107 protein-coding genes and 2 tRNA genes (1 of these 109 only partly in view) are annotated in these 104,744 nt (G+C 65.2%); 52 read left to right on the top strand and 57 right to left on the bottom strand.

Annotation, left to right across the window (positions count from 1 at the left end; all coding sequences use genetic code 11):
* Positions 1 to 318 precede the first annotated feature (318 nt).
* From ccmB to LB572_RS21825, 3 genes are all read left to right on the top strand, one after another.
* Positions 319 to 984 carry a heme exporter protein CcmB gene (ccmB, locus tag LB572_RS21835; protein WP_140808556.1) on the top strand — a complete coding sequence of 222 codons (666 nt, stop codon included), beginning with the start codon at positions 319 to 321 and terminating at the stop codon, positions 982 to 984.
* A gap of 118 nt (positions 985 to 1,102) precedes the next feature.
* Entirely contained in the window at positions 1,103 to 1,270 is a 168-nt protein-coding gene (gene ccmD / locus LB572_RS21830) for a heme exporter protein CcmD (protein ID WP_224669163.1), read from the top strand.
* A 13-nt stretch (positions 1,271 to 1,283) separates the two neighbouring features.
* The gene (locus tag LB572_RS21825) at positions 1,284 to 1,862 is read left to right on the top strand and encodes a DsbE family thiol:disulfide interchange protein (RefSeq protein WP_140808553.1); all 579 of its coding nucleotides are present in this window, start codon (positions 1,284 to 1,286) and stop codon (positions 1,860 to 1,862) included.
* A gap of 175 nt (positions 1,863 to 2,037) precedes the next feature.
* Here the strand turns inward: LB572_RS21825 and LB572_RS21820 are convergent, their stop codons facing one another.
* Positions 2,038 to 2,202: a hypothetical protein gene (locus LB572_RS21820; RefSeq protein ID WP_181177681.1), complete on the bottom strand. Its 165-nt coding sequence runs from the start codon at positions 2,200 to 2,202 to the stop codon at positions 2,038 to 2,040.
* 295 nt (positions 2,203 to 2,497) lie between these two features.
* Here LB572_RS21820 and LB572_RS21815 point away from each other — a divergent pair, with 295 nt between their 5' ends.
* Both LB572_RS21815 and LB572_RS21810 read left to right on the top strand, forming a co-directional pair.
* Entirely contained in the window at positions 2,498 to 3,418 is a 921-nt protein-coding gene (locus tag LB572_RS21815; RefSeq protein WP_224669162.1) for an SMP-30/gluconolactonase/LRE family protein, read from the top strand.
* 178 nt (positions 3,419 to 3,596) lie between these two features.
* Positions 3,597 to 3,803: a tautomerase family protein gene (locus tag LB572_RS21810; RefSeq protein WP_128259601.1), complete on the top strand. Its 207-nt coding sequence runs from the start codon at positions 3,597 to 3,599 to the stop codon at positions 3,801 to 3,803.
* Between the two features lie 36 nt (positions 3,804 to 3,839).
* Here the strand turns inward: LB572_RS21810 and LB572_RS21805 are convergent, their stop codons facing one another.
* Positions 3,840 to 4,277: a metallopeptidase family protein gene (locus LB572_RS21805; RefSeq protein WP_140808549.1), complete on the bottom strand. Its 438-nt coding sequence runs from the start codon at positions 4,275 to 4,277 to the stop codon at positions 3,840 to 3,842.
* 183 nt (positions 4,278 to 4,460) lie between these two features.
* On the opposite strand from LB572_RS21805, the gene LB572_RS21800 reads away from it, so the two are divergent.
* Genes LB572_RS21800 through LB572_RS21790 form a run of 3 tightly spaced genes read left to right on the top strand, consistent with a single transcriptional unit; the run spans position 4,461 to position 10,220 of the window.
* Positions 4,461 to 5,453: an ImuA family protein gene (locus LB572_RS21800; protein ID WP_224669166.1), complete on the top strand. Its 993-nt coding sequence runs from the start codon at positions 4,461 to 4,463 to the stop codon at positions 5,451 to 5,453.
* Positions 5,395 to 6,885, top strand: a complete 1,491-nt coding sequence (locus LB572_RS21795; protein ID WP_224669161.1) for a DUF6504 family protein — start codon at positions 5,395 to 5,397, stop codon at positions 6,883 to 6,885. Before LB572_RS21800 ends, LB572_RS21795 begins: the two co-directional genes overlap by 59 nt.
* Complete coding sequence (locus tag LB572_RS21790) at positions 6,882 to 10,220, top strand: error-prone DNA polymerase (RefSeq protein WP_224669160.1); 3,339 nt, start codon at positions 6,882 to 6,884, stop codon at positions 10,218 to 10,220. Before LB572_RS21795 ends, LB572_RS21790 begins: the two co-directional genes overlap by 4 nt.
* Before the next feature lie 158 nt (positions 10,221 to 10,378).
* Here LB572_RS21790 and LB572_RS21785 read toward each other — a convergent pair whose 3' ends face one another.
* The 4 genes from LB572_RS21785 to LB572_RS21770 all read right to left on the bottom strand — a co-directional run bounded on the left by LB572_RS21785 (position 10,379) and on the right by LB572_RS21770 (position 13,381).
* Positions 10,379 to 10,627, bottom strand: a complete 249-nt coding sequence (locus LB572_RS21785; protein WP_140808543.1) for a Trm112 family protein — start codon at positions 10,625 to 10,627, stop codon at positions 10,379 to 10,381.
* Positions 10,628 to 10,800: 173 nt separating this feature from the next.
* A complete protein-coding gene (locus LB572_RS21780; RefSeq protein ID WP_140808541.1) occupies positions 10,801 to 11,472 on the bottom strand; it encodes an LON peptidase substrate-binding domain-containing protein in 672 nt (223 codons plus the stop codon).
* 298 nt (positions 11,473 to 11,770) lie between these two features.
* A complete protein-coding gene (gene trxA, locus LB572_RS21775) occupies positions 11,771 to 12,763 on the bottom strand; it encodes a thioredoxin (protein ID WP_140808539.1) in 993 nt (330 codons plus the stop codon).
* A 123-nt stretch (positions 12,764 to 12,886) separates the two neighbouring features.
* Complete coding sequence (locus LB572_RS21770) at positions 12,887 to 13,381, bottom strand: prolyl-tRNA synthetase associated domain-containing protein (protein WP_140808535.1); 495 nt, start codon at positions 13,379 to 13,381, stop codon at positions 12,887 to 12,889.
* Positions 13,382 to 13,642: 261 nt separating this feature from the next.
* On the opposite strand from LB572_RS21770, the gene LB572_RS21765 reads away from it, so the two are divergent.
* The 3 genes from LB572_RS21765 (at position 13,643) to LB572_RS21755 (ending at position 15,348) form a co-directional block, all read left to right on the top strand.
* Positions 13,643 to 13,717, top strand: a tRNA-Gly gene (locus LB572_RS21765).
* An 853-nt stretch (positions 13,718 to 14,570) separates the two neighbouring features.
* Complete coding sequence (locus tag LB572_RS21760; protein WP_140808533.1) at positions 14,571 to 14,768, top strand: hypothetical protein; 198 nt, start codon at positions 14,571 to 14,573, stop codon at positions 14,766 to 14,768.
* 202 nt (positions 14,769 to 14,970) lie between these two features.
* Positions 14,971 to 15,348 carry a hypothetical protein gene (locus LB572_RS21755; RefSeq protein WP_224669159.1) on the top strand — a complete coding sequence of 126 codons (378 nt, stop codon included), beginning with the start codon at positions 14,971 to 14,973 and terminating at the stop codon, positions 15,346 to 15,348.
* Between the two features lie 152 nt (positions 15,349 to 15,500).
* On the opposite strand, the gene LB572_RS21750 is transcribed toward LB572_RS21755, so the two are convergent.
* Together LB572_RS21750 and LB572_RS21745 are read right to left on the bottom strand one after the other, a co-directional pair.
* A complete protein-coding gene (locus LB572_RS21750) occupies positions 15,501 to 15,797 on the bottom strand; it encodes an adenylate cyclase (RefSeq protein ID WP_224669158.1) in 297 nt (98 codons plus the stop codon).
* Positions 15,798 to 15,964: 167 nt separating this feature from the next.
* Positions 15,965 to 16,405 carry an Lrp/AsnC family transcriptional regulator gene (locus LB572_RS21745; protein ID WP_224669157.1) on the bottom strand — a complete coding sequence of 147 codons (441 nt, stop codon included), beginning with the start codon at positions 16,403 to 16,405 and terminating at the stop codon, positions 15,965 to 15,967.
* 131 nt (positions 16,406 to 16,536) lie between these two features.
* Between LB572_RS21745 and rocF the strand changes: the two genes are divergently transcribed.
* Both rocF and LB572_RS21735 read left to right on the top strand, forming a co-directional pair.
* Complete coding sequence (gene rocF / locus LB572_RS21740; RefSeq protein WP_140808526.1) at positions 16,537 to 17,469, top strand: arginase; 933 nt, start codon at positions 16,537 to 16,539, stop codon at positions 17,467 to 17,469.
* Between the two features lie 2 nt (positions 17,470 to 17,471).
* Positions 17,472 to 18,530, top strand: a complete 1,059-nt coding sequence (locus tag LB572_RS21735) for an ornithine cyclodeaminase (RefSeq protein WP_224669156.1) — start codon at positions 17,472 to 17,474, stop codon at positions 18,528 to 18,530.
* Positions 18,531 to 18,575: 45 nt separating this feature from the next.
* Here LB572_RS21735 and LB572_RS21730 read toward each other — a convergent pair whose 3' ends face one another.
* The 5 genes from LB572_RS21730 to LB572_RS21710 form a co-directional block, all read right to left on the bottom strand.
* Positions 18,576 to 19,574 (bottom strand): LacI family DNA-binding transcriptional regulator, encoded by a 999-nt coding sequence (locus LB572_RS21730; protein WP_140808522.1) that lies wholly within the window; start codon positions 19,572 to 19,574, stop codon positions 18,576 to 18,578.
* Between the two features lie 125 nt (positions 19,575 to 19,699).
* Positions 19,700 to 20,707: an ABC transporter permease gene (locus LB572_RS21725; protein ID WP_224669155.1), complete on the bottom strand. Its 1,008-nt coding sequence runs from the start codon at positions 20,705 to 20,707 to the stop codon at positions 19,700 to 19,702.
* A complete protein-coding gene (locus LB572_RS21720; protein ID WP_224669154.1) occupies positions 20,704 to 22,203 on the bottom strand; it encodes a sugar ABC transporter ATP-binding protein in 1,500 nt (499 codons plus the stop codon). The genes LB572_RS21725 and LB572_RS21720 overlap by 4 nt, the downstream gene beginning before the upstream one ends.
* A 134-nt stretch (positions 22,204 to 22,337) precedes the next feature.
* Positions 22,338 to 23,303, bottom strand: a complete 966-nt coding sequence (locus LB572_RS21715) for a sugar ABC transporter substrate-binding protein (protein WP_140804739.1) — start codon at positions 23,301 to 23,303, stop codon at positions 22,338 to 22,340.
* Positions 23,304 to 23,378: 75 nt separating this feature from the next.
* Positions 23,379 to 24,233 (bottom strand): LysR family transcriptional regulator, encoded by an 855-nt coding sequence (locus LB572_RS21710; RefSeq protein WP_224669153.1) that lies wholly within the window; start codon positions 24,231 to 24,233, stop codon positions 23,379 to 23,381.
* A 104-nt stretch (positions 24,234 to 24,337) separates the two neighbouring features.
* Here LB572_RS21710 and LB572_RS34475 point away from each other — a divergent pair, with 104 nt between their 5' ends.
* From LB572_RS34475 to LB572_RS21700, 3 genes are read left to right on the top strand one after another with little or no spacing between them, the layout of a single operon-like run.
* The gene (locus tag LB572_RS34475) at positions 24,338 to 24,658 is read left to right on the top strand and encodes an NAD(P)H-dependent oxidoreductase (protein WP_263498220.1); all 321 of its coding nucleotides are present in this window, start codon (positions 24,338 to 24,340) and stop codon (positions 24,656 to 24,658) included.
* Entirely contained in the window at positions 24,628 to 24,981 is a 354-nt protein-coding gene (locus LB572_RS34470; RefSeq protein ID WP_263498219.1) for an NAD(P)H-dependent oxidoreductase, read from the top strand. Before LB572_RS34475 ends, LB572_RS34470 begins: the two co-directional genes overlap by 31 nt.
* Entirely contained in the window at positions 24,978 to 25,304 is a 327-nt protein-coding gene (locus tag LB572_RS21700) for a DMT family transporter (RefSeq protein ID WP_224669152.1), read from the top strand. Before LB572_RS34470 ends, LB572_RS21700 begins: the two co-directional genes overlap by 4 nt.
* Before the next feature lie 32 nt (positions 25,305 to 25,336).
* On the opposite strand, the gene LB572_RS21695 is transcribed toward LB572_RS21700, so the two are convergent.
* Positions 25,337 to 26,356, bottom strand: a complete 1,020-nt coding sequence (locus tag LB572_RS21695; protein ID WP_224669151.1) for an LLM class flavin-dependent oxidoreductase — start codon at positions 26,354 to 26,356, stop codon at positions 25,337 to 25,339.
* A gap of 242 nt (positions 26,357 to 26,598) precedes the next feature.
* Here LB572_RS21695 and LB572_RS21690 point away from each other — a divergent pair, with 242 nt between their 5' ends.
* The 6 genes from LB572_RS21690 (at position 26,599) to LB572_RS21665 (ending at position 32,430) form a co-directional block, all read left to right on the top strand.
* A complete protein-coding gene (locus LB572_RS21690) occupies positions 26,599 to 27,501 on the top strand; it encodes a MurR/RpiR family transcriptional regulator (RefSeq protein WP_224669150.1) in 903 nt (300 codons plus the stop codon).
* A gap of 84 nt (positions 27,502 to 27,585) precedes the next feature.
* Positions 27,586 to 28,590 (top strand): ABC transporter substrate-binding protein, encoded by a 1,005-nt coding sequence (locus LB572_RS21685; protein WP_224669149.1) that lies wholly within the window; start codon positions 27,586 to 27,588, stop codon positions 28,588 to 28,590.
* Between the two features lie 16 nt (positions 28,591 to 28,606).
* Positions 28,607 to 30,397, top strand: coding sequence for an ABC transporter permease (locus LB572_RS21680; protein WP_224669148.1), 1,791 nt, complete (start codon positions 28,607 to 28,609; stop codon positions 30,395 to 30,397).
* Positions 30,394 to 31,437, top strand: coding sequence for an ABC transporter ATP-binding protein (locus LB572_RS21675; RefSeq protein WP_224669147.1), 1,044 nt, complete (start codon positions 30,394 to 30,396; stop codon positions 31,435 to 31,437). The genes LB572_RS21680 and LB572_RS21675 overlap by 4 nt, the downstream gene beginning before the upstream one ends.
* A 25-nt stretch (positions 31,438 to 31,462) precedes the next feature.
* Positions 31,463 to 32,218, top strand: a complete 756-nt coding sequence (locus LB572_RS21670) for a COG4280 domain-containing protein (protein WP_224669146.1) — start codon at positions 31,463 to 31,465, stop codon at positions 32,216 to 32,218.
* The gene (locus tag LB572_RS21665) at positions 32,215 to 32,430 is read left to right on the top strand and encodes a hypothetical protein (protein WP_140804757.1); all 216 of its coding nucleotides are present in this window, start codon (positions 32,215 to 32,217) and stop codon (positions 32,428 to 32,430) included. Before LB572_RS21670 ends, LB572_RS21665 begins: the two co-directional genes overlap by 4 nt.
* A gap of 126 nt (positions 32,431 to 32,556) precedes the next feature.
* Here LB572_RS21665 and LB572_RS21660 read toward each other — a convergent pair whose 3' ends face one another.
* Entirely contained in the window at positions 32,557 to 33,189 is a 633-nt protein-coding gene (locus LB572_RS21660; protein ID WP_224669145.1) for a methyltransferase family protein, read from the bottom strand.
* Between the two features lie 209 nt (positions 33,190 to 33,398).
* Between LB572_RS21660 and LB572_RS21655 the strand changes: the two genes are divergently transcribed.
* From LB572_RS21655 to LB572_RS21635, 5 genes are all read left to right on the top strand, one after another.
* Positions 33,399 to 33,656, top strand: coding sequence for a hypothetical protein (locus LB572_RS21655; protein WP_224669144.1), 258 nt, complete (start codon positions 33,399 to 33,401; stop codon positions 33,654 to 33,656).
* Positions 33,657 to 33,686: 30 nt separating this feature from the next.
* On the top strand, positions 33,687 to 34,472 hold the full coding sequence (locus tag LB572_RS21650) for a hypothetical protein (RefSeq protein ID WP_140804763.1): 786 nt from the start codon (positions 33,687 to 33,689) through the stop codon (positions 34,470 to 34,472).
* A 188-nt stretch (positions 34,473 to 34,660) separates the two neighbouring features.
* A complete protein-coding gene (locus LB572_RS21645) occupies positions 34,661 to 35,338 on the top strand; it encodes a winged helix-turn-helix domain-containing protein (protein WP_140804765.1) in 678 nt (225 codons plus the stop codon).
* 39 nt (positions 35,339 to 35,377) lie between these two features.
* Positions 35,378 to 36,757, top strand: a complete 1,380-nt coding sequence (locus LB572_RS21640) for a sensor histidine kinase (RefSeq protein WP_224669143.1) — start codon at positions 35,378 to 35,380, stop codon at positions 36,755 to 36,757.
* Between the two features lie 158 nt (positions 36,758 to 36,915).
* Positions 36,916 to 37,170: a DUF1344 domain-containing protein gene (locus LB572_RS21635; RefSeq protein ID WP_224669142.1), complete on the top strand. Its 255-nt coding sequence runs from the start codon at positions 36,916 to 36,918 to the stop codon at positions 37,168 to 37,170.
* A 53-nt stretch (positions 37,171 to 37,223) separates the two neighbouring features.
* Here LB572_RS21635 and LB572_RS21630 read toward each other — a convergent pair whose 3' ends face one another.
* Positions 37,224 to 38,093: a helix-turn-helix domain-containing protein gene (locus tag LB572_RS21630; RefSeq protein WP_140804771.1), complete on the bottom strand. Its 870-nt coding sequence runs from the start codon at positions 38,091 to 38,093 to the stop codon at positions 37,224 to 37,226.
* A gap of 106 nt (positions 38,094 to 38,199) precedes the next feature.
* Here LB572_RS21630 and LB572_RS21625 point away from each other — a divergent pair, with 106 nt between their 5' ends.
* The 5 genes from LB572_RS21625 (at position 38,200) to LB572_RS21605 (ending at position 44,534) form a co-directional block, all read left to right on the top strand.
* Entirely contained in the window at positions 38,200 to 39,468 is a 1,269-nt protein-coding gene (locus tag LB572_RS21625) for an ABC transporter substrate-binding protein (protein ID WP_224669141.1), read from the top strand.
* Between the two features lie 214 nt (positions 39,469 to 39,682).
* Positions 39,683 to 40,543, top strand: coding sequence for a carbohydrate ABC transporter permease (locus LB572_RS21620; protein WP_224669140.1), 861 nt, complete (start codon positions 39,683 to 39,685; stop codon positions 40,541 to 40,543).
* Entirely contained in the window at positions 40,540 to 41,376 is an 837-nt protein-coding gene (locus LB572_RS21615) for a carbohydrate ABC transporter permease (RefSeq protein ID WP_140804777.1), read from the top strand. Before LB572_RS21620 ends, LB572_RS21615 begins: the two co-directional genes overlap by 4 nt.
* Before the next feature lie 12 nt (positions 41,377 to 41,388).
* Entirely contained in the window at positions 41,389 to 42,468 is a 1,080-nt protein-coding gene (locus LB572_RS21610; protein WP_224669139.1) for an ABC transporter ATP-binding protein, read from the top strand.
* A gap of 35 nt (positions 42,469 to 42,503) precedes the next feature.
* Positions 42,504 to 44,534: an aldo/keto reductase gene (locus tag LB572_RS21605; protein ID WP_224669138.1), complete on the top strand. Its 2,031-nt coding sequence runs from the start codon at positions 42,504 to 42,506 to the stop codon at positions 44,532 to 44,534.
* 225 nt (positions 44,535 to 44,759) lie between these two features.
* Here the strand turns inward: LB572_RS21605 and LB572_RS21600 are convergent, their stop codons facing one another.
* Complete coding sequence (locus LB572_RS21600; protein WP_140804783.1) at positions 44,760 to 45,188, bottom strand: Lrp/AsnC family transcriptional regulator; 429 nt, start codon at positions 45,186 to 45,188, stop codon at positions 44,760 to 44,762.
* Between LB572_RS21600 and LB572_RS21595 the strand changes: the two genes are divergently transcribed.
* Positions 45,088 to 46,422 (top strand): saccharopine dehydrogenase family protein, encoded by a 1,335-nt coding sequence (locus LB572_RS21595; RefSeq protein WP_318014058.1) that lies wholly within the window; start codon positions 45,088 to 45,090, stop codon positions 46,420 to 46,422. The two genes, LB572_RS21600 and LB572_RS21595, sit on opposite strands and share 101 nt — an antisense overlap.
* Before the next feature lie 41 nt (positions 46,423 to 46,463).
* Here the strand turns inward: LB572_RS21595 and lpdA are convergent, their stop codons facing one another.
* The 4 genes from lpdA to LB572_RS21575 form a co-directional block, all read right to left on the bottom strand.
* Positions 46,464 to 47,861, bottom strand: coding sequence for a dihydrolipoyl dehydrogenase (gene lpdA, locus LB572_RS21590; protein ID WP_224669136.1), 1,398 nt, complete (start codon positions 47,859 to 47,861; stop codon positions 46,464 to 46,466).
* 198 nt (positions 47,862 to 48,059) lie between these two features.
* Entirely contained in the window at positions 48,060 to 49,355 is a 1,296-nt protein-coding gene (locus LB572_RS21585) for a dihydrolipoamide acetyltransferase family protein (RefSeq protein ID WP_224669135.1), read from the bottom strand.
* A gap of 16 nt (positions 49,356 to 49,371) precedes the next feature.
* Complete coding sequence (locus LB572_RS21580; protein WP_224669134.1) at positions 49,372 to 50,385, bottom strand: alpha-ketoacid dehydrogenase subunit beta; 1,014 nt, start codon at positions 50,383 to 50,385, stop codon at positions 49,372 to 49,374.
* Positions 50,386 to 50,387: 2 nt separating this feature from the next.
* Entirely contained in the window at positions 50,388 to 51,620 is a 1,233-nt protein-coding gene (locus tag LB572_RS21575; protein WP_224669133.1) for a 3-methyl-2-oxobutanoate dehydrogenase (2-methylpropanoyl-transferring) subunit alpha, read from the bottom strand.
* 454 nt (positions 51,621 to 52,074) lie between these two features.
* On the opposite strand from LB572_RS21575, the gene holA reads away from it, so the two are divergent.
* Positions 52,075 to 53,118: a DNA polymerase III subunit delta gene (gene holA / locus LB572_RS21570; RefSeq protein WP_224669132.1), complete on the top strand. Its 1,044-nt coding sequence runs from the start codon at positions 52,075 to 52,077 to the stop codon at positions 53,116 to 53,118.
* 101 nt (positions 53,119 to 53,219) lie between these two features.
* Here the strand turns inward: holA and LB572_RS21565 are convergent, their stop codons facing one another.
* From LB572_RS21565 to mnmE, 7 genes are all read right to left on the bottom strand, one after another.
* Positions 53,220 to 53,990, bottom strand: a complete 771-nt coding sequence (locus tag LB572_RS21565) for a DUF2182 domain-containing protein (protein ID WP_224669131.1) — start codon at positions 53,988 to 53,990, stop codon at positions 53,220 to 53,222.
* A gap of 43 nt (positions 53,991 to 54,033) precedes the next feature.
* Positions 54,034 to 54,660, bottom strand: coding sequence for a DUF1326 domain-containing protein (locus tag LB572_RS21560; RefSeq protein ID WP_224669130.1), 627 nt, complete (start codon positions 54,658 to 54,660; stop codon positions 54,034 to 54,036).
* Between the two features lie 390 nt (positions 54,661 to 55,050).
* Complete coding sequence (locus LB572_RS21555) at positions 55,051 to 55,938, bottom strand: ParB/RepB/Spo0J family partition protein (protein WP_224669129.1); 888 nt, start codon at positions 55,936 to 55,938, stop codon at positions 55,051 to 55,053.
* Between the two features lie 62 nt (positions 55,939 to 56,000).
* Positions 56,001 to 56,798, bottom strand: a complete 798-nt coding sequence (locus LB572_RS21550) for a ParA family protein (RefSeq protein WP_112098354.1) — start codon at positions 56,796 to 56,798, stop codon at positions 56,001 to 56,003.
* A gap of 4 nt (positions 56,799 to 56,802) precedes the next feature.
* The gene (gene rsmG / locus LB572_RS21545) at positions 56,803 to 57,450 is read right to left on the bottom strand and encodes a 16S rRNA (guanine(527)-N(7))-methyltransferase RsmG (protein WP_224669165.1); all 648 of its coding nucleotides are present in this window, start codon (positions 57,448 to 57,450) and stop codon (positions 56,803 to 56,805) included.
* Between the two features lie 5 nt (positions 57,451 to 57,455).
* On the bottom strand, positions 57,456 to 59,330 hold the full coding sequence (mnmG, locus tag LB572_RS21540; RefSeq protein WP_224669128.1) for a tRNA uridine-5-carboxymethylaminomethyl(34) synthesis enzyme MnmG: 1,875 nt from the start codon (positions 59,328 to 59,330) through the stop codon (positions 57,456 to 57,458).
* A 164-nt stretch (positions 59,331 to 59,494) separates the two neighbouring features.
* Complete coding sequence (mnmE, locus tag LB572_RS21535) at positions 59,495 to 60,802, bottom strand: tRNA uridine-5-carboxymethylaminomethyl(34) synthesis GTPase MnmE (RefSeq protein ID WP_224669127.1); 1,308 nt, start codon at positions 60,800 to 60,802, stop codon at positions 59,495 to 59,497.
* A 77-nt stretch (positions 60,803 to 60,879) separates the two neighbouring features.
* Between mnmE and LB572_RS21530 the strand changes: the two genes are divergently transcribed.
* Positions 60,880 to 62,895, top strand: a complete 2,016-nt coding sequence (locus LB572_RS21530) for a thioredoxin domain-containing protein (protein WP_224669126.1) — start codon at positions 60,880 to 60,882, stop codon at positions 62,893 to 62,895.
* Between the two features lie 195 nt (positions 62,896 to 63,090).
* On the opposite strand, the gene rho is transcribed toward LB572_RS21530, so the two are convergent.
* From rho to hemE, 3 genes are all read right to left on the bottom strand, one after another.
* A complete protein-coding gene (gene rho / locus LB572_RS21525) occupies positions 63,091 to 64,356 on the bottom strand; it encodes a transcription termination factor Rho (protein ID WP_140804809.1) in 1,266 nt (421 codons plus the stop codon).
* Between the two features lie 256 nt (positions 64,357 to 64,612).
* On the bottom strand, positions 64,613 to 65,149 hold the full coding sequence (gene hemJ / locus LB572_RS21520; RefSeq protein WP_140804811.1) for a protoporphyrinogen oxidase HemJ: 537 nt from the start codon (positions 65,147 to 65,149) through the stop codon (positions 64,613 to 64,615).
* A complete protein-coding gene (gene hemE, locus LB572_RS21515; RefSeq protein ID WP_140804813.1) occupies positions 65,146 to 66,174 on the bottom strand; it encodes a uroporphyrinogen decarboxylase in 1,029 nt (342 codons plus the stop codon). The genes hemJ and hemE overlap by 4 nt, the downstream gene beginning before the upstream one ends.
* Before the next feature lie 403 nt (positions 66,175 to 66,577).
* Between hemE and LB572_RS21510 the strand changes: the two genes are divergently transcribed.
* The 5 genes from LB572_RS21510 to dnaQ all read left to right on the top strand — a co-directional run bounded on the left by LB572_RS21510 (position 66,578) and on the right by dnaQ (position 70,453).
* Positions 66,578 to 67,399: a pyruvate, water dikinase regulatory protein gene (locus LB572_RS21510; protein ID WP_224669125.1), complete on the top strand. Its 822-nt coding sequence runs from the start codon at positions 66,578 to 66,580 to the stop codon at positions 67,397 to 67,399.
* 243 nt (positions 67,400 to 67,642) lie between these two features.
* A complete protein-coding gene (locus LB572_RS21505; protein WP_224669124.1) occupies positions 67,643 to 68,242 on the top strand; it encodes a Maf-like protein in 600 nt (199 codons plus the stop codon).
* The gene (locus tag LB572_RS21500; RefSeq protein WP_224669123.1) at positions 68,235 to 69,068 is read left to right on the top strand and encodes a shikimate dehydrogenase; all 834 of its coding nucleotides are present in this window, start codon (positions 68,235 to 68,237) and stop codon (positions 69,066 to 69,068) included. Before LB572_RS21505 ends, LB572_RS21500 begins: the two co-directional genes overlap by 8 nt.
* Positions 69,068 to 69,673 carry a dephospho-CoA kinase gene (gene coaE / locus LB572_RS21495; RefSeq protein ID WP_224669122.1) on the top strand — a complete coding sequence of 202 codons (606 nt, stop codon included), beginning with the start codon at positions 69,068 to 69,070 and terminating at the stop codon, positions 69,671 to 69,673. The genes LB572_RS21500 and coaE overlap by 1 nt, the downstream gene beginning before the upstream one ends.
* Before the next feature lie 75 nt (positions 69,674 to 69,748).
* The gene (dnaQ, locus tag LB572_RS21490) at positions 69,749 to 70,453 is read left to right on the top strand and encodes a DNA polymerase III subunit epsilon (protein WP_140805087.1); all 705 of its coding nucleotides are present in this window, start codon (positions 69,749 to 69,751) and stop codon (positions 70,451 to 70,453) included.
* 265 nt (positions 70,454 to 70,718) lie between these two features.
* Here dnaQ and secB read toward each other — a convergent pair whose 3' ends face one another.
* Positions 70,719 to 71,222 (bottom strand): protein-export chaperone SecB, encoded by a 504-nt coding sequence (gene secB / locus LB572_RS21485; RefSeq protein ID WP_040986315.1) that lies wholly within the window; start codon positions 71,220 to 71,222, stop codon positions 70,719 to 70,721.
* Positions 71,223 to 71,727: 505 nt separating this feature from the next.
* Entirely contained in the window at positions 71,728 to 72,222 is a 495-nt protein-coding gene (locus LB572_RS21480) for an FxsA family protein (protein WP_095820157.1), read from the bottom strand.
* Between the two features lie 200 nt (positions 72,223 to 72,422).
* On the opposite strand from LB572_RS21480, the gene LB572_RS21475 reads away from it, so the two are divergent.
* The 4 genes from LB572_RS21475 to LB572_RS21460 all read left to right on the top strand — a co-directional run bounded on the left by LB572_RS21475 (position 72,423) and on the right by LB572_RS21460 (position 75,275).
* Complete coding sequence (locus tag LB572_RS21475) at positions 72,423 to 73,124, top strand: Tim44/TimA family putative adaptor protein (RefSeq protein WP_140805091.1); 702 nt, start codon at positions 72,423 to 72,425, stop codon at positions 73,122 to 73,124.
* Between the two features lie 135 nt (positions 73,125 to 73,259).
* Positions 73,260 to 74,366, top strand: coding sequence for a murein transglycosylase A (locus tag LB572_RS21470; RefSeq protein ID WP_224669121.1), 1,107 nt, complete (start codon positions 73,260 to 73,262; stop codon positions 74,364 to 74,366).
* A complete protein-coding gene (locus LB572_RS21465; protein ID WP_140805095.1) occupies positions 74,363 to 74,887 on the top strand; it encodes a Smr/MutS family protein in 525 nt (174 codons plus the stop codon). The genes LB572_RS21470 and LB572_RS21465 overlap by 4 nt, the downstream gene beginning before the upstream one ends.
* A gap of 25 nt (positions 74,888 to 74,912) precedes the next feature.
* Positions 74,913 to 75,275, top strand: a complete 363-nt coding sequence (locus LB572_RS21460; RefSeq protein WP_140805097.1) for a helix-turn-helix domain-containing protein — start codon at positions 74,913 to 74,915, stop codon at positions 75,273 to 75,275.
* Between the two features lie 285 nt (positions 75,276 to 75,560).
* Here LB572_RS21460 and LB572_RS21455 read toward each other — a convergent pair whose 3' ends face one another.
* From LB572_RS21455 to LB572_RS21440, 4 genes are all read right to left on the bottom strand, one after another.
* Positions 75,561 to 75,797, bottom strand: coding sequence for a hypothetical protein (locus LB572_RS21455; RefSeq protein WP_140805099.1), 237 nt, complete (start codon positions 75,795 to 75,797; stop codon positions 75,561 to 75,563).
* A gap of 295 nt (positions 75,798 to 76,092) precedes the next feature.
* Positions 76,093 to 76,710: a transglutaminase-like cysteine peptidase gene (locus LB572_RS21450; RefSeq protein ID WP_224669120.1), complete on the bottom strand. Its 618-nt coding sequence runs from the start codon at positions 76,708 to 76,710 to the stop codon at positions 76,093 to 76,095.
* A 292-nt stretch (positions 76,711 to 77,002) separates the two neighbouring features.
* Positions 77,003 to 78,280: a polyhydroxyalkanoate depolymerase gene (locus LB572_RS21445; RefSeq protein WP_224669119.1), complete on the bottom strand. Its 1,278-nt coding sequence runs from the start codon at positions 78,278 to 78,280 to the stop codon at positions 77,003 to 77,005.
* Positions 78,281 to 78,626: 346 nt separating this feature from the next.
* The gene (locus LB572_RS21440) at positions 78,627 to 78,986 is read right to left on the bottom strand and encodes a septal ring lytic transglycosylase RlpA family protein (RefSeq protein ID WP_140805105.1); all 360 of its coding nucleotides are present in this window, start codon (positions 78,984 to 78,986) and stop codon (positions 78,627 to 78,629) included.
* A gap of 309 nt (positions 78,987 to 79,295) precedes the next feature.
* Between LB572_RS21440 and LB572_RS21435 the strand changes: the two genes are divergently transcribed.
* Positions 79,296 to 79,481 carry a hypothetical protein gene (locus LB572_RS21435; RefSeq protein ID WP_224669118.1) on the top strand — a complete coding sequence of 62 codons (186 nt, stop codon included), beginning with the start codon at positions 79,296 to 79,298 and terminating at the stop codon, positions 79,479 to 79,481.
* Positions 79,482 to 79,537: 56 nt separating this feature from the next.
* Here the strand turns inward: LB572_RS21435 and LB572_RS21430 are convergent, their stop codons facing one another.
* The 5 genes from LB572_RS21430 to tauA form a co-directional block, all read right to left on the bottom strand.
* Complete coding sequence (locus tag LB572_RS21430) at positions 79,538 to 80,467, bottom strand: TauD/TfdA dioxygenase family protein (protein WP_224669117.1); 930 nt, start codon at positions 80,465 to 80,467, stop codon at positions 79,538 to 79,540.
* Between the two features lie 52 nt (positions 80,468 to 80,519).
* Entirely contained in the window at positions 80,520 to 80,735 is a 216-nt protein-coding gene (locus LB572_RS21425; RefSeq protein WP_224669116.1) for a hypothetical protein, read from the bottom strand.
* A gap of 22 nt (positions 80,736 to 80,757) precedes the next feature.
* Positions 80,758 to 81,621, bottom strand: a complete 864-nt coding sequence (locus tag LB572_RS21420) for an ABC transporter permease subunit (RefSeq protein WP_224669115.1) — start codon at positions 81,619 to 81,621, stop codon at positions 80,758 to 80,760.
* Positions 81,618 to 82,391: a taurine ABC transporter ATP-binding protein gene (locus tag LB572_RS21415; RefSeq protein ID WP_224669114.1), complete on the bottom strand. Its 774-nt coding sequence runs from the start codon at positions 82,389 to 82,391 to the stop codon at positions 81,618 to 81,620. Before LB572_RS21415 ends, LB572_RS21420 begins: the two co-directional genes overlap by 4 nt.
* Before the next feature lie 172 nt (positions 82,392 to 82,563).
* On the bottom strand, positions 82,564 to 83,577 hold the full coding sequence (gene tauA, locus LB572_RS21410) for a taurine ABC transporter substrate-binding protein (RefSeq protein ID WP_224669113.1): 1,014 nt from the start codon (positions 83,575 to 83,577) through the stop codon (positions 82,564 to 82,566).
* Between the two features lie 478 nt (positions 83,578 to 84,055).
* On the opposite strand from tauA, the gene LB572_RS21405 reads away from it, so the two are divergent.
* The 5 genes from LB572_RS21405 to LB572_RS21385 all read left to right on the top strand — a co-directional run bounded on the left by LB572_RS21405 (position 84,056) and on the right by LB572_RS21385 (position 90,706).
* Positions 84,056 to 85,396 carry an FAD/NAD(P)-binding protein gene (locus LB572_RS21405; RefSeq protein ID WP_224669112.1) on the top strand — a complete coding sequence of 447 codons (1,341 nt, stop codon included), beginning with the start codon at positions 84,056 to 84,058 and terminating at the stop codon, positions 85,394 to 85,396.
* 328 nt (positions 85,397 to 85,724) lie between these two features.
* Complete coding sequence (locus LB572_RS21400; protein WP_224669111.1) at positions 85,725 to 87,161, top strand: pyridoxal-phosphate dependent enzyme; 1,437 nt, start codon at positions 85,725 to 85,727, stop codon at positions 87,159 to 87,161.
* Positions 87,158 to 88,327: a trans-sulfuration enzyme family protein gene (locus LB572_RS21395; protein ID WP_224669110.1), complete on the top strand. Its 1,170-nt coding sequence runs from the start codon at positions 87,158 to 87,160 to the stop codon at positions 88,325 to 88,327. The genes LB572_RS21400 and LB572_RS21395 overlap by 4 nt, the downstream gene beginning before the upstream one ends.
* Before the next feature lie 277 nt (positions 88,328 to 88,604).
* Positions 88,605 to 89,846: a D-amino acid dehydrogenase gene (locus LB572_RS21390; protein WP_224669109.1), complete on the top strand. Its 1,242-nt coding sequence runs from the start codon at positions 88,605 to 88,607 to the stop codon at positions 89,844 to 89,846.
* A gap of 53 nt (positions 89,847 to 89,899) precedes the next feature.
* A complete protein-coding gene (locus LB572_RS21385) occupies positions 89,900 to 90,706 on the top strand; it encodes an aspartate/glutamate racemase family protein (RefSeq protein WP_224669108.1) in 807 nt (268 codons plus the stop codon).
* Positions 90,707 to 90,710: 4 nt separating this feature from the next.
* Here the strand turns inward: LB572_RS21385 and LB572_RS21380 are convergent, their stop codons facing one another.
* The 3 genes from LB572_RS21380 to LB572_RS21370 form a co-directional block, all read right to left on the bottom strand.
* Positions 90,711 to 91,166: a GNAT family N-acetyltransferase gene (locus LB572_RS21380; protein ID WP_224669107.1), complete on the bottom strand. Its 456-nt coding sequence runs from the start codon at positions 91,164 to 91,166 to the stop codon at positions 90,711 to 90,713.
* A 181-nt stretch (positions 91,167 to 91,347) separates the two neighbouring features.
* Complete coding sequence (locus LB572_RS21375; protein WP_224669106.1) at positions 91,348 to 91,845, bottom strand: GNAT family N-acetyltransferase; 498 nt, start codon at positions 91,843 to 91,845, stop codon at positions 91,348 to 91,350.
* Positions 91,842 to 92,135: a DUF1778 domain-containing protein gene (locus LB572_RS21370; protein ID WP_224669164.1), complete on the bottom strand. Its 294-nt coding sequence runs from the start codon at positions 92,133 to 92,135 to the stop codon at positions 91,842 to 91,844. The genes LB572_RS21375 and LB572_RS21370 overlap by 4 nt, the downstream gene beginning before the upstream one ends.
* 154 nt (positions 92,136 to 92,289) lie before the next feature.
* Between LB572_RS21370 and LB572_RS21365 the strand changes: the two genes are divergently transcribed.
* Entirely contained in the window at positions 92,290 to 92,463 is a 174-nt protein-coding gene (locus LB572_RS21365; RefSeq protein WP_181179496.1) for a hypothetical protein, read from the top strand.
* Positions 92,464 to 92,472: 9 nt separating this feature from the next.
* Here the strand turns inward: LB572_RS21365 and LB572_RS21360 are convergent, their stop codons facing one another.
* The 12 genes from LB572_RS21360 to LB572_RS21305 all read right to left on the bottom strand — a co-directional run bounded on the left by LB572_RS21360 (position 92,473) and on the right by LB572_RS21305 (position 103,766).
* Positions 92,473 to 92,778: a UBP-type zinc finger domain-containing protein gene (locus LB572_RS21360; RefSeq protein ID WP_224669105.1), complete on the bottom strand. Its 306-nt coding sequence runs from the start codon at positions 92,776 to 92,778 to the stop codon at positions 92,473 to 92,475.
* Entirely contained in the window at positions 92,778 to 94,451 is a 1,674-nt protein-coding gene (locus tag LB572_RS21355) for an FAD-dependent oxidoreductase (RefSeq protein ID WP_224669104.1), read from the bottom strand. The genes LB572_RS21360 and LB572_RS21355 overlap by 1 nt, the downstream gene beginning before the upstream one ends.
* A gap of 52 nt (positions 94,452 to 94,503) precedes the next feature.
* Complete coding sequence (locus tag LB572_RS21350) at positions 94,504 to 94,863, bottom strand: hypothetical protein (protein WP_224669103.1); 360 nt, start codon at positions 94,861 to 94,863, stop codon at positions 94,504 to 94,506.
* Positions 94,864 to 95,013: 150 nt separating this feature from the next.
* Positions 95,014 to 95,098 (bottom strand) — tRNA-Leu (locus LB572_RS21345).
* A gap of 80 nt (positions 95,099 to 95,178) precedes the next feature.
* Positions 95,179 to 95,799 (bottom strand): 2,3-bisphosphoglycerate-dependent phosphoglycerate mutase, encoded by a 621-nt coding sequence (locus tag LB572_RS21340; RefSeq protein WP_224669102.1) that lies wholly within the window; start codon positions 95,797 to 95,799, stop codon positions 95,179 to 95,181.
* Between the two features lie 77 nt (positions 95,800 to 95,876).
* A complete protein-coding gene (gene dapB, locus LB572_RS21335) occupies positions 95,877 to 96,698 on the bottom strand; it encodes a 4-hydroxy-tetrahydrodipicolinate reductase (protein WP_140805126.1) in 822 nt (273 codons plus the stop codon).
* Complete coding sequence (locus LB572_RS21330; RefSeq protein ID WP_224669101.1) at positions 96,695 to 98,554, bottom strand: ABC transporter ATP-binding protein; 1,860 nt, start codon at positions 98,552 to 98,554, stop codon at positions 96,695 to 96,697. The genes dapB and LB572_RS21330 overlap by 4 nt, the downstream gene beginning before the upstream one ends.
* A gap of 132 nt (positions 98,555 to 98,686) precedes the next feature.
* The gene (locus LB572_RS21325; RefSeq protein ID WP_140805130.1) at positions 98,687 to 99,706 is read right to left on the bottom strand and encodes a glucokinase; all 1,020 of its coding nucleotides are present in this window, start codon (positions 99,704 to 99,706) and stop codon (positions 98,687 to 98,689) included.
* 94 nt (positions 99,707 to 99,800) lie between these two features.
* Entirely contained in the window at positions 99,801 to 100,883 is a 1,083-nt protein-coding gene (mepA, locus tag LB572_RS21320) for a penicillin-insensitive murein endopeptidase (protein ID WP_224669100.1), read from the bottom strand.
* A gap of 145 nt (positions 100,884 to 101,028) precedes the next feature.
* Positions 101,029 to 101,931, bottom strand: coding sequence for an SDR family oxidoreductase (locus LB572_RS21315; RefSeq protein ID WP_224669099.1), 903 nt, complete (start codon positions 101,929 to 101,931; stop codon positions 101,029 to 101,031).
* 13 nt (positions 101,932 to 101,944) lie between these two features.
* Entirely contained in the window at positions 101,945 to 103,093 is a 1,149-nt protein-coding gene (gene queG, locus LB572_RS21310) for a tRNA epoxyqueuosine(34) reductase QueG (RefSeq protein ID WP_224669098.1), read from the bottom strand.
* A complete protein-coding gene (locus tag LB572_RS21305) occupies positions 103,074 to 103,766 on the bottom strand; it encodes a glutathione S-transferase family protein (RefSeq protein ID WP_140805139.1) in 693 nt (230 codons plus the stop codon). Before LB572_RS21305 ends, queG begins: the two co-directional genes overlap by 20 nt.
* A 216-nt stretch (positions 103,767 to 103,982) precedes the next feature.
* Between LB572_RS21305 and LB572_RS21300 the strand changes: the two genes are divergently transcribed.
* A protein-coding gene (locus tag LB572_RS21300) for an undecaprenyl-diphosphate phosphatase (protein WP_224669097.1) crosses the window boundary here: on the top strand, positions 103,983 to 104,744 show its 5' portion. The gene runs 45 nt beyond the window's last position; 762 of the gene's 807 nt are visible here — the first part of the coding sequence; it begins with the start codon at positions 103,983 to 103,985; its stop codon lies off the right edge, out of view.

Below are 104,744 nucleotides of genomic sequence, written 5' to 3'. Positions count from 1 at the left end.
TGGCGGGGGCGAAGGAGTTGGGGATGGGGGAAGCCGGTTGAGGTTGGCGCTCCGTCACCCCCTTCTCTGCCCTGCCGGGCATCTCCCCCTCAAGGGGGGAGATCGGCAGTTCGGGCGCCCCGCCAACCTTCTTACGTTGAAAATTGGCGAAGGCCGAGGTGACATCCAATCTCCCCCCTGGAGGGGGGTGAGGAGTGGTCCGCATAGCGGACGGAAAGCCAACTGCTTGGCTTTCCGAACGACGAACGCCCGGAGCGACAGCGAAGGGCCGGCGCCGGCAGGCCAGAGAGGGGGGCCTGGGCGCAGGCGTCTCAAATCATGCTAGCTCTCTTCCTCCGCGACATCCGCCTTTCCATCCGCGCCGGCGGCGGCGCCTTGACCGGCGTCATCTTCTTCCTCGCCGTCATCGTCACCATCCCTTTCGGCGTCGGGCCGGACCTCAACCTCTTGTCCCGCATCGGCCCGGCGATCCTGTGGATCGCCGCCCTGCTCGCCTGCCTGCTTGGGCTCGACCGGCTGTTTCAGGCCGACCGCGAGGACGGCTCGCTCGACCTTTTGGTGCTCAACGGCGACCGCCACATGCTGGCACTGACGGTGCTGACGAAATGCCTGGCGCATTGGACGGGCAGCGTGCTGCCGCTGGTGGTCGCCGCACCCTTGCTCGGCCTGTTCATGAACATGGAGCCGCTGGGCATCGGTGCGACGGCGCTCACCCTTCTCATCGGCACGCCGGCCATCACCTTCATCGGCGCCGCGGGCGCCGCGGTCGCGGTGGCGCTGCCGCGCGGTGGGTTGCTGATCTCCGTGCTGGTGCTGCCTTTGACCATCCCGGTGCTGATCTTCGGCGTTTCGGCAAGCTATGGCGCCGTCGCCGATCCGGCGCCGTTCCTGCAGCCCTTCCTCATTCTTGCCGCGCTGACGCTGTTTCTTGCGGTGCTGGGTCCCTTGGCGGCGGCGCTGGCGCTGCGGCACGGGACGGATTGAGACGAGGAAGACGTTCCTCCACTGCGGCACCGCGACAAATTGCGGGCCGGCCCAAGCGAGGTTATGGGAAAGACATGATCGCGACGATTGGCATGATGGAAAGCGGGGCGCAGCCGATATGAGCGCGCACGCCCTGTTCGTCACCGCCGCCTATGCCATCACCGCCGTCGTGCTCGCCGGGCTGGTCGGCTGGATCCTGCTCGACCAGCGGGCGCGCAAGCGCGAGCTGGCGGCGCTGGAAGCGGCCGGCGTGCGGCGACGCTCCGACAAGGCCGCCAAGTCATGAACATCGAAACGTCATGAGCATCGAAACCGAAGCCCCGGCGCCGCGCCGCCGCCTGTTCGTGCTGTTGCCGCTGCTGGTGTTCCTGGGGCTGGCCGGGCTGTTCCTGTCGCAGCTGCTCTCGGGCCGCGACGCCTCGGAAATCCCCTCGGCGCTGATCGGCCTTCCGGCGCCGCGGACCGATCTGCCGCCGCTCGAGGGGACGAGCCTGCCGGGGCTCGAGTCAAAAGATTTTGCCGGAAAGGTGACGCTGGTCAACGTGTTCGCGTCCTGGTGCGCGCCGTGCCGCGAAGAGCATCCGGTGCTGCTCGGCCTGTCGCAGGACAAGCGCTTCACGCTCGCCGCGCTGAACTACAAGGACCAGCCCGAAAACGCCCGCCGCTTCCTTGGCGACCTCGGCAATCCGTATCAGGCGATCGGCGTCGACCCGGCCGGGCGCGCGGCGATCGACTGGGGCGTCTATGGCGTGCCCGAGACCTTCGTCATCGGCAAGGACGGCAAGATCGCCTACAAGCATGTCGGGCCGCTGACGCCCGATTCCGTGAGGGCGTTGCTGTTGCCGCAGATCGAGAAAGCCCTGGCGGCGCCGGGTTAGGCGTCCCCCTCATCCGGCCGCTACGCGGCCACCTTCTCCCCGAGGGGAGAAGGGGTTTGGCGCCGGCGATTACCTGCTCCTCTCCCCTGGGGGAGAGATCGGATTGCCCCGAATTGCCCTTCGCAATTCGGTTGGCGATCCGGGTGAGGGGGAATTCCCCTCGACCGGAAAAGACTTAACCGTAGATCTGCTTGTGGACCTGGTAGAGCATCTCGGAACGGTCGGCGCGCAGATCGGCGAGATCGCGGCTGGACAGGTTCTCGATTTCGGCGACGAGGCGGTTGTAGTGGCGGCGCTTGGCCATGCTGGCGCGGGCGCGGGAGACAAGATTGTCGAACATGACAGGGTTCCTTTAATGCCGCATTGGCGCGGCCGGTTGTTCCTCCCTGACGATTGTGAGGATGACATAGGAATGGTGCATTGCAAAAGAAAGATGTTGCAATGCACCATTGCAGCCAGCGCATAGCCGGTTAACCGCGGGCTAACGGGCCATGCGTCGGGCGCGGCCCGCAAGGCCGGTCCGCTTCACGCAGTTCTCATCTGTTTTGTCATACAAATTCCTGGTCTGCCGTCTTGCCAGATCGCCTTCGGACTGGCTTGATCCGCCCGTCACGTGAGTGCCGGGAGGAAAATGCATGGCGGCCGCAGACTATTACGACGTTCTCGATCCGCGCTTCTCGCGCCTGTTCAACGGCAGCGCCCAGGTGGAAAAGCTGTTCACCGGCTGCCGCTGGGCGGAAGGGCCGGCCTGGTTTGCCGCCGGCCGCTATGTCGTCTGGTCCGACATCCCCAACAACCGCATGCTGCGCTATGACGAGACCGACGGCAGCGTCAGCGTGTTCCGCCAGCCGTCCGGCAATTCCAACGGCAACACGGTCGACCGCCAGGGCCGGCTGGTGACCTGCGAGCATTCCGGCCGCCGCGTCAGCCGCACCGAATTCGACGGCTCGATCACCACCATCGCCGAGAAGTGGAAGGGCAAGCGGCTGAACTCGCCCAACGACGCGGTGGTGCGCTCGGACGGCTCGATCTGGTTCACCGACCCGAGCTACGGCATCGACACCGACTATGAGGGCGACAAGGCCGAGAGCGAGATCGGGGCCTGCAACGTCTATCGCGTCGATCCGGAGACCGGCGATGTCGAGGCCGTCATCACCGACATGGTGCGGCCGAACGGGCTTGCCTTCTCGCTCGACGAAAGCCTGCTCTATGTCGTCGACACCGGCCGCACGCATGGCGAGAAGAACCCGGCGCATATGCGCGTCTTCAACGTCGGCAAGCACGGCAGGAAGGTTTCCGGCGGCAAGGTCTTCGCCGACTGCACCGCCGGCCTGTTCGACGGTTTCAGGCTCGATTCCGACGGACGCATCTGGACAAGCGCGGCCGACGGCATCCATTGCTACGATCCGGACGGCACGCTGATCGGCAAGGTCAAGGTGCCGGAAGTGACCGCCAACTGCGTGTTCGGCGGCAACAAGCTAAACTGTCTCTACATCGCCGGCACCACCTCGCTCTACATGGTGCGGCTGATGGTGAACGGAGCCAAAACCTATTGAGCGAGACTGTTTGGAAATTCTACTCCGGCGGCCCTCTGCCGGCGGTTTCTGCGCTTCCGGTGCTCACGGACCCACAAGTCCGCTCCGCTCCGGTTCTCGAAACCACCATCATATGACTCGCCGGAGCGAATTTCGAAACAGTCTCGACCGTGCAAGCCACTGAAGGGGAGGGAGAAAAATGCCATTCGTCAACATCCGCATCGTCAAGGAAGTGATCGCCGCCGATCCGGCCGGCAAGAAGGCTGACATCGCCAAGAAGGTGACGTCGGCCATCATGGAGGCCACCGGGCTTAGCAATAACGATGTCTGGGTGGTGTTCGAGGAGGTCAACGCCCGCGACTGGTATGTCGGCAAGACCGATGTCGAGACGCTGCGGAAGGGGTAGGGCCGCACGTTCGGGTGCGGGCGCGCCCCTTCTCGCTCAGCTCGCCGCCGCTTGCTCGGCGGCTTCCTCGATGCGCTCCATGTCGTCGTCCGACAGGCCGAAATGGTGGCCGATCTCGTGGATCAGCACATGGGTGACGATGTCGCCCATCGTCTCCTCGTTCTCGGCCCAATAGTCGAGTATGGCGCGGCGGTAGAGCGTGATGCGGTTCGGCCCCTCGCCGGTCTGCGGGTTCCAGCGTTCGGCGATGCCGCGTCCCTCGAACAGGCCAAGCAGGTCGAAGGGCGTCTCCAGCGACAGGTCGTCCATGATTTCGTCGGTCGGGAAATCGGCGATCTGGATGATGATCTCGCCGGTGAGCTTGCGGAACTCGTCCGGCAGATGGGCATAGGCCTCCAACGCCAGAAGCTCCATCTCGTCGATCGACGGCGAGAGCTGGTCGTGCCAGGTGCGTGTCTTATAGATACGGGCCATGAAATGTCCTTTGATCCCGGCATATAGGCTTTCGCGCCGATAGAGGCAAATGAGCCGGCCGGGCGTCCGCTTTCACGGTAAAAGGTGAAGGAATAAATTCCTTGTGACTCTGCTTGACTCTTCCGGGCGCCTCTGGAATCTATAGGAACATAACAGGAACAATTGCTGCCGGAAGTGAACGTCATGGCGATGAGTGCCGTGGCGCGGGACACTGTTTTTGCCCTGCGCCGCCAGATCGCGAAGATCGAAGGAACGCTGCCCGAGCGCCTGCAAGCGCCGGCGCCTGGCGCGCCTGCTGATGTTACCGGATCGGACATGACGATCGTCCGGCGCGGCCTTGCCGTGGCCGCGGCGGACGCCTTCCTGCGCACCGGCATCGAGCGCCTCGACGCGGCCCTTGGCGGCGGCCTGCCCAGGGCGGCGCTCAGCGAAATCCATGGCCTGGAAACCCGCGATGCCGGCACTGTCGCCGGCTTCGCGCTCTCGCTCGTTAGCCTCATCCTCAAAGAGAAGCAGGGCCTCCCGATCCTCTGGGTCGGCACCGCGGAAATTTTCCATGAGGCGGGCTTTCCCTATGCCAGGGGGCTGCACGCCCTGTTCGGCATCGAGCCGGAGCAATTGCTGTTTTCCGAGGCGCCCAAGCTGCTCGATGCGCTATGGATCGCCGAGGAGGCCGCCCGCATGACCGCCTTCGCCGCGGTCATTCTGGAAGTCCGCGGCAGTCCGCAACGGCTCGACCTCACCGCCACGCGCCGGCTGCACGCCCGCGCCCAGAACGCCAGCCGGCCGCTGCTTTTGCTGCGCCAGGCGGGCGAGGCCGACCCCACCGCCGCGCCCGTGCGCCTCATTGTTTCGGCGGCGCCCGCGGCAAGCCGCGAGACAGTCGCCGGGCCGCTCGCCGGCTCGATCGGCCGCCCCGCCTTCAAAGTCGATATCGGCAAGAGCCGCACGGCCCTGCCCGGACAATTCACACTGGAGTGGAACCCAAATGAGCACGCTTTTGCAGAAAGAACAGAGAATTCTGTCGCTGTGGTTCCCGCATCTGGCCGCGGAACGGATCCTGCGCCAGCGTCTGGGGCGGTCCTGGCGTTCCCGGCCCTCGCAGCACCTGCCTCTTGTGATCAGCCATCGCGACAACAACACCCAGCGCATCGCAGCCCTCGACGAGCGGGCTGAGGCGCTGAAGCTGAAGCGCGGCATGGGCATTGCCGATGCGCGCGCCATGCACCCCTCGATCGATGTGGTGGAGGCCGACGCGGAAGCCGACCGCCGCCTGCTCGAAGGCCTTGCCGACTGGTGCGACCGCTACACGCCCCTGGTGGCGATCGACGCCGAGGACGGGCTGTTCCTCGACGTCACCGGCTGCACGCATCTCTTCGGCGGCGAGCGCGCCATGCAGGACGAGATCCTGACCCGCTTCTTCCAGCAGGGTTTCGATGTCCGCGCCGGGCTCGCCTCGACGCCGGGCGCCGCCTGGGCGGCGGCGCGCTTCCATGGCGACCGTATCGTGGCCGGCGGTGAGGAGGAGGCGCTGCTGGCGCCGCTGCCCTTGTCGGCGCTGCGCATCGCGCCGGAGACCCGCGCCGGCCTTGAGAGCGTCGGCCTGCGCACCGCCGGCGCGGTGATGGCAGCACCCCGCGCGCCGCTCGCCCGCCGCTTCGGCGCCTCTCTTCTTCTGCGCCTCGACCAGGCGCTCGGCCGCCTCGACGAAGCCGTGTCGCCGCGCCTTCCCGTCGCGCCGCTCTCGGTCGAGCGCCACCTTGCCGAGCCGGTCGTGCTCACCGACGAGATCGAGCGGCTGGTGAGCCGCCTTGCCGTCGCCTTGAAGAGCGACCTCGAACGGCGCGGCGAAGGCGCAAGGACACTGGCGCTGCTTCTCTTCCGCGTCGACGGCGCCGTCAGCCGCATCGCCGTCGGCACCTCGCGCCCGATGCGCGAGCCGCGGCTGATCCAAAGACTGTTCCACGAACGGCTGACCGCGCTGGAGCAGAGCATCGATGCCGGCTTCGGCTTCGACCTCGTGCGGCTGTCCGTGCTGTCGGTCGCCGCCTTCGACATGTTGCAAGGCGACCTCACCGGCGAGGCGGACGACGATGACGCCGACATCGCGCTGTTCGCCGACCGCGTCCGCGCCCGCCTCGGCGAGGCCGCCGTGCTGAAGCCGGTGGTCGTCGAAAGCCATCTGCCCGAACGCGCCGTCAAGACCGTGCCTTTCGCCGAGGCGCCGCAAAGGCGCGCGCCGGCGGCCGGCCGGGCGGCGCTGCCCCGAACAGCGCCGCCGATGACCATCTATCCGCCGGAGCGGCCGGTGCGCCTGTTCCGCTCGCCCGAACCGATCGAGGTGCCGGCGACCGAGATCCCGGAAGGCCCGCCGATGAATTTCCGCTGGCGGCGCGCGCTCTACCGCGTCGCCCGCGCCGAGGGGCCGGAACGCATCGCCGCCGAATGGTGGCGGCAGCTGCCCGGCGAGGAAGAGGCGCCGACCCGCGACTATTACCGCATCGAGGACAGCGAGGGACGCCGCTACTGGCTCTACCGCCAGGGTCTCTACAGCAGCGCGCCGCAGGCCGCGCCGCCGCGCTGGTTCATGCATGGGGTGTTCGCATGAATGCGCTGACCGTCATCCCCTATGCCGAGTTCGGCATCAGCTCGAATTTCTCTTTCCTGCGCGGCGCCTCCAAGCCGGAGGAGCTGGTGGTCACGGCGAAATTCCATGGTTTTGCCTCGATCGGCCTTGCCGACAGGAACACCGTGGCCGGCGTCGTGCGCGCCTGGCAGCAGGCCAAGGTGGAGAAGATGGCCTATCACCCGGGCTGCCGGCTGGTGTTCGGCGACGGCACGCCGGACATTCTGGCCTATCCCCGCGACCGCCAGGGGTGGGGCCATCTCTGCCGCATGCTGACCCAGGCCAATCTGCGCGACGAAACCGAGAAGGGCGCGACATTGCTCGAGCTCGACGACCTGCTCGAATGGGGCGATCGGATGTCGCTGGCGATCCTGCCAGATCTGTCGACAGACGCGGATGGCAATCTGGCATTCATTAGCCGGCTTAAGGATCGCTTCGGCTCGGTGCTCCGCCTTGCCGTGGCGCCAAATTATGCCGGGAATGACCGCTTCCGCATCGAGCAGGCGGCGGCGATGGCCGAGCATGCCCGCGTTCCGCTGATGGCGACCAATGACGTGCTTTATCACGCCGCCGAGCGTCGCCCGCTGCAGGATGTGCTCACCGCGATCCGCCTCAACACCCCGGTTTCCGACGTCGGGCTGGAGCTGACCGCCAATGCCGAGCGCCATCTGAAGCCGCCGTTGGAGATGGCGCGGCTTTTCCGCCGCCACCCGCAAGCGCTGGCCGAGACGCTGCGCCTCGCCGACGAGCTAAGTTTTTCGCTCAGCGATCTCGAATACAACTATCCGGACGAGCTGACCGAATCCGGGCTGGGGCCGCAGGCCGAGCTCGAACGCCTTGCCCGCGAAGGCGCGGCAAGACGCTATCCGGCCGGCATTCCCGATTATGTGCTGAAACGCATCGACAGCGAGCTCGCCTTGATCGAGCGCCTGAACTATGCCCGTTATTTCCTGACCGTCCACGACATCGTCAAATTCGCCCGCAGTCAGGACATCCTCTGCCAGGGCCGCGGTTCGGCCGCCAATTCGATCATCTGCTTCTGCATCGGCATCACCGAGGTCGGCCCCGAGCGCATCGACACCTTGTTCGAGCGCTTCATCTCCGAGGAGCGCAACGAGCCGCCCGATATCGACGTCGATTTCGAGCATGAACGGCGCGACGAGGTCATCGCCTATATCTACGAGAAATACAGCGCCAAGCGTACCGCCTTGGCCGCCGCCGTCATCAGCTATCGCGGCCGCTCTGCCCTACGCGAGGTGGCCAAGGCCATGGGCCTGTCGGAGGACGTGCGCAGCGCGCTGTCCAGCACCATCTGGGGCTGGTCGACCTCCGAGCTCGGCGAAAGGGAGGCCAATGCCGGCGGCCTCGACCGCACCGACCCGCTGTCCAGGCAGGTGCTGGAACGCGCCAACGAGATCATGGGCTTTCCCCGCCACCTTTCCCAGCATGTCGGCGGCTTCGTCATCACCCGCGACCGGCTCGACGAGGTCGTGCCCATCGTCAAGACGGCGATGGAGGAACGCAAGATGGTCGAATGGGACAAGGACGACCTCGACGCGGTGAAGATCCTCAAGGTGGACGTGCTGGCGCTCGGCATGCTGACCTGCCTGAAGCGCGCCTTCACCTTGCTCACCGACCATTATCCGCGGGCGCGGGATCCCTTTGGACGACCTTACGTGCTCGCCACCCTCCCCGAAGAGCACGAGGACGTTTACGCCATGATCCAAAGGGCCGACACGCTCGGCGTTTTCCAGATCGAGTCGCGCGCGCAGATGTCGATGCTGCCGCGCCTCAGGCCGGAGAATTTCTACGACCTCGTCATCGAGGTGGCGATCGTGCGTCCCGGCCCGATCCAGGGCGACATGGTGCATCCCTATCTACGCCGCCGGCAGGGCAAGGAGGCGGTCAATTATCCCAGCCTTGAGCTCAAGAAGATCCTCGGCAAGACGCTGGGCGTGCCGCTGTTCCAGGAACAAGCGATGAAGATCGCCATCGTCGCCGGCGGCTTCCGTCCGGGCGAGGCCGACGAGCTGCGCCGCGCCATGGCGACCTTCAAGCGCACCGGCACGATCGGCAATTACCGCCAGCGCATGGTCGACGGCATGGTCGGCAATGGCTACGACAAGGAGTTCGCCGAACGCTGCTTCAAGCAGATCGAGGGTTTCGGCGAATATGGCTTTCCCGAAAGCCATGCCGCGTCCTTCGCGCTGCTGGTCTACGCCTCCTGCTGGTTCAAGACCTTTTATCCCGACGTGTTCTGCGCCGCGATCCTGAACGCTCAGCCGATGGGTTTCTACCAGCCGGCCCAGCTCGTTCGTGACGCGCGCGACCATGGCGTCGAGATACGCGAGGTCGACATCAACCATTCCGTCTGGGACTGCACGCTGGAAGCAACCGCCTTCGATCCGTCGCGCATCCTCGAACGCCACGCCTCGATGCGCGGCGTCATCGAAACGGCGCATGCCGTCAGGCTCGGCTTCCGCCAGATCAAGGGCCTGTCCGAGGAACGCATGGATATAGTCGTCGCGCAACGCAGCGACGGCTATCGCTCGGTCAGGGATGTCTGGCTGCGGTCGGGCCTCGATGTCGGCGAGATCGAGAAGCTGGCGCAGGCCGACGCGTTCCGCTCGATCGGCCTCGACCGCCGTGCCGCGCTCTGGGAGGTGCGGGCGCTCGACGGCAAGAGCGCCGCCGAGAAGCTGCCGTTGTTCGACCAGCCGTCGCTCAGCCTGCGCGAGCTGGAGCCGGAAACGAAACTGCCGAAAATGCCGCTCGGCGAGCATGTCGTGCACGACTACCGCTCGCTCGGCCTGTCGCTGAAGGAACATCCCGTCGCCTTCCTGCGCGAAAGGCTGGATCGCGCCGGCATCACCCCAAATGCCCGCCTGCCATCGGTGCGCGACGGCCGCCGCGTCTCCGTCGCCGGCCTCGTGCTGGTGCGCCAGCGCCCGGGCAAGGGCAATGCCATCTTCCTCACGCTGGAGGACGAAAAGTCGATCGCCAACGTCATCATCTGGCCACGCGTCTTCGACCGCTTCCGCTCCATCGTCATGGGCGCCCGCTTCATCCGCGTCACCGGCAAGCTGCAGCATGAATCGGACGTCATCCACATCGTCGCCGACCGGATCGAGGATCTGACCTCCTGGCTGAGCGTGCTGCTGGAGTCCGCCAATCGCCCGGTCATCGAGCATGATCCCGCCGAACGGCCGGTTGGACCGGCGTCCGCCGCAAACCGTGGCCTGCCGGTCCGCCAGGACATCGCGGCGCTGTCGAGCACCGCGCGGCAAGTCATGCCCAAGGGACGGAATTTTCAGTAAGGCGCAGCGCCGAAGCTGCCAATCTCCCCCTTGCGGGGGAGACGTCCGGCAGGACAGAGAGGGGTGCTGTCCCGCCGGCATTTTGGATTTTCGTGCAGCAGCAGCGTTAGGTAGTCACGAGCGCCTCCGCCAACCTCGAAGGCTTGCGACGTCCCGCCCTAAGACGGCCCGCTCAACCGCGGCGTCGGTGGCGCCAGCATGTCCTCGGCCGAGATCGTGCGCGCCTCCGATGGCAGCATGACCGGGATGCCGTCGCGCACCGGATAGGCGAGCTTCGCCACGCGCGAGACCAGCTCGCTGCGCTCTGGGTCCCAGGTCAGCGGCCCCTTGGTCAGCGGGCAGGCCAGCAGCTCCAGCAGCTTCGGGTCGACCTCGGCTTTTCGAGCGTCACGTCCGTCCGCCGGCATCGCACTTTTCCATTGTCCAATTCCCCCGGCGCTAAGTGTGTTGAGATTCAGGTCAGGCCGAGCCGAAAACGGTGGTTTCCGAGAACCGGAGCGGAGCGTACTTGAAGTACGTGAGCACCGGAAGCGCAGGAAGCCGCCATTTGCAGGCCGGCCTCACCTGAATATCGATGCACTTATTGCAGGCTTGACCCAAACTCGTCATCCTCGCGTGCCAGCGTCATTTCGGTGATGGCGATCAGCGTTTCGGCGCGCGTCTTCAGGTCCGGCGCTTCCAGCAACGCCTGTTTCTCGGCCGGTCCATAGGGCGCCATCATCGACAGCGCGTTGACCAGCATGCCGTTTTCGGCGCGGCTGACGCTTTCCCAGTCGGCCTCGAGGTCGTTGGCCTGCAGATAGGCGCGAAACGCCTTGAGCAGCGCTGGCCGGTCGACCTCGGCGGCGGCCGGGTCTTCCTCGAGATCGGCCAAAAACGGCGTGATCTTGGACTGCCGGAACGGCGCCTTTGCCGCGAGTTCCTGCACGATGCGGAACCGGCACACGCCCTGCAGCGAGATCAGGTAGCGGCCGTCCCCGGTCTCGGCGAGCGATATGATGCGCCCGGCGCAACCGACGCTGCACAGCTCCGGCTCCCCGTCGTCGCGCAAGGCGCCGTCGAGGCTAGGCTGGATCATGCCGATCAGCCGCGGGCCGGCCATCGCCTGGTCGATCATCTGCAGATAGCGCGGCTCGAAGATGTTGAGCGGCATGCGGCCGCCGGGCAGAAGCAGCGCTCCGGCGAGCGGGAACACCGGGATTGCCGACGGCAGATCCTTGGCGAGCCGGTAGAGGGCGTTACCGACGCGCACCGCAACCCTCCCAAAGCAACGCCGGCAAGCGCATCACCCTGCAATCTCCTCTCGCACCGGCAAACCCTTCTTGATCGGCACAGCCCTTATCTGGCGCTGGCGCTCCGCCGCTCAACCCCGCCGGCCGCGACAGCTGGCAAAAAACTTTGAGCGCAATCCCGGAACAAGTACGGTGCCCGTCCGGAATTGCGCAAAAAAAAGCCTAGAGCAATTCCAGGAAAAGTGTGAAACGGTTTTCCGTCTGGAATTGCGTCGGAACAAGATCGGTTCGGCGATTCCGTGAAACGCCGAAGCCGCCCTACGAGAACAGCAGCGACGAGAGCTTGCGGCGTGCGCCAAGCGTCGCCTCGTCGGTCATCCCCCAGGCCTCGAACAGCTTCAGAAGCTGCGCCCTGGCGCCGTCCTCGTTCCACGTCCGGTCGGCCTTGACGATCGCCAGCAGATTGTCGGCGGCCGCATTGCGTTCGCCGCGCGCGTTCTGGATCATCGCCAGGTCGAAGCGCGCCTGATGGTCGGCCGGGTTGGCGGCCAGCCGGCGCTCGAACTCGGCTGGATTGCCGAGCGCGGCCGCTTCCGCCGCCAGGGTCATCTTGGTGCGCAGCGCGGCCAGCGCCGGCGCGTCCTTCTTGTCCTCGGGCGCCCGGGCGAGCACGGCTTCGGCGCCTTCCGCGTCGCCGGCGTCGAACAGGATCTCGCCCAGGCCGGCGACCGCCTCGATCGTCTCCGGCGCCTGCTCGAGGATCGCATCGTAGATGTCGGCCGCGGTCTGGAGGTCGCCGGCTGTCCGCGCCTCGGCGGCTGCGGCAAGCGCGTCCGCGATCTGCGGCGCGCCGCCGCCCTTGCCGCCGACCTTCTGGATGAACTGGGCGATCTGGCTTTCGGGAACAGCGCCCATGAAGCCGTCGACCGGCTGGCCGTCCTTGAAGGCGATGACCGCGGGTATCGACTGGATGCCGAGCTGGCCGGCGATCGAGGGATGGTCGTCGATGTTCATCTTGACCAGCTTGACCTTGCCGCCGGCGGCCTGGACCGCCTTTTCGAGCTGCGGCGTCAACTGCTTGCAGGGCCCGCACCATGGCGCCCAGAAATCGACCAGCACCGGCTGGCGGCGCGATTCCTGGATGACGTCGGCGGCGAAGGCTGCGGTTGTCGTGTCCTTGATCAGGTCGGCCACCGCCGGCGCGTCGCCGAGCGAAACCTTGGCGCGGTCGCCGCCGCCATACTGCACCGTCTGGGCGTATTGGCCACCATTGCCGCCGAACGCGCCGCTATACGGATTGTTGTCACTCATCTTGTCGCCCTTTCGGTCGCGCTCTTGAGGCGTCGGCGCCCGGCGCGTCATTGTCGGATTTCGAAAACCGCCTTGCATGTGGCGATCAGCCCCTGACTTTCAAGGTTAAGGGGAGCTTCAAGGTCATGAGACTTTCAGGATAACAGGATCGTGGCCGGTTGCCTCGACGAATCTGATCAGGTCGGCGGCCGCGATCGAGGTCGTCGCCTCATTGGTCAGCGGATGGCCGTTGATGACGTCATGGCTCATCAAAGCCTGGTCGAGCACGATCTTGACCTTCCCTTCCGTGTCGTTGATCAGGCCGAAAACGGTGACCGCGCCGGGGATGACGCCGAGCAGTTCCATCAGCATCTCCGGCTTGCCGAACGACACCCTGCTGGTGGCGCCGATCAGGTGGTGGATCTGCTTCAGGTCGACCACGGCGTCCTCGCCGACGGTGACGAGGAAATAATTGTCCTTCTTGTCCTTGAGGAACAGGTTCTTGGTGTGGCCGCCGGGAATCTCGCCGCGCAGGCCTTGCGAATCGGCGACTGTGAACAGCGGCGGGTGCCGCACCGTCGAGACGGAAATGCCGAGGTCGGCAAGAAATTCGTTGAGCTCGGCTTCGGTCTTCGGCATCGGTCCTCGCGCGGTCGAACAGGGCTCATGCCGTTTACGGCCAACGGTGCCATCGGGGCAAGGCCGCCGCTGCGATTCCGGGAAAGGCGGGCGGCGGCTTCGCATGCGGATTCGTGACCGGTCCGGTTTCGCGCCGCTTCGATGCTTTCGAAGCGAACGTCGCCGCGGCAGGAATTCGCGCCAAAAAGACCGTCATTTCCCTGTTGCAATCGCCGCGCTCTTCGGCCATATAGGCGCGGCTTGCGGCCCTAGGCCGCGCGAGCGGGTGTAGCTCAGGGGTAGAGCACAACCTTGCCAAGGTTGGGGTCGAGCGTTCGAATCGCTTCACCCGCTCCAGTTTCCTCAAGGAAAGCAAGCAAACGAAAAGCCGCGGACCTCCGCGGCTTTTTCGCGTTTGAGGCTTGCAAGCGGGGCCCGCAGCGCCCGGACCGTTGGCGAAAAGCCGCCAACGCTTCCCGCCACGGATCTCCCGCGAAGGGATCAAGCACACGGATCAGGCGATCCTTCCCCCGGCATGTAGCGTCCACCGTCTGGAAAATATCAACCGCCCATCAGACTTGGGTCGCATGCCGAAGGGACTGTAGAGCCTCTTTTGCCGGACGCCCGACAACTATATGTTGAGTGGAAGTGCTGGAACTAATCCGGCCGGGCAGTCTCGCGGGGAGCATTCCCGCAAGTCGTTACGTTGGGGCATAGCTGGTGCAATTCGGAAAAGTGTGAGCGGTTAGGTTCGGCGCCTTCGCCGTAACCGAGTCCGGCGCCTTCGCCGCGATCTTCCGTTCGGAATTGCGTCAGAACAAAGAGCTGGAACAAACGGCCATGAGGTTCACAGCCTTACAGGATCCGTGCGGCCAATGGATGGTGTACGACCTGCGGTCCGGTTGCCCGGCGCAGATACCGGACATGGTTCTGCTTGGCTTCACGCGCGCGCAAGCGGAAGAGCTGGCCAGCCAGGCGAATGAACTCGTCTCGACTCCGCGGCCGGCGGTGCTTTCTCGATATTTCGGCCTTTTATCGATATTTTACTGGCCTGAGCCGGAACAATCGGACTCTATTCGGACTTCTCTGCGTGTCGTGGAATCGCGCTGCGGTTCCGGGTCGGACGCATGTGTCAGAACAAGGACTTAGGGCGGTTCAGCGATTCCGTGAGCACTGGACCGCTCCCGCCGCGCCAAAACAAGGAGCGCCGATGAGGTTCGCAGTGATGCAGGATCCGTGCGACGACTGGCTTGTCTGCGATTTGGTTTGTGATCTCCCGGCGGAGATGGATGGACGGCCGCTTATCGGGCTGACGCGCGCCGAAGCCGAGCAGCTTGCCGACCGGGCCAATGCCGGAATTGGCGGGCAGGGCGACAACTCGCCGGTCCGCTTCGCCAGCGTCGCCTGACCGCGCTTGCGCGATCTCAACGCAAGTTCACATCGGATAACGTTTGCGTTCCACTCCATTTCAACGCTGCGCCGGCTTCTATATCCCCTCTTGGGCCGAGAAACGCCGGCGGTGAATGGCCAGACCGCGACACGACGCGACCGGACGGCCCGTTTCGGAAAAAGCGGTTTTACCGCTTCCTCCAGCACGAGGAGATGTCATCATGCGTTCTTTCACTCCCAAAATCATCGTGGCCGCCTCGATCTTCGCGGCCATCCCGCTTTCCAGCGCCTATGCCGTGCACCGCCACCATAGAGCCGCGGTCGACACGACAACCACGGCATCGGTGCCGATGGATCCGGAGGCGAGAGCCGCGACGGAGCAGCTGCTTGGCGTGAAACAGGGTATCCGCGACGCCAGGGAGCTCGGCAAGATCTCCGAAGGCAAGGCCCGCGAACTCATGCAGCAGGCCGACAGCATCCAGCGCGGCGGATCGGCGATCGGGCAGATCAACGAGCTGGACCAGCGCCTGCAGAATGCCACCGGCCAGGGAACCTATATGGGCGACGGCTCGGACGGCGGCTACTATCCGAACGGCTGACCAACATACGTCCTGGTAAAGCGGCTGCCGGTGTGATCAGCCCTTCCTTCGCCTCACACCGGTGCTGCCGCTCATTTGCGTGAAATCAGCGCAAACGCTGGGGATTGGTTGAAGCCGCCCCAACGTCGGTGAACCGCTCGAATGCCCGCCGCCTAATGGTTGTGGGACTGCTGGAACCCGGCCACGTCATATTGCGATACGCTCTTCGGATTCTTCGAGTTCTGCGGCTGGGTGCCTGCGTAATGCGTTCCCGCATTGCCGTCCGGGTTGAAGGCCGAACCCGGAGCGGAGGCGGCGTGGCCCGGTGTGGCATCCCCTGTCTGAGGCGTGCCGATGGTTTGGCTCGGCTGACCTGTCGTGCCCGTTACGGTGTGGACGTTTGCGGCCAAGGCCACGCCGGTGGAGGCCATGAACAGGCCGGCTGCTATTGGCGTGAGGAGATGTTTCATCGTGTTCTCCCAAAAGCATTGGATTTCAGGAGGGCGCTCGGGTCTCTGGAGCACCCGGCGAGTCGTATATTATGCACCGCTAACGCTTTCGGACCGTCGATCGTCCCGAGCCTCACGAAACCGTGACGGGCGAGCGGTCCGGCAAGCAAGCCTCGACCGACCCGTGACTACGCCAGCCGCGCCCTCGTCGTCCTCGGCGTCGCCAGCAAGAGGCTGGTCTCGCTTCCCGTTATGCCGGGGATCAGCCGGATACGCCGCAACACCGCGTCGAAATCCGTCAGCGTGGCGGTGCCGAGCTCGACCACAAGGTCCCAGCGGCCGTTCGTCGTGTGGATGGTCGAGACCTCGGCGAGGCCGCCGAGCGCCTTGACGACGCGGTCGGCGGCATGGCCCTCGATCTCGATCATCATCACGCCGCGGATCCTCTGGTCGACCGCGTCGGCGCGCAGCACCACCGTGTAGCCGATGATCTCGCCGGATTTTTCCAGCCGCTCCATGCGCGACCTGACCGTGGCGCGTGAGACGCCGAGATCGACGGCGAGGTCGGAGACGCTGCGCCGCGCATCGTGCCGCAGAAGCGTGACCAGTCTTTCGTCGAGCGCATCCATGATTGCTCATCTTGATCAAGTTGGCTGTACAAAATGATAAATCATTCTTCTCGAAATGCCAATTTCGCCTGTTCAAACCGCCAGCGGCTGATGATCCACTCCAACCAGTCAATCGCGAGGGCGAAAAAATCATGCGCTGCAGGATCGTCGGCGCGCCGGTGCAGGACGGCGCAGGCAGGATGGGATGCGAAATGGGGCCGAGCGCGCTGCGCACGGCAGGGCTGGTCTCGGTGCTGGCCGAGCTCGGCCATGAGGTCGAGGACTGGGGCGCGGTCGAGAAGGCCCAGGCCCGTGCCGTCGTTCATGGCAATCTCGCGCTGAAGGCGCTGCCGGAGATTTCCGCCTGGACGGCGGCGATCGCCGAGACCGCCTATGCCGCGTCCAGGGACGCCATGCCGATCTTCCTCGGCGGCGACCATTCGATCTCCGCCGGCACGGTGTCGGGCGTGGCGCGCCGCGCCGCCGAACGCGGCCGGCCGCTCTTCGTGCTGTGGCTCGACGCGCATCCGGATTTCCACACGCTCGACACCACCACCAGCGGCAATCTGCACGGCGTGCCGCTCGCCTATGCCAGCGGGCAGGCCGGTTTTCAGGGCTATTTCCCCGACCTGCCGCAAGCCGTCGATCCGGCCCGCATCTGCGCCATCGGCCTGCGCAGCGTCGACCCGGCCGAGCGCCGCGCGCTGACTGAAGCGGGCGTCACCGTGCACGACATGCGCGCCATTGACGAACACGGCATCGCGCCCTTGCTGCGCGCGTTCCTGGCCCGCGTCGAGAAGGAGAACGGGCTCTTGCATGTCAGCCTCGACGTCGATTTCCTCGACCCATCGATCGCGCCGGCCGTCGGCACCACCGTGCCCGGCGGCGCCACTTTTCGCGAGGCGCATCTGGTGATGGAGATGCTGTCGGACTCGGGCCTCGTCTCCAGCCTCGACCTGGTCGAGCTGAACCCGTTCCTCGACGAACGCGGCCGCACCGCGACCTTGATGGTCGACCTGACCGCCAGCCTGATGGGCCGCCGCATCATGGACCGCCCGACCCGCAGCCACTCCGGAAGCCTCTGATCATGACCCAGCCTTCGCGCCTCGCCATCGTTCCCTTCGTCAGCGTCGACCGCATGATGAAGCTCGTGCTCGCCATCGGCGTCGAGCGTTTCCTCACCGAGCTCGCCGCCTATGTCGAGGAGGATTTCCGCCGCTGGGAATTGTTCGACAAGACGCCGCGCATCGCCTCGCACAGCCATGACGGCGTCATCGAGCTGATGCCGACCAGCGACGGCAAGATGTACGGCTTCAAATATGTCAACGGCCACCCGAAGAACATGCGCGAGGGCCGCCAGACCGTCACCGCCTTCGGCGTGCTCGCCGATGTCGGCTCCGGCTATCCGATGCTTTTGACCGAAATGACCATCCTGACGGCGCTGCGCACGGCGGCCACCTCGGCGGTAGCGGCAAAATACCTGGCGCCCAAGGGCAGCCAAGCCATGGCCATCATCGGCAACGGCGCCCAGTCCGAGTTCCAGGCCATCGCCTTCAAGGCGCTGCTCGGCATCGACCGGCTGCGGCTCTACGACATCGACCGCTCGGCCTCCGAAAAATGCGCGCGCAACCTCGCCGGCAAGGGTTTCGACATCGCCATCTGTTCGACCGGCCAGGATGCCGTGGAAGGCGTCGACATCATCACCACGGTGACCGCCGACAAGCAGTACGCCACGATCCTCACCGACAACATGGTCGGTTCCGGCGTCCACATCAACGCCGTCGGCGGCGACTGCCCAGGCAAGACCGAGCTGCACCGCGACATCCTGCTGCGCTCCGACATCTTCGTCGAGTTCCCGCCGCAGACGCGCATCGAGGGCGAGATCCAACAGCTCGACGCCGACCATCCGGTGACCGAGCTGTGGCAGGTGATGACCGGGAAGGCCGAGGGACGCAAGACGGCCAAGCAGATCACGCTGTTCGATTCCGTCGGCTTCGCCACGGAGGATTTTTCCGCGCTGCGCTATGTCCGCGACCAGCTCCAGGCCACCGGCCTCTATGAGGAGCTCGACCTGCTCGCCGACCCCGACGAGCCGCGCGACCTGTTCGGCATGCTGGAGAGGGCGGCCTTGGAGCCGGCGGCTTGAGGGAATGAGTGGGTAATCTCCCCCCTCGAGGGGGGAGATTACGAGCTACCGCCGCGCCGCGCAGCTTTCCCGCTCCACCAGCACCGGGGCCAGCACCTCGCGGCGCGAGGGCGCTTCCGGCTCGCCCAGCCGCTCGAGCAGCAGGCTCACCGCGCGCGTGCCGATCTTTTCCACCGGCTGCGCGATCGTCGTCAGCGGCGGCCAGGTGGTGACGGCATAGGGGATGTCGTCGAAGCCGACCATCGAGATGTCGTCGGGAACCCGCAATCCGCGCGAGCGCAGCACCGTCAGCGCGCCCATCGCCATCAGGTCGTTGCAGGCAAACAGCGCCGTGATGTCCGGCGCCCGGGCCATGAGCTGCTCCATCGCCAGGCGCCCGCCGGCGAAATGATAGTCGGAATCGACGATCGACGAGGCCGGCAGCGCGAGGCCTGCCTCTTCGAGCGCGCGCACGAAGCCGCGCAGGCGGGCGGGACTGGAGCTCGAATCGCGCGGGCCGCCGATGACGCCGATCTTCCGGTGGCCGAGCCCGGCCAGGTATCTGCCGGCCAGATAGCCGCCATGGTCATGGTCGACCAGCACCGAATCGACATTGACCGACTGGATCTCGCGGTCGAGCAGCACCGCCGGCACGCTGGGCAGGAGCCGGGCGAACACCCGCGCATGGTCGGATGAGCCGGCGAAGATCAGCCCGTCGATCTGCTTGGCCATCAGCACCGAGAGATAGCGCTCCTCCTTCTCGGCATTGCCGTCGGAATTGCACAGGATCACCGTGTAGCCGGAAACGAAGCCGGCATCCTCGATCTGCCGCGCCACGCTGGCGAAGAACGGGTTGGAATTGTCAGGAAGCAGGAGCCCGATGGTCTTGGTCTCGCCGCGCCGCAGGCTCCGCGCCACTGAGTTCGGGCTGTAGCGCAGCGCGGTGATCGCGGCACGCACGCGCTCGGCCGTCTCCGGCTCGACATGGCGCGTATGGTTCATCACATGCGAGACCGTTGCGACGGACACCCCCGCGTGACGCGCAACATCGGCAATCGTCGTCATGGACCCGTTTCCCGAAGCAATCCCTAGAGCGGTTCACCGTTTCACGCAAACGGCGAACCGCTCTATCTCTTTGTTTTTACGCAATTCCGGACGGAAAACCGTGTGACACTTTTCCTGGAATTGCTCTAGCGAATCTTCCGCAACAGCCTCTCCCGGTACGCGTCTAGGATGACCGCGAGCACGATGACAAGGCCGATTACGATGGGTTTGAAATTGTCGCCGACGCCGAGCAGCTGCAATCCGGTGGAAAGCACCTGCAGGATGCAGGCGCCGACCAGCGTGCCGATGATCGAGCCCTTGCCGCCGATGAGGCTGGTGCCGCCGATGATGACGGCGGCGATCGCGTTGAGCTCGTAGCCGACGCCGGCGATCGGACTGCCGATGTTGAGGCGCAACAGATAGACCATGGCCGCGATGCCGGCGGTGAGCCCGCTGATGGTGAAGGCGGCGACCTTGTAGAAGTCCGGATTGTGGCCTGACAGCCGCACCGCCTCGTCATTGGTGCCGACGGCGAAGATCATGCGGCCGAAGACGGTAAAGCGCAGCACGAACCAGCCGGCCGCGATCACCAGCACCGCCACCAGGAAGATCGACGGCAGGAAGCCGCCGATGATCAAATTGCCGAAATCGACGAAACTCTGCGGCAGGCCGGTGATGGTCGAATTGTCGCTGACGACGCGCGCCGCGCCCGCCGCCATGTTGAGCATGCCGAGCGTGACGATGAAGGACGGGATCTTCCAGCGCGTCGAGATCCAGCCATTGAGGAAGCCGCAGACGGCGCCCGTCGCCATGCAGGCCAGAAGCGCCAGCGTGATCGCGACGGCCGGCGACAGGTTCTCGTCGATCATCACGGTGGCGCCGACGACGGTGCAGAGCGCCAGCACCGAGCCGACCGAAAGATCGATGCCGCCGGTGAGGATGACGAAGGTCATGCCGGCCGCCAGCACCGTGTTGATGGCGATCTGCACGAAGATCTTCAGCGCGTTGCCCGACGTAGCGAAGTAAGGCGCGGTGGCCGAGAAGAACAGGGTGATCAGCACCAGCGCGAGCAGCACGCCGGCATCGCGCACCAGGAAGCGCAGGAATTTTGCCCTGCCGGGGGACACAGGCGCGGAAACGGTCGTCTCGCTCATGGTCGCACATACTCCTGATAGGCGAGCGACAGGATGCGCTCCTGGTCGAATTCGGCGCGCGGCACCTCGCCGACGATCCGGTTCTTGGAAAAGACGATGATGCGGTGGCACATGCCCATCAGCTCGGGCAGGTCCGACGACACCATGATGATGCCTTTCTGCTGCGCCGCCAGCATCCACAAGAGCTGGTAGATCTCGCGCCGCGCGCCGATGTCGACGCCGCGCGTCGGCTCGTCGAGGATCAGCGTCGAGGTGCCGCGGAACAGCCACTTGGCCAGCACCACCTTCTGCTGGTTGCCGCCGGAGAGATTGCGCACCGCCTGCTCGATCGAGCTCGCCTTGACGCGCAGCTGGCCGACGAGATCGTTGGCGGCCGCGGCCTCGGCGCGGCGGTTGAGCAGCCCGTTGCGCGAGACCTTGCTCAGATCGGTGATGGTGATGTTCTTGTCGACGGCCATGTCGAGCAGCAGGCCCTGGCCCTTGCGGTCCTCGGTGAGCAGGCTCAAGCCGTGTCGCACCGCGTCCTTGGGCGCGGCGATCGCCACCGGCTTGCCGTCGATCTCGACGACGCCGTCGAGCTTCGGATCGGCGCCGAACAAAGCGCGCATGGCCTCGGTGCGGCCGCTGCCGACCAGGCCGGCGACGCCGAGGATCTCGCCATGGCGCACGGCAAAGGAGATGTCCGGGGTGGAAGCGTCGCGCTTCAGATTGGCGACACTGAGCGCGACCTTGCCCGGCACGACCCTCGCATCGAAGCCATATTCGTCGGCGATGTCGCGGCCGATCATCATGCGCACGAGGTCGGGCACGGCGAGGCCTTCGAGGTCACGTGTCGCGACCAGCCTGCCGTTGCGCAGCACCGTCACCCGGTTGCCGATCTCGAACACCTCGTGCAGCCGGTGCGAGATGTAGATGATGGTGACGCCCCGGGCCTTGAGCCGCTTGATAATGGAAAACAGCCGCTCGATCTCGGGCGGCGTCAGCGTCGCCGTCGGCTCGTCCAGCACCAGAAGCTTCGAGTCGTAGCTCAGCGCCTTGGCGATCTCGACCAGCTGCATCTGCGCCACGCCCAGCGCCTCGACGCGGGTGCGCGGATCGATGTCGAGGCCGACTTCCTCCAGCAGCGCCACGGCGCGGCTGTTGAGCGCCTTGCGGTCGACGACGCCGAAGGCGCGCCGCGGCAGGCTTTCCAGCATCAGGTTCTCGGCGATGCTGAGATAGGGCAGCAGGTTGAGTTCCTGATGCACGATGCGGATGCCGCTCTGCTGCGCGTCATGCGGCGTCTTCGGCTGGTAGGGCTGGCCGTTGAAGGCGATCGCGCCCGAGTCCGGCTGGTAGATGCCGGCGAGCAGCTTGATCAGCGTCGACTTGCCGGCGCCGTTCTCGCCCAGGATGATGTGGGTCTCGCCACGCGCGATCGACAGCGACACGTCGCTCAGCGCGACGGCGCCGGGAAAGATCTTTCCGACCCCTTCAAGGGAGAGAATCGCGTCCATGGGCGATAGAATCCTAAACCGCGCTCGTCCACCGCGATAGCGGCGCGGCGCATCGTCACCGCCGCCGGCACTGTGCCGACGGCGATGGTGAGACAAGCAGGATGCCGGAGGGAGTCCCGGCGCCCCGGCTCGCCTCAGGCGGTGATCAGCTTGATGTCGGTCTTGACCCAGCCGGAGAATTTCTCGCCGGCCATCTCGCGCAGGCCGTAGTCGATGCCCATGGCCGCCATCTGCGCGCCATACTGCTCGACGGTTGCGAGCATCTTGCCGGCCTTCAGCAGCGGACCGACGGCCGGGATGTTGTCGAAGCCGACGACCTTGATCTGGCCCGACTTGCCGGCCGCGTCGATCGCCTTGACGACGCCGAGCGCCATGGAATCGTTGGCCGCCATCACGCCCTGGATGTCGGGATGCTGGGTGAGGAAGTTGGTCATCAGCGTGTTGGCTTCCTCGGTCTCCCAATGCGCCGTCTTGGAATCGAGCAAATCGAGGCCGTTTTCCTTCACCGCGTCGTCGAAGCCGAGCTTGCGCTCCTTGGCGTTGTCGGCCTCCGGATTGCCTTCGAGGATGACGACCTTGCCGCCCTTGCCCAGCGCCTTGCCGAGCGCGTCGCCGGCGAGCTTGGCGCCAGCGCGGTTGTCCGGGCCGAAGAAGGCGAGGTCGATGCCGGCCTTCTTCTTGGCCTCCTCGTCGAGCGAGACGTCGATGTTGATGACCTTGATGCCGGCCTTCAGCGCCTTGGCGATCGGCGTCACCATGGCCTTCGAATCGGCCGGCGCCACGACGATGATGTTGTAGTTCTGGGTGATGAAGTTCTCGATCGCGTCGACCTGGGCGGCGAAGTCGCGCTCGTCCTTCATGCCGACGGCGGCGAAGTCGAACTTGTCCTTGTTCTTGGCCGCATAGTCCTCCGCGCCGGCCTGCATCTGCTTGAAGAACTCGTTGGCCAGCGATTTCATGACCAGGCCGACCTTCGGCTTGTCGGCGGCGAGAACCGGGCCGAGCGGCAAAGCGAGCGCGCCGGCGGCCAAGGCGCTGGTCTTCAGGAACTGGCGGCGCGAGAACGGACCAAACCCGTGCGTGTTCGAAATCTTGCTCATTAGTCTCCTCCACTTGATTGAGCCGTAATCGGTTACGTAACCGATTACGCAAGTAGAGCCTGAATTTGCCAAGTGTCAATATCCGGGCGGAGGCTTGGCCGCGCTCAGCCGAGTCCGCAGCCACTTCGCCGCAAAATCGCTGAAGGCGCGCACGCGCGGATTGCCCTTGAGGTCCGGGTGGTAGAGCACCCACAGCTCCGAGGCGAGCTCTTCGACCGTTTCGCCAAGGCGCGACAACCGTCGCGCGGCGCCCAGATAGTCGGGCAGCAGCGCCTTTCCCCAGCCAGCCTCGGCGGCGGCCGCCGCTGCGCCGAGGCTGTTGACCCTCAGCCCGATCACATCGTCCGCGACATTCGCCTTCAGCCATTGCGCGGCCGGCAAGGCGGACAGGGTCGCGTCGAAGCCGATCCATCCTTCCGAAGGCGTATCGCCGGAATAGACGGTATAGGAAAACCGCGCCACGCGCCGACCGACGAGCGTTTCAGGCGGCGTCAGCGTCGGGCGGATGGCGATGTCGGCCTCGCGCCGGCCGAGATCGGCGAAACTGTTGTTCACCTCCAGCGACAATGCGATGCCGGGATGAGCTTTGCCGAATGCTTTCAGGCAGGCGCAGGCGATGTCGAGCAGCGTGTCGGCGGTCGTCACATGCAGCGGCCCGACCAGCCGGTCGTCCTGTGCCGCCACGCGCCGCTCGACTTCGGCGAGACGGTCGCGCAGTTCTTCCGCGGCGTCGAGGAAAGGGCCCGCCCTGCCGGTCGGCACCAGCGCATCGCCGAAGCGCTCGAACAGCGCGCCGCCGGTGCGTTTCTCCAACTCCCTCAACTGCCGGTAGATCGTCGCAATATGGGTGCCTAGCCTAGACTGCGCGCCGCGCACCCCGCCCGCCGCCGCGATCGCCGCCACCAGCCGCACGTCGTCATAGTCGATCATCTTCGCATCCATGCGAATGAGGATAGCATAATTGCTCAATGCGCTCGCATTGGCGCGAACATATATCGCGCTCCGGAAACGAACCAGCCTGTCCGGAGAAAGACATGAGCCGCATCCTGCATAGCGAGGCCTCGCCCCGCGCCGACCGCTCCTGGTCGAGCAAGGCCGCCAGCAATTTCCTCGCGCGGCTGAAAAAGCGCCTGCCCAAGGTCGAAGTCGATCATTTCAACATCTGGACCGCCATCCTGCCGAGCTTCGACGGCGCGGCGATCGACGCCAAATACGCCAAGCTTTCCGGCACGCCACTGACCGAGGCGCAGAGCCGGGCCTGGAAACTGATCGGTCATTATGTGGCAAGGCTCGACACCGCCGACGCGATCCTGATCTCGACGCGATGTGGAACCTCGGCGTCCCCTACCGGCTGAAGCACCTGTTCGACCTGGTGACGCAGCCGGGCCTGAGTTTTTCCTTCAATCCGGCGACCGGCTATGCGCCGCTGCTACGCGCCCGGCCGATCGCCGTGCTGATGGCGACCTCCGGCGACTTCACCGAAGGCCCGAGCTACGGCCGCCCCGACCTGGCGACGCCTTATCTGCGCACCGCGCTTGCCTTCATCGGCCTGAAGGACGCTGATATCGTCCACGTCTCGCCGACCATCGGCCAGCCGGAAGCGATGGAAGCCGGCGTCAGACGAACCGAGGCCGAATTGCGCCGCCTTGCCGCCGATTTCGCCGGGAGGCTCACATGAGCCCCTCGCTGGCCTGGCTGCTGCTGATCATCTCGGGCATCACCGACGTCGCCTGGGCGCTCGCGACCAAGAAGTCGGCCGGCTTCACCGAGCCGCTCTGGGCCGTGGCCTCGCTGCTGCTTCTGGTCATCTTCATCGCGCTCTTGACCAAGGCGCTGACCGTCCTGCCGCTCGGCACCGCCTATGCGGTATGGACCGGCATCGGCGCCGTCGGCTCTTTGGCCGCCGGCGTCGTGCTGTTCGGCGAAAGCACCGACCCCGTGCGGCTCACCTTCGCGGCGGTGACCATTCTTGGCGTGGTCGGCCTGAAAGTGAGCTCGTAGGGCAGGCAAGGCGCCTTCCCTACTGCGATCCCTCACCGCCACCCGAGCGCCGGCGCGACGTGCTTCAGGATCGACTCGATGACATGGGCGTTGTAGTCGACACCCAGCTGATTGGGCACGGTGAGCAGCAGCGTGTCGGCCTCGGCGATCGCCTCGTCCTCCTTGAGCTGCTCGACCAGCTTCTCCGGTTCGGCGGCATAGGAGCGGCCGAACACGGCGCGCTTTTCCGGCTCGATATAGCCAAAGTGGTCCTGGCCCTCGCTACCGCCGAAATAGGCGCGGTCCATGTCGTTGACGAGCGCGAAGATGCTGCGGCTGACCGAGACGCGCGGCTCCCGCGTATGCCCGGCTTCCTTCCAGGCGGCGCGGTAGGCCCTGATCTGCTTGGCCTGCTGGACATGCAGCGGCTCGCCGCTCTCGTCGAATTTCAGCGTCGAGCTCTGCAGGTTCATGCCGAGCTTGGCCGCCCACACCGCGGTGGCGTCGGTGGCGGCGCCCCACCAGATGCGCTCGCGCAAGCCGGCCGAGAAGGGTTCCAGCCTCAGCAGCCCAGGCGGGTTGGGGAACATCGGGCGGGGATTGGGCTGCGCAAAACCTTCGCCGCGCAGCAGGTCGAGGAAGATCTCCGAGTGGCGGCGCGCCATGTCGGCGTCGCTCTTGCCCTCTTCCGGCACGTAGCCGAAATAGCGCCAGCCATCGATCACCTGCTCGGGCGAGCCGCGGCTGATGCCCAGCTGCAAACGCCCGCCGGCGATGAGGTCGGCCGCGCCCGCATCCTCGGCCATGTAGAGCGGGTTCTCGTAACGCATGTCGATGACGGCGGTGCCGAGCTCGATGCGCTTGGTCTTGGCGCCCGCCGCGGCAAGCAGCGGAAACGGCGAGGCGAGCTGGCGGGCAAAGTGATGGACGCGGTAATAGGCGCCGTCGGCGCCGAGCTCCTCGGCCGCGACCGCGAGGTCGATCGACTGCAAGAGCGCGTCGGCGCCCGAGCGCGTGCCCGATTGCGGCGAGGGCGACCAATGCCCGAACGACAGAAATCCGATCTTCTTCATGGCTCCATTCCTGCTGGGGCGGCCCATCGACCGCTCAAATTCCTTGTTGCTCCAGCAGATAGCCAGGGCAGTGCCGCGATACAACGGACACCGAATGGATACAGACCGTCAATCAGGAAGCCCCAGCGCACCGATAGGTCCCGCGATCCAAGGTCGGTGCTGTCACATGGATGTAATGAACATTTCGGAATGTCGGCACCGTAGCGCTTGCTACAGACCCTCCTGGCGAACGGCCGACCACCATGACACCCGACGACCCCGAAGACAGGCAGAGCGCTTTCGACGATCGCGTCGAGGCGGCATTGGAAACCCTGCCGCCGGCCGAGCAGCGCATGGCGCGTTTCTTCGTCGGCCAGAAGCAGGCGGTGCTGCTAGGATCGGCGGCCGAGATCGCCGCCCTTGCCGGCGCCAGCGACGCGACCGTGGTGCGCACCGCGCGCTCGCTCGGCTTCGAAAGCCTGTCGGCGCTGCGCCAGGTGCTGCTCGCGGATCTGACCGGAACGGCCTCGCCGGGCAGGCGGCTCGCTCGCACCTTGCAGGAGACGGGCAACGACAGCGCCTCGGCGCTGCGCCATGTCGTCGGCCTGCATGAGACCGCGCTCGAGGCGCTGAAGCAGCCCGGAATGGAAGCGGCCTTCGCCTGCGCCATCGACATCCTGGCGGCGGCCCGCCGCCGTCACATCTTCGGCATCGGCCCGTCGGGCGCCATGGCCGAATACGCGGCGCTGCAATTCAACAGGATCGGCCTGCCGAGCAGCGCGCTGTCGGCTTCCGGCGTCGCGCTTGCCGACGGTCTCTTGTGGCTGGAAAGCGGCGACGCCGTGCTGATGATGGCCTACGCGCCGCTTTACCGCGAGGTCGAGATCGTCCTCGACCAGGCCGGCCGGCATGACGCGCCGGTGGTGCTGATCAGCGACAATCTCGGGCCGCTCGTCTCCGACAAGGTGGCTGCGACGCTGCCGGTCCCGCGCGGCAAGGCCGACCACCTCGCCACTCATGGCGGCACCATGGTGCTCATCGAGGCAATGATCATCGCCCTGGCGGCCAAGGCCGGCGAGACCGCCTTCGACAGCCTGGACCGGCTGAGCAGCCTGCGCGGCGCGATCGACAAGGCATGGATAAAACGCGGCACGCGCAGGAAGTAATCGCCACTGACACAAAAATGTCAGCCAAGAAGCATAATATACAATTGGCATTACTTTGCCTTCTCGAAACAACAGGAGAGCGATATGACTATAAAGACAACGCTTGGACTTGCGTTGAGTTTGATGGTTCTGTCCATCGCCGCGCCGGCTTGCGCCGCGGATCTGGTGCTCTATGACGCGCTCGACTTCGCCGGACCGGTCGCCAAGGCCTTCGAGGCCAAGACCGGACTGACCGTCGACATCGTCGAGCCCGGCAGCACGGGCGAGACGCTGGGCAAGATCGCCGCCGAGGGCAATAATCCGCAATTCGACATCGTCTGGCTCGACGGTTCGGCCGTGATGGAGCGCATGGCCGCCGACCACGTGCTGCAGCCGGTGCCGGCCGAGGCCTATGACAAGGTCGCCTGGACCGATCTCGGCAAGTCGCTGATCCCGCAAAACCACGCCTTCCTGCCGACCGGCACGAGCACCACCGCGATCGAGGTCAACACCAAGAAGGTCAAGGCCGACAAGATGCCGAAATCCTGGGCCGACCTGCAGGGCTTCGCCGGCAGCGTCGCCGCCAAGGACCCGAACCTTTCCGGCCCGGCCTATCAGTGGCTGGCAGGCCTGTTCCAGACCAATGGCGTCGATGCCGGCAAGGAGCTGCTCGCCAGGACGCTGACCAACAAGTCGCTGTCGGGACTCTCCAGCGGCGGCAAGGTCAACAAGGCCGTGCTCACCGGCGATGCCTCGGTCGGCATCAACCAGGACAGCGCCATCTTCTCCAAGATCGCCGCCGGCGAGCCTGTCGTCGCCGTCTATCCGAGCGAGGGCTCGGTCTCGCTGCCGCAAGGCCTCGGCATCAGCGCCAGGACGCAGCATATGGATGCGGCGAAGAAGTTCATCGAGTTCGTCACCAGCGCCGATGGCCAGGCCGCCATGCAGAACGGCGACGACACCGACTTTTTCTACATCCCGGTCATCAAGGGGGTGAACCCCAAGCCCGGCCGCGAGACCAACATCGCCTACACCCATCTCGACGACGCGACCGCCTCGGCGCACGAGACGGAGTGGAAGCAGTGGTACAAGGAAAAATTCGTCCAGTGACCGCCCGGCAATGACGATGGTGCAGGAATTCGATGCCGCCGGCGGCGGCATCGGCTCGAGCGGGTGGGCGCGTAGACGCCTGCCCGCGCTGGCGCGCCTTGGCGGACCGCTGGCCGTCTATGCCGTCTTCGCGCTGCTGATTGGCCTGCCGCTGGCGCTGGTCCTGCTCCAGGCCGTCATGCCTGGACTGTTCGCGGCCGATGGCGCGCAAGCTTTCGTCAGCGCCGAGCCGCTGGCGCGCATCCTTTCCTCGCCCTCCATCACCGGCTCGATCCTACATTCGCTGGAGCTCGGCCTGGTTGCGGCCCTGACGACGACCATTCTCGGCGGCGCCTTCGCCGTGCTGGTGCAGCGTTGCGACATCCCGCTGCGCGGCGCGATTTCGCTGCTGCCCTGGCTGGTGTTCCTGACGCCGTCCTATCTGAAGGCGCTGGCCTGGGTGCTTTTGATGTCGTCGGGCGGCTATCTGGCGCAGCTCGGCCTTTTGCCGCCGTGGCTCGACGCGTCCTTCTTCGGGCTGGGCGGCCTGGTCTTCGTGCACACGCTGAGCCTCTTCCCGCTGGCCGCATTCATCATCGGCAGCGCGCTGGCGGGACTGGGCAGCGAGATGGAGGACGCGGCGCGCCTGTCAGGCGCCGGGCCGCTCAGGATCTGGCTGCGCGTCAACGGCCCGTTGCTGGCGCCGGCGATCGTGCTGAGCTTCATTGCCACCTTCGCCGAAGTGCTCTCCGATTTCGGCCTGGCTTCGACGATTGCCAGGATATCGAGCTTCGGCGTGGTGACCTATGGCATCTATGCGGCGGCAAGCGACTATCCGGTCGACTTCCCGGCCGCCGGCGCCCAGGCCCTCGTGCTGCTGGCGCTGGTTCTGCTCGTCGTCATGGCCGACAGGCTGCTCCGCCGCCGCGCCGATCCGCAGCTGATTTCCGGACGCGCCAGGCCAGCCCGGCGCTATCGGGTCGGCGCCTGGCGCTGGCTCGCTTTTGCGATCGCGCTGCTGGTCGCCTTCCTGGCGCTGATCTTGCCGCTCGGCGCGATCGCGGCGCGGGCGCTCACCAGCACGCTCGGCAACGGTCTGGCGCCGGACAATTTCACGCTCGCCAATATCGGCGCGGCGCTGAGCCTGAACACACCGGCCAATGACGGTCTGATGCGCAGCCTTTTCTACGCCGGCCTCAGCGCCGTCATCGCCAGCACGCTGGCCTTGCTGCTGTCGGCCCAGCTCGATCGTTCGAGCCCCGTCATGCGCACCGCGGTGCTTGGCCTCTCGCTTGGCGCCGTCGCGATTCCCGGCATCGTGCTCGGCTTCGGCTATATCCTGGTCTGGAACCGGCTGCCCGGCTTTCGCGGCTGGCCTTTCCCGCATTATGGCGACGGCTCGCTGCTGGTCATGGGCTATGTCGCGGCGGCGCTGCCCTATTGCCTGGTGGTCATCCTCTCGGCCATCGGCCAGCTGGCGCCGAGCCTCACCGACGCCGCGCGGATCTCCGGCGTCGGCGCGGTCCGGCGTCTCATCTCGGTGACCTTGCCGCTGATCCTGCTCAGCGTCGTCACGGCCTTCCTGCTCACCTTCATCCGCACCGTGTTCGAATTGCCGATGTCGCAGATGCTCATTCCGCAAAGCGGTCCACCGGCGCCTACGCTGATCCTGAAATTGTTCAGCCATGACCGCGACGGGCTGGCCTGCGCCATCGCGCTCGCCGCCATGGCCGCCGCAGGCGGCGCGGCGGCGCTGATCTGGTATCCGCTCAAGCGCGTCATTGCCTTCGGCCGGCAGCAACGCATCCCGTCGGGAGAGCCGTCATGACCGCTTCGCTCCATTGCGCCGGCATCTCGAAATCGCTCGGCGGGCGCGCCGTGCTCGATAAGCTCGATCTCGCCATCAGGGCCGGCGAGGTGGTCTCGCTGCTCGGCCCGAGCGGTTCCGGCAAGACCACGCTGTTGCGCAGCATCGCCGGACTGGTCGACCCCGACAGCGGCACGATCGCGCTCGGCGGCCGTGTCGTCTGGAGCGAAACATCCGTCCTGCCGGCGGAAAAGCGCAGGATCGGCATGGTGTTCCAGGACTACGCGCTGTGGCCGCATATGACGGTGGCGCGCAATCTGTCGTTCGGGCTGCGGGCGCAGCGGCTCGCCGAACCGGAGATCGCCGCCCGCGTCGGCCATGCGCTGGAGGTCGCGCGGCTCGTGCCCTATCGCGACCGCTACCCTTCCGAGCTGTCGGGCGGACAGCAGCAGCGCGTCGCCATCGCCCGCTGCCTCGCGGCGCGGCCGGCCCTGATGCTGTTCGACGAGCCGCTCAGCAATCTCGATGCGGCACTTCGCGAGGACATGCGCATCGAGATGATGGAGCTGGTGCGCCGCGAGGCCGCGACCGTGGTCTATGTGACGCATGACCAGGCCGAAGCCATGGCCGTCTCAGATCGCATCGCGGTGATGCGCGACGGCCGCATTGCCCAGTTCGACACGCCGCGGGCGATCTACGAGGCGCCGGCCGATTCCTTCGTCGCCGGTTTCATTGGCGGCTTTTCGGTGGTGCCGGGCACCGTGCGCGACGGGCTGTTCAGCGTGCGGGGCGCCGCAGCCGACAGCTTGCGCACGCCCGGCGCCAAACCCGGCGACGGCATGCTTGTCGTGCGTCCGGAGGATGCCCGGCCGGCCGAGGCGCATCCCGGCAACCGGCTGCGGGGCAAGGTGCTGTCGAGCGCCTTCCAGGGCCGCTGCTGGCGGCTGGCGGTGGAGCTTGGTCCGCAGCGTGTTCGCCTCGACTGGCCGGAAGCGCCGCCGGTCGGCTCCTCGCTGGCGTTCTCGCTGCCGCCGGAGCGTTGTATCGTCCTCGCCAACTGATGATTTTGAACTGTAGGATGCCTGCATGCATGGCCTGACACCCATACTTTCCACCGTGACCGCCTCTTTCCTGGCCTCCTTCGTAGAAGTGGTCGAAGCCTTCACCATCGTGCTCGCCGTCGGCGTGACGCGCAGCTGGCGCCCCGCATTGACAGGCGCTGCACTGGCGCTCGCCGTGCTGGCGGCGTTGGTGCTGGCCTTCGGGCCGCTGCTGGCGCTCGTCCCCATCGCCGTCCTGCAATTCGTCGTCGGCGTGCTCTTGATCCTGTTCGGCATGCGCTGGCTGAGGAAGGCGATCCTGCGCAGCGTCGGCGTCATCGCGCTGCATGACGAGGAGCAAGCCTTTTCCAAGGAGACGGCCGCCTTGCAGCGGCAGGCCAATGACCGCCGCGCCGACTATCTGGCGGCCGTCGCGTCGTTCAAGGCGGTGCTGCTCGAGGGCGTCGAAGTGGTGTTCATCGTCATCGCCGTCGGCGCCGCGCACGGCCAGACGCTTTATGCCAGCCTCGGCGCGCTGGCCGCCTTCGTGCTGGTGATGCTGATCGGCCTTGCCGTGCACCGGCCTCTGGCGCGCGTGCCCGAGAATTCGCTGAAATTCGTCGTCGGGCTGATGCTGACCAGCTTCGGCGTGTTCTGGACCGGCGAAGGCCTCGGCGCTGACTGGCCGGGCGCCGATCTCGCTTTGCTCGCCATCTTCGCCATCACTGCCGCCGTATCCTTCGCCATCGTGCGCTGGCTGCGCAGCGCCTATCCGGCGCCCGCTGCAGGAGTTGCCCGATGACCATGATCCGCCTCGTTCTCAAGGAGCTCGTCGGCATGTTCGTCGACGACGGCAGTCTGGCGTTGCTGGCGCTGGTCCTCATTGCGCTGATCACCGCCGCGGTGAAACTGATTGCGCTGCCGCCGCTCATCGGCGGCTTGCTGCTTCTCGCCGGCTGCCTGGCCATTCTTCTGCAGAGCGCGCGCCGCGCCGCCCGCGACAAGGCGCGTTGATCAGCGCTCATTCCGTGAATCAGCGCAAACGTTGGAGATTGGCGGAAGCCCCTCAGCCTCGTCATTCCTGGGCGGAGCAGCCGCGAAGCGGCGTCGCGGAGACCCTGGAATGACGATAGCGGGGAACTAATAAACCGTGAAAAGCGTCGGCAGATCACCGCTGAGGCGGAAATACTCGACCGTCTCTATAAGCGGAAACAGCGCCAGGAAATAGAGCCCGTCGCGGAACGTCCTCCGCAGCGCGCCCGTCGAAAACAGCCACTGGTCCTCGTCGCGGTAGAGCAGCGGGTTCGGCCAAAAGCGCGGCGTGCGTTCGGCATAGGCCGTGTGGACGGCGCCGAACTTGCCGGCGAGATACTCGGCCTCCTTGCGCGCCGTGAAGCGGAAGACCAGGAAGCTGCCCAGGCCGAGCATCGCGGCCGCCAGCAGCGAGCCGAACATCAGCCCGATACCGGCCGCGCCGACGGTCGAGAAGAAATAGAGCGGGTTCTGGGTCATCGAGAACGGGCCGGACACGACCAGCTCGTCATTCTTCCTGCCGCCGACGAAGAGGATGCTCCACAGCCGGCCCAAAAAGCAGGTCAGAACCATCACAAAGCCGATCGTCTCCAAGGCTTCGTGCCCGTTCGATCCTTCGGCCAGCACCGGCTTGCTGAACAGGAGCAGGATGACGGCAAGCACCGCGGTCGCCTGCACCACGATCAGGCGCTTATGCTGGTCGAACGCCTTCGGCGCCGATTTGAGGGACGTGTAGGCCATTCTTTCTCACCGCTCCGGCGCCAACGGGGGCGCCAAGGCTTCTCTAGCTGTTCCGCCGCGCGATGACGAGGCCCACCCGGTATTTTTGGCCGATCTTACGAATTTGTAAGCGGGCGGACAGGCTGCGGTGAGTTCGCCTGCCTAGGCTGACGATCGCCGCCAAACGCGATTTCGGGCGGCGAATGGATCATCAACCTCGGGATAATGTCATGAACAAATTTGCCGCTGCTTTCGCCTTTGCCGCTACCGCGATCATCGTTCCCTTGGCTTCCGCCGTTGCCGCTCCGACGCCTTGCGAGACCGCGTTGAAGGACTTGCGCGCCGCCGAGGCCAAGGCGACGCCCAACGATGCCGACAAGAACAAGGTTTCCGAACTGGAGACGAAGGGCATCGAGCGTTGCAACGCCGACGACGACAAGCGCGCCGACGACTTCTTCGCCAAGGCCATGAAGATTCTTGGAAAGTAATCGTCGGAGAGACCGGAAATGGACATCGCCATGACCGCAACGATCCTTGAACGAGACTCCGAATTGAACCGGGTCCCGGACGTCACCCTCGATTTCTGGCTGATCAAGATCATGGCGGTGACCATGGGCGAGACGGCGGCCGATTATCTGGCCGTCAATCTCGGCCTCGGCCTTACCGTCACATCCTTGATCATGAGCGGCATCCTGATCGTCGCGCTTGTCCTGCAATTCGCGCAGAAGCGCTACGTGCCCTGGGCCTACTGGCTGGCCGTCGTGCTGATCAGCGTCGTCGGCACCTTGGTCACCGACAACCTCGTCGACAATTTCGGCGTGCGGCTGGAGACGACGACGATCGTCTTCTCGGTCGCCCTCGCCCTGACTTTCGCGGCCTGGTACGCCAGCGAAAGGACGCTCTCGATCCACACCATCTTCACCACCAGGCGCGAGATCTTCTACTGGCTGGCGATCCTGTTCACCTTCTCGCTCGGCACGGCCGCCGGCGACCTGGTGGCCGAACGCTTCGACATGGGCTATCTCACCACCGGCGTCATCTTCGGCGGCGTCATCGCGGCGATCACGCTTGCCTGGTTCTTCCTCGGCCTGAACGGCATCCTCGCCTTCTGGCTCGCCTATATCCTGACCCGGCCGTTCGGCGCTTCCTTCGGCGACCTGCTCTCGCAGCCGGTCGAATATGGCGGCATGGGGTTCGGCACCACCTTCACCAGCCTGACCTTCCTCGGCGCCATCGTGGTCATCGTCCTCTATATGACACTGACGAGATTGATCGACGAAGACGAGCAGGCCCTGCTCGACTAAAGTGCTTCTCGCAAAAATGTGTTGCGGCCTTCGCCCCGGCAGCGCGTAAAAACAGATGGTTAGAGCAAGTGATGCCGCGATTTCCGTTTGAAGCCGCGTCAGACGAAGAGATAGTGACCGGCCAAGAAAAAGCCGCAGCCGGCACTACCATGCCGGTGAGGTTGAGGCGGCAAGGACAGCACGGGGCGATGCGACTTCTGCTTGTTGAAGACGATCCGAGAACCGCCGACTATGTCGTCAGGGGACTGACCGAGGCCGGCCATGTCTGCGATTTGCTGCGCGACGGCCATGACGGCCTCTTCGCCGCGACCCGCAACGCCTATGACGTGATCGTCGCCGACCGCATGGTTCCCGGCCTCGACGGCCTGTCGATGATCAAGGCGGTGCGCGCCGCCGGTATCCGCACGCCGGCCATTTTCCTGACCTCCATCGGCGGCGTCGACGACCGCGTCGAGGGCCTGGAAGCGGGCGGCGACGACTATCTGGTCAAGCCCTTCGCCTTTTCCGAGCTGCTCGCCCGCATCCATGCGCTCGGCCGCCGGCCGGCGGCGCAGGAGCAGAAGACGGCGCTGCGCGTCGCCGACCTCGAAATGGACCTGATCCTGCGCCGCGTGACCAGGCAGGGCCAGCCGATCGACCTGCAGCCGCGCGAATTCAGCCTGCTCGAGGTGCTGATGCGCGGCGAGGGCCGCGTCATCACCCGCACCATGCTTCTGGAGCGCGTCTGGGATTTTCATTTCGACCCCAAGACCAGCGTCGTCGAAACGCATATCAGCCGGCTAAGGGCCAAGGTCGACAGGCCGTTCGACGTGCCGCTGATCCACACCGTGCGCAACACCGGCTACAGCCTGCATGTTCCGGCCTGATCTCGTGGCCGCACGTGCGGGGCGACCCACCGCGGTCGCATGAGCGAGACACGCTCCAACCTGCTGCGCAGCACGCCGTTCAGGTTGGCGCTGACCTTTGCCTTCCTGTTCCTGCTGGCCTTCATCCTGTCCGGCGCGATCGTCTATCAGTTGATGAGCGCCTCGCTCGCCAGGCAGCTCGATCAATCGATCAAGGAGACCTATTCGCTCATCGCCGCGACCTATGCCGAGAGCGACGAGGAGGATCTCGTCTCGACGGTCAGGGACCATGCCCAGTTCAGCCAGGACAAGGACGAGATCTTTTCCCTCACCGACAAGGACGGCAACCGCCTCGCCGGGGATTTCACCGCCTCCAGCCTGCCGGACGGCTTTTCCATGTTCGCCGCCGACTTGCCGGGTGTGCCGCCCGACACCGAATACCGCGCCTATTCGGGCATGGTCGGCGACAACAATTTGACCGTCGCCTTCTCGCTTTCGGAAACCGAGGATCTCGAAAGGATCGTGCTGATGAGCTTCGGCTGGGGCACGCTGTTCATCACCGGCCTGGCGATCGGCGGCGGCGCGGTGCTCGCCTCGCGCGTCCAGCGGCGCCTCGACGGCATCGCCAGCACCATGGTCGACGTCTCGCATGGGCGGCTCGATGCGCGCATTCCGCTGATCGGCAATGGCGACGACATCGACGCCGTCTCCGCCCAGGTGAATGCGGCGCTGGAGCGCCTGTCGGCCCTGGTCGACGGCATGCGGGAAGTGAGCGCCAACATCGCGCATGATCTCAAGACGCCGCTCAACCGGCTGCAGATGATCCTGGAATCCGCCGCCGACAAGACGGTGTCGGGTGAGGATGTCTCGACCGAGCTGACCGATGCCCGCGCCGAGAGCCAGCAGATCAACAGCACCTTCGACGCCCTTCTGCGCATCGCCCAGATCGAAGCCGGCGCCCGCAAGGCGCGCTTCGTCGATCTCGATGTCGGCCCGGTCGTCGAGACCATCGGCGATGTCTATGCCGATGTCGCCGAGGACGATGGCAAGTCCCTGTCGACAACGATCATTCCGGATACGAAATGGTATATTCACGGCGACAGAGACCTGCTGATGCAAATGCTCGCCAATCTGGTCGAGAACGCGCTCAGGCATTGCCCGCCGGGCACCGCGATCGAGCTGTCGGTGACCAGGGGCGGCAGCCACGTCCTCGTCCATGTCCGCGACAATGGCCCGGGGATTCCGGCCGAGGAACGCGAAAAGGTGTTCCGCCGGCTCTACCGGCTGGATGCGAGCCGCACGACGCCAGGCAGCGGCCTGGGCCTGAGCCTCGTCAAGGCGGTTGCCGACCTGCATGGCGCGGCCATAACGCTCGAGGACCGCAATCCGGGTCTCGGCGTGACAATCAGCCTTCCGGCCGTGCGGACTACCGTGACCTGAGGCGGGCCGGAGCCCGCATCCCGGCCGCCTTACCCATTTGTATAGCCCCCGCCAGCCGCACGAAAACTGCGGTCTCTAGGCTTGCGCTGTTCCCGCCGGATCGGGAGCGCGACCCGACGAGGTTCGGGTCGGCAACCTCAAAGAAGAAAGGAAAGAAGATGAAAAAATCCGTCATCGCAGTCGCGGCGATCGTGGCTCTCGCCTCAGCGACCGGGGCTTATGCCAAGGCTGCCAGCGGCACCATCGCCAGCGTCGACAAGAAGGGCGATTCCTTCACCCTGAGCAACGGCAAGACTTTCGCGCTGCCCGAGAACATCGAGGTCGAGACGCTGAAGGTCGGCGAAAAGGTCACCGTCACCTATTCCGCCAAGGCCGGCAAGCTCATGGTGTCGGCCATCCAGCCGGCCAACTGAGCGGGCAATCAAGGCACGCCGGCAGGGGTCTCCTGCCGGCGGCGCGCGTTCGGCTACCGCGCGGCGCCCGCCCGGCGGAAATCGGAAGGCGACATGCCGGCGAGCTTGCGGAACGATTTGTTGAAGGCGCTGAGCGAGCCGAAGCCGGATTCCATGGCGACCCTCAACACATTGGCGTCCTCATGCATGAGCAGCGCCTGCGCATAGCTCAGGCGCAGCAGATTGACATATTCGTTGAGCGTCATGCCGGTCGATTTCTTGAACAGGCTCATCGCATATTTGGGATGGATGTCGGCGGCCGAAGCGATGGTGACGCAGTCGATGTCATAGAGGAAATTCTCGGCGATGAAATCGCACATGCGCCCGACATTGCGCGAGGACTGCTGGTCGAAGGCATTGCCGGCGCCTTGCCCGGCCAACCTTTCCGGCACCAGCCGGTAAGGCTCGAAGCGCACCCGCTCGAGCCGAAGCAGCAGCTCGTTGACGGCGTGCTCGGTTTTGGCCGGATCGCCCGAGCGCGCATACTCGTTCCAGCGCTTGAAATTGTCATTGTCCGACTGGTCCGTCGCGTCGGTCACCAGCGTCGCGCCGGTCATCAGCCGGTGGCGTATGTCGGCCGGCAGATGCAGGCGGAAGAAATGCACCAGCGGCAGATGCGCGCCGGCATAGACGGCGTCGTCGGAGAGGTCGTCCATCTGGTGCGGCAGGCCGCCCCAGAACAGGCACATCTCGCCGGCCGACAGCGAGATTTCGTGCTCGGCCATGCGGTAATGCACGCGGCCCTGCACGATGAAATTCACCTCCACCTGGGCATGCCAGTGCGGCTTCAGCATCACCAACGGGTGGTTGTGGAACATCTGCAGCATGAGCGGCAGTCCTTCGACGCTGCTCGCGCCAGGCTGGTAGAACGGACGCTCCGGCATCTTACTTTCCGCCAACTTCTTATTCCCTTCGACGGGGACAAGCCTTCCGCGCCGCATAGTCTAGCCACGCTCACAGTGAGAGAGCAAATGAAATGGGAGGATTTCAATGCGCACTACACTGACCTGCGCCGCGCTTATGCTTGCCCTGGGCTCCGGCCCGGCCCTGGCGCAGTCCGGCGAAATCACCATCTGGAGCTGGAACATCGCCGCCTCGTCGCTGAAGGCGACGGTCGAGGGCTTCAACAAGAAATACCCCGACATCAAGGTCACGGTCCAGGACCTCGGCAACCAGCCGACCTATGACAAATCGATCGCCGGCTGCGCCGCCGGCGGCGTCGGCCTGCCCGATATCGTCTCGATCGAGAATGGCGAGGCGGAGAACTACTGGAGCCAGTTCCCGGATTGCTTCGTCGACCTGCACACGCTGGGCTACAGCGCCGAGGACCAGAAGAAATTCCCCGATTTCAAGCGCACCGAACTCGAGGTCGGCGACAAGGCCTATGCCATGCCCTGGGATTCCGGCCCCGTGGCCGTCTTCTACCGCCGTGACTTCTATGAGAAGGGAGGCGTCGATCCGGCCTCGATCAAGACCTGGGACGATTTCATCGCCGCCGGCAAGAAGATCCAGGCCGCCAATCCCGGGGTGTCGATGACCAATGCCGATTTCAACGGCGACACCGAATTCTTCCGCATGATCTCCAACGAACAGGGCTGCGGCTACTTCGCCGAGGACGGCCAGTCGATCACCGTGGCCGAGCCGAAATGCGTCGACGCCCTGACCAAGGTCAAGGAGATGAAGGACGCCGGCATCGTGTCGTCGGCCGACTGGTCGACCAAGATCACCAACAACACCGCCGGCACCGTCGCCAGCCAGGTCTATGGCGGCTGGTATGAAGGCACGATCCGCACCGAATCGCCGAAGGAAAGCGGCAAGTGGGGCGTCTACCTGATGCCGAGCCTGACCGCCGACGGCCCGCGCGCCGCCAATCTCGGCGGCTCGTCTTTGGCCATCACCTCGGCCTCGAAGAACAAGGAAGCGGCTTACGCCTACCTGAAATACACGCTGGAGACCAATGACGGCCAGATCACCATGCTGAAGGATTTCGGCCTGGTGCCGTCGCTGATCTCGGCGCTCGACGACCCCTATGTCGCGCAGGGACAGCCCTATTGGGGCGACCAGGCGGTGTGGAAGGATATCCTGGCGACGCTGCCCAAGGTGGTGCCGAGCCGCGGCACGCAGTTCCAGAGCGACGCCGAGATCATCCTGCGCGCCGTGCAGACCAAATACCTGGCCAACGGCTATCCCGACGCCAAGGCCGCGCTCGACGACGCCGCCAAGCAGATCGCCGCCGCGACCGGTTTGCCGGTGAAGTAGCGCCTCTTCCTTCTCCCCTTGTGGGGTCCGAAGGACGGGGCGAGACCCGCGGCTCGCCCCCGGGTGGTGGATTGGCGCGCAGCGCCAAGACGGATGAGCGGGTGCACCAGCGGAGTGAGACGTCGGCTTTCCCTGGAACACCCCTCATCCGGCCGCTGCACGGCCACCTTCTCCCACAAGGGGAGAAGGGAAAGACAGAGAAAGGAGGAAGCCAATGCGCACGCAGAACGCCACCGCGTACCGCTTCCTCACGCCCTACCTTCTGGTCTTCGCCGTCTTCTGGATCTGGCCGATCGTCTCTTCGTTCCTGATCTCCTTCCAGGCGACGCGCACCGTGCCGTGGCGCTTCGCGCCGACCTTCAACTGGGGCCGCCTGATCGGCGACCCCGCCTTCTACAACGCGCTGAAGAACACGCTGCTGATCCTGGTCATCCAAGTGCCGGTGATGATCTCGCTGGCGATCGTCATGGCGGTGCTTCTGAACTCGCCGCTGTTGAAGGCGCGCGGCCTCTACCGCTTCGCCTTCTTCGCCCCGGTCGTGGTCGGCGAGGTCGCCTATTCGGCCGTCTTCCGGCTGATGTTCAGCCTCGATTTCGGCATCGTCAACAAGCTCCTGGAGAGCGTCCGCCTGGCCAAGATCGACTGGTTCTCCAACGTCACCCCGGCCATGGCGCTGATCATGATCGCCGTCACCTGGCGTTGGGCCGGCTACAACGCCATCATCATCCTGGCCGGCCTGCAGTCGATTCCCGAGGATGTCTACGAAGCGGCGACGCTGGACCGCGTCAGCAAGCTGAAGCAGTTCCTCTACATCACCTTGCCGCTGTTGAAGCCCGTCATCGTCTTTTGCGCCGTGCTGTCGATCATCGGCACCATGCAGCTCTTCACCGAGCCTTTCCTGATCACCGAGCGCGGCGGCCCGGGCGGCGGCACCGAGACGCTCGGCCTCCTGCTCTACCGCCAGGGTTTCCGCTCGCTCAATTTCGGTTACGCCTCGGCCGTCGCCTACACCATGGCGGGGCTGGCGATCGCCATCACCCTGGTGCAGCTCTGGCTGACGAGGGAACCAAAATGACCTCGCGTTCCCAGGCCAGGCTCGGCCGCAGCGTCCTGCTGCATCTTTTCCTGACGCCGCTGGCGCTGGTCTGGCTGTTCCCGCTGTGGATGATGGTGGTGTTCTCCACCATGCCCGACAACGGCATCTTCAGCCCGGGCATCGAGCTCCTGCCGCACGACAATTTCCTCGACAATGTCGCCAACCTGCAGCGCGACACCAATTTCATCGGCGCCATCGGCATCTCGGTCGCGGTCGCGGTGACCTACACGGTGCTTTCGGTGCTGCTGACCTCGATGGCCGGCTGGGCGCTGGCGCGCTACGAGTTCCACGGCAAGGGCGCGGTCGTCGCCATCATCTTCGGCACCATCACGCTTCCCTATGCGGTGGTCTTGATCCCGCAATTCATCATGGTGGCGCGCGACTTCGCCCTGGCCAACACCTGGATCGCGCTGATCGTGCCGCCGCTGTTCAATTCGCTGGGCGTGCTCTTCATGCGCCAGGCCTTCTCGATGATGCCGGCGGAACTGTTCGATGCGGCGCGCGTCGAAGGCGTCAAGGAATGGCGCATCTTCCTGTTCGTGGCGCTGCCGCTGGCCCGCCCAATGCTGGCGGCTTTAGCCATCATCCTCTTCCTCGCCTCGTGGAACAACTATCTCTGGCCGCTTTTGATCAACAGCCAGCCCGGCGCGATGACCGCGCCGGTGGCGCTCGGCACGCTGATCGGCCTGACCAAGGTTTCCTGGGGCGGCATCATGGCCGGCGCCGTCATGCTGACCGTGCCGATGCTCATCGTCTTCGTGCTGTTGCAGCGTCATTTCATCGCCGGCATCGCCGCCGGCGCGGTCAAATAGGTCAGGAGCGCAATGGCGGCCGTTACTCTCACCAATGTCGTCAAGCGCTTCGGCGTCTTCGAGGTCGTCCATGGCGCCAACATCGACATCGCCGACGGCGAGTTCGTCGTCTTCGTCGGCCCGTCCGGCTGCGGCAAGTCAACCCTGCTCAGGATGATCGCCGGGCTGGAGGACATCAGCGGCGGCGACATCGCCATCGGCGGCAAGGTGATGAACGACGTCGAGCCGGCCGACCGCGGCATCGCCATGGTGTTCCAGTCCTACGCGCTCTACCCGCATATGACCGTCGAGCAAAACCTCTCCTTCGGACTCAGGATGAACGGCAATCCGAAACCCGACACCGAGCGCCGGGTGAAACGCGCCGCCGAGATCCTGCGCATCGACGAATTGATGCAGCGGCGCCCGAAACAATTGTCGGGCGGCCAGCGCCAGCGCGTCGCCATCGGCCGCGCCATCGTGCGCGAGCCGCAGGTGTTCCTGTTCGACGAGCCGCTTTCGAACCTCGATGCCGAGTTGAGGGTCCAGATGCGGGTCGAGATCTCGCGCCTGCACAAGGAGCTCGGCGTCACCATGATCTATGTGACGCACGACCAGACCGAGGCGATGACGCTGGCCGATCGCATCGTGGTGCTGAAAGGTGGCAATGTCGAGCAGATCGGCCGGCCGCTCGACCTCTACAACGACCCGGCCAACCGTTTCGTAGCCGGCTTCATCGGCTCGCCGAAGATGAATTTCATCAAGGCGCGCATTGTCGGGCGCGATGCGCGCGGCGTCGTGGTCGAACTGGCCGGCGAGGAGAAGACCCGCATCGTGCAGCCTCTGGCGGGCGCCGCGCCCGAGCCGGGAAGCAAGGTTGTCGTCGGCGTGCGGCCCGAGCATTTCGGCAATGCCGGGGAAGGCGACGCCGACATCGCCGTTGCGATCGACGTCGTCGAGCATCTGGGCGGCACGAGTTTTCTCTACGCCAAGACGGCCAATGGCGAGGACGTGGTGATCCAGCGCGACGCGGCAAAGGTGCCCGACACGTCCGAAATCATCGTGTCCATCCGCAAATCCTACCTGTTCGACGAAAAAGGCCTGCGGCTGCGCTGAACGGCGGCCGCGCCCCAGCTCTCAAGGAGAATGACATGACCGCAACCACGCCCATCCGCTGGGGCATCCTCGGGCCAGGCAGCATCGCCAAATCCTTTGCCGGCGGCGTGGCCGGCTCGCGAAACGGAAAGCTGGTCGCGCTCGGCGCCCGCAATCCCGCCAAGCCTGGCCTCGCCGAGACCTTTCCGGGCGCGCGCATCCTCGACGGCTATGCCGCGCTGCTCGCCGACAAGCAAGTCGACGCCGTCTACATTTCGATCCCGCATCCCGGCCATGCCGAATGGGCGATCAAGGCGGCCGGGGCCGGCAAGCATGTGCTGTGCGAAAAGCCGCTGGCCCTGACCGCCTTCGAGGCCGACGCCATGATGCACGCCGCGCGCAAGGCAGGCACGTTTCTCGGCGAAGCCTTCATGTACCGGCTGCATCCGCAGACCCGGCAGCTGGTCGAGCTGATCAAGTCCGGCGCCATCGGCGAGGTGCGCATGATCAAGTCGAGCTTCGGCTTCGCCATGCCGGGCTTCTTGGCCGACCATCGGCTCTATGCCAACGACATGGCCGGCGGCGGCATCCTCGATGTCGGCGGCTATCCGGTGTCGATGGCGCGGCTGATCGCCGGCGCCGCCACGGGCCAGCCTTTCCTCGAGCCGGACAAGGTCGTGGGCGCCGCCCATCTCGGCCAGTCCGGCGTCGACGAATGGGCTTCCGCCTTGCTGCACTTCCCCGGCGGCATCGTCGCTGAGGTCTCCTGCAGCATCTCGCTCGACCAGGACAATGTGCTGCGCATCCTCGGCACCAAGGGCCGCATCGAGGTGCCCGATTTCTGGTTCGCCGGTGGCAACCGCGATGTCGGACCGGGCCGGATCGAGGTGATCCGGTCCGGGGCGGCTCGCGAGGTCATCAGCCTGAACGAGACCAGGCACGTCTATTCCTTCGAGGTCGATGCCGCCGGCGAGGCGATCCTCGCCGGCCGCCAGGAGTTCGCCTGGCCGGGCATGTCCTGGGCCGACAGCCTCGGCACGTTGCGCGTGCTCGACAAATGGCGCGCCGCCGTCGGCCTCGAATATGAGATCGAAAAGCCGGCTAAGCGCGTCAACACGCTCTCCGGCCGGCCGCTGCAAACCAACGGCACCGCCATTGGCAAGCGCGCCATTCCCGGCCTGCCGCGCCAGGCGTCCCGGCTGGCGCTCGGCTTCGAGGATTTCCGCAGCTTCTCCTCCGGCTCGATCCTGCTCGACGCCTATTTCGAGGCCGGCGGCAATCTGTTCGATACCGGCTTTGTCTATGGCGCTGGCTACACCGAGGCGCTGCTCGGCCAGTGGCTGAAGAATCGCGGCGTGCGCGAGCAGTCGGTCATCATCGCCAAGGGCGCGCATTCGCCGCTCTGCTATCCCGATGTCATCGGCAAGCAGCTGGCCCAGTCGCTCGACCGTCTGCAGACCGACCATGTCGACATCTATTTCATGCATCGCGACAATCCCGACGTGCCGGTCGGCGAGTTCGTCGACGCCATGGACGCGGAGGCCAAGGCTGGCCGCATCCGCGGCCTGTTCGGCGGCTCCAACTGGACGATGGAGCGCATGGATGAGGCCATTGCCTATGCCGAGAAGAACGGCAGGCAGAAGCCCGGCGCGCTCTCCAACAATTTCTCGCTGGCCGAGATGCTGGAGCCGATCTGGGCCGGCTGCGTCACCTCGTCCACCGATGCGTGGAAGGCCTGGCTGGCGGCAAGGCAGATGCCGAACTTCGCCTGGTCGAGCCAGGGCCGCGGCTTCTTCACCGATCGCGCTGGCCGCGACCGGACCGACAATGAGGAGCTGGTGCGCGTCTGGTATTCGGAAAAGAATTTCGGCCGCCGCGACCGCGCGATCGAGCTGGCGCGAAAGCTCGGCAAGAGCCCAATCCATGTCGCGCTGGCCTACGTGCTGGCGCAACCCTTCCCGTCGGTGCCGCTGATCGGCCCGCGCACGCTGGACGAGCTTGAGGACAGCCTGAAGGCGCTGGATATCAAGCTGACGCCGGAAGATGTGGCGTGGCTGGACGAGGGGCCGGAGAGGAGGAGGGCTTAGGGGCAGAAGTCAGAGGCGTCGCGTTCCTTCGCCCCCCTCTCTGCCCTGCCGGGCATCTCCCCCCTCAAGGGGGGAGATTGGCAGCTCCGATGCCGGCGCCCGTTCTGCAACATTGGTGATTGGCGAAAGCCGGCGTGACATCTGATCTCCCCCTCGAGGGGGAGATGTCCGGCAGAACAGAAAGGGGGGCCTCGCGCCGGCGCGTTGAAATGAGCGGCAGTCCCCTCACCGATCCACCCGCGTCGACAAAATGATCGACGACGACGTCCGCTCCACCCCGTCCATCGCCCCGATCCGGTCGAGCAGCGCATCGAGATCCCGGATCGACGGCGCGTCGACGATGACGATCATGTCGAAATTGCCGCTGACCGAGTGCACTGTCCTGACCGGCGGCATCGCCTCCAGGCTGCGCACCACCTTGTCGGCGAGTTTCGGCGTGACGGTGAGCAGCACATGCGCCTTGACCAGCCCCTGCTCATAGTCGGGCGACAGCCTGACCCCATAGCCGGCGATGATGCCGCGCTGCTCCAGCCGCTCGATCCGGCTCTGCACCGTGGTGCGCGACACACCGAGCTGCCGCGCCAGCTCCGCGGTCGAAGCGCGGGCGTCGGCGCGCAGGAGCGTGAGCAGGGCTTGTTCGGCTTCCGTGATCATTTCGACGAAACCTTTCGGCAGATCGCTTAAAGTTCAGCTTCATATTGCCAGATTCCACGCTTCCTTTCGACAGGCAAGCTGCGATGATTCCCGTCAAATTGGCCCAACTCGAAATTGCGGGGAATTGATCATGAAGAACATCGTTGTCGTCGGCGCCGGCAAGATCGGCTCGACCATCGCCGAAATGCTGAACGCCACGGGCGACTACCACGTCACGCTCGTCGACCGCTCGGCCGCCCAGCTTGCCGCCGCCGAACTGCCGGCCGGCGTCGAGACGCAAGAGCTCGACATCGCCGCCACGGGCGAGCTCGAAAAAGTGCTCGCCGGCAAGTTCGCCGTGCTGAGCGCAGCGCCCTTCCACCTCACCACCCGCATCGCCGAAGCGGCCGCCGCCGCTGGCGTCCATTATCTCGACCTCACCGAGGACGTCGTCTCGACCCGCCGCGTCAAGGAACTGGCGCGCGACGCCAACAGCGCCTTCATCCCGCAATGCGGCCTGGCGCCAGGCTTCATCTCGATCGTCGCCAACGATCTCGCCAGCCGCTTCGACACGCTGGAAAGCGTGCGCATGCGCGTCGGCGCGCTGCCGCAATATCCATCCAACGCGCTGAACTACAACCTGACCTGGAGCACGGACGGCGTCATCAACGAATATTGCGAACCTTGCGAGGCGATCGTCGAGGGCGAGCTGATCGAGGTGCCGCCGCTGGAGGAGCGCGAGGAATTCTCGCTCGACGGCGTCACCTACGAGGCCTTCAACACCTCCGGCGGCCTCGGCACCTTGGCCGAGACGTTGAAAGGCAAGGTGCGCACGCTGAACTACCGCACCATCCGTTACCCCGGCCACGCCGCGATCATGAAGGCGCTGCTCAACGACCTCGGCCTGCGCCACCGCCGCGACGTGCTGAAGGACATTTTCGAGAGCGCCCTGCCTTCGACGCTGCAGGACGTGGTCATCGTCTTCGTCACCGTCTCGGGCCGCCGCAATGGCCGCCTGCTGCAGGAGACCTACGCCAACAAGATCTATTCGCAGCGCGTCGGCAGCCTGGTGCGCAGCGCCATCCAGATCACCACCGCCTCCGGCATCTGCGCCGTGCTCGACATGCTGGCCGACGGCTCGCTGCCGGCGAAGGGTTTCGTGCGCCAGGAAGACATTGCGCTGGACGCCTTCCTCGCCAACCGCTTCGGCCGCGCCTACGCCCAGCACGAGATGGCGAGCCGGCTGGCGAGCTGAGCTGTGTAATCTCCTCCCTTGAGGGGGAGATTACGCTCCCCCTAAATATGCAGCGCGTGGCCGAGCGCTTTCAGCGCCGCTTCCTGGAAACCCTCGCCCTGCGTCGGATGCGCGTGGATGGTCCCTGCGATATCCTCCAGCCGCGCGCCCATCTCCAGCGCCAGGCCAAACGACGCCGCCAGTTCCGACACGCCCTGCCCGACCGCCTGGATGCCCAGCACCAGATGATTGTCCGCGCGCGCCACGACCCGCACGAAACCGTCCTCGCCCTGCTTGGTCATGGCGCGTCCGTTGGCGGCGAACGGGAACTGGCCGATCTTGATCTCGCCGGCCAGCACCTTCGCCTCTTCCGGTGACAGGCCGGCAGTGACCAGCTCCGGATCGGTGAAGCAGATTGCCGGAATGGCGCGCTTGTCCCAGCTTCTTTTGTGGCCAGCGACGATCTCGGCCACCATCTCGCCCTGCGCCATGGCGCGATGCGCCAGCATCGGCTCGCCGGTGACATCACCGATGGCAAAGATGCCGCGCATCGAGCTGCGGCACTGGTCGTCGATGCGGATGAATTTTCCGACCCTGTCGAGGTCGATCTGCTCCAGCCCCCAGCCCTCGGTGAGCGGCTTGCGGCCGACGGTGACTAAAATCTTGTCGGCGGCGATCTTGGCGTTCTTGCCGTCTGATGTCTCGACCAGCAGCGCATCGCCCTTGGTCGACAGGCCTTTGGCCTTGGCGCCAGTCATCACCTCGACGCCGAGCTCGCCAAGCCGCTTCAGCACCGGCCGGGTCAGCTCGGCGTCATATTGCGCCAGCACCCGCGGCAGCGCTTCGACCACCGTGACCTTGGCGCCCATCCTGGCGAAAGCCATGCCAAGCTCCAGCCCGATATAACCGCCGCCGACGACCGCGAGCTTCTTCGGCACCTCGCCGAGCGCCAGCGCTTCCGTCGACGAAATGACCTGGCCGCCGAACGGCAGGAACGGCAATTCGACCGGCGCTGAGCCGGTAGCGATCACCACCGTTTCGGCTCGGATCACCTGCGTGCCGGTCTCGGTCTCGACCTCGACCGTCTTGCCGTCGCGGAACGTTGCCCAGCCCTGCACGGTCTTGACCTTGGCCTTCTTCAGCAGCCCGGCAACGCCACTGTTGAGCCGGCTAACGATACCGTCCTTCCAGGCGACGGTCTTTGCGAGTTCCAGTGTCGGTGCGGCAACCTTGATGCCCAGCGGATCCTTGCCGGAAGCCATATGCGCGATCTTTTCGAATTCTTCCGCCGCGTGGATCAGCGCCTTGGACGGAATGCAGCCGACATTGAGGCAGGTGCCGCCCGGCTTGCCCGCCTCGACGATGACCGTATCGACACCGAGCTGTCCGGCGCGGATGGCGCAGACATAGCCGCCCGGACCGGCCCCGATGACGAGCAGCTTGCAGGAGATTTCTTTCATGGGGTCACACTGTTTTGGTTGGAGGAGACCCCCTCATCCGGCCGCTTCGCGGCCACCTTCTCCCCTAGGGGAGAAGAGGACAGCGGAGGGGCCAGTCGCCTCCTCTCCCCTCGGGGAGAGGTCGGATTGCCCCGAATTGCCCTTCGCAATTCGGCTGGCAATCCGGGTGAGGGGGTCTTTGCGACCATTTTCATTTTTTCAATCCACGAAGATCAGCGCCGGCGTCTCGAGCAGCGCCTTGATGCGCTGCACGAACACCGCGGCATCCCAGCCGTCGATGACGCGATGGTCGAAGCTGGACGACAGGTTCATCATCTTGCGCGGGATGAACTGGGTGCCGTCCCACACCGGCCGCACCATGATCTTGTTGACGCCGACAATCGCCACTTCCGGGTAGTTGATGACCGGCGTGGTCGCGACGCCGCCCATGGCGCCGAGCGAGGTGATGGTGATGGTCGAGCCGGAAAGCTCCTCGCGGCTCGCCGTGCCGGCCTTCGCAGCATCGGCCAGCCGGTTGACCTCGACAGCGCTGTTCCACAGATCGCGCGCCTCGGCATGTTTGACCACCGGCACCACCAGCCCGTTGGGCGTCTGCGCGGCGATGCCGATATGGATGCCTTCATGCTGGCGGATGATGCCGGCATCGTCGTCGAACAGCGCGTTGAGGTTGGGCTGCTCGCCGATCGCCTTGACCATCGCCCGCATCAGGAAGGGCAGCAGCGTCAGCTTGGGACGATCCGCGCGCTTCTCCTTGTTCAACGTCGCGCGCAATTCCTCCAGCGCGGTGACGTCGATCTCCTCGACATAGGTGATATGCGGGATGCGCGATTTCGCCAGCGACATCTTTTCGGCGATCTTGCGCCTGAGACCCACGACCTTGATGTCCTCGACGCCGTCCTTCTGCGCAAGCCCGGTGGCGCGGGTCAGCTGCGGACCGCGCGCCACGAACGCATCGATGTCCTCATGGCCGATGCGCCCGGCCGGCCCGCTGCCCGGGACCTGGCGCAGATCGATGCCGGCTTCCTTCGCCCGCAGCCTGACGGCGGGTGACGCCAATGGTTTCTCACCCTCCGCACGCGGCGCGCCGGAAGCAGAGGCGGGGTGCGCGGCCTTCAGAGCAGCGGCAGCTTTCGGCGGTTCCGCCGGCTTCGGCGCCGGTTTCGGTGCGGCCGGCGCCGGTTTTGTCTCGACCGGCGCAACCGGCGCTTTTGCCTCGGGCGCTGCCTCGGCGGCGGCCTTCACATTGCCTTCGCCGGCTACCTTCAGCCGCACGATCGGCGAGCCGATCGCCACCGTGTCGCCGATCTCGGCGCCGAGCCAGAGAATCTCGCCATCGACCGGCGAGGGGATCTCGACGGTTGCCTTGTCGGTCATGACGGCGGCGAGAACCGTGTCCTCGCGCACGAGGTCGCCGACCTTGACGTGCCATTCGACAAGCTCGGCCTCGGCGACGCCTTCGCCGACATCGGGCAGCTTGATGACGTGTTCGCCCATCTCAGGCCTCCCCACTCTAAGCTTCCAATGTTTCGACGAGCGCGCGGCCGACCCGCGCCGGACCGGGGAAATAGTCCCATTCCTGCGCATGCGGATAGGGCGTGTCCCACCCGGCGACTCGCGCCACCGGCGCTTCCAGATGGTAGAAGCAATTCTCCTGCACCAGCGACACCAGCTCGGCGCCGAAGCCGGAGGTGAGCGTCGCTTCATGCACGACGACGCAACGGCCGGTCTTCTTCACCGAGGCGACGATGGTGTCGAGGTCGAGCGGCAGAAGCGTCCTGAGATCGATGATCTCGGCGTCGATGCCGGTCTCCTCGGCCGCCGCCTGCGCGACATAGACCATCGTGCCGTAAGCCAGCACCGTCACCGCCGAGCCTTGCCGGCGGATCGCCGCCTTGCCGAGCGGAATCGAGTAGTGACCGTCGGCAACCTCGCCGAGCTCATGCTTCGACCACGGCGTCACCGGACGGTCGTGATGGCCGTCGAACGGACCGTTGTAGAGCCGTTTCGGCTCCAGGAAGATCACCGGATCCGGATCCTCGATCGCCGCGATCAGCAGCCCCTTGGCGTCATGCGGGTTGGACGGCACCACCGTCTTCAGGCCCGAGACATGGGTGAACAGCGCTTCCGGGCTCTGGCTGTGCGTCTGCCCGCCGAAGATGCCGCCGCCGGTCGGCATGCGCACCACGATCGGGCAGGTGAAATCGCCATTGGAACGATAGCGCAGCCGCGCCGCCTCCTGCGTCAGCTGGTCGTAGGCTGGGTACATGTAGTCGGCAAACTGGATCTCGACACAGGGCTTCAGCCCATAGGCGGCCATGCCGATGGCGGAGCCGACGATGCCGGATTCGTTGATCGGCGCGTCGAAGCAGCGGCTGCGGCCATATTTGGCCTGCAGGCCTTGCGTGGCGCGGAAGACGCCGCCGAAGAATCCGACATCCTCGCCATAGACGATAACGCGCTCGTCGCGCCCCATCGAGACGTCGAGCGCGTCGCGGATCGCCTCGATCATGGTCTTCGTGGGCATGGTCAGACTCCCGCCTGCTGGCGCTGGCGTCTCAGATGCGGCGGCATTTCTTCATAGAGCCCTTCGAACATGTCGCGGGTCGACGGCTTGCCGCCGGCATGCAGCGTGCCATGCCCCTCGGCCTCCTTCTGCGCGGCGATCACCGTTTCGAGGATCTCTGCCTCCGCCTGGGTGTGGCGATCCTCGGACCAGGCGCCTTTGTGGATCAAATGGTTCTTCAGCCGGATGACCGGGTCGCCGAGCGGCCAGGCGTCGGATTCCGCCTTGGGCCGGTAGGCCGACGGATCGTCGGAGGTCGAATGCGCGCCGACGCGGTAGGTGACGTATTCGACCAGCGTCGGCCCGAGATTGGCCCGCGCCCGCTCCGCCGCCCATTTGGCCACGGCATGGACGGCGAGATAGTCATTGCCGTCGACGCGCAGCGCGGGGATGCCGAAGCCCAGCCCGCGCGCGGCGAACGTGCCGGAGCCGCCGCGGGCGATGCCCTGGAAGGTCGAGATCGCCCACTGGTTGTTGACGACGTTGAGGATGACCGGCGCCTTGTAGGTCGAGGCGAACACCAGCGCCGAATGGAAATCGGACTCCGCCGTCGAGCCGTCGCCGATCCAGGCGGCGGCGATGCGCGAATCGTTGGAGATCGCCGAGGCCATCGCCCAGCCGACCGCCTGGATATATTGCGTGGCGAGATTGCCGGAGATCGAGAAGAAGCCGTGCTCCTTCGAGGAATACATGACCGGAAGCTGCCGGCCCTTCAGCGGATCGGCCTCGTTGGAATAGATCTGGTTCATCATCGTGACCATCGGATAGCCGTCGGCGATGAGAAGGCCGGCTTGCCGGTAGGTCGGGAAGTTCATGTCGCCCGGCTTGAGCGCCTTGCGGAAGGCCGAGCTCACCGCCTCTTCGCCCAGATGCTGCATGTAGAAGGAGGTCTTGCCCTGGCGCTGTGCCATCTGCATGCGCGCATCGAAGGTCCTGAGCGTCATCATATGGCGCAGGCCTTCGAGCAGCTCCTCGTCGGTGAGCAGCCCGGCCCATGGCCCGACCGCCTCGCCGGCGCGGTTCAGCACCCGGATGATGGAGAAAGCCATGTCGCGGATGGTGCGCGGATCGACATCGATCTCGGGACGCGGCACCGAGCCCGCCTTGGGAATGGTCACATTCGAGAAGTCGGGCGTGCCCCCGGGCCGCACCTCGGGCTCGGGCACATGAAAGCGCAACATTCCAGCATCGGCCATGAGCTCATATCCTCCAATGTTGCCGGTGCGATCTTTGCACATCCGCGCCGCCAGACCAGTGCCATTTCGCCGGGTCTGGGCACGGCTTTCCTCCCCGGCCGCCGGCCTGGGGAAGCCGATGCGGCACGCAGGCGCCAAGATGCAGATATGGCGACGAAATTTCTTGTCGATGTTTTTGCGCTGTGCGCAATTTGGCGGAAGTTTGCGGGGCGATTGCCGCCAGAAAATGCAATTGGGGCTGCGGTCAGGCGCGGCCTCCCCTTCTCACCCTTGTGGGAGAAGGTGTCGCCGAAGGCGACGGACGAGGGGGGCTCCAGATGCCACCAACGTCTCACTCCGCTGGAACACCCTCATCCGTCTCGGCGCTGTCGCGCCGATCCACCTTCTTCCACAAGGGGAGAAGGTGGAGACTTCTCCGTTCACTCCGTCTCCACCCCGTGCTAACTCACCCCGCATGGCACAAAAAAAGGGATACGAGGTCGATTCGTGGCTGGCGAGGCCCGATCCCTCCATGGCGATCGTCCTGCTTTACGGCCCCGATCGCGGCCTCGTCGCCGAGCGGGCAAAAGCCTTCGCCGCGAAAACCGGCCTGCCGCTCGACGACCCCTTCTCGGTGGTGAAGCTCGACGGCGCGGAAGTCGACCGCGACGAAGGCCGCCTGCTCGACGAAGCCCGCACCGTGCCGATGTTTTCCGACCGGCGGCTGCTCTGGGTGCGCAACGCCAGCGGCCAGAAGGCACTGGCCGACGACATCAAGGCGCTGACCGCCGAGCCCGCGCGCGACGCCATCGTCCTGATCGAGGCGGGCGACCTGAAGAAAGGCACCGGCCTCAGGGCCATCGTCGAGGCCGCCGGCAACGCCATCGCCTTGCCCTGCTACGCCGACGAGGCCCGCGACCTCGATACGGTGATCGACGACGAATTGCGCAAGGCCGGCATGTCGATGACCTTGGACGCCAGGCAGGCGTTGCGCCGCAATCTCGGCGGCGACCGGCTCGCCTCGCGCGGCGAGACCGAGAAGCTGGTGCTTTATGCGCACGGCCGGAAGGAGATCGACGTCGCCGACGTCAATGCGCTGTCGGGCGATGTCTCCGGCGTCTCCTTCGACGCCGCGGTCGACGCCATGCTGGATGGCAAGGTCGGCGACTTCGACATCGCCTTCAACCGTCACTGCCAGTCCGGCGGCCACCCTTTCCTGGTGCTGTCCTCGGCGATGCGGCAATTGCAGGCGATCCAGGTGATGCGCGGCCAGATGGAATCCGGCGGCCGCAATGCCGCCTCGGTCGTCGCCGGCGCCCGCCCGCCGGTCTTCTTCTCGCGCCGCAGGCTGGTGGAAAAGACGCTCGAGCGCTGGAATGTCGAAGCGCTCGGCCGGGCGCTCGGCCGCCTGCAGACGGCCGTGCTGCAGACGCGCAAGCGGCCGGACCTGTCGGAAGCGCTGGCCAGACAGGCGCTGCTCGGCATCGCGATCGAAAGCGCGAGATTGGGGCAGCGGTAAACATCCTTCATCATTCTAGGGCGGAGCAAGGAGCGAAGCGACGCGCGCAGACCCTGGAATGACAAAGGGTAGGAGCGCGATCCGAGAGCCGCCTTCGCCGCTCAGTTCATCGTCATCGCGTCGGTCGCCTGGAAGGTCGGCAGCGCCTGTGGGAAGACCAGAACCGCCGCGCCGTAAAGGAGGAGAGCCGCTCCCGACACCTTGGCTATCCGATCTCCCGAGGGGAGGGTCTTTTCCGCAAAGATCAGCAAGGTGACCACCGCCATTGCGGCGACATTCATGATCCCGAGAGGAAAGAGGGCGAGAAACAGCAGCCAGCAGCAGCCAAGACAAAAGGCTCCATGCTCTACCCCCATGCGTGCCGCACCCCAGCGGCCGTCGCGCCATGAGGTCAGGATGAAACCAATCGGCGTGCGGCATTTGGCCAGGCAAAGATCCTTCAACGGCGAGAGCTGATAGGCGCCCGCAACGCCTAGCAGCACGCCGCCGATGCGCGCGGCGGTCGCGGTGGACATTTCCGTTCGCTCGCCAAGCATCTCCACACCTGCCGCGCCGGCAAAGGCGAGAACGCCGATCGCGCTCCAGACCAGCATATAGCCGGCCACGAACACCCAGGTGGAGACGAAGGTCCCGCCGCGGCCCCGCTTGGCCGCTTGAACCTGGTGAAACGTCAGGATCATCGGGGCGGCGGTCGGAAACATCATGGCGATCATCATGACGATCCAGACGGCAAGAAACAGCGGCGCCGTCATGCCCATGGTGGGCGAGTGGATTTCCATATCCGCGCCCATGCCGATCCGCTGCCGGATGAGCACGGCCCACGACGCCGCGGCGCCCGCAATCAGCAGCGCGAGAATGATGTTTCGCTGCACTGTCAACGTCATGGGCGAGCCCGTCCGACCATTCAGGCGAGGACTATTGCTGGCCGGACCAATTGATCGGGGCGTAATGCGCGTTTCGGCGGGAATTGTCCCAACTCATGCCATGGTCGCTGAAGGTGTTGCCTTCCCCGCCCATCGCCAGGCCGAGCCAGTCCGGATTGACGGGATGGCCGGTGGCCGCCCACATCTCACCGTCCTCGCGCATTGTCGGCAACGGTTCGATCGCCAGCTGCATCACCCCGGCAACCTCCACCGACCGCTTCTTGTCGTTGACCTGGTATCTGATCGGCGCCTTCCTGGCCCCGAGATTGGTGCTGATCATCGGCGCGAAGGCAGCCATCGGCCCACCCGCGGCGCCGGTGAAGATGGCGCCCAGCGCCTCCGTTTGCCGGTCGTCCGCACGGTCGTCGATATAGGCCGCCGCCGTCCAATTGCCCTCCGCCATCGGACCGGGCGTATGCGCGATCATCGCCACATTGAGCCCATCCAATCGAATGTCGGCGTAATTGCCCTTATCGATGTGAAAGACCAAGGCGACGTCGCAAACCCCTTTCGTCGGCCTCGATGTCAGCTGCGCTTTGGTGGACATCAGGCAAGGACATACGACATCGCAGCTACAATTCTCGAAGTAGCTGCCAGACAATTGCCAACTGACTGCCATTTGCACCTCCCGTTCGTCAGGCGCGTCGGCATGTCGCTTTGCGAGCCGTTCACGAGCATTGCAGGAACGGCAGGTGGCCCGCGCAGCGACTGTTCGGCACGCCAGGGCGTTTATTTAAGCGACACCTAATTTTAGGTTACGCCCTTGCCCGGCACTGTCAAGCCGCAGGCATCACGCGTGAAGCGGCGACGTATCCTTCGTCACGGAACGTGGTCTTCCCGCTCCCTGTGCGTTGCGCGCATCTCTCCCGAGAGAGGCCGTCTCAGAACAACCACCAACAAAACGGGCCGGCACAGCGCCAGCCCTTCTTGTCTATCACCGATATATCAGGCGTATCCAGCCTTGGGCCAAATTCTCAACTACAGTCGAATACCGTTACGCCGCAATCGCCTACCGCTCGTCCTTCAGCCGACGGCACAGCTCATCGAGCTGATCCAGCGAGCGATAGCTGACCTTCAGCGCGCCGCCCTTGCCCTTGTGCTCGATGCTGACGATCATGCCGAGCGTGTCGGTCATCAGCTTCTCCAGCGCCAGCGTGTCGGGATCCTTGTCCGAAGCGCCTGCCTTGGTCTTGGCTGGCGTCGGACCGGCGGGCATCTGCGCCAGCGCTTCGGCCTGGCGCACCGAAAGCCCCTCCTTGACGATCCGCTTGGCGAGCCCGGCCGGGTCTTCCGCCGTCACCAGCGTGCGGGCATGACCGGCCGACAGATCCCCGTCGACCAGCATCGAGTGGATGACGGGAGGCAGCTTCAAGAGCCGCAGCGTGTTGGCGACATGGCTGCGGCTCTTGCCGATCACCTGGCCGAGATCGGCCTGCGTGTAGCCATGCTCGTCGATGAGCTGCTGGTAGCCTTGCGCCTCCTCGACCGGATTGAGATCGGCGCGCTGCACGTTCTCGATGATCGCCAGTTCCAGCGCGGTGCGGTCGTTGACGTCGCGCACGATCAGCGGGATCTCGGTCAGGCCGGCGCGCTGCGCCGCCCGCCAGCGCCGCTCGCCGGCGATGATCTCGTAGCGGCCAGGCTGCGACGGCGAGGGGCGCGCCACGACCGGCTGCACCACGCCATGCTCGCGGATCGATTGGGCAAGATCGGTGAGCTCGGCGTCGCCGAAATGCCGGCGCGGATTCTTCGGGTTCGGGCTGACGAACTCGATCGGCACCTTGCCGTCGGCCGCGACCACCGCGTTCGGCTTTTCCGGCGCCGCCGGACGGTCGATTTCGCCGATCAGCGCCGCGAGGCCACGGCCCAGTCTTTTTCTTGATTGGTCTTCGCTCATTGGTTTGTCCAGATCGTTTCGGAATCGAATCGGCTAATTAACCAAGCCGCCGCATTGATTGCTCAGGCGGCGCGCAGCTTGCGCTCGCGGCGGATCACCTCGGAGGCGAGCTGCAGATAGGCCTGGCTGCCCGAGCACTTCAGGTCATAAAGGATCGCCGGCTTGCCGTAGGACGGCGCCTCGGACACGCGCACATTGCGCGGAATGATCGTCTCGTAGACCTTGTCGCCCATATGGGTGCGCACATCCTGCACCACCTGGTTGGCGAGGTTGTTGCGCCCGTCATACATGGTGAGCACGATGCCCTGGATGGTGAGATCCGGATTGATCGTATTGCGCACCTGCTCGACGGTCTCGAGCAACTGGCTGAGACCTTCCAGCGCGAAGAACTCGCATTGCAGCGGCACGAGAACGGAATCGGCCGCCGCCATTGAATTCAAAGTCAAAAGATTGAGCGACGGCGGGCAATCGATCAGCACGTAGCCGAACGGCGCCGAACGCTCGGCCGCGGCGCGCAGCGCGTTGCGCAGCTTGAGCACCCGGTCCGGCGCCGAGGCGATCTCCATCTCGATGCCGAGCAGGTCGAGCGTGGAGGGGATGATCGACAGTCCGGGCACCGCCGTCGGCACAGCGGCGGCTTCCAGTTCGAGCTCACCGGTCAGCACGTCATAGGACGACGTGGTGCGGTCCTTGCGGTCGATACCCAGCCCGGTGCTGGCATTGCCCTGGGGGTCGAGGTCGACGATCAGCACGCGCTCGCCGATCGCGGCCAGCGCCGTGGCCAGGTTGATGGCCGTCGTCGTCTTGCCGACGCCGCCTTTCTGGTTGGCGACAGTGATGATACGCGGTGCTGTGCTCATGGGCCTATGCCAGTAATTCATTTGCGGGTCGCCGGCGCAATTCGGTGATTTCGAGGATGACGCCTTCGGCGTCGGTCATGCTCGAATGTTCTACCAGATCGAAGCTCCAGCGGTGAGTGCTTTCTTCCACCTCGGCGCGGTAATCCCGGCCTTTGTGGAACAGCGCGCGCGCGTCCTTGGTCAGCCAGGGCGCCGATAGATCGAGCAGATCCGGCAGCGCCGCCAGCGCCCTAGCCGTAACGATTTCCGGTGCGGAAACAAGCCCATAGCTGTCGTCGATGCGCCTGGCCACGACACGCGCCGGCAGATCGAACTGGCCGATGACGGTTTGCAGGAACGAAGCCTTCTTGCGGTTGCTTTCGACCAGGGCGATCGACGCCCCGGGGCGCTCCGTGAGCAGAAAACCCAGCACCAGCCCGGGAAATCCGCCGCCCGATCCGAGGTCGACCCAGCGCGTCGCGGCGGGCGCGATTCGGGCGAGCTGGGCGCTGTCCAGGACATGGCGGCGCCAGACGTCATCCAGCGTCGACGGGGCCGCCAGATTGATGCTGCGGTTCCATTTCAGGAACAACTGTTCGAAGGCCTGCAGCCGCTCGAATGTTTCACGTGAAACCGGACCCGCCGCCTTTTGCAGGCCGTCCCAAGCGCTCACACCGCTCACGCCACGTCCCTTCGCGCGGCGAGCTCAACATTGCGGACATGCGCCACGATGATCGCCAGCGCCGCCGGCGTCATGCCTTCCATGCGCTGCGCATCCGCGACAGAGCGCGGCTGGCGCATCTTCATCTTTTGCTTCAACTCGTTCGAGAGCCCGGGGACATCGGAAAAGTCGATCGTCTCCGGGATAAGCCGTGATTCCTCGTGCCTGATCTGCGCGACGTCGGCTTGCTGGCGATCGAGGTAAACCGAATATTTCGCCTCCGTTTCGAGCCGCTCCGCCGTCTTGGCGTCGAGCGCCGCGAAGCGCGGCTCGACCCTCGTCAGCCAGGCCATGTCGACGCCCGGATGCGCCAAAAGCTCATAGGCCGAACGGCGCACGCCATCCTTGTTGATCTCCAGCCCGTGCCGCGCCGCCTCGTTCGGCGTCAGCGTCACCGACTTTGCCAGCGCACGGGCTTGATCGAGCTTCAGCGCGATCGCGCCGAACCGCTGCATCCGCGGCGAGGCGACGATGCCGAGCTTGTCGGCCAGCGGCGTCAGCCGCTCGTCGGCATTGTCGGCGCGCAGCGAAAGCCGGAACTCCGCTCGCGAGGTGAACATGCGATAGGGCTCGGCGATGCCGCGGCTGGTCAGGTCGTCGACCATCACGCCGATATAGGCTTCGGTGCGGCTGAGCACGACCGGATCGGCGGCGGAAGCCTTGCGCGCCGCGTTGATGCCGGCGAGCAGCCCTTGCGCGCCGGCCTCCTCATAGCCCGTCGTGCCATTGATCTGTCCGGCCAGGAACAGGCCGTCGACGCGCTTCGTCTCCAGCGTCGTCTTCAGCTCGCGCGGATCCACATGGTCGTATTCGATGGCATAGCCCGGCTGCAGCATCGTCGCCTTTTCCAGCCCGGGGATGGTCTTCAGGATCTCCAGCTGCACGTCTTCAGGCAACGAGGTCGAGATGCCGTTCGGGTAGACGGTGTCGTCGTCGAGGCCTTCCGGCTCGAGGAAAATCTGATGACCTTCGCGGTCCCCGAACTTGACGATCTTATCCTCGATCGACGGGCAGTAGCGCGGTCCGACGCCTTCGATCGAACCGGAATACATCGCCGAGCGGCCGAGATTGGCGCGGATCAGATCATGCGTCGCCGGCATGGTCCGGGTGATGCCGCAATGGATCTGCGGATTGACGATCGCGTCCGTCATCAGCGAGAACGGCACCGGATCCTCGTCCGCCGCTTGGGCGTCCAGTGAGGCCCAGTCGATGGTGCGGCCGTCGAGGCGAGGGGGCGTCCCGGTCTTCAAGCGCCCCAGCTTGAAACCCGCACGCGCCATGGTCGCCGACAGGCCCATGCTTGCCTGCTCGTTCATGCGGCCGGCGACGATCTTCCTCTCGCCGATATGGATCAGCCCGCGCAGGAAGGTGCCGGTGGTCAGCACCACGGCACCGCAGGCCAGGCGTCGATCGCCGGAAACCGCCACCGCCACCACGCGGCCGTCTTCGATCGCAAGATCGAGAACTTCGCCCTCGATCACGTCGAGATTGTTCTGGAGCCGAATCGCTTCCTGCATCGCCAGGCGATAAAGCTTGCGGTCGGCTTGGGTGCGGGGGCCCCGCACGGCCGGACCCTTTCGGCGGTTGAGCAGCCGGAACTGGATGCCGGCCGCGTCCGCAATGCGGCCCATCAGTCCGTCCATGGCGTCGATCTCGCGCACGAGATGGCCCTTGCCGAGACCGCCGATCGCAGGATTGCAGGACATGACGCCGATCGTGTCGAAGCGCAGCGTCACCAGCGCGGTCCTCGCGCCGGCGCGCGCGGCAGCGCTCGCCGCCTCGCAGCCGGCATGGCCGCCGCCCACCACCACCACGTCATAGTGATTGGTCATTTTCCAAGAATCCGCTTTCAGAGATTGCCCGACACATGTCCCCACCGCCGCGTGCTGTCAAGCACGAAGACCCAGACTCGTTTCACGTGAAACATGGATCCTTCCATCAGTGTTTCACGTGAGTCATCGCCGGGCAGAGGTCGCCCCCCCGTGTTTCACGTGAATCACTTACCGATGCAGAACTGCGAAAAGATGACGTCGAGCAGGTCCTCGACGTCGACCGCGCCGATGATCCGCCCGAGACGATCCGCCGCCAGTCGCAACTCCTCGGCCCTCAACTCCTGGCTATGTCCGGACAGCGCCGCCCGCAGGAAGCCCGTCGTCTCTTTGAGCAGCTCGACGTGGCGCAGCCTCGACGGGAGGACTTCGCTCGCATCGCCGGCTGCCCTGGCGGCACGAGTCCCGATCTCGTCGAGAAGAGAACCGAGCCCTGTGCCCTCCCGGGCAGAGATCACTAGGTCATATGCGTCCGGGCCGACAGTTCCAATATCCGACTTCGTCCCGACCCGTAGCAGCGGCGCCTCGCTTGCAACCTCACCGACGGGAACAGGGTCTGCCATATCCTCCAGCAGCAGGATCAAATCCGTGTCGCCGGCCTTGGCCCTGGCGCGCTCTATGCCGATCGACTCGACTTTGCCCGCGGCGTCGCGCAGGCCGGCCGTATCGACGATGCGAACCTTCAGCCCGTTAAGGTCCATGACGACTTCGAGCAGATCGCGCGTTGTGCCCGGTTCGTCGGTGACGATAGCCGCTTCCCGCCTGGCCAACGCATTGAACAGGCTGGACTTGCCGGCATTCGGCGCGCCGAGGATGACGACCTCGAAGCCGTCGCGGATGATCTCCGCCGCCTTGAACCCGTCAATATGCTGCCCGATCTCGCCGATCATTGCCGCCACGTCGGACCAGACCGCATCCGAAACGGAGCCTGGCACATCCTCTTCATCGGCGAAGTCGATTTCCGCTTCGATCATGGCCCGCGCATGGATCAGCCGGCGGCGCCAGCTCGAATAAAGCGCGCTCTGCGCGCCTTCCGCGTTGCGCAAGGCGAAGCGGCGCTGCGCTTCCGTCTCGGCATTGACGAGGTCGGCGAGCGCCTCGGTCTCGACCAAGTCGAACTTGCCGTTGAGAAAGGCGCGCCGGGTGAATTCGCCAGGTTCCGCATGCCTCACGCCTTCAAACTGCGTGATAGTCTCCAGTATCTTGGCCGCGACGGCGCGGCTGCCATGAACCTGGAACTCGGCGACATCCTCGCCGGTAAAGCTGCCGGGACCCGGAAAGAACAGCACAAGGCCTTGGTCGATGATCGAACCGTCCGCCGCCCTGAGCTTCCGTAACGTGGTAAACCGATCCTTAACGGTGCCCGCAATCGTTTCGACCACGAATCGAGTCCTCGGGCCGGACATGCGGATGACGGCGACGCCTGCCGGCAAACGGCCGCTCGAGAGAGCGACGATCGAATCCTTCTTGTTCATTGGGGAAACCATTTGCCGGACCTGCCGAACCGCCCTAGCCTTTGCCCTATCAAACCCAAGATATCGAGCCGCCCATCGTGACCTTGCCCGCGCGAAACCTGCTTGTCGAAGAGGCCAGCCCCTATTTGCAGCAACACAGCGACAATCCTGTCCATTGGCGCGGCTGGTCGCCCGCTGCCCTTGCCGAAGCGAAGGAGCTTGGGCGGCCGATCCTGCTCTCCATCGGCTACGCCGCCTGCCACTGGTGCCATGTCATGGCGCATGAGAGCTTCGAGAACGACGCCGTGGCGGCCGTCATGAACCGGCTCTACGTGAATATCAAGGTCGATCGCGAGGAGCGGCCCGACATCGACCAGATCTATATGGCCGCGCTCCACGCCATGGGCGAGCAGGGAGGCTGGCCGCTGACAATGTTCCTGACGCCGGACGGCAAGCCTTTCTGGGGCGGCACCTATTTTCCGCGCGAGGCGCGCTATGGAAGGCCGGGCTTCATCCAGGTGCTGGAAGCGGTCGACAAGGCCTGGTGCGAAAAGCGCCAGAGTCTCGCCGAAAGCGCGGATGGGCTGACCACCCATGTCGAGCAGCGGCTGGCCGGCACGCGAGGCAAGGCTATCCTCGACCGCGATACGCTCGCCGATCTCGCCGGCCGCATCGACGGCATGGTCGACCGCGATCTCGGCGGCTTGAAGGGCGCGCCGAAATTCCCCAACGCACCCTTCATGCACGCGCTTTGGCTGTCCTGGCTGCGTGATGGCCAGGCCGCGCATCGCGACGCAGTGCTCACCAGCCTGGAAAAGATGCTCGCCGGCGGCATCTACGATCATGTCGGCGGCGGCCTCAGCCGCTATTCGACCGACGCCGAATGGCTGGTGCCGCATTTCGAGAAGATGCTTTACGACAACGCCCAGCTCATCCGCCTGTGCAACTGGGCCTATGCCGCCACAGTTAACGGCTTGTTCCGGGTACGAATCGAAGAAACCGTCGGCTGGCTGCTGCGCGAGATGCAGGTCGAAGGCGGCGCCTTCGCCGCCAGCCTCGATGCCGACAGCGATGGCGAGGAGGGGCTTTTCTACACCTGGAACCCTGATGAGGTCGAAGCCACGCTCGGCGACAACGCGACGGTCTTCTTCCGGTACTTTGATTTGGCTGCCCCGCATGGCTGGGAAGGCAAGCCGATCATTCGCCAAAGCGAGGCACAGCAAAGTCAGGGCATCGCCGACGACACTGTGCTTAGACCCCTGAAGGCGAAGCTGCTCGCCGCCCGCGAACAGCGCGTCAGGCCCGGCCGCGACGGCAAGGCGCTCACCGACTGGAACGGGCTGATGATCGCCGCACTTGCCGAGGCCGGCCGCTCGCTTGGCCGGCGCGACTGGGTCGACGCCGCGGCCAAGGCCTTCGCCCATATTGTCGGGGCCAGCCAGGACGGCCGCCTGCCGCATTCCATGCTCGGCGCGAAGAAGCTCTTCCCGGCGCTGTCGAGCGATTACGCCGCCATGACCAATGCGGCGGTCGCGCTGTTCGAGGCGACCGGCGATCCGGCCTATTCGAACCGCGCCAGGCAGTTCATCGGCGAGCTCGACCGCTGGCACCAGGACGACGACAGGACCGGCTACTGGCTGACGGCGTCTGACAGCGGCGACGTTCCGATCCGCATCCGCGGCGATGTCGACGAGGCAATTCCGTCGGCCACCAGCCAGATCGTCGAGGCGCTGGTGCGGCTCTCCTCGCTCACCGGCGATCTCGATCTCTGGCAAAAAGCCTGGGCCACCGCTGAGCATGCCATGGGCCGCGCTTCACAGCAGGCCTATGGTCAAGCCGGCATCGTCAACGCATGCGCGCTGGCGCTCGAGCCATTGAAGCTCGTCATCATAGATAGGCCTGAGTCTTCAAGCCTCGTTCCGGTTGCGAATCGGAATCCCGACCCACGCCGGGTCGATATCGTCGTGTCGATTGGTTCGGAAGCGAATCGACCGCTCTTGCCGGGCGGCGTGCTGCCACCGACGGACAAGCCAGGCGCCTGGTTCTGCAGCGGACAGCTGTGCCTGCCGGTGGTGACGGATGCGGGCGAGTTGGAGAAGCTGTTGCGGCAATAGCGCCCTTCTCCTTCTCCCCTTGTGGGTCAAGGTGGATCGGCGCGCAGCGCCGAGACGGATGAGGGGTGTTCCAGCGGAGTGAGACGCTGGCGTTCTCTGGAGCACCCCGTCGCCTTTGGCGACACCTTCTCCCACAGGAGGAAAAGGGGAGCGCTTCGCGAGCCGCGCCCTCCCACTACGGGGAGGGCGGCCCAATCACGTATTCATCGAATCGAAGAAGTCGGCGTTGGTCTTGGTCTGCTTGAGCTTGTCGATGAGGAACTCGATCGCGTCGGTGGTGCCCATCGGCGCCAGGATGCGGCGCAGCACGAAGATCTTCTGCAGGTCCGCGCGCGGCACAAGCAGGTCTTCCTTGCGGGTGCCCGACTTGAGGATGTCCATCGCCGGGTAGATGCGCTTGTCGGCCACCTTGCGGTCGAGCTGGATTTCGCAGTTGCCGGTGCCCTTGAACTCTTCGAAGATGACTTCGTCCATGCGGCTGCCCGTATCGATCAGCGCAGTCGCTATGATGGTCAGCGAGCCGCCTTCCTCGATGTTGCGGGCGGCGCCGAAGAAACGCTTCGGGCGCTGCAGCGCGTTGGCGTCGACACCGCCGGTCAGCACCTTGCCGGATGACGGCACGACGGTGTTGTAGGCACGGCCGAGCCGGGTGATCGAATCAAGCAGGATGACCACGTCGCGGCCGTGCTCGACCAGGCGCTTGGCCTTCTCGATCACCATTTCGGCGACCTGAACGTGGCGCACCGCCGGCTCGTCGAAGGTCGAGGAGATCACCTCGCCCTTCACCGAGCGCTGCATGTCGGTCACTTCCTCCGGACGCTCGTCGATCAGAAGCACGATCAGGTAGCATTCCGGATGGTTGGCGGTGATCGAATGGGCGATGTTCTGCATCAGCACCGTCTTGCCGGTGCGGGGCTGCGCGTTGATCAGCGCGCGCTGTCCCTTGCCGATCGGCGCGACCAGGTCGATCACGCGCGGCGAGATGTCCTTCGAGGTCGGATTGTCGACCTCCATCTTCAGCCGCTTGGTCGGATAGAGCGGCGTCAGATTGTCGAAGTGTATCTTGTGACGGATCTTTTCGGGATCGTCGAAATTGATGGTGTTGACCTTGAGTAGCGCGAAATAGCGCTCGCCCTCTTTCGGGCTGCGGATCGGCCCTTCGACCGTATCGCCGGTCTTGAGCGAAAAGCGCCTGATCTGCGACGGCGAGATATAGATGTCGTCGGGACCCGGCAGATAGTTGGCGTTGGCCGAGCGCAGGAAGCCGAAACCGTCCTGCAGCACCTCGACAACGCCGTCGCCGATGATTTCGATGTCCTGGGCGGCGAGCTTCTTCAGGATTGCGAACATCAGCTCCTGCTTGCGCATGACGCTGGCGTTCTCCACCTCGAGCGTTTCGGCATAAGCGATCAGCTCTGGCGGTTTCTTGTTCTTGAACTCTGCGAGTTTCATTTCTTGCATTAGATAGACTCTGGGTAGGCTTTGGGGAGAAAAATCGGCTGAATACGACAAATGCCGGGCGCGGCCGAAAGCGAATGAAAGGGGCGGCGCATGACGGGAAGGAAGACCCGTCTTTTATCGTCGGTCGCCTGAAAGAGCAAGCCGCCTTTTGCGGATCCTGGCTGGGGTCAGGGAAGCCTAAAGCATGATCCTGAACCGGAGGTCAGCGTAAGCAAAAAAGTGCGAACCGGTTTTCGGAAAAGATCATGCGTCTCATCTAGAACGGCTTCACGATGACCAGGATGACGATGACGATCATCAGCAATGTGGGGATCTCGTTGACGATCCGCCAGTGCTTCGCCGGTTTTTCGTTCTTGTCCTCGGCAAATTTCCTGACCGCCGCGGCGAGATAGCCATGCAGCCCCGACAAGATGAGCACCAGCGCGATCTTGGCGTGCAGCCAGCCGCCTTCGAAGTGGAAGATCTTCCAGGCCATCCACAGGCCGAACACCCAGGTCACGATCATCGCCGGGTTGATGATGCCCCGCAGCAGCCGGCGCTCCATCACCTTGAAGGTCTCGGACTGCACCGAGCCTTTCTCTGCATCGACATGATAGACGAACAGCCGCGGCAGATAGAGCATGCCGGCCATCCAGGCGATGACCGCGATCACATGGATCGCCTTGGCCCACGGATAAAAACCTTCGCCGGCAACGAAATAGAGCAGCGCGGTCGCCACGACGAGCACCGCAATACCGATCGCCATGCGTTTCATCGCCTGACTGGTGCTGTTTTCGTTGCTCACATTGCTCATCGATGGCTCCTCACCATTTTGACCATCGCCTCGACATGCGCCACCGGCGTTTCCGGCGTGATGCCGTGGCCGAGATTGAAGATCAGCGGCCCACCGCCCAAAGTCCTCAGGATTGCATCGACGCCGTCGGCCAGCGCCTTGCCGCCGGCCACAAGGCGCAGCGGATCGAGATTGCCTTGCACCGCTCCGCCGCGCTGCAGCTCCTTCGCCATCGACAGCGGCACGGTCCAGTCGAGGCCGAGACCGGTGATGCCGGTCTTTCCTCTGTAGTCGCGATAGCGCTCGCCGGCGCCCTTCGGAAAACCGATCACCGGCACGTCGGGATGAGCCGCCTTCACCTGCCGGACGATCTCGGCCACCGGCTCGACGCAGAAGGCCTCGAAGGACGGTTCGTCCAGCACGCCCGACCAGGAATCGAAAATCTGCACCGCATCGGCTCCGGCCTCGATCTGGCGGATCAGATAGGCGGCCGAATGGCCGGCCAGCACCTTCAGAAGCCGCTCGAAGGCCTCGGGCTCGCGATAGGCGAAAAGCCGGGCAGGGCCCTGGTCGGGCGTGCCGTGCCCGGCGATCATATAGGTCGCCACCGTCCAGGGCGCGCCGCAGAAGCCGAGCAGCGTCGTCTTGTCGGGCAGTTTCGCGCGCAGCCGGCGCACGGTCTCGTAGACCGGTTCGAGATTCACGTGAAACATATCGCCGTTCAGCGCCGAGACCTCGGCTGCCGTGATCGGCTTCAGGACCGGTCCACGTCCCTCTTCGAAGCGGACATCCCGCCCGAGCGCATTGGGTACCACGAGAATGTCGGAGAACAGGATCGAGGCATCGAAGCCGAAACGCTCGATCGGCTGCAGCGTCACCTCGACGGCAAGGTCCGGATCGTAGCAGAGATCGAGGAAGGATCCCGCCCGCTTTCTGGTCTCGCGATATTCGGGAAGATAGCGGCCCGCCTGACGCATCATCCAGAGCGGCGGCGGTGAAACCGTCTCGCCCTTGAGGACGTCCAGCACGATCCGTTTCCCAGCCATCCGGCGCCGTCCTCTCTCCAGTCTCTCTAAATCAAATATCTATTTTAAAAGAGTCTTCTGATTCTAAGAGTCTGTTGGTTGTGATGATTGCGACCTGTCCAGCCTGCGGCCTGAAAAGGCCAGTCAGCATATTGTCGCGTACTTGCTTTCGCAATTTGGAGGGATCTGGGGACGAAGCGGATTCAGGCTTTGGAGTCAAAAGCTTGGGCTTTCCGTTCCGAACGCCGCGCTGTGGACGAAACCGGCCAAGAAAAGTTGATCCCCGGTTTTGTCCCCAGCGCCGCGACAAAGCCTACAGCGGGTCGAATTGTGGACAAGCGGCCATCTGATACAGTCGCTTCCTTACCCGAGGCCGGCCCATCCGGCCTTGTCCACAATTGCCCACAGCCTGGACCCATCCCCTGTGAACAAACCTCAGAGCTTCTTCCACCTGCATCTGATCTCCGATGCCACCGGCGAAACGCTGCTGGCGGCTGGCCGCGCTGCGTCGGCGCAATACAAGGATGCGCGCGCCATCGAGCATATCTATCCGCTGATCCGCACGGAAAAGCAGATCGCAAAAGTCTTCGAGGATATCGAGGAGGAGCCCGGCATCATTCTTTATACGGTGGTCGACCAGAAGCTGGCGCACTCGATCGACGAGCGCTGCGCGGCGATGGGCCTGCCTTGCGTCTCGGTGCTGGAGCCGGTGCTGGCGGTCTTCCAATCCTATCTCGGCACACCGGCCGGCCGCCGCGTCGGCGCCCAGCACGTGCTCGATGCCGAATATTTCCGCCGCATCGATGCGCTGAACTTCACCATGGAACATGATGACGGCCAGCTGCCGGCCAACATGGACGATGCCGATGTCGTGCTGATAGGCATCTCGCGCACCTCGAAGACGCCGACCTCGATCTATCTCGCCAATCGCGGCATCAAGACCGCCAACATCCCGATCGTGCTCGGCGTGCCGCTGCCCGAAAGCCTGATCGCCGCCAGGACGCCGCTTGTCGTCGGGCTGATCGCCACGGCCGAGCGTATCTCGCATGTGAGGCAAAACCGCATCCTCGGCAACAGCGCCGCCTTCGTGCCGACCGACTATGTCGACCGCGCCGCGATCAACGAGGAGCTCGCCTATGCCCGCCAGCTCTGCACCAGGCATGGCTGGCCGATGATCGACGTCAGCCGCCGCTCCATCGAGGAAACGGCGGCGGCCATCGTTGCCCTGCGCGGAAAGACGCGCTAGGGCAAGCGATAAGTGGACGCTCCGTCCAACACCCCTCATCCGACCGAGCTTCGCTCGGCCACCTTCTCCCACAAGGGGAGAAGAGAAGTCCTGTGCCTCCGCCGCTGCAAATCGCCCCTGGTAGTATTTGCGGGACGCCGGCCGCGCTTTTCTTTCTCCCCTTGTGGGAGAAGGTGGATCGGCGCCGTAGCGCCGAGACGGATGAGGGGTGCTGGACGGATCGCAACCGTTGGATGAGCCATCATGCCGGAAAAAATTATCCTCGCTTCGGGCAGCCCGTACCGCAAGGCGATGCTCGTCAATGCCGGCCTCGACATCGAGGCGGTGCCGGCAAATGTCGACGAGCGCGCGCTGGAGGCCCCGCTGAAGGACAGCGGCGCCTCGCCGGAGGACGTCGCCTCGATCCTGGCCGAGGCCAAGGCGACCGAGGTCAGCGAGCGCAGGCCAGGCGCGCTGGTGCTCGGCTGCGACCAGACGCTGTCGCTCGGCGACGAGGTCTTTCATAAGCCTGCCGACATGGAAGGCGCGCGCCGCCACCTGCTTGCGCTCTCGGGCAAGACGCATCAATTGAACAGCGCCGCCGTGCTTTGCCGCGACGGCGCTGTGCTGTGGCGCCATGTCGGCGTTGTGAGCCTCACCATGCGCAAGCTCGATCCCGCCTTCATCGGCCGCCATCTCGCGCGCGTCGGCGCCAAGGCGCTGTCCAGCGTCGGCGCCTATCAGATCGAGGGCGAAGGCATCCAGCTGTTCGACAAGATCGAGGGCGATTATTTCACCATCGTCGGTCTGCCGCTGCTGCCGGTGCTGAAGGAGCTGCGCGCGTTGGGAGCCGTCGATGGCTGAGAAAAAGGCCTTCGTCACCGGACATCCGATCGCGCATTCGCGCTCGCCGAAGATCCACGGCCACTGGCTGGCCAAATACGGCATCGACGGCAGCTACCGGGCGCTCGACGTCGCGCCGGTGGATTTCGCCGCTTTCCTGAAATCTCTCTGCGCGGACGGCTATCGCGGCGGCAATGTCACCATCCCGCACAAGGAAGCCGCTTTCGCCGGCGTCGACCGCCGGGACCATGCGGCCGATGAAATCGGCGCGGTCAACACATTGTGGCTCGAGGATGGGCTTCTCTGGGGCGGCAACACCGACGGCTACGGCTTTGCCGCCAATCTCGACCAATATGCGCTTGGATGGGCGGCCAATGGCCCCGCCGTGGTGCTTGGCGCCGGCGGCGCTTCCCGCGCGGTCATCCATGCCTTGAAGGAGCGCGGGGTGACGGATATCCGCATCGTCAACCGGACGCTCGCCCGTGCCGAGGAACTCGGGCGCCACTTTGGCGCCGGCATCTCGGCGCATGGCGCCGATGCGCTTGGCGAGCTGCTCGGCGACGCCGGCCTGTTGGTCAACACCACGGCGCTCGGCATGCATGGCAACGAAGCCCTCGCCGCCGATCCGAGCGGGTTGCCGGACCACGCCACTGTCACCGACATTGTCTATGTGCCGCTCGAGACGCCTTTGCTTGCCGCCGCCAGGGCGCGCGGCCTGAAGACGGTCGACGGGCTCGGCATGCTGCTGCATCAGGCCGTCCCTGGCTTCGAACGCTGGTTCGGCAGGAAGCCGGAGGTCACGCCTGAGTTGCGGCGCATGATCGTCGCCGACATCGAGGGCCATTGATGATCGTGCTCGGCCTCACCGGATCGATCGGCATGGGCAAGTCGGCGACGGCAAAGATGTTCGCCGAGGCGGGCGTGCCGGTGCATGATTCCGACGAGACCGTGCATCGGCTTTATTCCGGCAAGGCGGCGCCCCTGGTCGAGGCGGCCTTCCCGGGCACGACGCAGGCCGGCGTGGTCGATCGCGTCAAGCTCGCCGGAAAAGTGCTGGGCGATCCCGCCGCGCTGAAGCAGCTCGAGGCGATCATCCACCCGCTGGTGCGCGCCGACGCCGATGCGTTTCTGGCCAAACACCGCGCCGCCGGCGCGCCGCTCGCCGTGCTCGACATTCCGCTGCTGTTCGAAACGGGCGGCCGCGGCCGCGTCGACAAGGTCGTGGTCGTCACCGCTCCGCCCGAAATCCAGCGCGCCCGCGTGTTCGCCAGGCCGGGCATGAGCGAGGAGAAATTTGCCTCGATCCTCGCCAAGCAGGTGCCCGACGCGGAAAAACGCCGCCAGGCCGATTTCATCATCGACACCGGCCATGGTTTCGAGGCGGCGCGAAAAGCGGTCGAAGCCGTCATCGGCGAATTGACGGGGGATAAGTCCGGCCGGCATGGCTCCTGACGTCCGCTGACAGCAGCCCCCATTGCCATTTTGTTCTGGTTTGTGATTCTGCTCTTTGGAGCGGATTGATTCGAAATGCGTGAGATCATCTTCGATACGGAAACCACCGGCCTCGATTTGCGCGACGACCGCATCATCGAGCTCGGCGGCGTCGAGCTGGTCAACCGCTTCCCGACCGGCCGCACCTTCCACAAATTCATCAATCCGCAAGGCCGCGCCATCCACGCCGAGGCGCAGGCCGTGCATGGTATCAGCGCCGCCGACCTTGTCGGCAAGCCGACCTTTGCCGAAATCGCGCAGGAATGGCTGGACTTTACCGACGGCGCCAAGCTGATCGCGCACAACGCCACCTTCGATATCGGCTTCCTCAACATCGAGTTCAGCCGGCTCGACCAGGCGGCCATCGATCCCGGCCGCATCGTCGACACGCTGGCGCTGGCGCGCCGCAAGCACCCGATGGGCCCGAACTCGCTCGACGCGCTCTGCCGGCGCTACGGCATCGACAACACGCGCCGCACCAAGCACGGCGCGCTGCTCGATTCCGAATTGCTGGCCGAGGTCTATATCGAGCTCATCGGCGGCAAGCAGGCGGCGCTCGTGCTGGAAGCGGTGGCGGTGCAGATGAACGGCTCCGGCGAGGTGGCCGACATCGACATCTCGGTCGGCGCAAGACCCATCGCCCTGCCGCCGCGCTTGAGCGAGGTGGACCGCGCGGCGCATGCCGGGCTGGTTTCGACGCTCGGCGAAAAGGCGCTGTGGCTGAAAGTGGCGGTGGGCTGAGCGGGCCCTCTTGGCGCCAACCGTCGCGATTAGCCGAACCGCCCATCCCTTCGTCATCCTCGGGCTTGACCCGAGTATCCATGCCGTGACCTCTGCCACAGAGTGCAACGGTGCGGAATTCTGTAACCGTTGCAACGCCTTGGCGTCACGGCATGGATCGCTGGACCGTCTCAGCCAATCGCGAACGTTGGCGACAGCCAGCATCTCCAACAAAAAAAGCCCGGCGCGAAGCCGGGCTCTCGATACGATGTGACGGTGCGCCTTCTCAGCTCACCTGGACCTTGCTCGCCGCCGCCTGGTCCTCGGCGATGCGCTGCTGGAACATCTGCGCGAAATCGATCGGGTCGAGCATCAGCGGCGGGAAGCCGCCATTGCGCGTGGCGTCGGCGATGATCTGGCGGGCGAACGGGAACAGCAGCCGCGGGCATTCGATGAAGAGCAGCGGCAGCATGTGCTCCTGCGGGAAGCCCGAGATGGCGAAGACGCCGCCATAGACGAGCTCGACATTGAACAGCACTTCCTGGTCGAAGGAGGCCTTGGCGTTCAGCGTCAGATTGACGTCGAACTGCTTGTCCGAGAGCGGGTTGGCGTTGACGTTGACATTGATGGCGATGCCAGGCGCCTTGTCGCGGCCGCGCAGCGAATTCGGCGCGCCGGGGCTTTCGAAGGACAGGTCCTTCACATATTGCGCAAGCACATTGAGCGACGGCTGGTTCTGGGTGCCGTTGCCGTTGGCGGCGCCGGTCGCGGCGTCATCGTTGCTGGCCATGAGCCTTGGTCCTTTTGCCTGGGCAGCACTGCTGACCGGATTGAAATCGCGGGTTCGCTACCATGGCCTGCCGGACAAAACAAGTTTTGCCGCCTCTGTCGGCAGAAGGAGCAGGACAGTGCAAACGTTGGGGATTTGGCCAAAGCTCCCCAACCTCGTCATTCCAGGGCGGAGCAGCGTCGCGGAGACCCTGGAATCCATTCCGTGACCCTGATCGTAGGACGCAGCAGAGCGGAATTCCGCACCGTTGCGGCGCTCATGCGTCACGGCATGGATACTCGGGTCAAGCCCGAGTATGACGACGTCACGTGGGGCTCGGGCTAATCTCGGACGTCGGCAAGCCCAGCATCGCCGCACGATCGTTTCGATTGAGGCCGTCTGGATCAGGGACGACATTCTGCGCGCTTCGCTTCTTGCTCCGCCCGTGGATGACGATCGCAGTGGGCGCTTCGGCCAGTCTCCAAGGCATCTTACTTGCCAACGCGAACGACCGGCCAGAATCCGACTAGTCGTTCTTCAGCCGCCGCCAGGGCGAATTGTGGTCCGGCCGGTTCGGATAATCGTCGCGCGAATAGTCGCTGTCGTCGAGATCGATGACAGTATCGCGCCGGCGCGCCGAAAAGCCGCTCGAGAAGCTGGTCGCCATGACGATGCGGCTCTTTAGCAGGCGCCAGGCGAAGTCGCGCACCGGCGGCAGCAAGAGAAGAATGGCGAAAATGTCGGTGATGAAGCCCGGGATGATCAAAAGGATCGCCGCCAGCACGATCATCGCGCCATGCGCGAGCTGGCGGCTGGGATCATGCCCGGCATCCATCTCCGCCCGCACCCGCGTCATGACGCCGAAACCCTGATGCCGCAGCAGCAGGCTGCCGGCGACGCTGGAAAGGATGACCAGCCCGACCGTCGCCAAAGCGCCGATTTCGCGGCCGACAACCACGAAGCCGGCGATCTCCAGCAGCGGCAGCAACAGCAGGAACAGCGGGATGAACGAAATGCGCAAGTCTTGACCGATCGCTTTCTTCTTTTGCGGCCTGGCGGATAATCGCCACTGGCCTTGGCGCCCTTAGATAGGTATGGCTGCCTTTGATTTGAATGATTGCGCCTGCCGTTCTATATGCTTTGAGTGTTGAACGCTATGCGACCGCCGCCCCGACGGGTTAAGCCGGTCCGGCAAGAACAGGGTTCGAGTTGGCGGAAAATATGGGTTTCTTCGACTTCGGCACGATTTTCTTCCTGATTGCGGCGGTTGTGATCTTTTTCCAGCTGCGTAACGTGCTTGGGCGTCGCACCGGAAACGAGCGTCCGCCCTTCGATCCCTACTCGGCGAGCCGCACGCGCGAGGCCGATGCGGCGCAGAAGCCCGAAAATGTGGTGTCGCTGCCGCGCAAGCGCATGCCTGGCGAGGCCGAGACCTATGCCGATATCGACGCCTTCGCCAAGCCCGACACCGATCTCAACAAGGGCCTGCGCACCATCAAGGATAATGATGCGTCCTTCGAGCCCAAGGGCTTCGTCGACGGCGCCAAGATGGCCTATGAGATGATCGTGATGGCCTATGCCGACGGCGACCGCAAAACGCTGAAGAACCTTCTGTCGCGCGAGGTCTATGACGGCTTCGTCGCCGCGATCGGCGAGCGCGAGGCGAAGTCGGAGAAGATCCAGTCCTCCTTCGTCGGCATCGACAAGGCCGACATCGTCGCCGCCGAAATGAAGGGCTCGGAAGCGCATCTCACGCTGCGCATCGTCTCCGAGCTGATCTCGGCGACCCGCGACAAGGCCGGCGCCGTCATCGACGGCGACCCGGAAACGGTGGCCGAGGTGAAGGATGTCTGGACCTTCGCCCGCGACACGCGCTCGCGCGACCCGAACTGGAAGCTCGTCGCCACCGAAGAAGAAGATTGATCTAGAGCATGATGCCGAAAAGTGTGGAGCGGTTTTCGGATGACATCATGCTCCATATCTTTGAATTAGAGGCGGATTCAGATTTCAGGTCGGACAGACCTGAAATCGTCCGTCTCTAAGTGGCGGGGCTCGGTCGTGCCGCTCTCTTCCACATTCAGGGAAAAATCTTTTGATGACCTGCCCGGATGGGCCGGGGATGACCATCTGGCGGCATTCGCCGCCTTCCGCCGCTCGGCCTTCCATGCGCCGACAAAGCCTTATCGCACGGGATCGCTCGGCGTCGATTTCAACGGTTTTGCCGATGCCTATGCCCAGGCGCGATCCGTTTCGGCGCCGAATCGGTCCGAGGCGCGATCCTTCTTCGAACGGCATTTCGTCCCCGCTCTGGTCGTCCCCGACAATGGAGGCTCGGGTCTCGTCACCGGTTTTTATGAACCGCAAGTCGAGGCCTCGCCGGTCAGGACGGCGCGGTTCACCGTGCCGCTGCTGTCCCGCCCCGCCGACCTGGTCGACATCGACGACGGCAACCGGCCGGCCGGCATGGATGCCTATCTGGCCTTCGCCCGCCGGACGGATACCGGCCCTGCCGAATATTCCGACCGCGGCGAAATCGAGCGCGGCGCGCTTGCCGGCCAGAACCTCGAAATCGCCTGGCTCGCCGAAAAGGTCGACGCATTCTTCGTCCATGTGCAGGGCGCAGCTAGACTGAAGATGACCGACGGCAGGCTCACCCGCGTCACCTATGCCGCCAAGTCCGGCCAGCGCTTCACCGGCCCCGGCAAGGTCCTGAGCGATCTCGGCGAGATCCCGCTGGAAAAGGTGACGATGCAGTCGATCCGCGCCTGGTTCAAGGCGCATCCCGATCGCGTCGACGAGATCCTGTGGCAAAACCGCTCCTATATCTTCTTCCGCGAAGCCGCGGTCGACGATGCGGCGCTTGGGCCGATCGCCGCCGCCAAGGTGCCGCTGACGCCTGGGCGCTCGGTCGCGGTCGACCGCCTGCTGCACACTTTCGGCACGCCCTTCTATATCGACGCGCCGACGCTCACCGCCTTCGGCGAAAAACCGTTCCGGCGGCTGATGATCGCGCAGGACACCGGCTCGGCCATCACTGGCCCGGCCCGCGGCGATCTCTTCGCCGGCTCCGGCGATGCCGCCGGCGAAATCGCCGGCGTCGTCCGCAATGCGGCGGATTTTTATGCCCTGGTTCCCCGCGGCCTGCTCGACGGAGCGACCCGGTGAGTCGCCGCGACGACCATCTGAGCGACGACGACCGCATCCTGTGGAACCTGGTGGCGCGTTCGGCCCGGCCGCTGAAGGGCAAGACCGCGGTCGAGATCCCCGACATCGTCGAGCCGCCGCCCGAGCCGCCGCGCCCGCCCGTCAACGGCGTTGCGGCGGTGGCCGCCAAGCCGAAGACGCCGCATGTCTCGCATACGCTCGACGACCAGACGCTGCACAAGCTGAAAAAAGGCCGGCTGCCGCTCGAAGGCCGCGTCGACCTGCACGGCATGACGCAGGACGAGGCCTATTCGCTGCTGCTCACCTTCCTCAACCGGGCGCATGCCGGCGGCATCCGCTATGTGCTGATCATCACCGGCAAGGGTTCGTCCTCCGGCGGCGATGGCATCCTGCGCCGCGCCGTGCCGGCCTGGCTGTCGACGCCCGCTTTTAGGCATCTTGTGTCCAGCCACGATCACGCCGCCCGCAACCACGGCGGTTCGGGCGCGCTCTATGTGCGGCTGCGGCGGATACGCGCATGAGCGGGCCGACCAAGAGGATGCCTAGGTGACCCCGTTCGGCGAAAAGCTCAGGGCGCTGCGCGCCGAACGCGGCGTCAGCCAGAAGGCGATGGCCGAGGCCATCGGCGTCAGCGCCGCCTATCTGTCGGCGCTCGAGCACGGCCGCCGCGGCGCCCCGACCTGGACGCTGATCCAGAAGATCATCGGCTATTTCAACATCATCTGGGACGATGCCGAGGATCTCGCCCGTCTCGCCGAAAGCTCGCATCCCAGGGTTAGGATCGACACGTCCGGCCTGTCGCCGGCGGCGACCGAGCTGGCCAACCTTCTGGCCGAAAGCATCGAGAGGTTGGACGAGGCGGAGTTGCGGAAAATCACGGCGACGGTCCGGGCCGCGCTGAGGGGATAGTTTGCCAGGATGACAAACGGGTGGGTTTATCCGAAGCGCCCGAACTTCGTCATCCACGGGCGGAGCGGTAGCGAAGCGGACGCGCAGACCCGAGGATCCATTCCGTGACCTTTGGCCGGGGGATGCAGCGGAGCAGAATTCTGCATCCCGGTAACGCCTCAACTTCACGGAATGGATTCCAGGGTCTGCGCGCGTCGCTCTGCTCCGTGCTCCGCCCTGGAATGACGAAGCCGCGTGACCGTTGCCTTCGCCCCCCACAACTGAGCCCGTAGGAGCCGCCCGAGATCAATACTTGCCGGCACCCGCGCCGTTGGTGCTGCCCCGGCCGCCATTGTCGTGATCGCCGCCGCGACCGTGCCCGCCCATGCAACTCGCATCGCCGGCGCCACAGCAATGGCCACTCCACAGATCATTGAGGTTTTTCTGGGCGCAGCTTTTGACGGTCTCGTCCGCCAGGGCCGATCCGGTCAGGGCCGACACCGCGACGGCGGCAAGCAGGGTGTTTCGCAGGAAAGCAGTCATTTGAATTCTCCATGTTGAGTTTCAATCCACGGCCGTGTGTCGCCGGCCGGGCGGAAATGGTTCATGGAGTTGTGAGACTTCGTCATCCACGGGCGGAGCGGGAGCGAAGCGGACGCGCAGACCCGAGGATCCATTCCGTGATCTCGCGCGAAGGGCAAAGACGGCGCAAGACAGAGGTCGTTCTGCATCGCTGCGATGCGCGAAGGTCGCGGAATGGATTCTAGGATCTGCGCTGCGTCGCTACGCTCCTCGCTTTGCCCATACATGACGAAACTTAGGGTGCGCCCAGCTCTTCCTACTGCACCGAGCCGACCAGCACCGCCTGGCCGTCGCGGATCGAGACCCAGCGTCCGGTGTTGTCGATCGCCTGGCGCTTGAGGTAGCGGTAGCCGGTCGCGTCCCAGGCTTTGACCTTGTCGGTCAGATTGTCGAGCACGTAATCGCCCTTGTCGGTGCGCACCGTCAGCACCGAATGGCCTTCGCCGTCCGGCTTGCGCACGACGGTGATCAGAAGGTCGGCCAACGACATGCCCATGCGGTAGAGCTGGCGGCGCTTCTCCAGCACATAGTCCTCGCAGTCGCCATAGCCGTCATCCGGATAGGCCCAGACTTCGTCCTTGCCGTAGTGATCGAGATCGCTCATCGGCTTGACGGCGGCATTGACCTTGGCGGTCACGCTGACCAGCCGGCGCCACAGGCCGTCGGTCATCCTGGCAGGATCGAGATTGGCCGGATGGATGTTGCATTCGTTCGGATGCGATTTGCAGAAATCGTAATGGCCGATCGGCTGCGATGTCAGGCCGCCCGTGGCCATCGCGCCCGCCGCCCATGCCGGCACCGCCCAATGCGCAGAGATCGCCAGCCCTGCGACTGCACATAAACGCAGAATTCGCGTCATCGCTGAGGAAGTCATTGCCCCCGCCGCCCTGTTCTTTATTAACGAAACGTTAAAGGCGATTTACAGTCCGTGTCAATTGGAGACGACGGTCCGTTTGGCGGCATGGTTACCTGGACGATCCCGTAGCGGCAGTTTCGCAACAGAGGCATGGCCGCAACACCGCCGGCTGCCAGAGCAATTCCAGGAAAAGTGTGACACGGTTTTCCGTCTGGAATTGCGCAAAACAAGGAGATAGAGCGGTTCGCCGTTTGCGTGAAACGGTGAAGCGCTTTAGGCGGCGGCAGGGCTGATGCCGGGGTTCCGGCCGTCAGCTTTTGCCGGAACGGACCAGCTTCGGCTTCGTCGCCACCCGCTGCTGGCGGCCATAGCTGGAAATGAAGTCGGCGATGCGCGGCACGATCTCCGAGCGGAAGCGCGAGCCGTTGAAGACGCCGTAGTGGCCGACGGCCGGCTGCATGTAATGGACTTGCTTGTCGGCCGGGATGTTGACGCATAGGTCATGCGCGGCCTGGGTCTGGCCGAGGCCGGAAATGTCGTCGTTCTCGCCCTCGATGGTCAGCAGCGCTACGTTGCGGATCGCCGTACAATCGACCGCCTCGCCGCGATGCTTCATCTCGCCCTTCGGCAACGCGTGGCGCACGAACACGGTGTCGACCGTCTGCAGGTAGAACTCCGCCGTCAGGTCCATCACCGCCAGATATTCGTCATAGAAGTCGCGGTGCTTCTCGGCACTGTCGCCGTCATGCTTCACAAGGTGCATGAAGAAGTCCTTGTGGGCGATGATGTGGCGGTCGAGATTCATGCTCATGAAGCCCGAAAGCTGCAGGAAACCTGGATAGACCACGCGGCCGAAGCCCGGCACCGGCCAGGGCGCCTGCATGACGACATTGTCGCGGAACCAGTCGATGCCCTTTTCCTTGGCCAGGAGATTGACCGCGGTCGGATTGCGGCGCGTGTCGACCGGGCCGCCCATCAGCGTCATGGTCGAGGGCACGAAGGGATCGCCGCGCTTTTCCATCAGCGCCACCGCCGCCAGCACCGGCACGGAAGGCTGGCACACGGCCATCACATGCGTGTCGGGGCCGAGCGCATGGAACATGTCGATGACGTAGTCGATATAGTCGTCGAGATCGAAGCTGCCTTGCGCCACCGGCACCATGCGGGCGTCGACCCAGTCGGTGATGTGCACGTCGACATGGGGCAGCATCGCCTCGACCGTGCCGCGCAGCAGCGTCGCGTAATGGCCCGACATCGGCGCCACGATGAGCAGCTTCGGGTCGGGCTTGCGGCCGGCCGGCAGCGCGCGCTCGAAACGGATCAGGTTGCAGAACGGCTTCGACCAGACCGTCTTTTCGGTGACGTCGACGCTTTTCCAGTCGACCACGGTCTTGTCCAGGCCGAATTGCGGCTTGCCGTAGCGGCGGGTGGTGCGCTCGAAGAGCTCCGCGGTCGCCGCGACCGAGCGGCCGAAGGGCGTGTGGGAAATCGGATTGAGCGGGTTGGAATAAAAAAGCCGCACCGCGTCGGCATAGAGCCGGGCCGGCTGCAGCGCCGCATGGTTCAATTCGTAGAGCTGGTAGAACATCGCGAACCCCGCTGCCGTCCGACGACCAAAGGGACGACGAACCGCGCCGAGCCTTGAATGTCTCCCGGCGAGGTTAACAAGATATTGTTGCGATGCAATACGTCACGTCGCGTGAACAATGCGTCTTTGGTGCAAAGCGTTGGGAATCGGTCGCGAACGGTGGAGCCGGCTCAATGTGCGCTGCCGAAATGTGAAGGATATGTGTCCGGCCCTCATGCCGGACACCGGCCATGATCCCCAACCTCGCAGGTGGCCTTGGATCATGGTCCGATAGCAAGAGCATGGTGCCGAAAAGCGTGAAGCGGTTTTCGGACGACACCAGGCTCCATCTACGATTCAGAGACGGTTAGACGCGCGCCATGCAGACGGCGGTGTGTCCCGAACCGATGAAGCCCAACTGGCTGGCGGCGCCGCGGGAGAGATCGAGCACGCGTCCCCTGACGAACGGGCCGCGATCGTTGATGCGCACGACGACGCTGCGGCCATTGTCTTTGTTGGTGACCCTGAGCTTGGTGCCGAAGGGCAAGGTGCGATGGGCGGCGGTCATTGCCGAGGGGTTCATGCGTTCCCCTGAGGCGGTTCTGGAATGCAGCGCATACCAGGAAGCGCGGCCGCACTGCGCGGCGGAGGAGGCGGACGAGGCGCCGGCCATCAGGCCAGCCGCGATCGTTACCGCGACAAGCGCGGTCTGGTTGGTTTTCTTCATGCTTTGGGGGTGGCTCCGTTAGAGATAGGCCCCGCCGTTAAGTGCCGAATGAGGCGGGAAATGCGGCAGCCTTCTGGCGGTTCCGTGGCGAAGGCACACGTTTGGAGTCGCCGCGAAACAGTTTGTCATGATATTTCTGGCGCCGACAGGGCGTATTCTCAATGAATATCGGCCCGATATCCGGGGCATCCCGGGTAAGATCGGCCGTCGAGATTCAAGTAGAGAGAAGCGGTACTGCTTCGCTTCCTCGGCGTCTTTTGTCGCGTCCCCATTGCCGTTCAGGATCGACTTCCGGAGAGGGTCAAGCCGATGCGATTGATCAGGTTTGTGCTGGCGCTGATTGTGCTTGGGCTGGGCGCGCTGTGGTCGTTGCAGGGCCTCGGCCTAGTCAAGGGCAGCTTCATGACCGGACAGACGCAGTGGCTTTATATCGGGCTCGTCACCATGCTGATCGGTATCGTCGGGCTCAGCTGGGCGACCCGCTCGCGCGTCTGATCGGGTGGCGCCCCCCTTCTCCCCTTGTTGTGGGAGAAGGGGCCGCCCGACAGCTCTTAGGCCGCTTTTGCCGCCGGTTTGGCCGATTTGACCTGGGTGGCGCTGCGGCGTCCGTCGATGCTGACCGGCACGTCGCCGTCGACCGTGGCGCGCCGCACGATCCGGTGCTCGGCGCCATAGTCGTTGACCGCATAATGCTGCGTGGCCCGGTTGTCCCAGATCGCCACGTCGCCGGCCTGCCACCGCCAGCGCACGGTGTTCTCGGGCGTCGTCACATAGCTCTGGAACAGCTCGTAGAGTTTTGACGAGTCGCTCTTCGACAGGCCGACGAAGCGCTGGACGAAATTGCCGAGCAGCAGCGAGCGCTCGCCGGTCTCCGGATGCACGCGCACGACAGGATGCTCGGTTTCGTAGACGGTCGAGGTGAAGACCTCCTCGAAATGCTTCCTTTCCTCGGCCGAGGCGCGGGGACGGACGGCGGCGTAATCATAGGCATTGCTGTGAATCGCCCACAGGTTCTCCGCCAGGAGCTTGAGCGGCGGCGGCAGGCTTTCATAGGCGGCATGCGTGTTGGACCAGATCGTGTCGCCTCCGGTAGCTGGAATGACGACGCCGCGCAGCACCGAGAATTTCGGATAGGCGTCCACGAAGGTGATGTCGGTGTGCCACTGGTCGGCGCGGCCGCCGCCGCGGCTGGAATCGAGATTGAGGATCGAGGCGGTGCCCGCCGCCGGTCCCTCCGTCGGATGCGGCACGAGATCGCCGAGCCGCCGCGCGAACAATTCATGCTCGGAATCGTCGAGATGCTCCTGGCCGCGGAAGAAGACCACCTTGTGGCGCAAAAGCAGCTGGTTGATCGCTGCGATGGTCGCATCCGGCAGGCTGCCGCCGAGGCGAATGCCTCGGATTTCCGCTCCGACGCGGGCGGTCAGCGGAACGACATCGGTCGCCGGAATGATCTGGTCGACAAGAACTGGGTTGCTCACGGGGTCTCTCCTGTTTGGTCTTCGGGGGAAAAGGCCGGGACTGCCGGATCGATCACTGCGACCAGTACTGCCAGGCCCAGTAAAAACTCTCGTCGCGCGGCGGCAGGCGGTCGCGTTCGCCGGCAAGCAGCACCGGCGTCGGCGATTTCGGTTCGTCCTGCGGTCGCTTGTCGTCCAGGCGCTTGTCTTCGGGTCGCTTATCGCCCGGTGGCAGACGCAACAGCCATGTCCCGACATGGGCGAACAGCACCGCGGTGGAATGGGTCATCGTCCTTCTCCTTCGCTTGAGCTCATTCCCGCCCCGCCCAGGGCACCAGGATCCGCTCGACCCGGCGGATGACGAATTCCAGGGCAAAGGCGATGATCGCGATCACCAGGATGCCCATCACCACCACGTCGGTGACCAGGAACTGCGCCGCCGACTGGATCATGAAGCCGAGCCCGCGCGTCGCCGCGACCAGCTCGGCCGCGACCAGCGTCGACCAGCCGGCGCCGAGCGCGATGCGCAGGCCGGTGAGGATTGATGGCAAGGCGCTCGGCAGGATCACGTGGCGGATGACCTGAATTCGGGTGGCGCCGAGCGATCGCGCCGCGTCGACGCGCTCGCGCGACACGCCGCGCACCCCGGCGGCGGTCGACAGCGCCACCGGCGCCAGCATGGCGATGGCGATCACCAGGATCTTCGACGGCTCGCCGATGCCGAACCAGATGATGATCAGCGGCAGATAGGCGAGCGGCGGGATCGGCCGCAGGAATTCGAGCAGCGGATCGAACACGCCGCGCCCGATCCGGCTGATGCCGATGGCGAGGCCGACCGGCACGCCGACGAGGACCGCCGCGACCAGCGCCGCGAACACGCGCCAGAGCGACGCGAGGATGTGCTGGAGCAGTGTCGCGTCGACGAACCCGTCGCGGGCGACGACGACGAACTTGGCCCAGACCGCGGCTGGCGAGGGCAGGAAGACAGGCGACACCAGCTGCAGCGAGGCCGCCACCGTCCAGGCGGCCAGCAGCGCGAGGATGGTGATCGCGCTGACCAGCCGGGCCGAGACTATCCGTCTCGGCTTTGGACGGGACCGCGACCATGGCACGGAAAACCCGTCATTCTCGCCGGCCTTCGCTCTCGCGCGTTCGCTATAGGCGCCGACGCTCATGCCGCCTCTCCTTCGAAGATCGCGTCGGTCAGCTCCGCGCGGGCCGCGGCAAAGGCCGGATCGGCCTTGATCGCGCGGATCGGCTCGCCGGCCGCGTAGCGGCGGCCGAAATGGGTTTCGAAAGCCCGCACCACATGGCCGGGCCCGGGCGCCAGCACGACGATGCGGGTGGCGAGCACCAGCGCTTCCTCGATGCCGTGCGTCACCATCAGCACGCCGGCATGGGCCGCTGCCCACAGATCGAGCAGCGTCGTCTGCATGCGCTCGCGCGTCAGCGCGTCGAGCGCGCCGAGCGGCTCGTCGAGCAGAAGGAATTCGGGTTCGGCGGCTAGCGCCCGGGCAAGGCCGACGCGCTGGCGCATGCCGCCGGAAAGCTCCCAGATGCGCTTGTCGCCGGCGTCGCCGAGCTTGACCAGCGACAGCAATTCGTCGGCGCGGCGCGCTCTGCTGCCGGCCGGCACGCCGCGCAGCCGGAGCGCGAAGGCGACGTTTTCCCGCGCCGTCAGCCAGGGAAACAGGGCATCGTTCTGGAACACCACGGCGCGGTCCGGCCCGGGCGCCGTGATCGGCCGGCCGTCGATCGTGGCCCGGCCGCGCGCGGGCTCGACCAGGCCGGCGGCGACGTTGAGCAGCGAGGTCTTGCCGCAGCCGGAACGGCCGACCAGCACGACGAAATCGCCGCTGCCGATGTCGAGCGAAACACGCTCGACCGCCGGCGCCGGCTGGCCGTCATAATGGACGCTGACCTTGTCGAGGGTGAGATGCGACATCGGGTTTTGGCCTCTGCTGGATCAAGGCACTGAATCTTGGAGCGTTGGGGCCTGCCCCGAAGTCGCGCCTCGGCTTCGGGACAGGCAAGCGCAAGGCCAGGGAAGAGTGGCCGCGCTTCCGAGCAATCCCTGGAAAGGCGGTCATCCTTCCGGGGATTGCGTGGAGAAAAGCTCAGTTCGAGGCGAGGGCCTCGCTGGCATATCTGGCCGTCACATATTTCGAATAGTCGGGCAGCACGGCGTCGACCTTGCCCTGCTCCTTGAGGAAGGCGGACGTCGCCGCAATGGCCTTGACGGTCGCGCCGCCGAGGAACTTGTCCGAGGCCTGCTCGTCGAGCGGCGGGAAGACATAGCCCTTGAGCAGTTCGGGCACCTCTTCCAGCTTGGCGCCGGTGAGCTTGGCGATCTTGCCGGCCTCGGGCGAGGACACCGACCAGGACTCCGGCTTGGCGAGGAACTGCGCATAGGCCTCGCCGGTCACCTTGACGAAGTCGCGCACGGCCTCGGGATGCTTTTCGGCAAAATCGGTGCGCACGATCCAGGCGTCGAAGGTCGGCGCGCCCCAGGCGGCGACCTGCGCGGAGTCCAGCACCACCTTGCCGGATGTCTTGACCTGGCCAAGCGCCGGGTCCCAGACATAGGCCGCGTCGATGTCGCCGCGTGCGAAGGCGGCGACGATCTCCGGCGGCCTCAGATTGAGGATCTCGACCGACTTCGGGTTGACGCCCTCATGCTTCAGCGCCGCGAGCAGGCTGTAATGCGTGGTCGAGACGAACGGCACGGCGACCTTCTTGCCGGCGAGGTCGGCGACCTTCTCGATGCCGGCGCCGTTGCGGGCGACCAGCGCTTCCGACGGACCGATCAGGCCGACGACGAAGATGGTCTGGATCGGCAGTTCGCGGCTGGCGGCCGCGGCCAGCGGGCTCGAGCCGACATAGCCGATATCGACCGAGCCGGAGGCGATCGCGGCGATGACGTCGGCGCCGGAATCGAACTTGCGCCAGTCGATCGCGGCCTTGGTCGCCTTTTCATAGGCGCCGTCGGCCTGCGGCACCTTCGAGGGCTCGACCACCGTCTGGTAGCCGATGGTGATTTTCAGATCCTCGGCGCTGGCCGGGCCGAGCAAGGCGGCGGCCGTAAGCGCGGCCGACGAGAGAAGCAGAATGCGTCGTGAAAGGATTGACATTGAAAGGCTCCATACGCCTGAGAGAACCGGATTGCTTTTCTATCGTCGGTTAATTCTATCGGGTTTGTAGAGTTAAATCCTTCCAAGCAAGCGAGCTTTGTTGGAAAAGTGTCGCCTGGTACCGGCGGAATGGGCGCAAAAGGACAGTAGTAGGTGGGTTGGCGACCGCCGTTGGCGATTGGCGGAGTCCTCGCTTCCCTCGTCATACATGACGAAGGACGATAGGCCGCCGCACTCAGGCCGAACGAAAATTCTCCCATCGCCCCATTCAGGCAAATCCATGCTTCAAATCGCAGGCGAATTGGAAACCGGGTTTCGTGCCCGACCCGCTTAGTATAGTAATCTTATCAACATTGGGAGTGAGAGAACGATGCGCGACCTTCTGAAGACCGTTCCGGCGATCGTTCGCGGCCCGCAGCCGAGGCGGCTGGCGGCGAGCGCCGCGCGCTGATCGCTCGATAAATTCCGGCTAGCAGTCATGGTTGGACGCGCCAATTCCATCATCATTGTCGGCGGCGGCGCCAGCGGTGTCGTGCTGGCCGCGCATCTGCTCAAGTCGCCCAATCCGGATTTGCGTGTCACGCTGATCGAGAAGCGGCCGCATTTCGGCCAGGGCATGGCCTATTCGACGCTGCTTTCGGCGCATGTGCTCAACGTCAACGCCTCCGGCATGAGCGCCTATGCCGACGACCCCACCCATTTCGCGCGCTGGGTGCTGGAGCGCGGCCTCGCCAAGCCGGACCAGGGGCCGTTCTATGCGCCGCGCAGCCTCTATGCCCGCTATCTGCAGGACGTGCTCGAGGGCCTGGAGGAACGCGAGCGCGAGACCGGTCGTCTGCGGCTGATCCGCGAGGAGAGCCTGTCCATCTCGCCAACCCCGTCGGGCGTCGAGGTGGCCCTGGCCAACGGTACCAGCGTCGTCGCGCATCTGGCCGTTTTGGCGACCGGCCATGACGAGCAGCCCGGCGCCTTCCAGGGCCAAGCCATCCGTATGGGATCGGAGGCCGATACCAAACTCGATCCGCAGGCCGCCGTCCTGCTGCTCGGCACCGGCTTGAGCATGGTCGACGCCTTCCTGTCGCTCGAGCAGCGCGGCCATTCGGGCGCCATCATAGCTGTGTCGCGGCGCGGTCTGCTGCCATCGCCGCACCGCAAGGGCAACCCCATCAAGCTCGATATCGCCGACATTCCGCTCGGCACCGAGCTTTCCTACTTCGTCGGCTGGTTCCGCAACCTGATCCGCGAGACCCAGAAGGCCGGCGGCGACTGGCGCGACGTGGTCGACGGCCTGAGGCCGTTCAACCAGACGATCTGGCAGAACTGGCCGTCCTCGGCCAAGCGCCGCTTCGTCGAGCACACCAAGGCCTGGTGGGACATCCACCGCCACCGCATGGCGCCGGAGGTCTACGCGCGCGTTACCGAAGCGGTGCGCTCGGGCCGCATCCGCCTCGTTGCCGGCAGGGTCGTGAATGTCGAGGCGAATGGCGGTTCCGTCGTGAAGATCCAGCCGCGCGGCACGCAGGATGTCGAGACCCTGGAGGTCGGCCGCCTCTATGATTGCATGGGCATCGCCCGCGACATTTCGAGGACGTCGAACGGCGTCGTGCGCTCGCTGATCGAGCGCGGCCTGGCGCGACCGGATCCGCTGCGCCTCGGCCTCGATGTCACCGCGAAATGCGAGCTGATCGCGGCCGACGGCACGGTGTCGTCGAAGCTGCTCGCCGTCGGCCCGCTGACGCGCGGCACCTTCTTCGAGATCGACGCCATCCCGGATATCCGGGTGCAATGCGCGAAGCTGGGTAAGCAGCTGCTGGGGTGATTTTTCGTCGAGGTCGGCGATCCGTCGCCCCCTCTCTGTCCTGCCGGACAGAGAGGGGGGACTTGGCGCCGGCCTAAATGAGAAGCGTGAAGCGCACGCCCAACTGAAATTCCATTCCTCCACTCGCCGCCGGATTGGCACGATCTATCTTCTTTCCAGATGAAAAGGGCTGGAAAAGACGGCGTCGCGCGATCCGCGAAACCGGAATGGGTTGCGGCGGCTAGAGCATGATCCCAAAAAGTGGGAACCGGTTTTGGAAAAGATCATGATCCAACAAGGATGCGCGAGATTGCGAACACCCGCATGACCTGCTTCCATGGAGCAACTGATGAGCGAGCAAAGACAACCGGCGCCCGGCGGCGCGGACACCAACCTGTCGAGGCTGCGGCCGCCTTACGCGTCGGTGCTCGACCTGATCGGCCAGACGCCGATCGTCGAGCTGACCAGATTCGACACCGGCAAATGCCGCCTGTTCATCAAGCTCGAAAGCCAGAATCCCGGCGGCTCGATCAAGGACCGCATCGCGCTGTCGATGATCGCGGCGGCCGAGAAATCGGGCGTGCTGAAGCGCGGCGGCACCATCGTCGAGGCGACCGCCGGCAACACCGGCCTCGGCCTTGCCCAGGTCGGCATCCCGAAAGGCTACCGCATCATCCTGGTCGTGCCCGACAAGATGTCGCGCGAAAAGATCCAGCACCTGCGCGCTTTGGGCGCCGAGGTGCGCATGACCCGCTCCGATGTCGGCAAGGGCCATCCCGAATATTACCAGGACATGGCCGAGAAGATTGCCGCCGAGCTGCCTGGCGCCTTCTACGCCAACCAGTTCGCCAACCCGGCCAACCCGCTGGCGCATGAGACGACGACCGGCCCGGAAATCTTCTCGCAGCTCGAAGGCGATGTCGACGCGGTTGTGGTCGGCGTCGGCTCGGGCGGCACGCTCACCGGCCTCGGCCGCTTTTTCGCGAAACACTCGCCCAAGACCGAGATGGTGCTGGCCGACCCGGTCGGCTCGGTGCTGGCGCCGCTGATCAAGACCGGCAAGATGGAAGAGGCCGGCAGCTGGACCGTCGAAGGCATCGGCGAGGATTTCGTGCCGCCCAATGCCGATCTGTCGCTGGTCAAGAAGGCCTATTCGATTCCCGACAAGCAGAGCATGCTGGCCGTGCGTGATCTGTTGTCGCGCGAAGGCATCCTCGCCGGCTCCTCCTCCGGCACGCTGTTGTCGGCCGCCCTGCGCTATTGCCGCGAGCAGACGGCGCCGAAGCGCGTCGTCACCTTCGTCTGCGACAGCGGCAACAAATATCTGTCGAAAGTCTTCGACGATATCTGGCTGGCCGAGCAGGGCCTGGCCGACCAGGAGCAGCATGGCGACCTGCGCGACCTCGTCATGCGCTCGCCGCGCACCGGCGACATCGTCACCGTCGGCCCGGACGAGAGCCTGCTCAACGCCTATGGCCGCATGCGCCGCTCCGACGTCTCGCAACTGCCGGTGCTGGATGAAGGCAGGCTGATCGGCATCGTCGACGAGAGCGACATCCTGGCCAAGGTCGACGGCCCCTATGACGGCCGCTGGGACCGCTTCAACGGCCCGGTGCGCTCGGCCATGACCTCGAACCTGCACACGCTGCAGGCCAACCAGACGCTCGATGCGCTCTTGCCCGTCTTCGACCGCAACGAGGTCGCCATCGTCTTCGATGGCGAGGAGTTCGTCGGCCTGATAACCCGTATCGACCTGATCAACCATTTGAGGCGCCGCGCAAAATGACGTCAAACGGCAAGAACCGCCTGGCCTTTTCCACCCGCACCATCCATGGCGGCCAGAGCCACGACCCGCTGACCGGCGCGGTGATGGTGCCGATCTACGCGACCTCCACCTACGGCCAGCAGTCGCCCGGCGTGCACAAGGGCTTTGAATATGCCCGCAGCCAGAACCCGACGCGCTTCGCCTTCGAGCGCGCCGTGGCAGACCTCGAAAGCGGCTCGGCCGCCTTCGCCTTCGCCTCCGGCCTGGCGGCGATCGGCACGGTGCTCGAGCTGCTCGACTCCGGCGCCCACATCGTCGCCACCGACGACATCTATGGCGGCTCGTTCCGACTGATGGAGCGCGTGCGCAAGCGCTCCGCCGGCCTTGAGGTGAGTTTTGCCGACTTCACCGACCTTGCCGCGGTCGAGGCGGCGATCCGCCCCGAGACGAAGCTGCTCTGGGTCGAGACGCCGACCAACCCGCTGCTGCGCATCGTCGATCTCGAAGCGCTCGCGGCCTTGGCCAAGCGCAAGGGCTTGCTCACCGTCGCCGACAACACGTTCTGCAGCCCTTATATCCAGCGTCCGCTGGAGCTCGGCATCGACATCGTCGTGCATTCGACGACGAAATATTTGAACGGCCATTCCGACATGGTCGGCGGCGTCGCGGTCGTCGGCGACAACAAGGACCTCGCGGCGCAATTGAAATTCCTGCAGAACGCCATCGGCGCCATCTCCGGCCCGTTCGACAGCTTTCTCGCGCTGCGCGGCATCAAGACCCTGGCGCTCAGGATGGAGCGTCACTCGGCCAACGGCTTGAAAATAGCGCAATGGCTGGAAACGCGAAAAGACGTCCGCCGCGTCATCTATCCCGGCCTCGCCAGCCACCCGCAGCACGCCATCGCCGTCCAGCAGATGCACGCCTTCGGCGGCATGATCTCGGTCGACCTCGACCGCGATCTGGCGGGAACGAAGCGCTTCCTCGAACGCACGCAGCTCTTCACGCTGGCCGAAAGCCTGGGCGGCGTCGAAAGCCTGATCGAGCATCCGGCGCTGATGACACACGGCTCGATCCCGGCGGAAAAGCGCGGGGCGATCGGGATCACGGACTCGCTGGTGCGGCTGTCCTGCGGGATCGAGGACGGGGATGATCTGATCGCGGATCTGGAGCAGGCGTTGGCGCACTAGCTTCCGCCAATCGCTGAACGTTGCGATCCTTCGCGCCCCCTCTGTCCTGCCGGACATCTCCCCCACTTGGGGGGAGATTGGCAGTTCCAGCGTCCCGCTCATCTCTGCAATGTTGGCGATTGGCGAAAGCCGCGGTGACGGCTGATCTCCCCCCAAGTGGGGGAGATGGCCGGCAGGCCAGAGAGGGGCGCTGTCCCGCCGACATCTCTGCGTGTGTGCCATTGCAGACCGCAGCTTACGCTTTACAGTGAGCCAACTTGCGATCTCCGGAGGCGCCATGCGCGTGATCGTGTTGGGTGGCGGCGTTGTCGGCGTCACCACGGCTTACCAGCTGCAGAAGGACGGGCACGAGGTCGTCATCCTCGAGCGCCAGCCTCAGGTCGCGGCCGAGACCAGCTGGGGCAATGCCGGCATGATCGCGCCGGGGCATTCCTTCGTCTGGTCGTCGCCCAGGGCGCCGATGATCCTGTTGAAATCGCTGGTGCTGAAGGACCAGGCGCTGCGCTTCAAGCTTTCGGCCGATTCCCGGCTCTACAGCTGGTCCTGGCTCTTCCTGATGGAATGCACGGCGCAGAAGGCCAGGCGCAACACGCTGCTCAAGCATCGCCTCGCCGCCTATTCGCAATCCGTCCTGCAAGAGGTCGTCGCAGACGAGGCGATCGAATACGACCGCAACGATCGCGGCATCCTCTATTTCTATCGCAGCCAGCAGGCGCTCGACAAAGGCGTCGATCACATGCGGCTGCTCGAATCCGACGGCCAGCTGATCAAGGTGCTCGACCGCGACGCCATCGTCGCGCTCGATCCGTCGCTGGCCTCCGCACGCGAAAAAATTGCCGGCGGCATCCATTGCCCGACCGACGAGACCGGCGACCCGGCGAAATTCACCCGGGCGCTTGCCGCCAAGGTGGTCGAGCGCGGCGGCGAGATCCGCACCGGCACCACCATCACCGGCATCGAGACTTCCAGAGACGGCGTCGCGCAGGTGATGACGGACAAGGGCGCGGTCAAGGGCGACGCCTATGTGCTGGCGCTAGGCTCCTACAGTCCGCTCATCGCCAAGACGGTCGGCATCAGCCTGCCGATCTATCCGATCAAGGGCTATTCGCTGACCATCCCCATCGGCAACCGCCCGGCGCCACCGACCATCGCCGCGATCGACGAGCACAATCTGGTCGCCATCTCGCGCTTCGGCGACCGGCTGCGCGTCACCGCGACCGCCGAGTTCGCCGGCTACGACACCAGCCACAAGCCGGCCGACTTCGCCTTCATGAAGGGCGTGACCGAGGAGCTTTATCCCGAAGGCGCCGATTACGACCGCGCCGAGATGTGGGCGGGTCTCAGGCCGATGACGCCGAACAACCTGCCCGAGTTCGGCCAGCGGCGTTTGCGCAATCTCTACCTCAACACCGGGCACGGCCATATCGGCTGGACCATGTCGCACGGCTCGGCCCGCATCACCGCCGACCTCATTGCCGGCCGCAAGCCGGCCATATCGATGGACGGTCTTTTGAACTGAGAGCAGGATCCCGGATGGGGTCGACCCATGAATCGACAATGAAAGGGAATGCCATGTCTGTCAGCGCGGCTGCCACCCGCCCTCAATCCTCGGGACCGGTCGATTTGGGCATATTGCCATCGGAGATCGACGGCGGCCTCGCCTCGCGCGCGGCGATCGGCCTTGCCATCCTCGCCACCGACCAGACGCTGGAGCATGAGTTCCGCGCGCTGGTCCGCATTCCCGGCGTCGCCTTCTATGAGGCGCGGCTGTTCAACGACAACGACATCACGCCCGAAACGCTGAGGGCCATGGGCCCGCGCATCGCGCCCACCGTGGATCTCATCCTGCCCAGCATCCCGCTCGACGTCGTCGGCTTCGGCTGCACTTCGGCGACCATGACGCTTGGCGAGGAAGCCGTCTTCGCCGAGATCAGGAAGGCGCGGCCCGGCGTCGCCTGCACCACGCCGGTCACCGGCGCCTTGGCCGCCTTCAAGGCGCTCGGCGCCAAAGGCATCGGCCTGCTCACGCCCTATGCGCCCGAGATCAACCAGGGCCTTGTCCGCTATTTCACCGGCCGCGGCCTCGATATCGCCGCCGTCGCTACCTTCGACCGCCGCGACGATCGTGAAGCCGCCCGCATATCGCTCGCCTCGATCGAGGCGGCGGCCGAGCGCATGGCGCAAGTGCCCGGCGTCGAAGCGATCTTCATCTCCTGCACCAGCCTGCGCGTCGCCGAGGCGGTGGCGGAGCTGGAGCGGCGCATCGGCATTCCCGTCACCTCCTCCAACCACGCCATGGCCTGGCACTGCCTGCGCCTCGCCGGCATCGACGACGTGGTGTCGGCCGGCGGCCGGTTGTTTGCGCTGAAAGCCGTGTGAGAGGTTACACCGGCTTCCAGCCGTAATGGGTGACCGGGTCCTTGTTGCGCGGATGCAGGTCGTCGCGCAGGAAGGTCAGTTCGGCCTTCTCGTAGAATCGCCGGGCGCGAAAATTGCCTGACCGCGTGTAGAGCGTGAAGCCTGACGGCATCGCCTGTATGGCATGTTGAAGCAACGCCTGGCCGATGCCGGCGCCAAGCGTGTCCGGCCGCACAAACAGCTGGTCGAGCACTGCCTCGCGTGGCTTGATCGCGACGAAGCCGATCACCTCGCCGTCGCGGGCGGCGACCGCCACGTCCCACCCCGCGTTGAATTCGACATCCACGCGCCGGCGCAAATCCTGAAGCGTCGGCATCGTCGCCGGACCGACCGTCGGCAGGCTGGCGCTCTCATGCCAGACCTCGGCGATCTGGTCATGGTCGGCCGTCCCGGCCGGTCTGATAACGAAGGTGGCGTTCATGCTGCATCCCGGGAATTAGCTGGCCGTAGCATGCTTCACTGTTCAGTTGGGCCGATTTCGGGCGCCGATCTCCTCGATGAGTTTACAAATGTCGTTCTCGCCGAAGGGGAGGCCGGCGAGCGCCGAGCATCGCCTGGCCACGGTGACGGCACTCGGCTGGCTGGATGTCTGATACCGCGTCTCACTCGGTAATCGTCTGACGCATATCCGCCAGCGAGACCATCAGTGTCATCGGGTTTAGCGGCGAAGGGCTGAACCCCAGCGCGGTATAGAAGGTCTGCGCCTCATCCGAGATTGCGTGGACCAGGATACCGCGAATGCCGAGCGACTGCGCCGCATTCATCACCCGGCGAGCCGCGTCTTGCACCAGCGCTCGGCCGAGGCCTCGGCGTTGATGAGAAACATCGATGGCAAGACGGGCAAGGATGGCGACTGGAATGGGATCCGGCATATTGCGCCGGAAGCGGCCTGGTGCCTGGCTGGCGATGACGCTGCCGGAAGCGAGCGCGTAATAAGCAACGATCCTTGCATCCCGGCAAACGATGAAAGTCCTTGTCGCGCCGTTATCCTGATTGGCAAGCGCCCTGCGCTTGAGCCAGTCGTCGAGAACCGGAACGCCGGATGAGAATGAGGATAGATCATGACTGCGGTCCAGCGGCACAGGCGGCTGGAACGTCACTTGCTCTTCCAAGGCAACGGCGCGTTCATCAGCCGGGAGAGCCTCTCATTGGGCTTGGCCGGCGCGTCGAGCAAGGCTAGAAATTCCGCATAAGCCTCCGGCGAGACTTTGATGAGTGTTCGGTCGAGCAACGTGTCCTCGGCCATGCGCCGGGCTGCATCGAGGATGAAATCCGTTCGGGTCTTGCCAAGAGCGCGCGCAGCTTCGTCGATCAGGCCGCGCTCCTCCGGCTTGATGCGGATATTGAGCGTGCTTCTCTTGGAAGCCTCGTCTGGAGATTCGTGTTTCATGGTTTGAGAATAACAGGAGGTAATGACGCTGTCATTACCTCCTTGCGCTTGATTGGCCTGCGCGTTCGAACCCACGCGTTAACGGAATCGGAAGGAGATGTTTAACGCTTCGTCTCTATGTCCCCTCGCCGGGAGGCATCACAGAGCGAGCATGATGAACGACGAAAAGCGAAACGAATGGCGTGCCATCTTCTACGTGCAGGCGCGCGTCGCCATCCTGTTCGTGCCGGTTGTGCTCAGCCTCCTCCTCATCGGCATCTTCGCCGGCAATGAGCGCAAATCCGTGCCCGACGCCGTCGACCCGACGGTGACGGGTTCGGTGCGTTAAAGCGTACCCTCAAACAAACTTCGGGATCGGGCCGTTCTGCGGCGTCGTGTCGCCGCCGAGGTCGATGAACACCTCGTCGACAAAGCACCAGCCCCAGCCTTCCGGCGGGTCGTAGCCCTCGATGACCGGATGCTGCGTGGCATGGAAATGCTTTGTCGCGTGGCGGTTGGGCGAGTCGTCGCAGCAGCCGACATGGCCGCAGGTTCGGCAGAGCCTCAGATGCACCCACCAGGACCCGCTCTTCAGGCATTCCTCGCAGCCCAGCGCGCTCGGCGTGACCTTTTTGATGTCCTTGGTATGCCTGCATTCGTCCATCACGCTCTCCTCGCCGGTTCACCATTTTGCGCCAGATAGCCATGCAAGGCCGCGACCACCTGCGCGCCTTCGCCGACGGCGGCCGCGACACGCTTGGTCGAGCCGCAGCGCACGTCGCCGATCGCGAACACGCCGCTTCGGCTCGTCTCCATCAGCCCGTGCCCCGGTGTCGTGTCCGGGCCGGTGCGCACGAAGCCCTTGGCGTCGAGCGCCACGTTGCAATTCGCCAGCCAGTCGGTGTTCGGGTCGGCGCCGATGAACAGGAAGAGGTGGCGGATGGCGCGGCTCGTCTCCTCGCCGGTCGCCCGGTTGCGCCAGCGCAGCGTTTCCAGATTGCCTTCGCTGCCCTCCAGCGCCGCGACCTCGGTCTCCGCCAGCACCTCGATGTTCGGCTGCGCCGCGATGCGCTCGACAAGATAGCGCGACATGGTGGCGTCGAGGCTGTCGCGGCGCGCCAGGAGCGTCACCTTGCGCACTTGGCTCGCCAGATAGACGGCCGCCTGTCCGGCCGAATTGCCGGCGCCGACCAGCGCCACCTCCTGGTCCTGGCAAAGCCTGGCCTCGATCGGCGAGGCCCAGTAATGCACCGACGTTCCCTCGAACTGCGCCAGGTTGGCGATATCGAGCCGGCGGTAGCGCGCGCCGCTGGCGATCACCACGGAACGCGTGCGCACGCTCTCGCCGTCGCCGATGGCAAGCTGGTAGCGGGCGCCGTCGTCGGCATCGTCCAGCAGCTTCGCTTCGTCTGGGATGACCATCTCGACGCCGAATTTCTGCGCCTGGTTATAGGCGCGCGCCATCAGCGCCATGCCGGTGATGCCGGTCGGGAAGCCGAGATAGTTTTCGATCCGGGCCGAGGCGCCCGCCTGTCCGCCGAAGGCGCGGCAGTCGAGCACGATGGTCGAAAGCCCTTCCGAGGCGGCATAGACCGCCGCGGCCAGCCCCGCCGGTCCGGCGCCGACGATCGCCACGTCGAACACCTTGTCGGCATCGATCGGCCGCAACAGGCCGACGCAGCGGGCTAGCTCGTTCTCGCCCGGATTGTGCATCAGCTTGCCGTTGGGGCAGAGCACGATCGGCAGATGGTGCGGGTCGACATGGAAACGCTCGATCAGCGTCTTGGCGCAAGGGTCGGTGTCGGAATCGAGCGCTCGGTGCGGAAGCCCGCTGCGCCGCAGAAAACCCTGCAGCCGCAGCACGTCGCCATTGCCCGGAGGGCCGATGACGACCGGGCCGCTGGCGCCGCTTTCCAAGAGCCCGACGCGGCGCAGGATCAGCGCCCGCATGACGCGTTCACCGAGATTGGCCTCCTGCACCATCAGGTCGCGCAGCCGCTGCGAGGGGATGACGATCGCCGCGACCGGACCGTTCGCCTCGGCGTTGACCAGCGACGGCCGGTTCGACAGCTGCGCCAGCTCGCCGACGAAATTGCCGGCGCCGTAAGTGACGATCGGCTCGCGCGGCCCGATCCCGCCGGCCTGGGTGATGTCGACCTTGCCCGACAGGATGAGGATCACCCCTGGCGAAACCGTGCCCGCCGTCACGATGTGCTCGCCGCCGGCATAGGCGCGTTCCTCGCCGAAGCGGCGCATGCGCTCGATATCCGCATCGGTGAGGATCGGGAACATCTGGTCGCGGCGGGCGGCGATGGTCGGGCTGACGGAAGGGGCCATGGCGCGGACCGTAGCGCCGGGGCGGTCGGGTTTGAAGCGCTTTGTTCAGCGCCTAGCTGGGAGGGCAGGTGGACTGGAGGACGCCTGACGAGCCCGCGAATCGCTCAAAATCGCGCAGCGGGTGAAAGTCACCGGTATTCACCGGCGTGTGTGCGATCCTAAGCACCGGATACAATTGAGAAATAAGGTTCGACAGTAGGGAAAAACTCCCGAAAAAAGCAGGCGGCATACTGCAAGCGACGTGATGCCTCTTCGGGAGGTTGAAATGCAGGAAGCCGCGAAATTGCTCACAGCGCTTGGTGCCAGCATCCAAGCCATCGAGGCCTATCTGAGCACCGTTGAGCGATCGACGCTGGACAATCTGCTGGCAGTCCTTTGCCAAATCGCCGGCGGGAAGCGCCCCGATGATCATGATGATCTTGGTGTATCGCGAGATAGATGCCCGGCGGAGCCCGCAATGAGGATGGCTAGGCGACGTCGCTTCCGCGCTCCGCGATAACGATCCAGAGGTCCGAAAGTACAATCTACGGCTGAAGCTATCCCGTTGGCAGTCGGGATGAAATGGTGCCCAGAAGAGGACTCGAACCTCCACTCCTTGCGGAACACGGACCTGAACCGTGCGCGTCTACCAATTCCGCCATCTGGGCTGGTGGGCGCTCATGTAAGCGGGCAAACGATGTGTGTCAACGCGCTTTTTTCGTGAGCCGCCCCGGCTGGCCGAATGGCCTCACCCCTCCAGCACGTCCTTCGACGCCACGGTGGAATCGGCGTTGAGCTTGTAGACGATCGGCACGCCGGTGCCGAGCTCGAGCTTGACGATCTCCTCGCCCGACTTGCCGTCCAGCGCCATGATCAGCGCGCGCAGCGAATTGCCGTGCGCGGCGACCAGCACTGTCTCGCCGCGCAGCACATGCGGCTGCACGTCGTGCAGGTAATAGGGCCATACGCGCGCGCCGGTGTCCTTCAGGCTTTCGCCGCCGGGCGGCGCGATGTCGTAGGAACGGCGCCAGACATGTACCTGCTCCTCGCCCCATTTCTTGCGCGCGTCGTCCTTGTTGAGGCCGGAGAGGTCGCCATAGTCGCGCTCGTTGAGCGCCTGGTCGCGGATCGTCTTCAGGTCGCTCTGGCCGACGACGTCGAGGATGTGCTGGCAGGTCTTCTGCGCCCGCTTCAAGGCCGAGGTATAGGCGATGTCGAATTTCAGGCCCCGCGCCTTGAGCTTCTCGCCGGCCGCGAGCGCCTCGGCGGTGCCCTGGTCCGTCAGGTCGACGTCGCGCCAGCCGGTGAACAGGTTCTTCAGGTTCCATTCGCTCTGGCCGTGGCGCACGAGCACGAGAGTTCCCGACATGTCAGCTCCTTTGGGGTTTGGGCAATTCCAACGGTTTCGTCCGGAACTGCGTAAGAAGGAAATGCTTCAGGCTTGTGTCAGGAAAGTCCGAGCACATCCCGCATGGAATAGAGGCCCGGCTTCTTGCCACGGGCCCACAGCGCGGCCTTGACCGCGCCGCGGGCGAAGATCGCCCGGTCCTCGGCATGGTGGGAAAGCGTGATGCGCTCGCCGGTGCCGGCAAGGATCACGCTGTGATCGCCGACGACGGAGCCGCCGCGCAAAGTCGCGAAGCCGATCGAGCCCGCTTTGCGCACGCCGGTATGGCCGTCGCGCACCTTGACGCTGTTGTCGGCAAGATCGATGCCGCGCCCCTTCGCCGCCGCCTCGCCGAGCAGCAGCGCCGTGCCGGACGGCGCGTCGACCTTGTGCCGGTGGTGCATTTCCAGGACCTCGATGTCGAAATCCTCCGGGTCGAGCGCCTTCGCCGCCTGCTCGACCAGCACTGCCAGCAGGTTGACGCCGAGGCTCATATTGCCGGATTTGACGATCGTGGCATGCCGCGCGGCGGCGGCGATCCTGGCATTGTCGTCGGCCGAGCAGCCGGTGGTGCCGATGACATGGACGATGCGCGCCTGCGCGGCATAGCCGGCGAATTCGACGGTTGCCGCGGGCGCGGTGAAATCGAGCACGCCGTCAGCTTTGGCGAAGGCCGGCAGCGGATCGTCGACGATCGGCACGTTGATGATGCCGATGCCGGCAAGCTCGCCGGCATCCTTGCCGAGATGGGCCGAGTCCGGCCGCTCGATCGCGGCGGCGACGCGCGCGCCGGGCATGGTGTGGATGGCGCGGATCAGCGTCTGGCCCATGCGGCCGGCGGCGCCCACCACCACCAGGCCCATATCGCCGGATTCACTCATGCGCTTCTCCTGACGGTCTTCTTGGCGCGGCTGCGCGGTGCCGGAGCTTGGCTTGCCTTGACGTCGTCGACAAGCCCCAGCCCCTTCTTGCCCTGGATCCGGTGGAAACGGGCATAGATGCTGTGCGGGTCGGCCATCAGCGTCGCATGCGTGCCTTCCTCGACCAGCCGTCCCTCTTCCAGCACGATGATGTGGTCGGCATTGACCACGGTCGACAGCCGGTGCGCGATCACGATCGTGGTGCGCCCTTCCATGACATGGGTCAGCGCTTCCTGGACGCGCGCCTCGGCCTCGTTGTCGAGCGCCGAGGTCGCCTCGTCGAGCAACAGGATCGGCGCCTGGCGAACGATCGCGCGCGCGATCGAAACGCGCTGGCGCTGGCCGCCGGAAAGGGTCGAGCCGCCTTCGCCGACCGGCGTGTCGTAACCTTGCGGCTGCTGGCGGATGAACTCGTCGGCCGCCGCCTGCTTCGCCGCCTGCTCGATCTCGGCATCGGTGGCCGAGAGCCGGCCGTAGCGGATGTTGTCGCGGATCGTGCCTTCGAACAGATAGGGCGCCTGCGCCACATAGGCGATCGATTGGCGCAGCGAATGCTTGGTCACCTTGGCGATATCCTGGCCATCGACCTCGATCGAGCCCTCGTCGACGTCGTAGAAGCGCTGCAGCAGCGCCACCATCGTCGACTTGCCGGCGCCCGATGCGCCGACGACGGCCGTGACCTTGCCGGCCACGGCGGTAAAGCTCAAATCCCTGAGCACCGGCGTGTCGGTGTTGTAGCCGAACGTCACATGGTTGAAGCGCACCTCGCCGGTGGTGACCTTCGCCTCGACCGCGTCGGGGGCGTCGCCCTGCTTCGGCTCGAGGTCGAGCAGCTCGTAGATCATGCGCGCGTTGACCAGGGCACGTTCCATGCCGACCTGCGTGCGCGCCAGGCGCCGCGCCGGGTCATAGGCCAGGATCAGCGCGGTGATGAAGGAGAACACCGCGCCCGGCGGCTGCCCGAGCACCAGCGCCCGGTAGCCGGAATAGGCAAGCACGGCGGTAATGGCGAGGCCGCCCAGGATTTCGGAAATCGGCGACAGCCGCTCCGCGACGCGGGCGATCTTGTTGTTACGCTGCTCGGCCGTCTCGGCCATGATGCCGATGCGGCGCGCCAGCTCGTCCTCCAGGGTGAAGGCCTTGACGATGGCGATGCCTTGGGTGGCCTCCTGCACGGAGCCGTTCAGCCGCGAGTTGATCAGCACGGATTCCCGGTTGATCTTGCGCAGGCGGCGGGTGATGTAGACGACGGCCCAGATCAACGGCGGCCCGATCAGCAGCGAGCTGAGCGACAGCACCGGATCCTGGTAGATCATCACGCCGACGAGAGCGACGAGCGAGACCGCGTCGCGGCTGATTGAGGTCAGCGTCAGCGACAGCAGGTCGCGGATGCCGCCGACATTCTCGTTGACCTGTGCCGCCAGCCGGCCGGAACGGGTCTCGTTGAAGAAGTTGACGCCGAGCTTCATCAGATGGTCGAAGCTGCGCTTCTGGTAGCGGGCGACCAGATTGTTGCCGATCGTCGCCAGCGCCACTGCCTGGCCATAGCCGGCGAAGCCGCGCAGCAGGGAGGCGCCCATGAAACCGGCGCAGATCCAGACGATCATGTCGCTGCGCCGTTCGTAGAAGATCTGGTTGATCATCGGCGCCATGATCCACGCCGTGAAGGCGGTGGTGCTGGAAACGATCAGCAGGCAGGCGACGGCGACGACATAGGTCCAGCGGTATTCCTTGCCGTTTTCGGACAGGATGCGGCGCAGCACCGCGCTGACCTCGGTGGGCTGGACTTTCAGTTTGAGGGAAGTTTGAACAGTCAAATCAGGGGCGCTTCGTGGTTTTCCGCGTGTCGGATGGGCCGCATTCCGGCATCCTCTTAGCGCCCCGGCTACGGCTTGCCTATGGCGAAACTTCGTCGCGGCGGCCGATCGCCATCCCGAAACAGGTCGCGATCAGGCCCGCCAGTGCCGCCCCGCCGTCTGCACGCCGAACAGCGACGGCGTCCTGGCATAGGCGGCGAGCCCGAGCAGCGCCGCCAGCGGATGGGTGATGACATAGACCGGCATTTCGCGCATCAGCGCGCTGTGCGGCGCCTTGTCCTCGAAAGCGGCGCGGAAATTGCCGGCCTTCAGCGCCGGCACGATCTTTTGCGCGATGCCGCCGGTGAGAAAGACGCCGCCGCGCCCCATGAACACCAGCGCGAGGTCGCCCGCGGTGCGGCCGAGGCAGGTGACGAACAGCTCCAGCGCCTCCTCGGCCACCGGATCGGATTTGGCGAGCGCCGCGCCGGTGACCTCGGCCGGGGTCGTGAAAGGCGTCGGCTTGCCGTCCGTCCTCGCCACGGCGCGATAGACGTTGACCAGCCCGCGTCCGCACAGGATCTGCTCGCCGGAGACGCGGCCTTCGAGCTTGTCGATATGCGGAAACACCTCGAAGTCGCGCGGCGTGCGCGGGCCGATATCCATATGCCCGCCCTCGCCCGGCACCGGTATCCAGTGGTCGAGCGCATAGATCAGCCCGGCGACGCCAAGCCCCGTTCCGGGGCCGAGCACGACGCGGCTCGCATTGGGTTCCGGCGTGCCGCCGCCGATCTTTTCCATATGCTCTTCGCCGAGCGCCACCACGGCCAGCGCCTGCGCCTCGAAATCGTTGAGCACCACGACCTCGCTCAGGCCCAGATTGGAAAACATCTGCCGGGGTTTCACCACCCAGGGGCAGTTGGTGAGCGGGATCTCGTCGCCGTCGACCGGCCCGGCGATCGCCAGCACCGCCGAGTTCGGCTGGATGGACGAGCGGTCGAGCACCGCCGCCTGGATCGCCTCGTCGATGGTCTTGAAGTTGGCGGTCTGGACGATATGCGGCTCGGTCGCTTCCGAATTGGCGTCGAGCACGATCGAGAAGCGCGCATTGGTGCCGCCAATATCGCCGATCAGGACCGGAAACCGCAGCCCCGTCTCGTTCTCGACTGACATGCTCTTGATCGTCCTCGTTGCGGCGCCATTGCGCCGTTTCAATCGCCCATTTCAATCGATTGACTAGCGCATGACCCCCGAAAGGGGAAGCCCGCTAGTTCCCCGGCCGGGGGCGCGGCAGCGGAATGCCGATCTTGGGCGTCGGCGCGAAGGCGCTTGCCGCCGACGGGATCGCGGCGTTGCCGCTGGAGATCGTCTCCGCCGGCTCGCTCGGCTCAGGTTCGGCCACGGCGACCGCGGCGGCGCCGCCGCCATGATAGGTCACCGCCTCCAGCGAGGGCGCGTCCGGCGCATCGACCACGCCCTGGCACTGCTTCGGCAGATTGGCCATCGTCATCACGTCGCGCGCCTTGGGCGCGTCCGGATTCTTGTTCGGCCGCCACGGCTCCTCGGTGAACCACCAGGCCAGCGGCTTGCCGCAGCCATCGTCGTCCGGCGTCGTCTCCTGGCCCTTGCAGAAAGGCGAGCCCGGCTGGCAGCCGATGCGCATGTGGAAATGATAGTCATGGCCCCAGAACGGCCGGACCTTGCGCAGCCAGGAACGGTCGCCGGTGACGGTGTCGCAGAGCTTCTTCTTGATGCCGGGATTGACCAGGATGCGCTCGACCTCCGGATAGCTTGCCGCACGCTTGAGCAGCCTGGTGTGCTGCGGCGTCCACAGCGCGTCCTTCACCAGATGCGTCTTTTCGTCGACCATCAGCGTCGCGCTCATCGATTCGCGCTGCGCCATGCTCAGCGGCCGCTTCGGCATCGGCGTCAGCCAGATGTCGGCATCGAGCCCGATCTGGTGCGAGGCATGGCCGGTCATCATCGGTCCGCCGCGCGGCTGCGAGACGTCGCCGACCAGAAGCCCCGGCCAGCCATCCGCCTGGGCGTCGCGCGACAGCTTTTCGATCAGCGCGATCATCGCGGGATGGCCCCAGCGGCGGTTGCGCGACGGGCGCATCACTTCCCAGGTCGGACCGTCCATCGGCAGCGCCACGCCGCCGGTGAAGCAGCCCTTAGAATAGAAGCCGAAGGATTGCGCGGGCGCCACGGCCGGCAGCTTCCGGGCGCCGAACAGCTCCTTGGCGCGGGGCTCGGCCGAAATGGCGGCAGCCGCCAGCGCGGCGAGCGTCAGCAGCGCCAGCGCCGCGGTCAGGAACGGTTTGCGGTCAGGCAGCGATCGCAGATTCATCAGGCTGGGTCCCTCTCCAGTCTATCCGTTTGCCGCGCGGTCACGCGGGCCCGATCAGGAACGAATCATACCACGCCGCGCATCCCGCATCGATCAAAGCAGTGGAAGACGATTTCGTCCGAAAACCGCTTCACACTTTCCGGCATCATCTTCTCATCGGGCTGCGCGGCGCTCCGTCCCGCCAGTTGCCCTCGGCCCACATCCGCTCCAGCGCCACCCGGTAGTTGGGGAACCGGAAGCGGTAGCCGGCCGCCTTGATCGCCTGATTCGCGACACGCTTGTTCTCGCCATAGAAAGACCGCGCCATGGGCGAAAGTTGGGCGGTCTCGAAGGGAATTTCGGGCGGCGGTGCGACACCCATCAACCCGGCGGCGTAAGCCACGACGTCTTGCGGCGGCGCCGGCTCGTCGTCGGTGACGTTGAAGGTGCCGCCGAGATTGTTGTCGGCGAGATGCCAAAGCGTGCCGGCGATGTCGTCGCAATGGATGCGGTTGAACACCTGGCCCGGCTTGACCAGCCGCCTTGCGGTTCCGTCATCGAGATTGGCCAGCGCGTTGCGGCCCGGCCCGTAAATGCCCGACAGACGCAGGACCGCCACCGGCTTTCCGGTCTCCCGGCCAAGCGTCAGCCATTCCCGTTCGGCCGCCACCCGCATCACCGAGCGCTTCGACACCGGGCGGCAGTCGCTGGTCTCGTCCACCCAGGCGCCGCCATGGTCGCCATAGACGCCGACGGTCGAGAGATAGCCGATCCATTCGAGCGCCGGCATCTTTTCCCGAAGCGCGTCGCCCGCGGCGTTGAGCACCGGGTCGCCGGCGTCGTCGGGAGCGACCGAGACGATGAGATGCGTGGTCCTTGCCAGCGCATCGCCGAGCTCGGGCGACAGCGCGCCGTCGAATTGCAGCGGCTCGATGCCGGCCGATCGCAGCGCGTCGAACTTTTCCGGCGCCCGGGTCGTGCCGGAGATCGGCGCATGTTGGGCGTTGGCCCGCGCGAAAGCCTTGGCCGAATAGCCGGCGCCGAAGATGAAGAAGCGTCTTTCGCTCATCGTTGAACCCCCATCAATCGGCCTTCGCCGGGTTTGCCGCCGCCAGCCATTCCTCGCGGACCATCGCATCGGTCTCGGTCTTCGATGCCGTGGCGGCAAGATCGCCAAATTCGCGATCCGGGAGCAGTCGCGACAGGGCCCAGATTGCCGCACCCCGCACCAGCGGCGCGGCGTCGCCGAGCAGGCGGCGCGCGATCGGCGCCAGCGACGCGTCGCCCGAATTGCCGGCGGCGATCAGCACATTGCGGATGAAACGGTCGCGGCCGATGCGCTTGACCGGCGAGCCCGAGAAGAACGAGCGAAACCCTGCATCGTCGAGTGTGAGCAGCTGCGACAGCGACGGCTCGCGCAGATCGTCGCGCGCGGCAAGCTTCGCCTCCGAGGCGGCGCTGGCGAACTTGTTCCACGGACAGGCGGCCAGGCAATCGTCGCAGCCATAGATGCGGTTGCCGATCTTGTCGCGGAACTCGCGCGGGATCGGCCCCTTGTTCTCGATGGTGAGATAGGAGATGCAGCGCCGCGCGTCGAGCCGGTAGGGCGCGGGGAAAGCGTCGGTCGGGCAGGCGTCGAGGCAGGCACGGCAAGAGCCGCAATGGTCGATCTCGGCCTTGTCCGGCTCAAGCTCCGCCGTGGTGAAGATCGTGCCGAGGAACAGCCACGAGCCATGCGCGCGGCTGACCAGGTTGGTGTGCTTGCCCTGCCAGCCGAGCCCCGCCGCTTCCGCCAGCGGCTTTTCCATCACGGGCGCGGTATCGACGAACACTTTCACGTCGCCGCCCGCCTTCGCCACGATCTTGCCGGCGATCTCCTTCAGCCGGCCCTTCATCACGTCGTGATAGTCGCGGTTTTGCGCATAGACCGAGATCGCGCCGCGGTCGGGCTTTGCGAGGACATCGCGCGGATCGCGGTCCGGACCGTAATTCATGGCCAATACGACGACCGAACGCACCTCCGGCCACAGCGTCGATGGCTCGGCCCGGCGCTCGAGCGTCTCGGCGATCCACGCCATCGAGCCGTGAAAACCGTCGGAGACGAATTCGGCGAGCCTTGCCGGCGCCAGCGGGATCGCGTCCGGCCGGGTCACGGCGACCGCCTCGAAGCCGGCGCGGCGCGCCTCCGCGTCGATCAGCGCGCGTAAGGTTTCAGAAGTCGAGGTCCGCATAATGCGATACCGGCGACAGGCCGCGCACCCGGTCGGAAAGCAGCGGCCGGAACGACGGCCGCGATTTCACCCGCGTGTACCATTCGCGCGCGGCGGCATGCTCGCGCCAGTCGATCTCGCCGAGATAGTCGAGCACCGAAAGCGTCGCCGCCGCCGCGAGGTCGGCATAGGTCACCTTGTTGCCGGCCAGCCAATGCCGGGTGCCGGCAAGCCAGTTGGTATATTTCATGTGCTGGCGGATGTTGGCGCGCGCGGCGCGGATCGCGGCCGAATCCGGCGAGCCGCCGCCGGCCGTTTCCGGCATCACCGGCTTCAGCACGCGCTCGCGCACCAGGTGCCGGGTGACCTCGCTTTCGGCCTTGCTCAGATACCAGTCGGTCAGCCGGCGGATTTCGGCGCGCTGCATCGGGTCCTCGGCGAACAGCCGCTTGTCGCGCTTGAGCACCCCGCGCGTCTCGTCGAGATATTCGGCGATCACCATGGCGCCGACGATCGGCACGTCGCCCTCGGCCAACAGGATCGGCAGCGTGCCGGCCGGGTTCAGCGCTAGGAACTCCTTGCGCCGCGTCCACGGCTTTTCCTCGATCAGCGCCAGCTCCTCGCCATACTCGCCGAAGGCGAGGCGGACGAACCGGCAGGTGGCGAACATGGGATGATGGAAAAGCGTCAGCATGGTTCCGCGATGATAGGGCGCACTGGCGAATCGTTAACGGCGCCGGTAAGTCTTGGCCGCCCGATTCCAGGGACTGTCATGGTGTTGCGACCTATAGGGGCACTTCCGCCCCATGACAAGCAAACCCTTCCTTCCCTCGGAGCATGATGTCGTCCGAAAACCGCTTCACACTTTTCGAAATCATGCTCTGGGCGTCATTCGAACCGAGAGGTTGCCATGGAAAGCCAGACCATCGTCGAAGCGCTGCTGCTTGGGCTCCTGGAGGGCCTGACCGAGTTCATCCCGGTGTCCTCGACCGGCCACATCCTGCTCGCCGGCCATTTCCTCGGCTTCCATTCCACCGGCAAGGCCTTCGAGATCCTGATCCAGCTCGGCGCGATCCTGGCCATTTTGAGTGTCTATTTCAGCAAGCTCTGGCAGATGCTGATCAAGCTTCCCACCGACCCGCGGACCCGGCATTTCGTCATCGGCATCCTGATTGCCTTCCTGCCGGCGGCGGTCATCGGCGCGCTGGCGCATGATTTCATCAAGACCATCCTGTTCGAATCGCCCAGGCTGATCTGCATCATGCTGATCATCGGCGGCTTGGTCCTGCTCGTCGTCGACCGCATCAACTTCAAGCCGGTGCATCACGATGTCGAGCGCTTCCCGTTGGGCGTTTACCTGAAGATCGGCCTGTTCCAGTGCCTGTCGCTGATCCCCGGCACCTCGCGCTCCGGCTCGACGATCGTCGGCGCGCTGCTGATGGGCGTCGACAAGCGCGCGGCGGCCGAATTCTCCTTCTTCCTCGCCATGCCCACCATGGTCGGCGCCTTCGCCTTCGACCTTTTCAAGAACCGCAACGTGCTGACCTCGGCCGACCTGCCGATCATCGCCGTCGGCTTCATCGCCGCCTTCGTCACCGCGCTGATCGTGGTGCGCTTCCTGCTCGATTACGTCTCGCGCAACGGCTATTCGCTGTTCGGCTGGTGGCGGCTG

The organism is Mesorhizobium sp. BH1-1-5 (assembly GCF_020165615.1).
GTDB lineage: Bacteria > Pseudomonadota > Alphaproteobacteria > Rhizobiales > Rhizobiaceae > Mesorhizobium.
This window is presented reverse-complemented; position numbering and strand designations above follow the sequence as displayed.

Coding starts and splice junctions, on each gene's coding strand:
- ccmB (WP_140808556.1), top strand. CDS start 319: ATGCTAGCTCTCTTCCTCCGCGACATCCGCCTTTCCATCCGCGCCGGC.
- ccmD (WP_224669163.1), top strand. CDS start 1,103: ATGAGCGCGCACGCCCTGTTCGTCACCGCCGCCTATGCCATCACCGCC.
- LB572_RS21825 (WP_140808553.1), top strand. CDS start 1,284: ATGAGCATCGAAACCGAAGCCCCGGCGCCGCGCCGCCGCCTGTTCGTG.
- LB572_RS21820 (WP_181177681.1), bottom strand. CDS start 2,202: ATGTTCGACAATCTTGTCTCCCGCGCCCGCGCCAGCATGGCCAAGCGC.
- LB572_RS21815 (WP_224669162.1), top strand. CDS start 2,498: ATGGCGGCCGCAGACTATTACGACGTTCTCGATCCGCGCTTCTCGCGC.
- LB572_RS21810 (WP_128259601.1), top strand. CDS start 3,597: ATGCCATTCGTCAACATCCGCATCGTCAAGGAAGTGATCGCCGCCGAT.
- LB572_RS21805 (WP_140808549.1), bottom strand. CDS start 4,277: ATGGCCCGTATCTATAAGACACGCACCTGGCACGACCAGCTCTCGCCG.
- LB572_RS21800 (WP_224669166.1), top strand. CDS start 4,461: ATGGCGATGAGTGCCGTGGCGCGGGACACTGTTTTTGCCCTGCGCCGC.
- LB572_RS21790 (WP_224669160.1), top strand. CDS start 6,882: ATGAATGCGCTGACCGTCATCCCCTATGCCGAGTTCGGCATCAGCTCG.
- LB572_RS21785 (WP_140808543.1), bottom strand. CDS start 10,627: ATGCCGGCGGACGGACGTGACGCTCGAAAAGCCGAGGTCGACCCGAAG.
- trxA (WP_140808539.1), bottom strand. CDS start 12,763: ATGAGTGACAACAATCCGTATAGCGGCGCGTTCGGCGGCAATGGTGGC.
- LB572_RS21770 (WP_140808535.1), bottom strand. CDS start 13,381: ATGCCGAAGACCGAAGCCGAGCTCAACGAATTTCTTGCCGACCTCGGC.
- LB572_RS21760 (WP_140808533.1), top strand. CDS start 14,571: ATGAGGTTCGCAGTGATGCAGGATCCGTGCGACGACTGGCTTGTCTGC.
- LB572_RS21755 (WP_224669159.1), top strand. CDS start 14,971: ATGCGTTCTTTCACTCCCAAAATCATCGTGGCCGCCTCGATCTTCGCG.
- LB572_RS21750 (WP_224669158.1), bottom strand. CDS start 15,797: ATGAAACATCTCCTCACGCCAATAGCAGCCGGCCTGTTCATGGCCTCC.
- LB572_RS21745 (WP_224669157.1), bottom strand. CDS start 16,405: ATGGATGCGCTCGACGAAAGACTGGTCACGCTTCTGCGGCACGATGCG.
- rocF (WP_140808526.1), top strand. CDS start 16,537: ATGCGCTGCAGGATCGTCGGCGCGCCGGTGCAGGACGGCGCAGGCAGG.
- LB572_RS21735 (WP_224669156.1), top strand. CDS start 17,472: ATGACCCAGCCTTCGCGCCTCGCCATCGTTCCCTTCGTCAGCGTCGAC.
- LB572_RS21730 (WP_140808522.1), bottom strand. CDS start 19,574: ATGACGACGATTGCCGATGTTGCGCGTCACGCGGGGGTGTCCGTCGCA.
- LB572_RS21725 (WP_224669155.1), bottom strand. CDS start 20,707: ATGAGCGAGACGACCGTTTCCGCGCCTGTGTCCCCCGGCAGGGCAAAA.
- LB572_RS21720 (WP_224669154.1), bottom strand. CDS start 22,203: ATGGACGCGATTCTCTCCCTTGAAGGGGTCGGAAAGATCTTTCCCGGC.
- LB572_RS21715 (WP_140804739.1), bottom strand. CDS start 23,303: ATGAGCAAGATTTCGAACACGCACGGGTTTGGTCCGTTCTCGCGCCGC.
- LB572_RS21710 (WP_224669153.1), bottom strand. CDS start 24,233: ATGATCGACTATGACGACGTGCGGCTGGTGGCGGCGATCGCGGCGGCG.
- LB572_RS34475 (WP_263498220.1), top strand. CDS start 24,338: ATGAGCCGCATCCTGCATAGCGAGGCCTCGCCCCGCGCCGACCGCTCC.
- LB572_RS34470 (WP_263498219.1), top strand. CDS start 24,628: ATGTGGAACCTCGGCGTCCCCTACCGGCTGAAGCACCTGTTCGACCTG.
- LB572_RS21700 (WP_224669152.1), top strand. CDS start 24,978: ATGAGCCCCTCGCTGGCCTGGCTGCTGCTGATCATCTCGGGCATCACC.
- LB572_RS21695 (WP_224669151.1), bottom strand. CDS start 26,356: ATGAAGAAGATCGGATTTCTGTCGTTCGGGCATTGGTCGCCCTCGCCG.
- LB572_RS21690 (WP_224669150.1), top strand. CDS start 26,599: ATGACACCCGACGACCCCGAAGACAGGCAGAGCGCTTTCGACGATCGC.
- LB572_RS21685 (WP_224669149.1), top strand. CDS start 27,586: ATGACTATAAAGACAACGCTTGGACTTGCGTTGAGTTTGATGGTTCTG.
- LB572_RS21680 (WP_224669148.1), top strand. CDS start 28,607: ATGGTGCAGGAATTCGATGCCGCCGGCGGCGGCATCGGCTCGAGCGGG.
- LB572_RS21675 (WP_224669147.1), top strand. CDS start 30,394: ATGACCGCTTCGCTCCATTGCGCCGGCATCTCGAAATCGCTCGGCGGG.
- LB572_RS21670 (WP_224669146.1), top strand. CDS start 31,463: ATGCATGGCCTGACACCCATACTTTCCACCGTGACCGCCTCTTTCCTG.
- LB572_RS21665 (WP_140804757.1), top strand. CDS start 32,215: ATGACCATGATCCGCCTCGTTCTCAAGGAGCTCGTCGGCATGTTCGTC.
- LB572_RS21660 (WP_224669145.1), bottom strand. CDS start 33,189: ATGGCCTACACGTCCCTCAAATCGGCGCCGAAGGCGTTCGACCAGCAT.
- LB572_RS21655 (WP_224669144.1), top strand. CDS start 33,399: ATGAACAAATTTGCCGCTGCTTTCGCCTTTGCCGCTACCGCGATCATC.
- LB572_RS21650 (WP_140804763.1), top strand. CDS start 33,687: ATGACCGCAACGATCCTTGAACGAGACTCCGAATTGAACCGGGTCCCG.
- LB572_RS21645 (WP_140804765.1), top strand. CDS start 34,661: ATGCGACTTCTGCTTGTTGAAGACGATCCGAGAACCGCCGACTATGTC.
- LB572_RS21640 (WP_224669143.1), top strand. CDS start 35,378: ATGAGCGAGACACGCTCCAACCTGCTGCGCAGCACGCCGTTCAGGTTG.
- LB572_RS21635 (WP_224669142.1), top strand. CDS start 36,916: ATGAAAAAATCCGTCATCGCAGTCGCGGCGATCGTGGCTCTCGCCTCA.
- LB572_RS21630 (WP_140804771.1), bottom strand. CDS start 38,093: ATGCCGGAGCGTCCGTTCTACCAGCCTGGCGCGAGCAGCGTCGAAGGA.
- LB572_RS21625 (WP_224669141.1), top strand. CDS start 38,200: ATGCGCACTACACTGACCTGCGCCGCGCTTATGCTTGCCCTGGGCTCC.
- LB572_RS21620 (WP_224669140.1), top strand. CDS start 39,683: ATGCGCACGCAGAACGCCACCGCGTACCGCTTCCTCACGCCCTACCTT.
- LB572_RS21615 (WP_140804777.1), top strand. CDS start 40,540: ATGACCTCGCGTTCCCAGGCCAGGCTCGGCCGCAGCGTCCTGCTGCAT.
- LB572_RS21610 (WP_224669139.1), top strand. CDS start 41,389: ATGGCGGCCGTTACTCTCACCAATGTCGTCAAGCGCTTCGGCGTCTTC.
- LB572_RS21605 (WP_224669138.1), top strand. CDS start 42,504: ATGACCGCAACCACGCCCATCCGCTGGGGCATCCTCGGGCCAGGCAGC.
- LB572_RS21600 (WP_140804783.1), bottom strand. CDS start 45,188: ATGATCACGGAAGCCGAACAAGCCCTGCTCACGCTCCTGCGCGCCGAC.
- lpdA (WP_224669136.1), bottom strand. CDS start 47,861: ATGAAAGAAATCTCCTGCAAGCTGCTCGTCATCGGGGCCGGTCCGGGC.
- LB572_RS21585 (WP_224669135.1), bottom strand. CDS start 49,355: ATGGGCGAACACGTCATCAAGCTGCCCGATGTCGGCGAAGGCGTCGCC.
- LB572_RS21580 (WP_224669134.1), bottom strand. CDS start 50,385: ATGCCCACGAAGACCATGATCGAGGCGATCCGCGACGCGCTCGACGTC.
- LB572_RS21575 (WP_224669133.1), bottom strand. CDS start 51,620: ATGGCCGATGCTGGAATGTTGCGCTTTCATGTGCCCGAGCCCGAGGTG.
- holA (WP_224669132.1), top strand. CDS start 52,075: ATGGCACAAAAAAAGGGATACGAGGTCGATTCGTGGCTGGCGAGGCCC.
- LB572_RS21560 (WP_224669130.1), bottom strand. CDS start 54,660: ATGGCAGTCAGTTGGCAATTGTCTGGCAGCTACTTCGAGAATTGTAGC.
- LB572_RS21555 (WP_224669129.1), bottom strand. CDS start 55,938: ATGAGCGAAGACCAATCAAGAAAAAGACTGGGCCGTGGCCTCGCGGCG.
- LB572_RS21550 (WP_112098354.1), bottom strand. CDS start 56,798: ATGAGCACAGCACCGCGTATCATCACTGTCGCCAACCAGAAAGGCGGC.
- mnmG (WP_224669128.1), bottom strand. CDS start 59,330: ATGACCAATCACTATGACGTGGTGGTGGTGGGCGGCGGCCATGCCGGC.
- mnmE (WP_224669127.1), bottom strand. CDS start 60,802: ATGAACAAGAAGGATTCGATCGTCGCTCTCTCGAGCGGCCGTTTGCCG.
- rho (WP_140804809.1), bottom strand. CDS start 64,356: ATGCAAGAAATGAAACTCGCAGAGTTCAAGAACAAGAAACCGCCAGAG.
- hemJ (WP_140804811.1), bottom strand. CDS start 65,149: ATGAGCAATGTGAGCAACGAAAACAGCACCAGTCAGGCGATGAAACGC.
- hemE (WP_140804813.1), bottom strand. CDS start 66,174: ATGGCTGGGAAACGGATCGTGCTGGACGTCCTCAAGGGCGAGACGGTT.
- LB572_RS21505 (WP_224669124.1), top strand. CDS start 67,643: ATGCCGGAAAAAATTATCCTCGCTTCGGGCAGCCCGTACCGCAAGGCG.
- LB572_RS21500 (WP_224669123.1), top strand. CDS start 68,235: ATGGCTGAGAAAAAGGCCTTCGTCACCGGACATCCGATCGCGCATTCG.
- coaE (WP_224669122.1), top strand. CDS start 69,068: ATGATCGTGCTCGGCCTCACCGGATCGATCGGCATGGGCAAGTCGGCG.
- dnaQ (WP_140805087.1), top strand. CDS start 69,749: ATGCGTGAGATCATCTTCGATACGGAAACCACCGGCCTCGATTTGCGC.
- secB (WP_040986315.1), bottom strand. CDS start 71,222: ATGGCCAGCAACGATGACGCCGCGACCGGCGCCGCCAACGGCAACGGC.
- LB572_RS21475 (WP_140805091.1), top strand. CDS start 72,423: ATGGGTTTCTTCGACTTCGGCACGATTTTCTTCCTGATTGCGGCGGTT.
- LB572_RS21455 (WP_140805099.1), bottom strand. CDS start 75,797: ATGACTGCTTTCCTGCGAAACACCCTGCTTGCCGCCGTCGCGGTGTCG.
- LB572_RS21450 (WP_224669120.1), bottom strand. CDS start 76,710: ATGACTTCCTCAGCGATGACGCGAATTCTGCGTTTATGTGCAGTCGCA.
- LB572_RS21445 (WP_224669119.1), bottom strand. CDS start 78,280: ATGTTCTACCAGCTCTACGAATTGAACCATGCGGCGCTGCAGCCGGCC.
- LB572_RS21440 (WP_140805105.1), bottom strand. CDS start 78,986: ATGAAGAAAACCAACCAGACCGCGCTTGTCGCGGTAACGATCGCGGCT.
- LB572_RS21435 (WP_224669118.1), top strand. CDS start 79,296: ATGCGATTGATCAGGTTTGTGCTGGCGCTGATTGTGCTTGGGCTGGGC.
- LB572_RS21425 (WP_224669116.1), bottom strand. CDS start 80,735: ATGACCCATTCCACCGCGGTGCTGTTCGCCCATGTCGGGACATGGCTG.
- LB572_RS21420 (WP_224669115.1), bottom strand. CDS start 81,621: ATGAGCGTCGGCGCCTATAGCGAACGCGCGAGAGCGAAGGCCGGCGAG.
- LB572_RS21415 (WP_224669114.1), bottom strand. CDS start 82,391: ATGTCGCATCTCACCCTCGACAAGGTCAGCGTCCATTATGACGGCCAG.
- tauA (WP_224669113.1), bottom strand. CDS start 83,577: ATGTCAATCCTTTCACGACGCATTCTGCTTCTCTCGTCGGCCGCGCTT.
- LB572_RS21405 (WP_224669112.1), top strand. CDS start 84,056: ATGGTTGGACGCGCCAATTCCATCATCATTGTCGGCGGCGGCGCCAGC.
- LB572_RS21400 (WP_224669111.1), top strand. CDS start 85,725: ATGAGCGAGCAAAGACAACCGGCGCCCGGCGGCGCGGACACCAACCTG.
- LB572_RS21395 (WP_224669110.1), top strand. CDS start 87,158: ATGACGTCAAACGGCAAGAACCGCCTGGCCTTTTCCACCCGCACCATC.
- LB572_RS21390 (WP_224669109.1), top strand. CDS start 88,605: ATGCGCGTGATCGTGTTGGGTGGCGGCGTTGTCGGCGTCACCACGGCT.
- LB572_RS21385 (WP_224669108.1), top strand. CDS start 89,900: ATGTCTGTCAGCGCGGCTGCCACCCGCCCTCAATCCTCGGGACCGGTC.
- LB572_RS21380 (WP_224669107.1), bottom strand. CDS start 91,166: ATGAACGCCACCTTCGTTATCAGACCGGCCGGGACGGCCGACCATGAC.
- LB572_RS21370 (WP_224669164.1), bottom strand. CDS start 92,135: ATGAAACACGAATCTCCAGACGAGGCTTCCAAGAGAAGCACGCTCAAT.
- LB572_RS21365 (WP_181179496.1), top strand. CDS start 92,290: ATGAACGACGAAAAGCGAAACGAATGGCGTGCCATCTTCTACGTGCAG.
- LB572_RS21360 (WP_224669105.1), bottom strand. CDS start 92,778: ATGGACGAATGCAGGCATACCAAGGACATCAAAAAGGTCACGCCGAGC.
- LB572_RS21355 (WP_224669104.1), bottom strand. CDS start 94,451: ATGGCCCCTTCCGTCAGCCCGACCATCGCCGCCCGCCGCGACCAGATG.
- LB572_RS21350 (WP_224669103.1), bottom strand. CDS start 94,863: ATGATCATCGGGGCGCTTCCCGCCGGCGATTTGGCAAAGGACTGCCAG.
- LB572_RS21340 (WP_224669102.1), bottom strand. CDS start 95,799: ATGTCGGGAACTCTCGTGCTCGTGCGCCACGGCCAGAGCGAATGGAAC.
- dapB (WP_140805126.1), bottom strand. CDS start 96,698: ATGAGTGAATCCGGCGATATGGGCCTGGTGGTGGTGGGCGCCGCCGGC.
- LB572_RS21325 (WP_140805130.1), bottom strand. CDS start 99,706: ATGTCAGTCGAGAACGAGACGGGGCTGCGGTTTCCGGTCCTGATCGGC.
- mepA (WP_224669100.1), bottom strand. CDS start 100,883: ATGAATCTGCGATCGCTGCCTGACCGCAAACCGTTCCTGACCGCGGCG.
- LB572_RS21315 (WP_224669099.1), bottom strand. CDS start 101,931: ATGAGCGAAAGACGCTTCTTCATCTTCGGCGCCGGCTATTCGGCCAAG.
- queG (WP_224669098.1), bottom strand. CDS start 103,093: ATGCGGACCTCGACTTCTGAAACCTTACGCGCGCTGATCGACGCGGAG.
- LB572_RS21305 (WP_140805139.1), bottom strand. CDS start 103,766: ATGCTGACGCTTTTCCATCATCCCATGTTCGCCACCTGCCGGTTCGTC.